Raw genomic sequence first — 115,343 nt, forward strand, 5'->3', positions numbered from 1 at the left:
AAGCAGGATTTTTGTCGCTTTTTAGGAATACAAATTATTTATGGTATTGAGAGACGAGTTCGTAGCATTTTTAGGCAAGGGTGCCGAGTCGGTTTATTGCCATTTCTATTTGTATGTGCCATAATAACCAGAACTAGGGGGAATTAAAATGTTTAATAGCGCAAAGGCCATTCCTAAACAGGTATGGCTGATTGCTTTGGGACATGGTGTTACGGATTTAGCACCGGGGGCGCTTTATGTGGCGCTGCCATTTTTTAAGGCGCAATTGGGCTTAACCTATGCCGAGGTGAGTATGATTGTGTTGGTGCAAAATATGACGGCTTCTTTGAGTCAACCGATTTTCGGTTATTTTAGCGATCGGACGCCGCGCCCATGGATTATGCCGATTGGCTGTCTGGTATGTGGAGTGGCTATGTTGGCATCACTACTTGTGCCAAGTTACTATGGGGTGCTCCTGTTTATGGGGCTGAGTGGTTTCGGTAATGCGGCCTTTCATCCCGAAGCGGCAAAGGTGGTTAATCAGTTGAGTGGAAAATCCTTGGGCAAGGGAGCTAGTTTGTTTAGTGTATGGGGGAATTTTGGCGTGGGGCTGGGAACTTTATTTATGGCTTTTTTGCTTGCTGCCAATGGCAATATTTCGCTGTATTTTTTTATTTTGCCATTTTTATTATGTACAGTGGCTCTTTGTTACGTTGCCGCTACATTGCCATCAGCACAGTTTAGCGGAGTCAGTGGACTGCGCCAGCTTAAAGCTTCTGTGAATGGGGCGCTGTTGTGTCTTTTGGGGATGATCGCCGCCAGAGCTACTATTTCGTCAGGTATTAGTGCCTTTGTACCGTTATATTATGTATCCTATTTGCATGGTAGTTCGCTTTACGCCAGCTCATTGTTGACGGTGTATATGATTGCTGGTGCCTTTGGGACGATGATTGGCGGGTTGATGAGCGATCGGTATGGCAGTAAAACAGTCATGCTTTATTCCATTTTGCCTTTAGCACTTTTGATGTATGGGTTCCGGTTTATGGGCGGGATTTGGCCCTTTGTGATTTTGGCGCTCATGAGTATCTTGCTTACGGCAACAGCAACTAGCAGTTTGGTGTTGATACAGAAAATGATGCCAGGTAATGTGGGCATGGCATCAGGCTTGAATCTTGGTTTCAGTGTCGGGCTGGGCACTCTTGGGGTACTGGCGTTAGGCAAGGTGGCTGACTTATGGAGCATGCCGGTTATTTTTGATATTTTGGCTTTTTTACCGATTATTGCTTTTGCGCTGACTTGCTTTATTCGTGAGCCGGGGTGGCAAGAGCGGTCAGGCATAATGAATTTAAGAAACTAGCTGGAATATCATTGCATATTAATAGTTTCAAAGAGAAGAGGAGAAGAATGCAAGATGGATCAGGTATTCAGTCGTTGGATAGATCATCAATTCAAGCTTAAGGAGAATGGAACGGACATAACGAACGAAATTATTGCGGGTCTTACAACCTTTACTACGATGGCTTATGTCTTGGCTTTGGTGCCCAAGATGATGGGGGAGGCGGGGCTACCTGCCGGTCAAATTCTGACTGCGATGGTCTTCATGGTATTTTTAACTACTGCTGCCATGGGGCTATATACGAATCGGCCATTTGTTTTAGCTCCTGGTATGGGTAGTGTCGCTATTTTTTCTATTACACTTGTCCAATTGCAGAAAGTTCCAGTCGAAATAGCCAGCGGGATTGTTTTTCTTAGTGGCTGTTTATTTGTTCTTGTTACTGTGTTTGGTGTGCGCGAGGCCATCATTACAATTATCCCTAAGGGAATTAAGATTTCTATCAGTGCTGGTGTCGGTTTGTTCCTTGCTGTGATTGGACTACGTAATGCAAAGATTATTATTGCCAGTACGGAAAAGACGGCCTTGTCTTTTGGCAATCTTGCTCAGCCTATCGCTATACTAGCGACGATTGGTTTTTTAATTTTGTTAGTTTTAGAAGTCCGCAAAGTTCGTGGGGGTGCTTTGATTGCTATTGTTTTAACAACAATCCTTGGTATTCCCATGGGAATTACCAAAATTCCTCAGACGATTTTTAGTATGCCTTCTGGAATTCATGATGTGTTTTTTCGGTTTGATCTTATGGGGGCGCTGGATGTTCAATATGTTCCTTTTTTATTTGCTTTTTTTCTGCCTGACTTCTTTTCCAGTTTTGGCACAGCCTTGGGTGTAGGCAGTAAGGCTGGTTTTTTGGATAAAAACGGTGATTTACCAGAAATAAATAAGGTTTTTTGGATTGATTCTTTGGCAGCTACGCTGGGATCTTTGTTCACTATTCCTGTCTTGATTACCTATTTGGAATCAGGTGCAGGAGTTGAGGCTGGCGGACGCACCGGGCTGACAGCTCTCACAACTGCCAGCGCATTTTTGCTTGTTTTGGCTATTACGCCGCTGGCTTTGATGATTCCTGCAGCAGCCACTGCACCCATTTTGGTTTATGTAGGAATTAGCATGCTGGCAGGGATGCGCAATCTTGATTATGATGATATTGCTGAATACTTGCCCGCTTTTCTTTGCATCGCTTTTACGGCTTTTACCTTTAATATTGGTAATGGTATTGCTGTGGCCTTCATTGCTTATGTTGTTATTAAAATAGCGGCACGTCATTATCAGGAGTTAACGTTAGGCCATTACTTGCTAGCACTGGTATTAATGTATTATTTTTATTCATTAACAAGTTTGAAATAAATTCACTACGATAAAAAAGGGAGGGATTTTTGTGAAGATTGACTTACTATTGAAAAACGCCCAGTTTTTTAATGCTTATCTAAAAAAATTTGTTCATAGTGATCTGGCTATTCTGAATGGCAAGTTTTTTTATATTGGCACGGAAGAAACAAGTGAGCTAGAAGCAACAGCTACAATTGAACTTCAGGGAAAATACGTGATTCCCGGTCTGATTGATAGTCATATGCATATTGAAAGTTCCATGGCGGCGCCGCGAACCTTTACTCAGGCTTTAGTTAAAAACGGAGTAACTACGATTGTGGCTGAACCACATGAAATTGCCAATGTTTTCGGTTTGGAGGGAATTAAAGCGCTCATGGCTGCTGCCCAAGATTGTCCTGTCGATGTGCGTATTGCGATTCCTAGTTCTGTTCCTTCTACGAATTCGATGCTTGAAACAAGTGGCAGTGAAATCAACTGTAGCGAATTGGCAGAAATGCTGCAAATGGATGGCGTGATTTGCTTGGGTGAGGTAATGAATTATGTGGATGTGTTGAATCAGCCGGATTCGAAAAGCAATCAGTTTATTCGTTATGTTAAAGAAACTAAAGGCCATTTTCCAATTGAGGGACATTGTCCCCGACTTTTAGGTTTACCCTTAGCTCGCTTTTTATTTGCTGGTGTTACGTCCGATCATACTGAGCAGTCCTTGCAGGGAATAAAAGAACGAATTGCCAATGGCATGTTTGTAGAGATACAAGAAAAATCGTTAAAAAGGGAAATTATTGACTATCTAGTAACAAATGAACTTTATGAACATTTTGCTCTTGTGACAGATGATACGATGCCTGATGTATTGATGAAAAGAGGGCATCTCAACTATTTGGTGAAAAAGGCTGTTGAGCTTGGGTTGAAATCGGAGTTAGCCATTTATGCTGCTACATTTACTCCGGCGCGCCGCATGGGATTAGTCGACCGTGGTAGTATTGCTCCTGGTAAAGTTGCCGATTTTGTGATTTTGGAAGATTTGCAGACCCTTGCTATTCATCAAACATTTAAAAATGGCAGAGAAGTGTTTAACAGTGAAAAGAAGCAGGCTGCAGAAGAAGTTGATGTATCTTTTCCGACCCATTTTTATCATAGTGTCCATTTGCCACTGTTAACAGCTGATTGCTTTAACATAAAAACGAATCAAAAAGATGGCAGAGTTACTTGTCGTGTACTTTATGTTAGCGAGGGTACGACATTTACGAAAGAGAAGATCGTTTCTTTGCCAGTGCGCAACTATTTGATTGATTGGGAAAATAGCTCCTATTGCCTAGCTGTTATATTAGAGCGACATGGGAAAGACGGGAATCGAGGGTATGCTTTGGTCGGCGGAGATGCGCTCAAAGCGGGGGCAGTTGCTACAACGTATGCCCATGATCATCATAATCTGTTAGTATTGGGACGGAATAAACAGGATATGCTGTTTGCCGCTAATCAAGTGATTACCAAGCAAGGGGGCTATTATGTGGCGCACAAGGGGAAGATCATTGCAAAAACCGATTTGCCTATTGCCGGTATTTTGTCTGATCAACCGCTGGCTGTACTAAGTGCCGAAGTGAATGAGGTGAAAAATGCTTTGGCTCAGCTCGGTTATCGGCATGACAATATTATTATGTCTATTAGTACATTGTCTTTGACAGTTAGTCCGGAATTAAAACTGACTGACAAGGGACTTGTAAATGTAAATCAACAAAGACTGGTTCCCCTTGTAATTGGAAAAACAATGGATGCTAGTCCAAGTCTTTCTTGAATGGCAAAGACTTGGGCTAGCTAATTTTGTAAAGATGGTGAGCGTTTTTTTTGATAGTGAAATTAAATTTTTTGTGCATATGGGATATTTGATATATTAACGATATTTGTTTCGTATGGTTTGATGCAAGGCCATGGTTATTAAAGGTCTGGGATATGTATTAGTCAGGCGAATGATCAAAAGCAAATTATTACAGAGTTGACTCGGCTTCTAAAAGAATCGGCAAATTTGATGCCTAAATTTTAAAATTGCTGACACGTCATGGATAAAAGCGTATTCCAAGGGAATTCGTTTAAGTCCCTCGGCAGTATTGCTTATTTTCCAATAAATGAAGCTCCTATCCTGGTCATTGCGGCCAGAATAGGAGCTTCATGTTTTATATACAAAAGGGTGGGCCAAGCGATAGTTAAGCCTCAGAATCCAATTGTTAGAAAAATACAATGCGTTATGCATGACGTTCTCTTAGGGGCAGGGCTTATTTTTACATAGTCTTTGTTTCTGCTTGTTTTTCATTTAAGGTGATTTCATCGGCATAATTTTGTCCCCATTGGCAGAGAGTAGCTAAAATGGGTAATAACGTTTTTCCTGTGTCCGTTAGTGAATATTCAACTTTAGGCGGCACTTGGCGATAAATCAAGCGATGAACAATACCGTCATTTTCGAGTTCTCGTAATTGCTGTGTTAGCATTTTTTGGGTGACTTGCGGCAAAGCTCTTCGTAGTTCGCTGAAACGTAAGGTTTTTTCTTCTAAATGCCAAATGATAAGTGATTTCCATTTGCCACCGATTAGAGCCAAGGTAAGTTCCATGGAACATTGATATTCTTCGTTGCGAAATTTAATCATTGTTATTCCTCCTGTTTCATAGTATCTAAAAGGGTACTATGAAACCAAAAAGTGCATACTTGTCATATTATCTATTATTGTCTATTATTATAACAAAGATTATTATTTTCTGAAACAAATTTCCAGTAAAATTTTCAATAGAAAGGATGTCAGGTGAAAATGATGAAGGTAGTTGCTTTTAATGGTAGTCCGAATAAAGACGGTAATACTCATCAAAGTTTACAGATTGTTGGCGGAGAACTGGAAAAGCAGGGGATTGATTTTGAAATTATTCAGGTAGGAAATCAAGCTGTTCGCGGTTGCCTGGCCTGCGGAAAGTGTGCAGAAAATCAAAATGAACGCTGTGTCATTAAAAATGATCCGGTCAATGAATGGGTTCAGTGTATGAAGACGGCAGATGGGATTTTGTTTGGAGCTCCTGTTCACTTTGCGGGAATAGCCGGTACGATGAAATCTTTTTTAGATCGGGCCTTTATGGTTGCTGGCGTAAATCATTCTATGCTGCGTCACAAAGTGGGTGCTTCAGTTGTAGCTGTACGTCGGTCTGGCGGAGTAACTACTTTTGACGGGTTGAATCATTATATCAATTTTGCTGAAATGTTGCTGCCGGGATCTAACTACTGGAATGTGGCTCACGGATTACAACCGGGCGAAGTGCAGCAAGATGGGGAAGGAAAGCAGATTTTACGCGTTTTAGGAAAAAATATGGCTTGGTTGCTTAAGGTGATTGCTGCAGGCCGGGACAAAGTAGCAGCGGTGGAACCGGAAACAAAGGAGTTTACAAATTTTATTCGGTAAACTTTATTGGTGTAAATGTAAAAAAAAGCTACAGGAATACTTCTGTTGAAGTATTCCTGTAGCTTTTTTGCGGTTCTTAGCAAAATGCTAAGAATGACCTTTTATACTGGTATTTCCCGCCTAAATATATTTTCTCTGGTGGAAAAAGGAATAAAGATCTAAGGCGGATAAGGACTTCAGAAATTCATGAAGGAAAATGGGTTTGGACGCGTTATTACCTGACATTTGTGCAGTGATAATGTGGTTTATTTATAGTAGGAGTCTAGTCCTGTTTTTTGATGGAGCAGCGATGGGGAAGTGGGCGATATGCTATATAGAGAGCCTTTCTCATTAGTCATAAAGTTCATTGCATGGAGTAATTACGACTAAATTCGACACTTTTTTTATTATAATTGGTGTATAATTATAATGCTAGACTTAACATGGGGACATTATGGTAAATGACATTCATGACATATTAATAAGTTAAAAGTAGAAAGGAATAACAATGGAAGCCCCAAAAAATGTGGAATTTAATCATTCAAGCCAGGATAGAGTTATTCTAACTTGTTTAACCGTCGTGGCTAATGGCATGGGCATTACAATTGATGAAGAAATTTTAACAAGAAAATATCAATTTGATGAGAAGTTATCCGATATAACGGTTATAAGAAAGACAGCAGAAAAAATTCGACTCAAGACCAAAATGATAAAACCGGATAAAAAAAAGCTTTCTCAAATAGCGGTACCCGCTATGGCTATTACTAAAAGTGGCGGTTATGTAGTAATTGAACAAATAAATGAACAAAAAGCTTTAATATTCAATCCAGAGTATGGCCGGTCATTTGTACTGGAGTTAGACAAATTTATAGCAGACTGGTCCGGTCAAGTTATCCTTTTTCAGCGTTCGTTTAGCTTAAAAGATCTTAGCAGACAGTTTAATCTAACTTGGTTTATACCGGTGATTATCCGATATAAACAGTATTTTTTTGAGATTCTTGGGGCTGCTTTCTTTTTTCAGTTATTTGGTTTGGTAGTTCCCTTATGTACCCAGGTCATTATTGATAAGGTAATTGTAAATCCGGGTACCACAACCTTAAGTGTGTTAGGAATAGGTATGATATTTGTTGTAGTTTTTAGAACAGGAATGAATCTTATTCGAACCTATTTATTTACACACACGACAAATAAAATTGATGTAATTTTAGGAACTAGGCTGTTTAGGCATTTGATGTATTTGCCAATCCGTTTTTTCGAAACAAGGCGGGTTGGGGATACTCTGATGCGAGTGGCTGCGCTAAATAATATCCGAGAATTTTTAACTGGCACAGCCATGACAGTATTGGTAGACTTGGTGTTTTCAGTAGTGTTTTATGCGGTCATGTTTTATTACAGTACCGCCTTGACATTCGTTGCTATTCTTGCTATACCCTTTCAGATTATGATCAATATAGTAGGAACGCCAGTTTATCAGCAAAAGCTAAAAGATTCTTGGGATGCCAATGCCGAGAATAATGCCTTTGTTGTAGAAGCAATTACCGGTATTCATACAATTAAATCCTTAGCAGTGGAACCACAGTTTAATTTTCGTTGGGAGAGGTTATTGGCGCGAAGTGTTACAACAAATTTGGACAAGGCTCAGCTTAGTGTCATATTAAGTAATGCCGGAAACTTTACGCAAAAACTGTTTACCTATTTAATTATTTGGTATGGCGGACTCATGGTAATAGACGGGAAAGTAACGCTTGGACAATTTATTGCCTTTCAAATGTTGTCCAATCAGGCCGGTGCACCGCTTTTGCGTCTGATTGGTATGTGGCAGTCTTTTCAGCAAACTAAGCTGGCGATGACTAGAATTGGAGACGTTTTAAATGCGGTACCTGAGCCGGTATATTTGCCTGATGCGATCACAATGCCGGAAATAAAAGGCGAAATTAGAATGGAAGATGTTAACTTCCGATACGATATAGACGGCAATCAGGTTTTACAGCAAGTTAATCTAACTATTTCTCCAGGAATGAAGGTAGGAATTGTTGGCAGATCAGGCTCAGGTAAAAGTACATTATCGAAAATAATCCAAAGACTATATTTACCAGAATCAGGCCGTATCTATATTGATGGCATTGATATAGCTAAAACCGACCCGGCCTGGTTAAGACGGCAGATGGGGGTAGTGCTGCAAGAAAACTATTTGTTTAACGGCAGCATAAGGGAAAATATCGCTTTTGCTTGTCAAGGTGTAAGGTTGGAAAAGGTAATGAAAGCTGCTAAACTTGCCGGGGCCCATGATTTTATTGTCGAACTTCCGGAAGGGTATGATACCATGGTGGGTGAACGCGGTACTAGCTTGTCGGGTGGACAGTGCCAGCGAATTGCCATTGCACGTGCGCTGCTTTCTGATCCTAAAATTATTATCTTTGATGAGGCGACGAGTGCACTGGATTACCAGTCCGAGAATATTATCATGGAAAACATCGGGCAGATCGCGGTTGGACACACGATGTTTATCATTGCCCACCGTTTAGCCAATGTCGTTAACTGCGATTTGATTATTGTTATGGACAGCGGCAAAATTGTAGAGCAAGGGACACATAGGGAGCTTATGAGCCGAAAAGGTGTTTATTATAATCTCTATAATCAGCAAGGAGCTTGCCATGTTTAAGAAAATAGTTATATACATAAGAAATAGTCGTTTTGTAGAAATAAGTAAAGAGTTTTACGAAAAGGCAAAAATTAAAAATATCGAGAGGTATCAAAAGAAAGAAGCCGAATTTTTACCGGCATCCTTGGAAATTATTGAATCTCCGCCAGCATATGGCAGTCGCACTGTATTGTGGTCATTTTTTAGTTTGGCAATCATCGCATTATTATGGGTAACTTTTGGCAGTGTAGATGAAGTAACAGTAGCCTCGGGGAAAATCATTCCAAATGGATATGTAAGAGTGCTTCAAGCCGAAGACAAGGGCGTTATTAAAGAAATATATGTTACTGATGGAAAAAAGGTAAAAAAAGGGGATTTGTTGCTGGCGTTTGATCCGACAGTTTCTGAAGCTGATTTGGCAATAATGAAAAAGAAGGTGGCGTACGCCAGTCTTGAAGTTGAACGGTTGACATCTGAAAAAGAAAACAGGCCATTTAATCCACAAAATATACCGGATGCCGATGAAGTTGACATAAAAAATCAATTCAATCTTTATAATAGCCGTTGGCTTGAGTACAATGCAAAAATGAACGAAGCTATCCAAGGGGTACAGCAAAGTAAGACAGATTTGAAAAAAACTCTTACTGAGGAAGAAAAACAGAAAGAGTTGTTCCAAATTGCCAAAGATAAAGAAGGCCAATTGCAATATTTACTAGATCAAAATGCCATATCAAAATTCAATTTGTTAGATCAGCAGGCCAAACGGCTTGAATTACAAAAAGATATGGAAGAACAAGGAGCGGCAATAGAAGCACAGCAAGCGTTGCTTGCTAAAAGTCAGGCCGCGATGAATAGAACTATAGCGGAACGAGCTACGGATATAGACACAAACCTGACCGCTGCAACAAAGAATTTGGCGGACTGCTCTGAACAGCTAAAAAAGTCGGAAGAAAAGTATGGTCTATCAAAAATTATTGCACCCGATGATGGGTATGTAAGTAATTTATCAGTACATACCATTGGTGGAGTTGTAACACCGGCTCAAACAATCATGGAAATCGTTCCTGAACATGCTACGTTAGAAGCAGAAGTATGGGTTTCTAATAAGGATATCGGCTTTATACGGATCGGGCAGCCCGTTGAACTCAAGATTGAAACCTTCAATTTTCAAAAATACGGGACTGTTCCTGCTATGGTTACCACTATTAGTCCAAATGCTGTAGATGACAGCGAAAAGGGCCGGGTATTTAAAGTGCTGCTGCAAGTAAATAAGGAAAATGTTGAAGTAAATGGCCGTGAACTGCGCTTAGGTAGCGGCATGACAGTAAGTGCCGAAATCAAAACAAGGGGAAAGAAAATTTATGAATATTTCCTGGAACCATTTAAAAAATATATTAGTCAATCATTGAGAGAGAGATAATATATGGCTGGAAAAATTATTCAAGAAAAAGAGGAACAGAAAACAGGGACATTTATTGATTCGGCACTGCATTGTTTGATATTTGTCTCAGAATTTATCGGCGTATCAGCTGACGAAAGGCAAATTAGGCGCGCTAATATTATCGGAAACTCTGGTATGGATATGGCAACGCTGATCCGAGCTGCACAACAATTGGGTCTGAAAGCTCGGTTTGTAGATTACAATCGAAAAAAAGAAAAAGCAATATTTCCGCTGCCGGCAATTATCGTTTTAAAAAACGATTGCTATGTAATTATGCTAAAGCGGGATAGTGAAAAGACCATCTTATATGACCCTTACCAAAAGAAACCCGTAGCTATTTCTAATGAAACTTTGTTGGAACAGTGGAGTGGAAAAACAGTTCTTATCGCTAAACGTTCCAAGTTAATCGATAAGGAAGAAAAAAGGTTCGGCCTATCATGGTTTACGCCTGTAATTATGCGTTATAAAAGTGCCTTTGGAAAAGTGCTGCTATTTTCGCTCATTATACAGGCACTGGGACTGCTTAGCCCATTGTTTACGCAGGTAATTATTAATAAGGTACTAGTACACCATAGTGTTAGTACTTTAAATATACTTGTCGCAGGCATGATTGGCATTTGCATCTATGAAGCATGGTTTAATGGGTTAAGAAGCTACATGTTTAATCATCATATTAGCAAAGTGGATGTAATGCTTAGTGCCCGACTATTTAAACATGTTATGGCTTTGCCGATAAGTTTTTTTGAGAAATATCGGATAGGTGATATTGTTTCTCGACTAAGGGAACTGGATAAAATACGCGGCTTCATTGTGGGATCAGCTTTTACGACCATTCTTGATAGCATTTTTGCTTTGGTATATCTGGTGATCATGTTGTTCTACAGTGGCTCTCTTACCTTGATTACGATCGTCACTCTGGGCTGTTATGTCTTGCTTAATCTAGTGCTGACACCCTTGTTTCGCAGAAGTCTGAGCAAAAAATTTAGGCTGGGTACAGAGAATCAATCATTTATGATCGAGACTATTACTGGTATACAAACAGTAAAAACGATGGCAGCAGAACATCATTTCATTAAAACCTGGGATGAAATGTTATCTCGGTACGTAAAGTCAGTGTTTATGACTGCAAATATTGATAATATCGGCAATAATGCCGCTGCAATGATTCAGCAACTATCCATGATTTGTATTCTCTGGGTAGGTGTCAATCAAGTGATGGATAATCAATTAACTGTAGGTGAATTAATTGCCTTCCAAATGTATGCGAACTTTGTGGTTTCTCCGGTATTACGTTTGATCACCCTTTGGCAGAACCTTCAAGAGACCAAGGAAGCCATTGATCGGTTAGGCGATATTGTGAATGAACAGCCAGAGCCCATATTTAATCCTGATCGCACCACTCTATCGGCGATTCGTGGAGAAGTTACCCTCGATAGAGTTACTTTCCGGTATCGGGAAAAAACCAGGGAGATACTACGAAAAATCAATCTAAAAATAGAGGCGGGTGCCCGTATTGGGATAGTAGGCGCATCCGGTTCAGGCAAAAGCACCCTTGCCAAAATAATTCAGCGACTTTATGTGCCTGAAGCAGGTAGAGTGCTCATTGATGGGGTTGATTTGGCGCAAGTAGAACCAGCTTGGCTTAGACGGCAAGTAGGCGTCGTACTTCAGGAAAATTATCTATTTAATGGAACGATACGAGATAATATTGCGATAGCCAAACCGGAAGCTAGTATGGAGGAAATTCTTAAAGTAGCTTGTATTGCCGGAGTGGATCAGTTTGTCGTGGAATTACCGAATGGATACCATACCCTTGTCGGCGAACGGGGAACCTCATTATCCGGGGGGCAGAAACAGCGGATAGCCATTGCTCGGTCCATCCTGACAGATCCTAGGATACTTATTTTTGATGAGGCAACCAGTGCTTTGGACTACGAGTCAGAAAACATTATAAAAAATAATCTTGGACAAATAGCAGCAGGACGAACCATGATTATGATTGCCCATCGACTGTCAACCATACAAGACTGTGATAACATTGTTGTAATGAATGATGGTAGAATAGTTGAGCAGGGAACTCATGAGGAACTATTGGCCCAGCAGGGGGAATATTATCAGCTATATATGCTTCAGGAAAGGGTTGGCAAAGCGATATGATGATACACTTTGATTGCTAATTGGTGTATAATAAATAAGTGTAATATTGCCAACATAAAGATGGAGCGGCTAAATCTAGTCATATATTTTGAATATGATGTTATATGTATCTAAAGTCAAAGGAGGCATAAAGATGGACGGAGATTCTAGTAGTGATGGGAGCTACGGTGGGGTAGATACCTTTAGTAGCGATAGTTCTAGCAGTAGTTATGGTGGAAGTAGTTCATACAGTGGTTATGGAGGGGCTACAGGCGGTTATGGAGGAGCTACGACATCTGACAGTGATTCAACTAATGGTAATTATGGCGGTATTGTTGGGATGGGAGCTGATTGTTCAGGTAAAGAACAGGATTGTTATGAAGATATAATGGGAGTCGTAACGGATGATTCTTCGTGGTCAGGTAATTCAGGTAGCGACAGTTACAGTGGATTAGGGGTGACTGGAGGAGAACCTTGTTCCAATGGCACTATAACAGACATTGTAAATGATTCTTTAGCAGATTACGACCAAGGGTTCTATGCTTTATATTCTAATGATACGAGTGTACAAGCATATGCAAAAACTCTGGATACTATTCAGAGTACTTTGGATAGTGCGGCACGGTGGGTCACTGAAAATATTACTCAGCCGCTGCAATCAGTACTTAATCAGCCTGCAGGTATGACGAAAGAGAAGGTACAAAATGAACTAAAGTCGGCCAGTTCCGATAAAACGGAGGTTATTTAGTTAAATGTACCCTCCTGTCAAGGGTATGAGAAAAAACTATGTAACATTAAGAAGATGATTTCTGTATTCTAAGAAATCATCTTTTTAGTGCTTGCTGCCAGCTATAATTATTGTAGTGAACCGCTCTGAAGTTGACCCACGGGGAAGGGGCCAAACTAGATGAAGATAAGAACGGCATGTGTCGGAGAGGAGCAAGGTGGATATACTTGACATGAATGTTTACTTGGTATACAATTATATTGCTAATAAAAATGGTTATTTCACAAAAGAAAGGGAAATAAACAGATGCCCAATCAAAGTCAATGTATCTTTGAAATCATGCTACGAATTATCAATAAAGTATCAGAATTGATGGTAAAGCCGCGTACATTTGGAACGGGAGATGTATTATACGCTTCGGAAATTCACATGATTGATGTAATTGGCCGAAACCCGGGAATCCATGTTACGGAAATCGCCAATAAACTGGGCATTACTAAAGGTGCTGTTCCTAAAATGATTCGTAAGCTTTTGCAGAAAGAATTGATCTATCGATATCAGGCAAAGGACAATAAAAAAATGGTTCTATTTGAACTGACTCCAAAAGGAAACACTGCTTTTCAAGAGCATGCTGAATTTCATGAAAAATTGGATCAAGGCATTATAAATAGATTTAATTCTTTACAGGCATCGGAACTACTTATTTTTAATGATATTATGGGCGAAATCGAACGATATATTGATAAGATTGGACAAGAAAAATAAATTTTTTTAAACAAAATGTTTACCTAGTAAACATTTTGTTAACCTACATATTACAATAAAAATTCGTTCTTTTCTACTAAGCAAGAATAACTATATTTTCATTCAATGTTTAGTGGCGGAATTCTAATATTTATGAGAGGGTGATTCCATGAAATTTACTGCAAAATCCATTACAATCATTGTTGTGCTTTTAGCGGTTATGGGCGGAGCCGCTGCCTATTATTATGATCAGCGTGGTAAAATATCGACAGATGACGCTGCCATTAATGGTAGCACCGTGGTTTTAAGCCCTAAAATATCGGGTTATGTGAAGAGAGTAAACGTTCAGGATAATCAGTTGGTCAAAGCCGGGGATGTTCTTTTGGAAATTGATTCGACGGATTATATTGTGAAGCGGGATCGAGCGAAGGCGGCACTTGCCGCTGCTAAAGCTGCAGCGAATGCTGCTAGTAATAATGTAGAAACGACCACCGTTTCCGCTCCAGCCAATATTGATGTGGCAGAAGCTCAGATTCAATCGGCACAGGCCAATTGGGAAAAAGATTTGGCAGACAGGCAACGCACAGAAAGTTTGTTCAGTGCCGGGGCCTGCTCACGACAACAGCTGGATCAGGCAGTAGCAGCAGAAAAATCAGCGCGTTCCACGCTGGCTCAATCGCAAGCCGCACTTCATTCCGTCAATACAGCGTCCAGTGCCATTGCCGCGGCGAAAGACACGCATGAGCAGCTGCAAGCGCTGGTCAGACAGGCTGAAGTTGATTTGGTGCAAGCTGAAAATGAGTTGGCTAACACCAAAATTACGGCCCCGATGGATGGACGTATTACTAACCGAAGTGTGGAAGTCGGCAACTATGTGGAAGTTGGAACACAGTTAGCCTCGTTGGTTGGTACGGATCTATGGATCGTTGCCAATTTCAAGGAAAATCAATTAGAACATATGCTTCCTGGGCAGCCTGTCGATATTAAAATTGACGCTTATCCCAATGTAAAACTGCATGGTAAGGTGGATAGTCTGCAAGCGGGAACAGGGTCTCATTTTTCTCTCTTTCCGGCAGAGAATGCTACAGGGAACTTTGTCAAAGTTGTACAGCGAGTACCAGTGAAAATTGTATTTGATAATCCGCCTGACAAGACCTTTCAGCTGGGGCCTGGTATGTCGGTGGTACCGATGGTATATACCAATAGTGAAGGCTTAAATCATGGCTGATGTTTTGAAAAAAACGGCCCATCCATTTCTGGTATCCACTGCTGTCAGCTTAGCTGCTTTTATGGAAGTATTGGATACAACCATTGCTAACGTTTCACTTTCACATATTGCTGGGTCACTCGGTACTAGTTCGGAAGAAAGTACCTGGGTGCTGACATCCTATCTCGTATCCAACGGTATTGTTTTACCGTTATCTGGCTGGTTGTCTGCTCTTATGGGGCGCAAGAACTTTTTTGTTTTCTGTATTTTGGGATTTACATTTGCATCGTTTTTGTGTGGCATTTCAACTTCCCTGTCTATGCTAATTATTTTCCGATTGTTTCAAGGCTTGGCAGGCGGCGGTTTACAGCCGAGCCAGCAGGCCATCATTAAAGATAGTTTTCCCCCGGAAAAAGTGGGAATGGCATTTGCAATTACGGGTATAACAACGGTAGTGGCACCTATTATCGGGCCAGTGTTGGGCGGTTATATTACTGATAACTTTAGCTGGCGTTGGATTTTTTTCATCAATGTACCCATTGGGCTCCTAGCTGCTTGTTTCGTCAAAATTCTGGTTCAGGACCCGCCCAGTGCCCAAAAACAGAAAGTCGATTCCATTGATTATATTGGTTTGAGCCTGATTGCTATCGGTCTCGGCGCGCTGCAAATTGTTCTAGATAAAGGGCAGCAGGAAGATTGGTTTGACAGTTCCTTTATTATCATTCTTACTTGTGTCGCCGTTGTGGGGCTTAGTTTGGCAATTTTTTGGCTGTTGCGGCAAGAACATCCCGTAGTTGAACTAAAACTTTTTTCTATTCCCAGTTTTGGTATGTCTTGCATGATGATTTTCTTTGTAGGATTTTCCTTGCTTGCGAGCACCATGTTATTACCTATGCAGGTTCAGGAAAACTTCGGCTACAATGTTACTTTGTCAGGGCTGGTTCTTGCGCCAGGAGGAATTGCCATTCTCGTTATGTTGCCTGTTACAGGGAAACTGGTCAATATCATTCAGGCAAAGTATCTCATTTCTTTCGGCATGTTGATCAGTGCTATCGGTATGTGGGCTGCTGGAATGATCACGCCTCAGACGGACTACAATACTTTCGTCTTTGTACGTATTTTGCAAACAGTCGGTATACCGTTTCTATTCGTACCTGCCAATACACTTGCTTTTTCAAAAATTTCGCCGGAAAGTAGTAGTAATGCCTCAGCGCTTATTGTTTTAATGAAAAATCTTGGCGGCAGTATTGGCATTTCATTGATTACAAACAAGTTAATCCACAGTCAGCAGATCGAACAATCCTACTTGGTGCAGCATTTAACAATGGGGGATATTGGCTATCACAGTGCGATTGCGACATATATCCAAATGATTACGAACCTAGGGATACCTTCTTTCCTTACGAATAATGCAATATCAACGGCAGTTCTAGCGAAAATCTATCAGGAACTTGTCAAACAGGCCAGTATTCTTGCTTACCGGGATATCTTTAATTTTATGGGCGGTATGTTATTGGTTTTAGCCATTGTTGCCTTGCTCATGCCTGACAATAATGTTGGCTTCATATCAAAGACAAATAAAAGGACACAGAAGGCTCAGAGTTGTGGTATAGAATAAGAAAAAGCTGCTAGTTTTTCATTGACCCGAATGTCTTTGCAAGCGGTATTACTGATAAAGACTGGAATGCAATCATAACTAACCCGGATAATCCGCTTAACAATCGTGCTATTCAAAATGCCTATCCTCCCGGATCAGTATTCAAAATTGTTACCGCATCAGCTGCTCTCGATACTGGCAGTACCACACCCCAAGAAATATTTGAAGACAAAGGCGTATATATGCTCAATGGCTGGTCGTTTTATGGTGCAGACCCGCAAGGACTGGGGAAAATCGATATAGTTGGTGCTATTGCCATGTCTAGTGACCCTGTATTTTATGAGCTTGGTCGACGTATCGGTATAGACAATCTGGCTTCTTATGCCTTAACATTTGGTTATGGCGAATTGAGTGGCATAAAACTATTTGGTGAGGAAAAGGGTGTAGTTCCGACTGAAGCATGGAAACTCGCTACATATGGTGAAGAATGGCATCCGGGGGAGACTTTAATCGCTGCTATAGGACAAGGTTATTATCTAGCGACTCCTCTACAGCAGGTATTATCATTGATGGCTGTGGCTAACAATGGCTTGTACCGGCTACCACCCCTGAAATAGTTGTAGTAGTACTGGTAGAAGAGGCTGGGGAAGGAGCGGTAGCAGCAGTGCCCGTAGCCAGACAGGTACTAGAGGCTTATTTTGATCTGTATCCAAAAAGAAATCAATATCAGTGAACTGCATCGAAATCACTAGGTAAAATTTGCGCTATATTATAAAATTAAGCAGGCATTATCATAGTGCAGTAGAAGCACAAGCTAATTAAAATAATTTAAAATTAAACAGCATTATTATGATCTGAAACCTTTGTCAATGATTTGGCACAGGTTTATTTTATTTTTACAACAAAATGTATTTAGCAGTCGATTTATCTATTGATTCTTTCGTATTCTTATTGGTGAAATCTCCCTAGAGGATTGAACAGCAACATGTTGAAGTTAACATAAATATTAAATGTTTGCGTACTCAATACCGAGTAAGGTAGATTCTTCTTTTTCAAGTTATGGAGTTTTAACCAATCATTAGATAGCTATAACGGCCGAAAACATACTAGAGAGGATCCAACTGACATGGGGGGGAATATTTCAAATTCTAGGCTTAATGTATTGTATTATATTGTCATCTTGATATTTGTCGTTCTTATAACTCGACTAGCCTATCTACAGATAGCCCAAGGAGATGATTACAGGCATAAATCGGATGTTAACCACATTCGATTTATGCCGCTCACGGCTCCCCGTGGTCTTTTTTATGATCGTAATGGGATGCCGCTTGTTACTAACCGGCCTGGATTTACCGTTTCATTGATTCCTATTTCCGGTCCAATACCGGATGACGTTATTGATCGTTTAGCTGCCTTTTTGAGTATGAATCCTGATGAAATACGGCAAAAAGTCAAACAACAAGGCAACCCGTTTGAATCGATACGAATAAAAAACAATGTCGGTCAGGATATTGTCACCAAGATTGAAGAGCACCGTAATGATTTACCCGGTGTTGTCCTGGAAATCCAGTCGGTTCGAAAATATATCTACAATGAGTTGGGTGCTCACATCTTTGGTTATATAGGTGAAATCAGTGATAGCGAACTCGCGAAAAAGAAGGCTGAAGGCTATAAATCTGGTGATATTATTGGAAAATTCGGTCTCGAAGAGGTATGGGACAAGGAAATCCGTGGCATTGATGGCGATACGCAAGAGGAAGTTGATGCAGCCGGCCGGCCAGTGAAAATGTTAGATAAAAAGCAACCGGTCTTAGGTAATAGTCTGGTATTAACTATCGACACAAAAATTCAAAAGGTCGCGGAAAAAGCGATGGACGACCAGCTTAACTATCTCCAGAAAAAACTAGGAAATGTTAATGCCAAAGCTGCCGTCGCCGTTGTGATGAATCCCCAAACAGGTGAAATATTGGCAATGGTAAGCCGTCCAACGTTTGACCCGAATCTTTTTAATGGGGGAATTTCAGTAAAAAACTGGCAAATGATTAACGATAACCCTTTTAATCCTATGGAAAATCGGGCCATAGATGGAGAATATCCGCCAGGTTCAACTTTTAAGATCGTTACCAGTACTGCGGCGCTTGAACTCGGAAAAATAACTCCTGAGGAAAGAATCTTCGACAGCGGTCATTATATGTCGAAAGGAAACGCCTCGGGGGAAGCATTGGGCTGGATAAACTTTCAAACAGCCTTGTCAAAATCCGATAATGTATTCTTTTATAAAATGGGCGAACGTGTAGGTATTGACAATTTGGCAAAATATGCTCGAATGTACGGACTTGGAGCCCGAACCGGTATAAATCTTCCAGATGAAGCGTCGGGTTTGGTTGCTAGCCAGGAATATAAAGAAAAAGTATATCACGAAGAATGGTATTTATCGGAAACCTTAGACGCCGCCATCGGTCAGGGATTCCAATTAGTTACACCGCTGCAAGCGGCAATGGTGATGAGTGAAGTAGCGAATGGCGGTCATCGGTATCGTCCTTATTTGGTAAGTAAAATTATTTCGCCGAACGGTGATATCGTAAAAACATTTGAGCCTGAAGAACTAGGCGGTGTGCAAGTATCAGAACGTAATTTGAATTTGATCCGTGATGCCTTGCATGATGTTGCTTTGCCGGGAGGTACTGCCGCCTATGTTTTTGATGGATTTCCGATTTCAATCGCTGGCAAGACGGGTACGGCAGAAAATCCGCACGGCGACGACCATGGCTGGTTCGTGGCTTATGCTCCCTTTGACAAGCCGACAATTGTTGTGGCAGTTATTGTAGAGCAGGGCGGTTTTGGTGCAGACTCAGCAGGACCCGTTGCCAGAAAAATACTGGAAGCAGCTCTCAATGTTCCAACGAAAAAGGATGCCGCCGATGAGTTGGCGGAGGAAGAGGCTATAAAAAATAACACCATACAAGAGTAAAATGGTATCGTTGGTATTTCGGCTGTTACATCAACAGTCGAAATGCCAATAAACTTAATTGCTTCTAGAACTGCGCCAAGTGAGAAAAATAAGGCAAACCAAAACCCCTGCAATCTCAAAAGAGAGTACAGGGGTAATTAATCATACTAATAGTTTTAACTTATTCAACGGAAGTTGTGGAAGGTAGATGGAATATGAGATTGCCACTTTGACCTATATAGCTTAGATGTTTGATGAAAAATCTGGCGATAGAACCAGTGATGAGAGCAGAAATCAATGTGCCTTCACGAATACCGTAGACTTCACCGAAGTAAATCCAGGATAAGAAGGCTGCAATGAGAACGATGCTTATATCAAAACAGGTCTTTGTATTGCCAAAATTAAAATGCCAATGGGTGGCAATGACATTAACAATGCCTTCACCAGGTAGCATGACTATATTTCCGATAATCTCTAGAGCAATACCTAGGGCAATGCTAATAATTCCTACTAGCATGATAATGAATTTGCTGATATACAAGTCCGGTGTCACTATACTAATTAGGAACATCGTAAAATCGATAAAGAAACCAAAGATACCGGTCATGGGAATCTGCAGTAACTGAATATATTCAAACTGTCGCCGCAAAATCAGAATTTGTCCGAGCAGGAACATCATATTGACGATAAAGGTAACACCGCCCAGGGAAACGTGATAACGCAAGCTCAGAATGTAAGGTGTGCTGGAAATTGTTGCGGTACCCAGTTTGCTTATAACGGCGCAGGAAATACCAAGAGCTACAAAGAAAAGACCGCAAATAAATAAAAAACATCGCTTTGATGTAGACATAAAAAAACACCTTCTATTAAAGTAGTATATGATTAATTATATCACACCTTGATTTGCTATACCCAAATTTACCAAACATGTGGTATAATACGGTAAATAATGAAGGAGTGTTCCATATGGAAATAACCAATATATATCTATTTATTTCTATATCGTTTATTCTACTTATATCACCTGGACCAAACACGATATACGTTGTTAGCAAAGGAATGACTGAGGGACGTAAAGCAGCATTTAAGGCAGTGGTGGGGGCAACGGCAGGAGATATGATTCAAGTATTGGCTGCTTCTTTAGGCTTGGCAGTATTATTACAAGCATCATCTTTGGCGTTCTTCATCGTCAAAATGTTTGGTGCTAGCTATTTATTCTACGTTGGAATCCGATGTTTTTTGAATAAGCAGCAGCTGTTCGTAAAGTCTTCGGAGGAGGAAACTAAAGGTAAAGACCTAATTTTCACTGGCTTTTTCACCTCTGTGTTAAATCCGAAGACTACGCTGTTTTTTTTGAGCTTTTTGCCTCAATTTATAGATAATCAAAGTGTTTATGCTCAACAGCAAATGCTTTTGCTTGGTGCAATATTTGTTGTCATGGGATTTTTTGTAATGAACGTCTATGCTGTGGTAGCTGAGAAGCTACGCTTTTGGATTGCAAAGAATGAAAGAATACAGGCGTATTTGAATTGGATAACAGGGGCAATTTTTATCGGTTTTGGGCTGCGGATAGCTTTTTCGGAACGGAGGTAATCAGAGCTACATTATGAAAAATTGTGTAAAATTAGCGAAATGTTGATACTTTTTTTTAGATTATTCTAGGAGGCAGAATAATGTCTAAGACAGTACTAATTATCGGAGCAGGCGTAGCCGGGCTTACTGCCGCAAAGGCGGCGGTAAAGCGGGGGTGCAGAGTAATCCTTTCTGGACGTGAGCCTTATTTGCCCTATTATAGGCCAAGGCTCATCGAGGTATTATCGGCGGGTCTTTCGGTTGATGCATTATTTATTCAGAAACCGGAGTGGTTTAAAACCAGCGGTATTGAGCTAAAGTTGTCTCTTATTGCGCAGGAAATTGATGTCGAAAATAAGACGGCTATATTTGCCGACGACAGCCGAGTTCACTATGATGAACTTGTTTTGGCTTGTGGTGCCGTACCGAATAAGGCCGTACTGCCCTTTGCCTGTGATGTATTCGGACTGCGCAGCTATGATGATGCTCTGGCAATTAATAAAGCCTGTAGCGAAAAAGGCAGTGCGTTTATTGTTGGCGGCGGACTTCTTGGCATTGAAACAGCCTTTGCATTGCACAAAAGGGGCATCAAAGTTTCTGTTGCCGAGCGAGCCGAGTATCTTCTGCCGCGCCAACTTGACAGAATCGGAGGGGATTTTCTTAAGGCGCGGCTTGAACAGACTGGGATCACGATTTATGTCAATGTCGCAGGGTCTGCTATTCAGAGTCATTTGCAGGAATCAACTGTTATAGCAGCAAGCGGTATTATTCCTGATATTGGATTTTTGAGAAACAGTTCTATTGCTGTTAGCCGTGGTATTCTTGTAGATGAAGCAATGAAGACTTCCTTATCGGACGTTTTTGCCTGTGGCGATATGGCTGAATTTAATAGCAGCATACCTGGACTTGCGATTGTTGCCGTAAAGCAGGGGGAAACAGCCGGCATTTCTGCTTGTGGTGATCAGGCAGTTTATTGTGAGCCCATAGGATCGCCGTTGCTAAAGGTTGCCGACATATCGGTTATGTCTGTGGGAAGTGTTGAGATAGATGAGGATGCAACGGTGCTGAGATATCAGAATGGACCGAATTACGGTGTTGCAGTTCTCCGTCAAGGACGTGTCAGGGGAGCCGCCCTTATTGGTAATACGAGCGCAGGTGTAAAATTAAAAGCGGCTGTGGAAAATAAAACGGTTTTTACAAGTTTAGCAACATTTGAAGATTTGTTATTAAGGCTTTAAAGGTAGTCTATCCTGTAGCCCGGGCAGCTAAATGGGGATTATTAAGCTTAGTAGCAATAAGGGAAATATTATAGATATGTTGTCAAACGATATAGAAGAAAGTAATGTTTTATTACTAGAAGAAATAAAATTTGACCAATACATGTGTTGATGGCACGTCTAGTAATAGGATGTATCATATGGTATAAGAGCCAATAGGAAAAGGAAATGAATCTATAAAAAATGCGGAGTGGAAATGATGAGAAGACAGGATCGGGAAATTACCGGATTTGACAATATTATAAAAGTGATGAGATCCTCCAATGAAGATTATTGATGCCCACATCCACTTCTGCCAGGAGCCTTACTTTGACCAGATTGCAGAAGTGGCAGGCCATAAAAATACTAGTGCGCATCTGAAAGACCAATATGCTGCGCATAACATTGTTCATGGTGTGGTCATGGGCAACCGGAGCCTGCAGTTGAACGAGCACGATTATCCTGACTATCTTAGCTATTGTATCGGGTTGGATAGCACTTGTTTTAAAGAGGAAGAGATAGTACAGCAAGCTTATTTGGTAGAAAAACATTTGCAAAGAAAGAATTGTGTCGGCATTAAGTTATATCCGGGCTACAATCACTTTTATATTTACGATTCGGTGGTTGACCCGTTTTATCAACTAGCAATGCAGTATAAAAAACCGGTGGCCGTTCATACCGGATTGACAGCCACCAGCAATGCCCTGTTGAAATATAGTCATCCTATGACCTTGGATGAGGTAGCGGTACGCTATCCTCATGTTCAGTTTATTATGTGTCATATTGGCAATCCATGGCTTGTAGACGCTATCGCGGTCATTGAGAAAAATGAAAATGTAGCTGCCGACCTTTCGGGAATATTGGAAGGCCGGATCGATAGTATGTCGGATTTTTTTGAAAAAAAGCATGGCTATATTAATTTCTTAAAAGTATGGCTGGAATACTTGGACAACTATGACCGCCTGTTGTATGGGACAGATTGGCCTCTGGCTAACATATCCAATTATATTGAATTTATTGCGCATATTATTCCAGCAAGGCATCATGACAAAGTGTTTTTTGACAACGCCAACAGGATTTATAATCTTGGCCTTTGACAGTGATCAAATCTAATGAATGTGAATGCATAAAATACCCCGCCTCAGAAAATGGGGCGGGGAAAAGCTAGTGCCTCTTATATTATCTTTTTACAGGACCTTTCCAGTTTTTAAAAAGGTTTTTCCCAATGTATCGGCTGCTAATAATGAATTATACAGTTCTTCTGGCGTTACATCACCAAGCATGTTATGAATTGATTCTCCTGTCATGCATGCCTTTTCTGCAGCAATGTGAACTCTGTTTACATCCTTGACGCCGAGTTGTGCTAAAGTCACAGGTAAGCCAACAGATATACAGAATTCGATTACTTCCGCAATTTCTTCCAGAGGAGCGTTTTCAATAATCAACTGCGCTATTGTACCGAAAGCGACTAAATTACCATGCATAGTTGATTCACATTCTTCTAAAGCGGTAAATCCATTATATACAGAATGAGAAACTGCAAGACCACCATTATCTGCTCCCACACCGCTTAAATATGTATTTGCCTCAATAATGCTTTCTACTGCTGGAGTTAAAATACTCTGTTCAACTGCTAATTTTGCTTTATAGCCATCTGCCAAAAGGGTTTCATAACAAAGCTTGCAAAGAGCCATTGCAGATTTAGTGATTCCACCATTTTCAAGGCTAGGCGAATTCGTTTTTAAACAGGCTCTTGCTTCAAAATAAGTGCCTAGAGCATCGCCCATTCCTGCAACTAAAAATTTTACCGGTGCTGCGGCAATAATGGAAGAGTCTACAATTACTGTCTCCGGATTTTTAGGATAAAAAATGTATTTGCAAAATGAGCCATCGTCATTATAAATTACAGAAAGGCCTGTACAAGGCGCATCAGTAGCCGCAACTGTAGGCATAATTACCACTGGCAAATTTTCATAATATGCAGTAGCTTTGGCAGTATCTATAGCACTTCCTCCGCCAATAGCACCTACAACTTCAATTTTATTTTCTTTCACAATCTTTCTCATTCTTTCAATTTCGCCGGTGGAACTGATCCCATTGAACACCTCAAACCTGATTTTTGCAGGTGTGTTTCCAAAGCTCTTTTCTATTTTAGGCTTGGCTATTTTGTATCCGCTGCGACTACAAACAAACAAAAAAGACGATCCCAAATTTTTAGTGTTTTCATATGTCTCAAACAAAGCATCCTTTCCTTGTACATACTTAGCAGGTGCTCTCATTAATTTCAACACGCTATCATCTCCCCAAATTTTATTCTGTTAAAAATTTCACATAAAGAACAAACTATAACCTAACAATTACTTTCTACTCATATTTTAGCACTATTCCCTCTGAGCTACTAGGTCTTGTTTTTGGTTCTAAGCGGTGTCCAAGCACGCCATTATTGGCATTGTTCAAATTTTGCTAATTAAATTGAAGTAATTATGCCAATAAATTATAATAGAAATAGCTATAAATTATTGAAAAGAATTGTCCTTATGAGCATTTCTTTCAACGAAATCATTAATTTTATTGGTATAGTAACTCTTTTAATGATGCTGCCAGGTCCGAATACTATATAGCCTTTGCTATGCATAAATAGAGTATCTTCCCATAATAGAATACTCCTTTCATTAAAAATATTTAGGTTGCTAAAACCAGCTTAATTTATTATACACCTTTATAGATTTATTTTCCAGTATGTGTAAATAAATGTCTTGAGGCAAGAGTTAATAGCAAATAAAACATCAAGTGGGTAGGTTTTTTGTAGAATTTGGTGTTACGATTTTGCAGCCGGGAAGAGTATAGTATAGGTTAATAGTGCGAATCGGATATTGACAGGGTTTACATGCTTAGCTTGGGTGAAGAAACTAAGCATTTTCATTTCCATCTGTTTCCTAGGTATAATTGGATGTTGAATTTTCCTGAAGAAAATATTTGTACAAACGGAAAAATAGATGGAGCTAAATTATTTAGCTTTAGCCGAAATAAATACAAAACCAATAAGCAAGAACAATATGAGTCTAGATTTCTTTCTGTAATAAATCATGTTAGAGAGAAAACGGGATAGGTGTTTATCTGATGGACGAGATGTTTCAACGGGTGAGAAAGTAGATTATGTTTCTATAAAAAGAGAAAAACAGCAAGAAGAATTTGTGTATTAGTTATACATACTGGATGATAGATTGCGGGGAATATAAACCTTTAGGCGATTGACAGGGGTCTCTATTCGTTGTATTGACAAGAAAACTTATAATTGGGAAGCTAATAATGTGCATTTTGGGATAATGTAATTTAGATGATAGCGGAAGTAACAAATGGAATAATATAGAAAAAATAACAAATAAAATCCTGATAATTCATGGATAAATTTAGCAGGATTTGTGAAAAAATTATCAATGTAGCCTATAAATATGGCTATGAAACGCCCGAAGCGTTCACAAAAGCCTTTGGGAAAATGCATGGAATAAGTCCTTCGGCTGCGCGTGAGCCTGGAGCAAATCTCAAGGCATATCCAAAATTATCCTTTCACATTTCAATAAAGGGAGATAAAGATATGGATTATAAGATTGTTGACAAAGGAAGCTTTACAGTAGTGGGTAAACAAAGAAAGATAACTATGGTGGACGGAGAAAATTTTAAACAGGTACCTAAATTCTGGGGCGATTGCATGAATGATGGTTCATATCAGTGGCTTTGCTCAAAGACAGGCAAGCTTGGTGTCCTCGGTATATGTAAGGATTTCGGCAAAGATGAATTTAATTATATGATAGGAGTTGAGGAAGTCAAAGACGCCCTTCCGGAAGGATATGTTTCAGCAAATATACCGGCAGTAACCTGGGCTATATTTGAATCAGTTGGAGCGCTGCCTGAAGCTATACAAGATCTTACCCGAAGGATATTTACAGAGTGGCTGCCGTCTACAGGATATCAGCATGATTGCGCACCAGAGCTTGAGGTTTATCCTGAAGGTGATATACATTCTCCAGATTACAAATGTGAGATATGGATTCCTGTCAAGAAGTAAAATAAAGACAGAGAAATCTGAGGGCGGTTTTATTTTAGAAACCTGCTATTTATCAATTTGGTGTTATTACTATACATTTTGCATGGGAATTTTACTTTCACACGGAACGCCTGTTTGACATTTTCCACAACCATATCTTGGGGCATATTTTTCAGCCGTTTTATCCAAAAATGCCGAACAGGCTATATGATTTTTTCCTTCTTCGAGATTAACACTGTGAATCAAATGTAAAACTAAGGGTATTAAATTCAGTGTTGATCAAATTTTCATTTAATTGTATAATATTATTGGACATGATAATTAGTCTCCTTTGTTGAGTTTTGGTTCAGCAACTTTATTCTAACAAATGACCGTTATCATGTCTTTTCTTATTTTTTCGAGAAAATGTTGTCTTATCAATTACTATTAACTATTAATTGCATCGTATTTATCGATTGTAAACGCAAAAATAAATCTATAAAATTTAATTAATTTAGAAAGTTATATATTTTTACAATACTGCACATAAATTGACAATCAATGCTTCACGCATACTTTTACAGTGCCTGGAATTGAGAACTTAATAAATCATTTTCGGCATGTCAACGGAATTTTTCTAACTCAAAAGCCTATGGAAAATTCGTTGCCATGCCGAAAATATTCGGTTTAGACAATCGCCAGTAGCTGCTTTAGGACTAGCGTGTCATGAGGTTGGATCGAGAAGGGGGGATACTACTGTATATTGTTAAAAAATTCACGGATGGTTGCATGTTATTATTCTATGAACAAACCTTGTTTATCTGAAAATAGAATTGGCGCTGACTGAGAAAGGCCAGCGTCAATTTATGTGCTAGGCCTATTACTAAATATAGGAGGAGAATAATGGATCAATCAAAACAACACTGCTGTTCTTGTTCGGGCAGTCCTAATCCCTTTCCAAAAATAGACGAAATTTTAGCTCAGTATCAAGGTGTAGAAGGAGCTTTAATTCCGGTATTGCAGCAAGCTCAAAATATCTATGGATATCTTTCAAAAGAGCTTATCAAGCACATTGCTAACAAGCTCGCAATTCCTGTTAGTCACATTTATGGAGTTGTCACATTTTATTCTCAGTTTCATTTAAATCCGCGTGGAAAACATATTATTCGCGTTTGTCAGGGAACTGCTTGCCACGTTCGGGGCGGAAAAATGATTCTGAAAGCGCTGGAAGACAATCTGCATATTGAGGCCGGGCAGACGACTCGTGATTTAAAATTCACGTTGGAAACAGTTGCCTGTATTGGAGCCTGTGGCTTAGCCCCAGTAATGATGATTGATGAAGATACTCATGGCCGCCTAACACCGGAAATTATCGCAGAAATTTTAACGCGTTACGCGTAATTGAAGGGATTTTCATATTATGACAGGTTATAAGGAGGTGCAGGTTATGAAGACACTTGAAGATTTAAAAAAACTGCGGGAACAACTGCAATCAGATAGAAAGGTGCGCAAAATGAGCAGCACTCAGGTGATCGTAGGAATGGGGACTTGTGGTATTGCGGCAGGAGCGCGTGAAGTTATGATTGCTATTCTGGATGAAATCGCCCAAAAAAAATTGGAAGATATTTCAGTTTGCCAGACCGATTGTATTGGCATGTGTCAGCAAGAAGTCCTTGTTGATGTGGTAAGACCAAATGAACCGCGCATTACCTATGGGCGGGTTAAACCAACGGATGTTCCAAAAATTATTGCCGAACATGTAGTGAACGGGCGCATTGTCGAAGAGTTGTTTGTCGGCAAAATTGAACAATAAATTGTCAGTTTGGGAGGAAAAATCATGGAACATATTAGAGCCCATGTTTTGCTGTGTGCCGGAACTGGTTGTATTTCATCTGGCTCAAAAAAGGTAGAAGCAGCGTTTCAAAGAGAAGTGGCCCGTAAAGGTTTGATTGATGAGATTAAAATTGTTGAGACAGGGTGTCATGGTTTTTGCGAAATGGGACCGATTGTGATTGTCTATCCGGAAGGTGTGTTTTACTGCCACGTTAAGGAAGAGGATGTCGCTGAGATTGTTGATTCACATCTTTATAAAGGTCGTATTGTGGAACGTCTTCTATATCGCGAACCTATTTCACATGAGAAAATTATCAACTATAATGAAATCAATTTTTATAAGAAACAGAAACGGATGGTCCTTGCTAACTGTGGTCATATTAGTCCGGAAGTGATTGAAGACTATATCGCAGCGGGCGGTTATGAGGCTTTAGGCCAAGCTCTGACAAAAATGACGCCGGAGCAAGTGATCGATGAGGTCAAGGTATCTGGACTCCGCGGCAGGGGCGGCGGCGGTTTTCCCACCGGGATGAAATGGGAGTTTGCCAAAAAGGCGGCAGGTGACCAGAAATATGTGATCTGCAATGCTGACGAAGGAGATCCAGGCGCCTTTATGGATCGCAGTGTCCTAGAGGGTGATCCTCATCGCGTGCTGGAAGGGATGGCTGTCTGCGGTTATGCCATTGGCGCTAGCGAAGGGATTATTTATGTACGAGCGGAATATCCTTTGGCAATTAAGCGTCTAAAAGTAGCCATTGCCCAAGCTGAAGAAATGGGCTTTATTGGAAAACATATATTTGGCTCGGATTTTGACTTTAAAGTAAAAATTAAAGAAGGGGCAGGCGCCTTTGTATGTGGTGAAGAAACAGCATTGCTTGCATCGATTGAAGGTCAGCGCGGCATGCCCCGTTCACGGCCTCCTTTCCCAGCTATTTCAGGACTGTGGGGCAAACCAACGAATATTAATAATGTCGAGACTTTTGCCAATGTACCGCAAATCATTGTTAACGGCGGCGAGTGGTATGCCAGTATTGGTACAGAGAAGAGTAAAGGGACGAAGGTTTTTGCGCTCACAGGAAAAATTAATAATACTGGTTTGGCTGAAGTTCCAATGGGAATTACGATGCGGGAAATTATTTATGAAATTGGTGGCGGGATATTAAACGGTAAAAAATTTAAAGCTGTCCAAATTGGCGGGCCGTCAGGTGGCTGTCTGCCAGAATCGATGCTTGATCTGCCTGTTGATTATGATTCTCTTATCCAGGCTGGTGCCATGATGGGCTCAGGCGGATTGGTCGTTATGGATGAAGACACCTGTATGGTGGATGTGGCCAAATTTTTTGTGAACTTTACGCAAAGTGAGTCATGCGGCAAATGTACTCCTTGTCGGGAAGGAACAAAAAGGATGCTGGAAATACTGACGAATATTACCGAGGGGAAAGGCAAAAAAGGCGATATTGAGCTTCTTCAACAACTTGCCAAGAATATCAAAGCTACAGCTCTATGCGGACTGGGTCAGACGGCGCCTAATCCAGTTTTAAGCACCATGCGTTATTTTATGGATGAATACGAGGCTCATATTAACGAGAAACGCTGCCCAGCTGGTGTTTGCAGCCATCTTTCCGGTTATTCCATTACAGAAAACTGTAAGGGATGCGGACTTTGCAAACAGGTATGCCCTGTTACTGCCATAAGTGGCGAAGTAAAATCCAGGCATTCTATTGATCAGGAAAAATGCATCAAATGCGGGGCATGTATGGGAAAATGTCCCTTTAAGGCCATTCGCAAGGGATAATACTGCACAAGGAGGATCAATTATAAAAATGGTCAATTTAACCATAGATGGACTTAAAGTTCAAGTTCCAAACGGTTCTACGATACTCGAAGCTTCTCAGCAGCTGGGAATAAAGATTCCTACCTTATGCTATCATCCTGAACTTCGACCGGCTGGTGCCTGTCGGATCTGTATGGTGGAAGTTCAAGGAGCGCGTTCGCTTGCGGCTTCCTGCGTTTATCCCGTTAACGAGGGCATGGTCGTTCACACGAACACTCCCAATGTGAGAGAAGCCAGGCGGACCGTGGTAGAATTACTATTAGCCAATCATCCAACCGATTGTTTATCCTGTCAGAAAAACTTACATTGTGAGTTACAGACAATTGCTGCGGAATTGGGAATTCGCGATCTACCTTATGAGGGTGAGCGCACCGAATACCCACTTGACAAAAGTAATCCTTCACTTGTACGAGATCAGACTAAATGTATTAAATGTGGCCGATGTGTCAGGGTGTGCGGTGATCGGCAAGGTGTTCATGTTTATAGCTTTGTTAATCGTGGTTTTAATACAACTGTTGCTCCTGCCTTTCAGCAGGGACTTGGCGATGTGGCTTGTACGCTTTGCGGACAGTGCGCTACAGTGTGCCCAACAGCGGCAATCGTAGAAAAGGACGATACAAGAGATGTTTGGAAAGCTTTGGGCGATCCAGTTAAATGTGTCGTTGTGCAAACTGCACCAAGCGTGCGTGTCGCTTTGGGTGAAGCACTCGGACTTCCGACAGCAAGTATTGTTACAGGCAAAATGGTAGCTGCGCTCAGGCGGCTAGGTTTTACTAAGGTTTTTGACACTGACTTTGGTGCTGATTTGACTATTATGGAAGAAGGACATGAATTAATTCAACGTATTACTCAGGGAGGAACCTTGCCGATGATTACCTCCTGCAGCCCCGGGTGGGTAAATTTTATCGAGCAAAACTACCCGGATTTGCTTGAGCATCTGTCAACAGCTAAGTCACCGATGCAAATGTTTGGCGCGCTGGTAAAAACCTATTATGCTGAAAAGTCCGGTATTAATCCAGCTGACATTGTTTCTGTTGCAATCATGCCTTGTACTGCCAAAAAGGCTGAGGCAGCTCGGCCTGAAATGAATGCCAGCGGCTATCAGGATGTTGATTTTGTTCTCACAACCCGCGAACTAGGCCGAATGATTAAAGAGGCAGGCATCGATTTTGAGCAACTGCCTAGCGAAAGTTTTGATGATCCACTTGGCGAGTCAACAGGCGCAGCGATTATTTTCGGTGCCACGGGTGGTGTAATGGAGGCGGCGCTTAGGACTGTGGCCGAAGTGCTTACAGGAAAAGAGTTATCTCAGTTGGAATATCATGAGGTCCGGGGTCTTGAGGGGATTAAAGAAGCGGTTATTCCCATTGGCGATTTAACGGTAAAAGTGGCTGTCGTCCATTCCTTGGCTAAAGCCAGAATGGTTATGGAAAAGATCCGTAGTGGTGAAGTAAATTACCATTTTATCGAAATCATGGCTTGTCCCGGCGGCTGCATTGGTGGTGGCGGACAGCCGTATCCAGTATCTGAGAAAATTAGAAAACAGCGAATGGCAGCCATTTATGAATGTGACCGTGACATGAGCTTGCGTAAATCTCATGAGAACCCATCAATTCAGAAAGTTTATCGTGAATTTCTGGAAAAACCCTTAAGTGCGAAATCCCATAAATTACTTCATACCCACTACCATGCACAAAATAAATTTTAAAGACGAACATTTTACTTTTGGTTAATATATTAAAAGAAAAACCGTCAAAGTCTGAAAGATAAATTTTTGCGGCTGTTGCAAAAAAATTTCTGGAAGGGCCTTGACGGTTTTCTATAAATGTTATAAAAGGAGCGTCCTGAAGGACGCTTACTCAGTCAGAACTTTTCTAAGGTAACTTGTTTGCCGATCGATTCCAGTTTGGTACATAACTTATCCAAAACATGATTCTTGATATTTATCTGCGAAGGAAGAATTGGGTTTTGATGCGCAGGATTCACCGCCATACCGGCTAAAATATCAATCTTATCCGCTTCCAACATAAGACGCGCCATCAGAGTTGCTCCATCCTGAAATGACATGTCGCTTAACCTGCGCCTGTCATCTAAACGCTCAATCACCGCTGTTAAGGTCAATACTCCCTCGGTTACTAAATCTATTCCTTCAATCTTAGCTGTCGGCGGCACTTCCGGGTCAAGGTTGGACAAATCTACCTTCACTGATTTGCCAGTAATTCGTCCCACAATATTTGCAGTAGTCCCACCGGAAACCACCTTTTTTCCAGGCACTTGCAAAAATCTATTTACCACTCGTTCATCCATGAATTTATCAACAGGCGGACCAGTAAATAAAGTGAGCTGCCTCTGACGGCGAAGCTTCACTGCAACGACTGTCGAATCGTCTCCCGGTCGACCAAGATAGTACCCGTTGCAGCAGTTTAAAATTCCTTCGGCTACTTCAGACGCATTACAACGACTTGAATAGTTCAAGGCAAGCTGGTTGGATATGCCCTGCCAACTCCATCCCAGTTTTAGCAAACCTCCAATGCCTGCATGAATCACGCCGTCACTTACAATGATGATAAAATCATTTTCCTGTAACGCGAGATAACCTTCTCTGACAGTTTTACCTGCAACAACCTTTTCATGAGTTGGAAATGGGATCACATGGCCGTTACGTAACAAAAAAGATGCCGGGCTGTCATATTCTACAACTGTGGTTTTACCGTCAATGTGCAGTTTTACAATATGGAGAGTGGAATAGGCGATTTTCCGTTCACGGCAAACGGGTAGTGTTTGGGCGATAGTATTGACTACCTCTTCCAAAGGTATACCGTGTTTGAGCAGCGAAGACGCTATTTTCGTCGTTAAGGTTGCAAGTATATTCGCTTTGACGCCGCTGCCCAGACCGTCGGAAACTACAATAGTGGTTGTATCGCCGACTTGGCTTACTTCTACCTTATCTCCGCATAATTCCTCGCCGGATTTGGATAACTGCGCTACAGCCACCTCCGCATGTAGTCGGTGCATCAGTTTTCCTCCTTCGCCTTCAGTAATCCGATAAGTTCAAACAAGGCCGCTTTCGTTTCTGCAGTCGTCTCTCCAAGTAACCCGGCAATTTCTTGGGCTACTTGCATTTGTTTGTTGATGATTTCGGACGCTTTTTCCACTGTTTGGTGTTTCATCTGTTCTAATTCGCGAGAATGCTTTTCCTGGATGGTAATATCCGTCATGAAAATGAGGATAAGATTATGCTCATTAACGGGAATGATTACTTGATTGGTTACCACTCCGCTGGTGGTCACTCTTACTCGCCGATCAATGACTTTCTGGCCTGCTTGAGCAGCGCTTACAATACTAGAACAATTCATAAATTCAGCCAAATTTCGGCCTTTGACGTTTTCCTTTCGGTGATCGAATATCTTTTCCGCCGCCGGGTTAAATTCCTGAATCAGCAGCTTATCATTGACCACAATAATTGCGTTCAATGAGTTATCCACTATGATATTAGCAAAGGATTCAGCTTTCAAGCGCATATAGGGCACACAAGTGTCGATAGTTGTCAAGCCCTGGCATACGGCAATCGCCTTTTCTCTGCAAGAGTTAAAACCACAGGCACCGCAATTTTTCTCATCTTGTCTGGTATTCTTTCCCGTTTGTTGAAGCACCTGACGTATTTGTTTCTCCGATGGCATGTTTTCTTTAAAAGGCTTAGCGGTATGCTCGCGCTGGAAACCAAACGTGTCCGGCGTGTTCTGCCACGCCGAAACATGTCCACTGACGGCAAATTCTAAAACCTTCAGCCTTTTTGCAGGCGAGCATTTGTCGGTGCCGCACGCCGGACCGTCGATACAGCCACCGCTACAAGCAAGTGCTTCAATAAACCGGGGAGCAATTTCTTTACGGCCTAACGCGTCAAAGACCGTCATGCATTTGTCCAGTCCATCGACAGCAATAATATTAGTAGCGGTTTGTTCGCTACGCGTAAAAGATTTCAAAACCCCACCAGCCACTGGATAGTAACGTGATCTTCTCGACGCCCTTTTTGTCTGCAGTGTGTTGACGCCAGGCAACCGGTTATCCTGTTCGGCAAGCCAATGTTTTAGCTGTTCAAAGGTAATTACTGCGTCGACTTGGCTGCAAGGTTCATCCTGTTCGGCGATCTTGGCAATGCAAGGTCCAGCAAAAACGACTACTACATCTTTATCAAAACGCTCTTTTAACATTCGGGCATGGACCTGCATGGGTGACATGACTGGGGCCAAATTGCCGATTAACTGAGGATAATATTTTTTTATGGTATTCACAATCACCGGACAACACGCAGAAATCACAGGCTTATCGGTCATTTGTAGCAATTGCGAGTAAACCTGTGATACGGCCTCGGCACCTACCGCAGTTTCTTCCACCGCACTAAATCCTAGCCCCAGCAATCTTTCCCATAGCTGCTCGGGACTATATTCAGAGAAAGACGCGATAAAAGAGGGGGCTAGACTTAAGATCGCTCGCCGGTTAGAACTGATAATTTCCTTCACCTTGGCAATCTGGTCTTCGACTTGCTTGGCTTTTTGTGGGCATTCCACCACGCAATTGCCACATAAAATACATTTATCTTCAATTACATGGGCCTGACCCTTTTCGATGCCAATCGCTTTCACAGGGCAATTGCGCATACAGCGATGGCAATCCTGGCAATTCGCTTGCTGGGTTACTATGATCCTCATGAAAAATCACCTTCCAGCACTTTTTCACGAAAAATATCATAAACTCTTTCTTTGGTCACGTTAGTAATGATCTCGTCATTAATTTTTATGACTACTCCTTTAGTACATTGTCCCCGACAGAAGTTTCCTTCTAAATCAATTTTTCCTGCTACTTGGTATTTTTCAATTAAGTTAATAAAAGCAAGCAATACGTCTTGTGCCCCCCGAAGGTGGCAAGCACTCCCAACGCAGATTGATATGTGAGTCATAATACCTCTCTTATTGATTGTTATTTTTTTCACATGATCAGCATTTTTACATCCTGTATATTATAGGAAAAACCATGCGAATGAATCTGTAATAAGATCTAATTCTATAGTAAATTAGCAATTCCCTGCTCTTAATAATTCACCCTTGTCAAATTTGATTTTGTGGAGGAGGTAAAGAGCATTATGAGGGCGACAAGCCAATGAAGCCTTTAGAAAGATTTATATACCCTTCCATGGCTTATCAGATTTGCCGAATCCCCTCGGAGTGGTATCGCTCGCCGATATCTGTAATGACAAAAGATGTCGAAATTGGTATAATATAATATCTAAAACTTAGCGGAACCTCTGTTTTTTACAGCTATTCCGCAACCGGCTATTTTGACCTATGGTCTTATGTTTTTGATTTTATTAAGGCAATTAAAGTATCAGTCACATCTGGGCAGCGCCTTTATCGCCGCCGGCGATGATGTACTGCGTCTTGTGGCCTCGGTACTCCAAAACGTAACTGGGGGGGAAGGGCTAGCTCTTTGTTACCATCAGTATCGGGGTTGCCGAACGCAGTCGCTAACGCGATCTTTATCTATAACTAAATCAAGGTGGAGTATTTGATGTATATATATATGGATGTAGCCTTGAAATTTTCTTGTAGGGCTTGCGGTAAATGCTGTCGTAATGATTGGCAGGTAACTGTTGATGAGGAGAGTTATCAGCGTAACGCCGAGTTGTTTTTGAAGGTAGGGGCGCAAGCTGAGTTTCAGCGAGCTTTTGTTCCACTTCAAGGGCGAAAAAGTCTAGAAGAATATGCGTATATTGCCAAGAGGCCAGGTGGAGGGTGCTGGTTTCTTACTGCTGACAATCTGTGCAGATTGCAGCAGCAAGCAGGCCATAGCCATCTAGATGCTGTTTGCCAGATCTTTCCCCGTTATCCTATGAATACTGCTCGTGGTATAGAACTAACACTTAGCTTCAGCTGCCCGTCGGTGTTAAAGATGGTTAGCCGTATTGAGCCATTGACGATTATTCGTTCTGATCATGCACTATTGGATTTTACTCCCAGCGCCTATGCTGTGGATGTTTATCCCAGCCAGCAGCCTTTATTTTCACCACTACGTCATTATTTTGAATTGGAGCAACATTTTATTGATATTTTGCAGTGTCGGGGAATGACAATTGTTGAACGCTTAAATCTAATGCAGGCGACAATCGACGCAGTCATGACACTAAAACATGATGAACATTTTAACCGCAATCTTACCAGTCTGCTTTACCATAACTATGATTTGCTAGATGATGCGCTAGAGCCGGTACGAACGGACTGCTATACACCCGATATTTTGCTCGAACACTTTCTCGTTAACTTTGTCTTCAAAAAACCTTTTTATACTTATGGCTTGCGGCGCAGCTTGTTGATACTGGAGCATATCTGGCGGTATATTGAGAGCATTCGCAAGCAGGCAATAGATGAGATCACTGATATGGAATTTACGGAAAAGGCAATAAGGGATGTGGAATTCCAATATGGTCATAATCGTCGTGCGCTATTGCAGCAGATCAAATGCTGATATAATGGCATGTAATCAATTTTGGGGTACTGTTTATTTTCTAGGAAAAAAATCATTGGCGGAACTTGACAATATATTATGATTATAAGATAATAACTATATACTTATAGTTAAGAGGTATATTAATGATAAATCATTTGAAGACCATGGCCGAAGTCCTTAAATCTCTCGGGGACGAGAAAAGACTAAAAATAATAAAAATGCTTGCTTCAAATGTTAATGAAGTCTTTTGCGTTACTGATGTGGCTCAACAACTTGGCGTTTCTCAACCTGCTGCGTCTCAACACATAAAGATTTTAAAGAATATTGGAATTCTTGAGGAAAACCGAAGAGGTTTTAGAGTCTTCTATACAATTAATTTGGATGTATTGAATGAATACAAAAAGGATATAGATGAACTGTTTAAAAAGGCCTTTGAGAAATGCCAATATGATTTCTCTTGTGATAAATGTCCTTATAATAACAAGTGTCAATAAACGAAATATTGCGTCTTAACTATAAGTGTATGCTTATATTCTTATGATATAGCTCCTCACCGAGAGGCTATAGCGAATAAAAACACTGATATGATATTATTTAATAAATTTTGGATAAATATGCTATTGGAGGAAGAAAAATTATTATGATAAATGTTAATAATATCGAAGAATTAATTAAAAAGAAAGCTTTGGAATTAGGCTATGAAGCCTGCGGCATAATCAAAGTAGACGAAATGAAAGGCTATGCCGAAAGGCTTAATGAAAATGTTAAACTTTTTCCGGAATTGAAATCTTTGTATAAAACGCTGCTCTCTCTATATGCCGTACCTCAAGAATCCCATGAATGGGCCAAATCAATCATTATTTGCGTTAGCCGGTATGGCCAATACAGACTTGATCATATTAGCAGCCAGATTGGCAAACATTATTGGTTTGATACAAGGAAGGATAAGAATACGGAAGAGTATAATAATAGGATTTTGTTTGATAATTATTTAAATAGTTTAGGGCTAAAGGCTTTTAGAGATTCAGTAGGCTTTGGAACAACTGCCTACAAGTCGGCGGCGCAAAAAGCGGGACTTGGAATTATTAGGAAAAACAGCCTGTTCTATACCCAAAAAAGTGGTTCTTGGGTGATTATGGACAGCTGGCTGGTTGATAAAGAAATGGAATTAATAAATACTCCTTCTCTAAAATTCTGCCCTGATGGTTGCACTAAATGCCAAGATGCCTGTAAAACCAAAGCTTTAAAGCCTTATGCTGTGAATGCATATAAGTGTATAACTTTCTTAACCAGCATTGCCGATGATTTACCGCCGGAGAAGTTAAGAGAAAAAATAGGCGGCTGTATTTATGGTTGCGACGCCTGTCAAGATGTTTGCCCCATGAATAAAAATTGCTTAAGTGAGGAAGAAGATTTTCCGGATGTAAAAAAAATAGCTGAGTATATGTCTTTAGAAAATGTATTTAATATGGACGATAAAATTTTTAGAGAAATCATCCAACCAAAATTTTGGTATATCAGGGAAAAAAATCTTTGGAAATGGAAAGTTAATTCTATTATTGCAATGGCAAATAATTTCGAAGCTAAATACGTAAAATATCTAAAAAGCGCTTGTGATGATGAACACGAAAAAGTAAGAGAGATCGCTAAGTGGGCTTGCGCAAAATCGGATATTTAGAAAGAAAATGATAATTAAAATTGATGAGCAGGTGTGAATAATGTTATGGGAAAAAACATTCCATTATTAGAAATCGATGAGGTTAAAATTACGATAATCATGGATAATACAACAGACGCATTTATGACAAGTAATGAAATCGTACATAGATTTGATATTTCTAAAGGCCCACTTATTTCAAATGATGGTTTTTCGACAATTGTAGCAGAACATGGATTTTCAGCAATGATTCAAGTCAAATGCGGAAATAAACAAGGCGCTGTATTATATGATACAGGGGTGAGTCCCGGTGGTACCTTGCATAACATGAGTGTCATGGGAATTAACGTTAATGATATGCAAGCGATTATACTCAGTCATGGCCACCTGGATCATACTACGGGGTTACCTGAGTTGATTGATAAATTAGGGCCACATCAGATACCGCTTATATTGCATCCCGATGCTTTATTAGAGAGAAAGGTAATCATGCCAGGTGGGTATGAAACTAATGTTTCAGCTCCTAAGTTAACTGATTTACAACAGGATAAAATTGTTTTCGTTAAAAAAATTGATCCAACTCTTTTAGTTGATGATATGATTCTTGTTTCTGGCCAAGTTGACCGGACTACTGATTTTGAAACAGGATTTCCGATCCACTACACGAAACGTAACGGCCAATGGGAAAATGATCCGTTAGTATTGGATGATCAGTGCGTTATTGTAAATGTCCGGGGAAGGGGCTTGGTTGTAATTACAGGTTGCTGTCATGCTGGAGTTATCAATTCAATCCGCTATGCTCAAGCACTGACTCATTGCCAACAAGTTTATACCGTATTAGGAGGCTTTCACTTAACGGGTGGGATATTTGAAAAAATTATTCCCGAGACAATTGCTGAATTACAAAAAATTAATCCAACCTATTTGATGCCCGGACACTGTACTGGCTGGTCTGCTATTCACCAAATTGCCCAAGCAATGCCGGAAGCGTTTATACCAAACAATGTTGGTACTACATTAGTTTTCCAGGCTGACCGTTGACTTACGATATGGATAACAAGGTAAACAGAATTTTAGGAGTGCTACATATGAGTAAAACGGGCAATCCAGTAGTTTGGTTCGAGATCCCTGTAATTGATATGGAGAGAGGTAAAGTGTTCTATGAGGGCGTATTTAGCCAAAAATTAAATATTATTGATATGGGGCAAAGACAAATGTTTCCAGATGGAAATAGCGCATTAATTGAGACATGTAGTTACCAGCAATGGAGTTAGGCGCGTGGCTTTCATTTGACAATAAAGAAACGAAACAAAGGCGAAATAATAGCGCCCTTGTTTCGTTTCTTTTATCTATCAGTTTTTTAAGAAAGGTACTTTTGCTTATATCAGTGCCAGCGCGCGGAGGCGACATTATTTACACAAAAATACATTTTTGCACGAATTTATAGAGGTATTTCGTGTAGAAGTATGGAAGAATATAATGAATCGGGTCCTTGAAATTAATTTAAGAAATATAGATACGTTAAAGCAGATTGTTTGTGAAAGTATAGCATGGATTCAATCTAGCTTAATATTTATTGCTATTCACATTGTTACTAGGAAAGTAACATTATATCGATAATAGTTTGAAATATCAAACTATTATTGGGGGGAATGTATGAGACAGGAGCGTTATGTAAATAAGTTATTCATAGTCTTGTACAGATAGAATTCAAAAGAAGTGTTTGCATGAACGGTTACTTAGTGTACTATCGTAACAAATTGCTAAACAAGTTTAAAGTATAGTATTACCGTACACAATAAAGTAATATCTCGTATAAGATTAATCGGGGAGAACCGTATCACCTCTAACGGGAAATGCTGATAAAGTTGACACAAATTTAATTAGTAGTTTTTAAGGTGCTTATCTGTAAGGCATCACTTATATGATAACGTATATTAATGGCAAGTTAGGGGTGGACTGGATGGATGTTGAGCAAATGGAATACATTCTAGAGGTTCTTAAGAATGGTAATATTTCTAATACCGCTAAAAAGCTTTATATGTCCCAACCGCTGCTTAGCCAAAAAATTCAGGCTGTTGAGCGGGAGCTGAATACTAGGATTTTTAACAGGCACACCAGCCCGATTTCTTTAACCTTTGCAGGGAAGATAATTGTTGATTCTATTAAAAAGATTTTGGATGTCAGGGACAATCTGCTTTTGGAAATTGATGAAATTAACGGTGAAACACGAGGCTGCATGAAAATTGCCATCGCTCCTCATCGGGCGGCATCCTTGTTGCCGAAGGTACTGCCTGTTTATTTGGCTGCGTGGCCATTGGTAGAAGTTGAAATTATTGAGGACACTAAAGGTACATTGAGCGAAGCTGTAATCAATGAACAGGCGGATTTAGCTTTTGTAAGGACCGAGAATAAGAATGATGCCCTGGAATACGTCTATTTAAATAAAGATAATATTATTTTATTTGGCGGGTTGGAAACCGACCTTGCCAAAAGAATTCCCCAAGGCTCTACGATCAGTCTGCAAGAGGCAAAAAATGAAAAATTTGTTTCGGTATATGAAGGTTATGGTTTTAGAAAGACACAAGAAGAACTTTTTAAAAACTTCAATATCAATCCTAAGATCATACTTGAGACTCATAGCATAGAATTGGCATGCCGATTGGCAATTTCCTGTAATTTTGTTTCTCTATATCCAGGAACTTTACATGATGAGACAACCGTGATAAAAGAAAAATCTTTTTTTTGTTATATAGAACGTAGGGAACGTGCGCATAATTTTTATTTGTGTCATAGAAAAGATGCTTATATCCCTAAATTTATGAGAGATTTTATAAAAATGGCTCAGATTATTTATGACGGCTAGCGGGCAATTTCTTGTATGAAAAAACAAACAATGGTAGACTTATAGTTATATATTAGAAGAATCCGGCTAATCCTTATGGTTTAATGTACTGCATTAAACTATAAGGATTTTTTATAATCAATATAAAAATCTGCTTACTACATTATTATTCTTTAGGGTGATATTATATATTTAACAACCATGCTGGTTTATAAATATTATTGCACGGTCTGCAGGCTAGTGCCTGAGTTTAGTAAAAGAATAATCATCGCAATGTTTGCGTAGAGGGCTGCTACTTTGTTTTAAAGCCATTGTAGCCACAGCCTTCTTTAGTTGTACCTAAAATTAGATCTTTCAATAAAATTTTTGGAGGTATGGCTTATGAAGAATATTGAACGCTATATTAATTTTAATGTTTCACTTGATCGCTTAATAGAAAATGTCAAAGAAATATGCAAGTGGGAAAGACTGTCAGGGACCAAAGCAGAATTAGAAGCCTTTTACTACATTGAAAAGAAATTAAAGGATATCGGTCTTACAACAGAACTGATTTTACATGATGCCTATATCAGTCTTCCCATATCGGCTAAGCTTTTAATAAATGGCGAAGAAATCCATTGTCATACGGCGTCCATGGCTATAAGTACTCCTGAGGAAGGGATAACAGGAAAACTCGTATATTGTGAAAGCATAGAAGTGATAAGCGAAGAGAAATGCCGACACAATATTGTCATGATTGGAGGAACTGCGGATTTCGCAAAGATTTATAGGGCGTGGAAGCTGGGAGCAAAAGGTATAATCGGTTGTACGGGTGATCGCATTCACGAGAAAATTATATCCAATGCCTGGGGTTCTCCTTCTCTTTATACTAAAGATTTAATTCCAAACATACCCTATGTATCGGTAAATGACAAAGATGCCGAAATCATCCGTAAAGCGGCGGCAATTTCATCGCAGGCATATATGAGCACTGCTGTCGATACGGGATGGAGAAAGATTCCACTCTTAATTGCTGAAGTCAAGGCTGCAAAGAGAACTGATAAGTATGTGATGTTCTCGGGGCATGTTGATTCCTGGTATTATGGTGCAACAGACAACGGTACGGCCAACGCGGTACAGATCGAGGTTGCCAAGGTAGCTATGGAGCACAAAGAACATTTAAAGCGAAACATAAAGTTTGTTTTCTATTCCGGACATTCCCATGGCAGATATGCCGGTTCAGCATGGCATGCGGATCATTATTGGCAGGATTTGCATGAAAATTGCGTAATTAACGTAAATGCTGATATCATCGGTGGAGTTGGTGCCACCGATCTGACAAGATCGATTATTATGCCTGAAGCCAGGGATGTGGCGGTTGACTTTATCAAAACGCATGCCGGTGCTGATTTTAACGGTGGCAGATGTGGCAGAAACGGTGACCAGTCTTACTATATTCACGGTGTAACGAGTGCTTTCTCCTCTTTTTCCAAGCAGCCCAGACCGGAAAATCCCGAGGACAGGCTTTCTCAGACTAGATCAGGAGCCTTTGATTTTGGCTGGTGGTGGCATACGGCGGATGATCTGTTGGACAAGATTGAACCTGAGTTTTTCTTAAGGGATGCCAAGATATTCACATCATTTGTAATGTGTTTTGCAATAAGCGAAGTCATACCACTTAACTTTCATAAGACAGCGATCGAGATTGAAAGCCTTGTGGATTACTGGCAAAAAAAAGCAGACAGCAAGTTTGACCTCAGTCTGCCGCTTGCCAAGGCTTGTGAACTTGTTGCCTGCTGTAAAAAGCTGTACGAGGCAGAACCAAAGGATGTAAATCGATTTAATACAACGATTATGAAGCTTGGTCGGATTTTAATTCCACTCAACTATACCACAGGAAATATCTATGAAAATGATACGGGAATTCCTCTGTCACCAATGCCATCATTAAAATTAATTGATGATTTAATAAAGACACCGGAAAACGGCGATGAAGCAAAAGAGATTATCGTAGAACTTGTGCACAAGAGGAATTTCGTAACGAATAGCCTGAGCGAAGCTCTCGAAGTAGTTAAGAACTATTTTGATTAACACTCATTGCAAACAGATTAAAGATTTTTTCTTGAAAATCGATTTGGGGAGGATTGTATGCAAATATGTAAAGATGATTTTAATCAAAAAATAGCCTGCTATATAAAGCGTGAAAAAGAAAGAATGCTGAAGGATTGGGTTGACCTTGTTGCGCAGCCGAGCATTAGTGCGACGGGCGAGGGCGTTGAGGAATGCTGCCGCATGGTTGTCGTAAAAATGAAGTCCATAGGGCTTAGCGTCAATACGTATCCAGCTAAGCCATACCCTGTTATCTACGGTAAATATGGAGATGATCCCGATAAAAAAACCATTTTGATTTACGCTCATTATGATGTTCAGCCTGTTGGAAATATGGAACTTTGGAAAACCATGCCATTTGAGCCTGTCATATTGGACGGAGCGGTCTACGGCAGAGGAACTGCCGATAATAAATCGCCTTTAATGGCACACCTTGAGGCTGTTGAATTTTGGATAAAAGAATACGGTGAACTGCCTGTGAATTTAAAATTTATATTTGAAGGCTGTGAGGAGTCGGGAAGTAAGGGATTGCCGGAATTTTTGGATGAGTACAGAGATATGTTGGCAGCTGATTTGGTGTTTTTCAGTGACGGGCCCAAAAATGAAAAAAATCTGCCGATTATTGCTTTGGGAGCCAAGGGACTGCTCAGTATTCAATTGGTTCTTAAGACGATTAGCAAGGACGCGCACTCGAGATATGCACCAGTGCTCCCAAGTGCCGCATGGGAAATGGTTGAACTGTTGCATAAATTGAAAAGTGACGGTCAGGTTCACGTACCTGGGTTTTACGACCATATTCTTCAACCGACCGAACAGGAAATCCAAATAATGAACGCCTTGCCCAACGTTGAAAAAGAAATGGAACAACTCTTTGGGGTGGTACCTCGGTATCCGGATGATTCAAGTTATTATGTACAGCTCAATACAACGCCGACGTTTAACGTATCTTTTCTTCATTCGGGAGATGGGGCCGGTGTCGTAACAAATAAGGCTGTGGCCAATCTTGATATTAGACTGGTTATGGGCCAAATGCCTGATGATATTTTCAACAAAATACAAAAGTACATCCGAGTACTAGGATATGACAATGTTGAAGTCATTAAAGAAAGTGCTGTTGAGCCGTCAAAAACCCCACTTGACAACAAATATGTTCCCATTATTGAGGAGGTTACCAAAGAGGTTTATGGCGATTATGTTGTCTATTCCTGTCGACCGTCGACTGCTCCTGATTATTTGTGGACGAATATTTTGCGGCTTCCGGCGATTCAAGTGAGATGGTCTGATGCTGATTCTAACAATCACGCCCCCAATGAGCATCTGACAATCAAGGAGTATCTGAAAGGTATTGAACTTACCTGCAGAGTCATTAAAGCAATCGGTGAGGAGAAAAAATAGCTATACAGCTACCAATATCAGTAAGAGACTAACCAAGGATAATTTTGAATGAATCTTTAAAGAAAAAGGGAGGCGCAGAAAATGTCGAATCAAATTTCTAATTCACATGAAAGTATGCACGCTGCTACAGGGTTAAAGGATGAAAAACCATCCCGACAAAGATTTTTGTTATTGGTCATTCTGTTTATTACATTATTTGTTGCTTATGTCGATCGAGTAAATATCTCAGTAATCGTGGCAAGTGATGCATTTCTTAACGATATGGGTATTAAAGGTCAGCCTGTTCAGATCGGACTTCTGATGAGCTCTTTCTTGATTGCCTATGGATTCAGTAATGTATTTTTAAGTGCCATCGGGGATTATTGGGGCCAGCGAAAATCAATCTGTGCAGCGGTTATTATATGGATACTTTCTATGTTCATCGGGGGAATCGCTCCGACCTTCGCCATTATGATTGTTTCTCGCGTTTTGCTGGGAATCGGCGAAGGAATCCATTTTCCACTGCAGAGTACTTATGTTAAAAGGTGGTTTCCACCGCAGGAAAGAGGCAAAGCCAATGCCTGTTGGTCGATTGGTTCTTCTTTTGCGCCTGCTATTGCCATGCCTTTTTTCGCCTGGCTTGTTGCTCATTATGCTTGGCATACCAGTTTTTTGTTCTGCATGTTTCTAGGATTGCTTCCTTTATATTTACTTTGGTTTTATACTGCGGATACGCCGCAAGAGCACAAAAAAGTCAATGCCCTGGAACTACAGCATATTGAACAGGGGTTAGCAAAAGAATCTCGGCTGCAGATTGACGGCAATGATCCCGTTGAATCTTTGTGGACAAGGATAAAGTTGGTTGCCAGTGATTATCGTATTTGGCTTGTTACCATTATATCTTCCATGAATAACTGCATTTATTGGGGGTTGATTACGTGGCTACCAACTTATCTAAAATCGGCCAGGGGTTTTTCCTGGACGGAAATGGGCGTATTATCCTCTATGCCTTTTGTTCTAGGCATTTTATGTAAGGCCTTTGCTGGTTGGGCATCTGACCGAGTTGGAAAACGCGCTCCGTTCTGTGTTATAGGCGGTTTGGGAGCGGCTATCGGCATCTACTTTGGTGCTGTTGTCAGCAATAATTATGTGGCGGCATTGTTTATTTGTATGGGGTTGGGTTTACAGATTATGAGTGTGCCTTTAAGTTTTTCCATGCTGCAGCAATTTTTACCGGACCGGGTTATCTCTTTGGGAACTGGTATTTCAAGTGGTATAGGTATCGGTGTTTCCGCGCTCGTGCCGACGCTTATTGGTTTAGTTATCAGTATAACGGGGGGATTTTCTGGAGCTTTATATTTATTGGTGGGCATGGCCCTCATCGGTATGTCGTCCGCTTTAGTTTTGGCTTGGAAAAAATATTAAATTTTTGTTAATGAATGCATTTTAGTAGGAATGCAGGTTTACTGGAAGGAGAGAGATTATGAGCACAATGGATGATTTGTATCAGCTGCATGTATCCGAAAAAAATCTGATGGATTATGCTGCGAATATTTCTAAATGGGAGCGGTTGGCCGGCTCGGAAGAAGAGGTAAAAGCTTTTCTTTATATAAAAGAAAAGCTTGCCAATTTGGGTGCAAAAGTAACGCTTATACGGCATAATGCCTTTATAAGTCTGCCAATTTCAGCTTCCTTCGCTATGAACGATGTCGAGTTTTCCTGTCGGGGACATTCTATGTCTCCATCAACAGACGAAGCTGGTCTACAGGCCGAAGTCGTGTATTGTGATAATTTAAAGAAGGCTAGGGAAGAAGAGATACGCGGCAAACTGGTAATGGTTGACGGTCTTGCTACAGGGGAACGGGTAGCTGCGGCGCAGGAGCTTGGAGCCTGTGGGGTGGTTTTTATTTCGGGTCCTCATATTCATGAAATGTGTATTTCAAATGTGTGGGGTTCTCCATCCATTCATAATGTGGATCAGCTTCCACAAATACCGGCAATTTCCGTTGATTTGGCTGCCGGTGAACAGATTAAAAAGCTGATTGCCGCAGGTAAAAATATGGCGGTTCTTAAAACCTGTGTACAAACGGAGTGGCGCAAGATTCCTTTGTTAGTGGTTGACATTGAAAGTAAGTGCCATCCTGACCAATTTGTCATGTTTTCAGGTCATGTTGATTCTTGGTATTATGGTGCAACAGACAATGCTGCTGCTAATTCGATTATGATGGAGGTCGGTAGAATCGCTCTGGAAAACGTCGGTACGCTAAAACGTAGCTTAAGACTGGTTTTCTTTTCCGGCCATTCCCATGGTCGGTATGCAGGTTCTGCTTGGTATGCCGATAATTTTTGGGAAGATTTGCACAAAAACTGTTGCGTAAGCATAAATATTGATGTTTTAGGCTTTAAAGGAGCTGATCATTTCGAAAGTGCGATCATGCCGGAAGCCAAAGCGGTGGTTGTGGAAGCGGTTCGGAAAATAACCGGCGGGGAGTTTAAAGATCGGCGTTATAATCGTTTTGCCGACCAGTCTTTTTGGGGGACGGGAGCTACAGCAGCTTTAGCGTCCTTTTCCCGGATTAAGGTAACGCCGGGAAGCAATGACTTGGAGCTGGGATGGTGGTGGCATACGCCGTTTGACACCATGGATAAGATTGATTCGAACAATCTTTTGCGAGATGGACGAATTTTTGCGGCAATTATCATGAACTTTTGTACAAGCATTGTGATTCCACTTGACTTTAGAGCGGCTGTTGAGGAAGTTAAATCGATTTTAATTGATTGGCAAAATCAAGCTGGTAAAGATTTCGACCTTAGTCTGCCTATAGAGCGCGTCAACCTGTTAAAAGCAGAGGTGGATTATTTGTACGAAGCTATGCCCAAATTGGATGCTGATAGCAGTGAAATAGAAAAATTCAATGATGTTTTGCTGAAAATTGGAAGGATCTTAGTTCCGCTTAACTATACTCAGGGCAAGCTTTTTGAGAATGATCCGGCCATTCCCCAATTACCGGTTCCTTCCTTAGCGGGGATAAAGGAATTGGCATCAGCTGATATCCATAAAAGAAATTTGCTTTTAACAGAATTGGTGCGGCGTCGCAACTATGTGGCATATGCATTAGAGCAGGCAATCGAGATTGTTAAGGGCTAGATAAAAAAGATTTATGGTGGATTCTATGCTACAGTGCCAGAGCACAAAGCTAATTAAGACGTATATTGGCACTAAATGCATAACATACGATTTCATGCAGATCTAGTGAAATAGCAGGGACCATCTTGGCCCCTGCTATTTCTTGAATCTAGATTAATCTTGCTATAAGTCTGTTCGAGTGTCCCATTAAAGAATTTTATAGTGCATAGATAAAATATTTGTATTTTTTATTTCAAAGTAATTGTTTTATAATGATTTAAAATTCCAACAATTTATTTACATATATTTGACCTAATGATTCTACTAAGGATGTGTTAGCGTGAAAGAGCTTTTTAAAAAAGTCGATCAAAACCTGAATCATATGCTGCAGGACGTCATTGAGATTTGCCGACAGCCTAGTATTGCTGCTCAGAATATAGGGATGAACGAGACAGCCGACATGATTATGGCGAAAATGAATTCTATTGGGATTAAAACGCGAAAGATGCCTGTAAAAAACGGAAATGATGTGATTTATGGTGAAATAAAGGGTACTTCTGATAAAACAGTTCTTTTCTATGACCACTACGATGTACAGCCGCCCGAGCCATTGGAACAATGGATTAGCCCGCCATTTGAGCCGGAAATCAGGGATGGTAAAATTTTTGCCCGTGGTGTTTCAGACAATAAAGGTCCTTTATATACACGACTGCATGCCATTGAAACCATCTTGGGTATTGCTGAGAAGTTACCGATAAATGTGAAATTTCTTATTGAAGGCGAAGAAGAAATCGGTAGTCCAAATCTCGAGACTTTTGTTTTAGCAAATAAAGAACTTTTACAAGCCGATGTTTGCGTATGGGAGAACGCTCATAAAGCTGAAAATGATCATCCGGTCATTCGATTGGGAAATAAAGGAATGCTCTATGTGGAATTACGAGTGAAAGCGGCTGCTACCGATTATCACTCACGATTTGCCCCCATCATTCCCAATGCTGCCTGGCGGCTAATTTGGGCTTTGTCAACCTTAAAAGATGTTAATGAAAAAATTCTTATAAAAGGGTTTTATGATAATGTAAGGTCTGTTCCAGAAGAAGAATACACCGTTTTAGGAGCTATGGCAGGACAAGAAGAAAAAATCCGGGAACGCGCCCAAATAAAAGAACTATTAAATGGGGTGCGAGGTATCGATTTTGCCAATAAGTTTTTAAATGCACCTACCTGTACTGTGTGTGGTATTTCATCTGGTTATACTGGGCAGGGATCAAAAACGGTACTTCCTTGCTATGCCATGGCGAAACTGGATTTTCGTCTAGTTGTGGATCAAGACCCTTACGAAATTCTTGGTCTTTTAAGAAAGCATCTTGATGAGCACGGGTTTAATGATATCGAAATTGTTCCACATAGTACGACAAAACCATCCAAGACTCCGATAACCGATTCGGTTGTCAAGATTGCCAGGGAAGCGGGAAACCTTGTATATGATAAACCGTTTATTATTGAGCCGTGTGCAGCAGGAACCGGACCGCGCTATGTATTCAGCGATTGGACAGATATGCCCATCATAGGCATTGGGCCGGGATATCCCGGCGCTCTAAACCACGCACCGAATGAGAATTTAGTCATTAGAGATTATTGTCAAGCCGTAAAGCATATTATTGCCTTTCTCTATCAGATGAAGCAATATCAGGTGCCTAATTCCTAAATTCACGTTAGGATTACCACGTACGTGACATTTGTTTCATGACTAAATCAACAAATGTCCTTATTTGTGATTGTTTTAGCACTTCTTTTTTATAAATCATAATGGTCTTGCGTAATAGTGGGGTGCCGTTTTTAAAGTATAAGGGAGAAGCGAATAAGGAATTTGATTTTGACAAATAAATTTTAGGAATTATCCCCCAGCCTAGCTCGTTTGAAATAAGTTGAATACTGGCTTCTATGGAATTGACCCAAATTGGTGTTGGCGGAGGTGAACCAAATTGTTCTTTCCACCAGAGATGAAATTGTTCATCTGCTTTTGTAATTTTGGATGTTTCGTCTAATATCCAGGGAATGTCCGGAAGTTCTTTAAACTCAAGTGGACGGGGATAGACGAGACACCAAGGTTCTTCCAGAATGATATGTTTTTCCTCCGGCCAATCTAGGTCTCCGCGCAGAATAGCAAGATCAATCTCATCCTTTTCTAATAGATAGGGAAGTAAAAGTGTGCTGGAACCTGTTTTTAGTGAAATATTTACATGCGAAAATCTTTTTTTGTATTGTTTTAATAACGGTGCAAATTTGAATTTGGCAAAAACCGTAGAGATACCCAGTTTTAGATTTCCTTCCACAGGTAATTCGCCATTTTGCAAGATCTTTTTTATCTTTTGTTGCTCGATTAGCATGTTTTCCGCATAACGAACTAGATATTCTCCATTCTTGGTCAGGGATATACCTCGAGGATAGCGTTCAAAAATTTTAATACCAAATTCCTTTTCTATACAGTGCAGACGATAAGTAAGAGCAGGCTGGGATACATAGAGATACTCTGCTGCTTTGGTTAGGTTTCCTGCTTCATTGAGTGTCTTTAAAATAAGCCAATCTTTATCGTTCATATTTCTTCTCCCATACGCATCCGATTATTCAAATCATTATACCGCTAATTTGAGCGTTGGGCCAGTCTGAGTAGTTTAAATATGATTTGATATGACACAAGGAGGACGGTAAGTATATGCCAAGTAATCAATCTAATCACATGAAAGAACAAATTATAGCGTCAATCGAAAACTTGCAGAATAAACTATTTGCACTCAGCAATTTTATTTTTCAACATCCGGAAATTGGTTTTCAAGAACAGCAAGCAGCCGATTTATTGAGCAGATTTTTAAGCGAAAATGGGTTTAATGTAGAAAGAGGCTATGCTGGCCTGCCAACCGCTTTTAAAGCAGTATATCAGCAGGGAAACGGTGGCCCACACATTGGCTTATTATGTGAGTACGATGCCTTGAAAAATATAGGACATGCGTGTGGTCATCATTTGCAAGGGCCCTGTATTGCTGGGGCTGCCATTGCAGTGAAAAATGTATTAACCGATTTTGATTATGTTCTAGAAGTTGTTGGGACACCCGGCGAAGAATGTTCTAATGGTGGCAAAAACATTATGCTTGAGAACGGGGCATTTAAACATCTTGATGTTGCTCTGATGATGCATGCCTCGGATAGCACGACAACGGATATTCATTCTATGGCGCGCACCGAATTTGCCGTCACATTTAAGGGGATTTCTGCTCATTCAGCCATTGCTCCTGAAAGAGGCCGTAGTGCCTTAGAAGCTATTATGCTGGCATTTAACGGATTAAGTTTTCTACGTGGCCATGTACGTGACGATACGCGCATTCACGGGATTATTACAGAAGGGGGTCAGTTAACCAATGTGATACCCGATAAGGCTGTAGCCCAGCTGGAGGTACGTTCCTATGACAGTGTTTATTTGGAAGGTGTATTTAAACGGGTTATACATATCTTAGATGGTGCGGCCTTGATGACGGATACCAGTTATGAAATTGAAAAACTTGGAGGCAGTCTAAGTAAAATTCCGGTTTTATCATTGAATGAGCTATTAATGAAAAATGCTGAATTGATACACGCAAGTTCTATTGCGCCGCCAAGAGAAAAAACAGGTTCCACTGACTTTGCCTCCGTAATGTTTTACGTGCCTGGTTCTTGCATACGGGTTGGCTTTATTGACAAAGGTATTGCGGCTCATAGTAAAGAGTGGGCGGACAAAGGGCTATCGGCAGACGCAAACGAGGCATTAGTAACCGGAGCTAAAATACTGGGCCTGACAGTTCTAGACTTAATTGAAAACAGTGAAATCTTAGCAAAGATTAAAGCTGAGTTTCATCATGGAAAAGCCAAGCTAGGCTGAGCAGCGATAGCAGCAAAATATTAGCGAAGATTTGTGGAGGGGGAATAATTATGGAAGAGAAAAATATTCAAAAGGTCACAGGAGAAAATTCTAAGGAGCGAATTTCAATTGCAGGTGTTATCACACTTCTTTTGGCCATCGTTATTTTTTCCGGCTTTTTGAACAACGCGCATGGCTGGAGTACGGCCTTTGATTTTGTTACACTAAGTGGAAAATTTGGTACGATGAAAAATGCCGCTACAGCAACTTTTATGGGGGCAGGAGGCAGCGGGGCACGGGAAGGCTTTCTACTGGCATTCAGTCTTGTTCCCGGTATCATGCTCGCTATGGGTATTGTTTCTGTTGTTGAGCACACCGGCGGCCTCAAAGTGGCGCAAAGACTATTAACACCGTTGCTCAGGCCGCTGATGGGTTTGCCGGGATGTGTAAGTTTGGCTCTTATCACCAGTCTGCAAAGCACAGATGCCGGTGCAGGCATGACTAAGAACTTATTTGATGAAGGTCTGATTACTGAAAAAGAACGGGCAATTTTTGTTCAGTTTCAGTTTTCCGGATGTGCTGTTATCAATAATTACCTAACTCTGGGCAGTATGGTATTTGCCAGTGTTTTAGTACCCATTGTCATACCATTAGCTTTAGTTTTGTTTCTGAAAGTTTTTGCCGCCAATGTTACACGGCTTATTATCAATAAATTTTATACGGAGGAAGCATAACGTATGGGAAGAATGAATGTCGTTGAAATGTTTGTTGAAGGGGCTCGCAAAGGTTGGGACATCGCTATAAAAGGTTTAATGCCCAATGTTATATTTGCGTTTACCCTCATTAAAATATTACAAGTAACAGGTGCTATGAGTTTTATTGGAAATATTTGCGAGCCGGTCATGGGCCTTTGGGGGCTGCCAGGCCAGGCAATTATGGTGACTGTAACGGCCCTGATGTCGCAGGGAGGCGCAGTAGGTGTATTGGCCAGTTTATTAAGTGATGGGGTTGTTAATACCAAAGATGCTACTATTTTGCTGCCAGTTATTTTTGCCGCTGGCGGCCAATTGCAGAATCTAGGGCGGGTATTAGGAACATCCGGCGTGAAAACTAAATATTACGGACTTTTGTTCGGGATGACTATCGTCAATGGTATTCTTGCTATGACGATCATGAGCTTTTTTGCAAAAACATTCTAACATAGAGAAGGGGTAAAAGAATGAAAGATCAATTATTATATGCAGCATGTGAAAAAACGCAGCAAGACTTTGTTGCCTTATGGGAAAGGCTCGTTAATATAGATACAGGCACAGGCTACGGTGAAGGCATTAACCAAGTAGTGGCGATTGTGGCTGAACAGCTGAAGGCGCTTGGCGCATCTATTGAGATTATTCCGGTGGAGGACGCTACGGGAGGCTCGCATGTTGTGGGAACCTTTGAGGGTCAGGGCAAAGGTAAGATTTTGGCTATGGCACATATGGATACTGTATTTCCTGTAGGAACGGTCGCCAAACGTCCATTTCGTATTCAGGACGATTGGGTATATGGGCCGGGAGTATCTGACTGTAAGGGAAGTATTGTGTTGTTTCTCTCTGCAATGAAGCAGCTAAAAAATCTAAAATATCATGATTATGGCAAAATTACCTGTTTATTTAATTGCGATGAGGAAACAACCTCTCCACATTCCCGACATATTATAAAAAAACTGGCCCACGAGCACGATTATGTTCTATGTATGGAATCTGGCCAGGTGGGTGACGGCGTCGTGATGTGGCGTAAGGGTTCTGCGCAAATGCAGCTTGAAGTCTTTGGAAAGACTTCTCATGCTGGCAGCAATCCAGAAAATGGGCGGAATGCCATTATGGAAATTCTGCATCAAATTCAGCAACTCAGTACCTTAGAAAATCCGGAAAAATTGACAACTCTTAACTTTACGACAATTAAAAGCGGCGACAGAGTGAATGTTATTCCTGATTATGCCATGGCGCAAGCCGATATACGAACGTTATACCCAGAGGAGCTTGACCGAATTGAAGTAGCCGCTGAAAAAATAGCTGAGCAAAAAGCAATCCCCGACACAACTGTAAAGGTAAGCATTACGCGGGGCAATCCTCCCTTTTCAAAAAATCCGGGAACCGATGACCTTGTACGGCTCGCGCAGGAAATCTACAGCGAGTTAGGCAAAAAGCTCATAGCGGTTGGTGCTGGCGGCGCTTCCGATGCAAACTGGGCGGCCTCAGCCGGAGCGATTGCAATTGATGGCTTAGGACCGGTCAAAGGTGGAAAAAATCATACTGAACATGAATGTACAAAATTAGACAGCGTAGTACCGAGAATGTATTTATTGACTAAAATGCTTATGCGTTTGGGTGCAGGTAAATAGTGGTTATAAGAATAACGAAAGTGAATTACTGGAAGAAGAAATAGAAAACTATTGTAAGCATTAAAGGGATGAGTTCATTTGAAAAAGGTAATTGTTATCACGACAGGCGGAACTATTGCAATGAAATATGATGCAGCGACAGACGGGTTAATTCCAGCGGTAAATGGAGCGGACTTAGTTGAGGCGGTACCTGCATTGAAAGAGGTTGCTCAGGTTGAAGTTGTTGAATTTTCTAATGTACCAAGTGGGTATATTACGCCAAAATCAATGTTTGAACTTTCAAAAACAGTAGATCAATACGCACAGAAAAAAGCGATAGCTGGGATTGTTATTACTCATGGGACGGATACTTTAGAAGAAACGGCCTATTTGCTGGACTTAACGGTACATACGCAAAAACCCGTTTGTATAACGGGTGCGATGCGAGGGGCATCACAGACCAGCCCTGATGGACCTGGTAATATTTTAGCCGCGGTAAAAACTGCAGCATGTGATGAAGCGTATAATCAAGGAGTTCTCGTTGTGTTAAATGACGAAATACATGCAGCACTGGAAGTAACCAAAACGCATTCAACAAATACAAACACGTTCGAATCGCCGGCTTGGGGGCCAGTTGGACGCGTATATCCTGATAAAGTAGTGATCAAGCGACATTCGCTATACTTGCAGAAGATTCAACCGGCTACTCTTGTCGATGATGTACATTTACTAAAAGTTGTTGCAGGCATGGATGATTTTTTCTTTCGTTGTCTGGTCAAAAAAAAGGCAAAAGGTATCGTAGTTGAAGCCTTTGGCTGTGGCAATGTGCCGTTAGCAGTGAAAAATGGAATTGAAATGGCAAGAAAAAATGATATTCCAGTTGTGTTAGCGACAAGAGTCCATGCAGGGCGAGTTGTAAATGCATATAGTTACTCGGGGAGTGCAAGCTCCATGAAGGAGGCGAATATTATTTTGGCCGGTGAAATAACCGGGCAAAAAGCAAGAATAAAATTGATGTTGTCCCTTGGTATGACAGGTGATGTTGCAAAAATCAAAGAATATTTTGATGCATAAGCAAGCAAAAAAATTCAATGGGTACTTGATACGCTAAAGTTGAATCATGTGGAGGAAATTATACTAGTCAGTGCTTCTGTATACAAAATTGATGAGAGTAAAATTAGTTATAACAAGGATCGTGACGGTTTTGTAATGTAAAGATTGTCCCCATCATAATGACGAGACGAAACATTTCCAGGATTAGACCATGCCCCGAGGGTATGGTCTAAAAGTATGAGTATGCAAGCCAAGCTATTCCTTGGCGGTCAATTTAAGAAGGATAGCTGCACTGCTTACATTTAAGAAATTTCTCGTCCCTTTAGTTGTGATCCTAAATAAATTTGTTTTAAATGTCATAGCTGTATTGACAAATAAAGATTACATGCGTAATATATGCATTAAGATTACATATGTAATCTTAATAACGAGTAAGAAAGTCTATTTGAGGAGATGTTTTAAATGGGTAGATGGATTTTAGTATTGCTAATAGGTGTCCTTGTTGGTTTTAGTTTTACGGCTACCGCCAATGCAGCCGAACTTGTAAAAAAGGATGAATTAGAGAAATATTTTGGGGGAGTTACCACTGGTACATTTGTTATGTACGATGAGGATAACGACCAGTACATAGTATTCAACGAACCTCAAAGTGTAAAACGATTATCACCATGCTCGACCTTTAAAATTTATAATTCACTTATTGGGTTAGAAACCGGCGTATTGGATCAGGAAGATGTATACACCCTGGTCCAATGGGATGGAACGCAATACCCCTTTCCAGCTTGGAAACACGACCAAACATTGGCTTCCGCTACGCAAGATTCTGTTGTCTGGTATTTTAAAAAACTTGCATCCCGGATAGGATCCGAGAGAATGCAGGCATATCTCAATAAACTAGATTACGGAAACCGGGATATTTCAGGGGGATTGGCCACGTTCTGGCTGCGATCTTCATTGCAAATTTCAGCTAGGGAGCAAGTTGACCTGTTGCACCGGCTATACTCTGGGAAATTACCGTTTTCTGCAAAAAATGTGGAAATAGTAAAAAGGAATATTACTTTGTCAGAAGATAATGGTGTGCGATTAATGGGGAAAACCGGATCGGGGCTGCAAGATGGCAAATACCTATTGGGTTGGTTTGTAGGCTGTGTCGAAAAACAGGGACATCGCTATTTCTTTGCTACCAACATTCAAGCATCGGATGACGCAACTGGCGGAAAGGCCAGAGAGATTACGAAATTAGTTTTAAAAGACCTAAGTGAACAACGCGATCTGATAGATCATTAACCAGGTCGACCAGTTCGTTAATGCACCGTGCATTCGGGTTTTGGCATTAATATTACTTAAATAATGTGATAAAGTGGTTTGCAGCAGCAGAAAGTGGGTGCTTTTTTGACCATATTATTGCACTTGTTGTTTTTATTGTAGGAGGAGCCATTTCATAAAATTCTAAAGAAGATCCTGGAAATAGATTGATTGCTGATTCGGGAACTATGGCTATGCCAAGCCCTAGATTAGCCCAAATTAGTAGTACCGTAATGTCATCGCTCGTACAAAAAAAGTTGGGAGCGAATCCACCCTGGCGACAGAGTTCTGTAATCATGGGCACGTGTCTCTGGTGCACTAATAAAGGTTGTCCCATTAATTGGCAGAGTTCCAAAGGCGCCATACGAGGTTGAAACATATTGGCATTTGCAGCAACAACCATAGATTCTTCCGGCAATATAAGATAATCATATAGTTTGTAATCAACTGGAAAGCGTACAAACCCAATCTCAATAATACCAACTTTAAGCAATTCTAAAATTTTCTGCGTTTCGCCTTGATGTAAGTGGAAGTTGACTTTAGGATAACATTTACGAAATTCTTGAATATGGTTTGGCAAAAGCGATCCTCCTGATGAGGTAATTGTTCCAATCGCTAACCTGCCGCTGATACCGTCAGTAGCTTCTTGCAACTCGTTTATAGTTGTTCCCATTAATTCCATCATTTGTTTAGCTCTGCGTTGCAGGATGTTTCCCGCTTTCGTCAAGCGAATGTGCTTTTTGCCTCTATCGAATAGTCGGCTACCTATTTCTTTTTCCAGTAGTATAAGCTGTTGACTAAGCGGTGGTTGAGTTATATTAAGTCGTTTGGCTGCCTTGGTAATTTGACCTTCCTCGGCTACAGCAAGAAAATATTTAAGTTGGCGCAAGTCCATAGAGTCACTTCCTTATCATTCGATAATGATATATGTAACGGTCGATATAGATATTATTAATATAAATAATTCTATGCTAAAATTTAATTGTTTGTCAAACTAGTTTAAGAGGGATGATAATAAAATGCACAAAGCCAAATTGTGGACCAAGGATTTCTTGATTGATTCTATGATAAACTTGTTTGTTTACTTAGCATATTATTTATTGATGGTGACAATAGCAGTATATGCCATGGATAATTTGCAGGCTTCACCAAGTGAGGCCGGGCTTGCATCTGGCATTTTTATAGTGGGGGGATTTATTGCACGTATCTTTGCCGGAAGAGCTATAGAACAAATTGGACGGAAAAAGACGCTTTATATTGGATTGATCTTATTTTTATTTACGACGTTATTATATTTTGGAGTAAGCAGTCTGATGTTTCTTATAGTTATTCGTTTTTTGCATGGGGTTGGATTCGGAATTTCTGCAACAGCTACAGGAACGATCGTCGCGAGTATTGTTCCCAGTGAACGATGTGGTGAGGGTATCGGCTATTATGCAATGAGCGCAACTCTAGCTTCGGCTCTAGGGCCTTTTTTAGGCATGTTTCTCAACCAGCGAGGGAGTTTTAACATGGTCCTAATCTTAACTGTTATCCTATTAGTCGTGAGCTTAATTGTCGTGTTCTTTTTGAAGGTGCCTGACGTAGAGTTAACTAAAAAGCAATTAGAAGAAATGAAAGAGTTTGCACTAAATACATTCTTTGAAGCAAAGGCAATTCCTATTTCGATTATCAGCGTATTTATAGGTTTGGGTTTTTCAAGTATTCTTAGCTTCCTTTCATCCTATACTAGGGAAATCCATTTAGTCGATGCAGGAAACTTTTTCTTTATAGTCTATGCTGTGTTTATTTTAATTTCTAGACCGTTAACTGGCCTCTGGTTTGATAAAAAAGGTGAAAATTTCGTGATGTATCCGTCATTCTTGTTGTTTGCGCTGGGATTGATTATTCTTAGTCAGGCTCATCAAGGCTTTTTACTATTGTTAGCCGCAGCCCTTGTAGGTCTTGGATATGGAACGTTTTTGTCGAGTGCTCAAGCTATTTCTGTTAAGGTATCACCACCCCATCGTATGGGGTTAGCCACATCTACATTCTTTAGCTTTATAGATGGAGGTATAGGAGTCGGACCCTTTTTATTAGGTTTTATGATTCCGGTAATTGGCTTACGTGAATTGTACGAAAGCTTAGCGATCATTGTGTTTGCCTGCATCTTTTTATATTATTTCTTGCACGGAAGAAAAGCAAAGGATGGGGAGCGGCTAGTTGGCATGTAATGGAACAATAAGGTGGCGACGAAGCCAGTAATTATAAGGACTTCCACTTCTTGCATGATATTGGCGCCATGTACACTAAGTAACATTCTGGGGAGTGAAAAACAATTACAGTACAGATGCCTTGACAAGGGAAAGTAGAATGAGTTATTATTAATTTGATAATTATCGAAGTATAGTTTTTCAATAGTGGAAGGACTGCAATACTATGAATACAGTGAAGCTGGCAAAAATATTAGAGGCACTAAATTGCTGAAAAGAATGAAGCTGATTTTAAAACGGGTTGCGAGTGATTATATTAAGGAACTTGAAATTGCCGGATTAATTATGACTGAACGAAAAGGAAAATATTTATCAGCCAAAGTTAAGAAAGAAACGTTGGCTGAAGTAAGTAATCTTTTTATTGATAAATTAAAGAATAAATAATTTTTTTTACAATTAAATTCGAAAGTTGTAAAAGTATAAAATATTTAAAATGAGCACTAAAATAACCATCAATTGTCAACAAAAAATGTTTTGATCTTCGAAAAAATATTAAAAGGGTGTGATTGACTTGTTGTACAGAAAATATGGAAAGACAAATGAGATGGTTTCTGTTTTGGGATTTGGCTGTATGAGACTGCCGATAATCGGCAACGATCCAACAAATATTGATGATGAGAAAGCAATGAATATGATACGATATGCTATTGATGCAGGCGTAAATTATGTCGATACCGCGTATCCGTATCACGGTACCGGATTTACCCATGGTGGGGCAAGCGAACCATTTGTCGCTAAAGCCTTAAAAAATGGGTATAGAGAGCGAGTAAAATTAGCGACGAAGCTCCCAAGTTGGTTGATCAAAACGAGATCAGATATGGATAGATACTTAGATGAGCAATTGGAACGTCTCGAGACAAAGACAATTGATTTCTACCTAGTACATTCACTCAATGCCGATGTTTGGCCTGTACTAAAAGAAGTAGGCATTACTGAATTTTTGGATCAAGCAATAAAAGATGGAAAAATTAAATATGCTGGATTTTCCTTCCACGATCAGGTAGGATTGTTCAAGGAAATCGTAGATTATTATGATTGGTCATTTTGTCAAATTCAGTATAATTATTTAGATGAAGCTTATCAGGCAGGTAAAGAAGGTTTGGAATATGCAGCGACCAAAGGTTTGGGCATCGCCGTTATGGAACCTCTGAGAGGCGGTAATCTTGCTAATCTTCCCAAGGAAGCACAAGATATTGTTGATCAAGCGGAGATGAAGAGAACATCTGCGGAATGGGCTCTGCGATGGGTATGGAATCATCCGGAAGTGTCCGTTGTATTAAGTGGTATGACTGCCATGGATCATGTTATAGAAAATATAAAAGTGGCTCAAGAAGCACAGGCCAATTCGTTAACAACAAAAGAAGTGAAAATTATTGATGAGGTAAAGATTCTTTTTAAAGAAAAAATAAAAGTGAATTGTACAGCTTGCCAGTATTGCATGCCTTGCCCTGCAGGTATAAATATTCCTGGATGTTTTTCAGCATATAATGACTACTCGGTTTTTGATGCTGCTCCTGAGGTAAAACAACGATATGGGATATTGTCGAAGCTTGCATCTCCCGCATCCAAGTGTGTAGAATGCGGGAAATGCGAGGGCCATTGTCCACAAGGTATTGCAATTCGTAAAGAGTTAAAGAACGTAAAGGAACTATTTGAATAGGTTTAAAATAGTGGCTGAGATCAGAATATCAATAAGTATCCAGCTTGATTTTAGACAACTTTGTAAGAGCGGATGTAGAAACGATGAGGACGAAAAAGTAGAGATCCTGCCAAATTTTTGTGATTTGGCAGGAGTTTTGTATTTTATAGTCAATAGAGTATACAACGTAGAAATCTGATAATGAAAATAATCCAGTTGAACCGTCAGTGTGGGTTGAGTGATGGCGGTTCTTTGACTTATCCTTTTGGAATATAAACGATGCTTAAAGGAGCTCTTAATTTTGAAGACAATTGCAGTATTAACAGGCGGCGGGGATTGCCCCGGATTAAATGCGGTAATAAGGGCGGTTTACAAGACTGCACATTCAGCTGGGATAGCGGTCTATGGGGTGAAAAATGGGTTTAAGGGTTTAGTTGAGGATGATTTGTCTTTACTTGATTCTGAAAATGTTTCTGGTATATTACCTCGGGGAGGAACAATTTTAGGTACTACAAATAGAGATAATCCTTTTAGATATCAGTGTATTGAACACGGCAAAATTGTTTACAAAGATATGTCGCAACAAATTTTATTTAATCTTAAGCAACGAGATATAGAAGCATTAATTGTAATTGGCGGAGATGGTACACTTAAAATTGCAAGTGAAATTGCAGACCTTGGATTTCCCATAGTAGGTGTTCCCAAAACAATTGATAATGATTTACCTAAAACAGAGAGAACCTTCGGTTTTGACACTGCTGTTAGCATTGCGACAGAAGCATTAGATAGATTGCATACAACTGCCGAGTCCCATCATAGGGTAATGATACTAGAAGTCATGGGCCGTTATGCAGGGTGGATCGCTCTTCATAGTGGGATAGCTGGTGGAGCGGATTGCATTCTAATTCCTGAGATTTCTTTTAAGTGGGACTCGATTATAGATAAAATTAAGTTGCGGCAACAAAAAGGGACTTTGTTCAGCGTCATTGTAGTGGCTGAAGGAGCTAAAACCATTAATGGAGAGTTATCAGTAGCAAAGATAGTAAATAATAGTCCTGAAAAAATACGGTTAGGTGGCATAGGCAATAAAATTGCTCACGAATTAGAAAATTTATTAGCGGTAGAATGTAGATCTACAGTATTAGGTCATTTGCAACGTGGTGGTAGTCCGACTGCCTTCGACAGAGTATTGGCTACTCGATACGGTGAGGCTGCAGTAAATGCAATCATTAATAAAAAATTTAAGACCATGGTAGCATTACAGAATAACGAGATTGTACTTGTTAATTTAATCGACGTTGTTGGAGCCCCATATTTAGTTTCAGTAACACATGATTTAATTAAAACTGGACGCTCTCTTGGAATTTCTTTTGGTGATTAATGAGGAACTATAATAAAGAGAAAATCTAAAAAAGTGTAAAAAATTTTACACTATGGATTAATTAGGAGGATACATTATGAAAATTTCAAAGAAAGATGCGTTGATATGGTTTGAATTTTTTTCGCTATTGCCTGAGGAAGAGGAAATTATGACAAAACAACAAGAAATCATTTACGCTACCTTTGCGCAAATTGAGGCAGCGATCGATCATAGAAATGATATGTTAATGTCAAAAATTAGAGGCTTGAAAACTTTGGAGAACAGAACTTTTTTTGTGGGAAATGAAAACAAATTCCCAAAAGGATGTCGTTCTTGTCTGTTGGGCACGGGTTTGAGTGCAATTAGGAAAACGAACAAATGTAACCTAGCGTGTAAGTTCTGTTATAATTATGGAGAACTAGAAGATATTCCTCCAGTTGGCGAAGGTATGTGGGGAATTGGAGACACAAAATTTTATGAGAAGGATATTGATTTACTTCTTTCCATCCACCAGAAACCCACTGGCATTTCCTACGTTTATTTAGAGCCATTTATGGAAATTGAAAAATACTATTCGGTAATAAAGAAATTTAGTGATGCTCAGATTTATCAACATCTATATACAAATGGTACTTTAGCTACGGAAGAGACATTGAAAGCATTAGGTGAAGTCGGTCTTAACGAGATACGTTTCAATCTGGGTGCTTCTAATTGTTCAGACAAAGTGATTGAAAATATTGGAATAGCGAAAAAATATATTAAAAATGTAGGTATTGAAACTCCAATGACTACTGAGTTTTTCGAAGCTTTTTTTAAGAAAAAGCAAGCGATTTTAGAAACAAAACTCGATTTTATCAATTGTGCAGAATTACATTTAAATGAGAATAATATAGACAATTATTCTGGGGAAAATATGTATATTTCCAGACATGGCTATATATCTCCAATTTGGAGTAGGGAATTAACTCTGAAATTCATGAAAATAGCCGATGAAGATAAGTGGGATTTAGTAGTACATGATTGCTCAAACTATACAAAATTTGCTAGAAATTTAAATTTGAGCAGCAAAGAGGGTAAGTGGTTCGGAGCCAGTAATTATGCCGGTGAGTTTTCCAGGATTCCATACGCAGTATTTTTGCCAATACTGCGTGATGACAATTTCAAATTTTTAATTGAAGAAGAATTGCCTGACGGCTATAAACCAGGACAGATGGTTTTTTAGAAAGTCTTGTCAATTATGAGTGTTGTATTGTTGCTTGGGATACTGGGGTGGTTGTCGGAGAGTCCTTATTTGTTGCAGTATGCGTATAATCCAGTGAATTGGTATCCGTGGGGTGAGCTGCTTAGCTGGAGTATCTGTTGAAATATTAAAGAATATATTTAAAACCCATATTTGTAGAATAATGCTAAGTGGACCAGATACTATCGTTGCAGAAAAAGGAGTTGCAGCTGTATATCCCTATAATAACTTAGTGGGGTGTATTTTAAACAAAATGAACCTTCGTATTTTTCAAATTTCGGATGAGCGGGATATGGACATTTTTACAACTGGCGTATGTTTACCCGCAGCATTGACAGCACTCACCCTTAAGAGAGTGCTGTTTACTTTTGAACTAAAAAACATATTGACATATTGAGGAAAGCATTATATTCTAGATTTAAATCGTTTCGTACCAATTTTGTCATTCTGGTATAAAATAATCGAGGTGCTCCAACTTTGCGTAATCGAATTCTTTTGGCAGCGGCTGAAGAATTGAAAACCCGCGGTGTAAAATTTACTATGAGTGATTTAGCCAGACGTCTTAGGCTGAGTAAAACTTCTTTATATGAGTATTTTGCCTCCAAAAATGAACTTGTTCATAGTATCTTAGCGACCGCTATTCAGGATGTTCAGGAACAAGAAAAAGAAATTTATAGTAATTGTGAGTTGTCTGTTGTAGATAAAATTCAGGCTGTGCTCAAAATTGTACCTATAGTATTCGGCCCCATTTATAATCGTAATCTGTATGATGATCTTCGCAATTATTATCCTAATGAATGGCAGTTGGTGGCAAATTTCCGACAGGAACAACTTGATAACCTAATATCATTCATCGCCCACAATATAGAAATCCATTCCCTTCGCCCCATTAATACATTTGTACTAAGGCAAATTATTATCAGTACAACAAATGATTTATTCAACTACCAGTTTCTAGAGGAAGGCAATATAACCCATGCAAATGCATTAGCCGCAATGGCAGATATTATCGTATATGGCTTATTTCCTTCAAAGTAATACTTGTATTAAAATCGCACTAAAAGTGCGATTTTAAAAATGCCTATTGATACTTAAAATACTATAATGGTAATACGGGTACAAATGAATAAAATCAAATATCCTGCTTATCAGGATGACATGGAGGAGTTGTAAGATAAGAATTGAGGTGATCTTTATTGCAAAATCGAATTCTCTTTGCGGCGGCTGACGAGATGAAAGCTCGCGGTGTGAAATTTACTATGAATAATTTGGCCAGACGTCTTAGGCTTAGTAAAACTTCTTTGTATAGGCATTTTGCCTCCAAAAATGAGCTTGTGCATAATATCATAACAACTACTATTCAGGACTGTCAGGAACAGGAAAAGAAGATTTATAGTAACTGCGAATTATCTGTGGCGGATAAAATTCAGGCTGTGATTCAAATTGAACCGAGAGTGTTTAAACCTATTTACAATCGTAATCTTTTTGATGATCTTTGTAATTATTATCCTGACGAATGGAATTTGGTATCAGACCTTCGAAAGGAACAACTTAATCGTTTAACCTCGTTCATCGTCCAGAATATAGAAATCCATGCCCTTCGACCTGTCAATATATCTGTGCTTAGGCAAATTATTATAAGTGCAACAAACGACTCATTTAGCTTCCGATTTCTTGAGGAAAACAAAATGACGCATGCAGATGCATTAGCTGCAATGGCGGATATTATTGTATGCAGTTTACTTCCTTCAAACAGATAAGATATTTGCTAGCGTATTTTAAACCGCACTTTAGTGCGATTTTAAAAGGTCTTTTTGTACCGGATGTACTTATTTAGTAATGATAGTACAAGAATAATTGTGAATAACTTTACCAATTTTTCTGCAGCGTTTGGAATAAAATTAAACGTCTTGCTAATCGGGAGACATGGAGGATTGATGGAAAAGTGTAAAATAAAAAATTTATGCTGTTTAGACTGGAATCTTAATAAGTTGGTAGCTGAAAAAAGGCGATGATTTTAAAAAAGACTATGATTCATGCCTGTAGTTGTTATGTGTCTAAGTGAATTCCCTATAAAATAACAAAGTGAGGATGAAATATGCAACAGTTGAACTGGCCGCCTAAAACATCAAAACAAAAACTCTATTATGCTTTAACCGCAGCAGTAATCGTATTGTGTATTGCCGGTGGTATGATATGGAATGGACACCGGCAAACCAAAGTGGTTACAGAGGAAGTTACTGCCGTACAAACCGCCGTAATTAATACAGCGGGTATGGCTCAAGAATATACATATTCCGGCGAAGTCCGTGGAAGATATGAAAGCCGGTTGGCATTTCAAGTCAACGGTAAAATTATTAAACGCTTTGTTGAAATTGGCAGTACTGTCCGAGCCGGCGATGCATTACTGCAAATTGATTCTAAGGATTTGCAGCAACTGGTTAATAGCAATTCAGCTCAGGTTTACGGCGCTGAATCGCAACTTAAACTAGCTGAAAGCAATTTAAACCGTTACAAGCAGCTGTATGAGCATGGGGTAGTCAGCCGCGCGGTACTGGACCAATTTGAAAATCAATATGATGCAGCTGTTGCTGCTACCCGTCAGACCTCTGCACAACTATCGGCGGGAGAAAATCAGCTCGATTATAGCACACTATATGCAGACCATTCAGGTGTAATTTCCAATATTAACGTTGAAGCCGGTCAGGTAGTTAGCGCCGGACAACCGGTTATGACTCTTGTACAGGATGGTGAATGGGAAGTAGAAATCAGCGTTCCCGAAAATCGCATCGATGAACTGCGTAAATTACCCCAAATTAAGGTAGCATTTTGGGCGCTGCCTAATGTTTCTGCTGATGGAACAGTGCGGGAAATTGCGCCTATGGCCGATCCTCTTACCCGTACCTATAAGGTGCGCATAAGCTTGATCAATCCGTCGCCGGAAATTAAATTAGGCATGACAGCTTCCGTTACTCTCATGGGCATCGAAGCGCAGTTATCGGCTACAATTCCGCTGTCGGCTGTTTATCAAAACGGTGATACACCGTGCGTTTGGGTCATAACAGATGATACCGTCACCTTACGTCCGATTCAAACCGGTAAATTTGGCAATGGAACCGTCCAGGTTGTCGCAGGACTGCAGCCAGGCGACCGAATTGTGACGGCCGGAGTACATAAACTGAGTGAAGGACAAAAAGTAAAACTGGGCGGTGACTCTTTATGAATCCATTCAATTTGACGGAGTGGGCGCTAAAACATAAGCAGTTTATTTACTTTTTTGTCGTCCTTTTTTTCATCGCCGGCATATTCTCCTATAAAAATATGGGACGTGCGGAAGATCCCGATTTTGTAATTAAGCAAATGGTCATCGCTGTTCCTTGGCCAGGAGCTACTGCCCGCCAAATGGAAGAGCAAGTTACCGATAAAGTTGAAAAAAAATTGCAGGATTTGCCAGGGCTTGACTACTTAAAAAGCTATTCTACGCCGGGTCTTACTGTTATTTATGTTAATCTTAAAGACAATGTGCCGAAAACGGAAATAAGGAGCCGCTGGGTGGAAGCCAGAAATATGGTCAATGACGTAAAGAGCACCTTCCCGACTGGCGTCATGGATCCGATATTTAATGACCGCTTTGATGAAGTTTACGGTATTGTATACGCTCTTACCGGCGACGGCTATTCTTACGAGCAAATGAGAGAAAAAGCTGAAAATATCCGTCGTATCTTTCTGGGTGTTTCTAACGTGAGAAAAGTCAAGCTGCTAGGTGTGCAGACCGAAAAAATTTACGTTGAGATTGAAAACAGTAAATTGGCTCAACTCGGAATTCCTCCAGAGGCAATTCTATCCACACTCCAAGCGCAAAACGCCATGGCGCCTTCAGGCATGCTGCAGACTTCCAGTGACGATGTATATTTGCGGGTTACCGGCATGTTTGAGAACCTTGAAGATATTCAAAACCTCCCTATAGGAGTAAACGGCAGCAATTTCCGGTTAGGGGATATTGCAAAAGTGACTCGCGGCTATTCCGACCCCTCCGATCCCCAGTTTTATTACAATGGCCAGCCGGCTATCGGCATCGCGGTGGCTATGGATACAGGCGGTAATATTCTGGACGTGGGAAAAGATATGGAGAAAACCACGGAACACATCCAAAAAGAACTTCCCGCCGGTCTGGAGCTCCACCAAACGGTTAATCAGCCCAAAGTGGTAGAAGAATCTATTGATGATTTTGTCGAGTCGCTTGTTGAAGCTGTCGTCATCGTATTGATTGTAAGCTTTATCAGTTTAGGTGCCCGTTCAGGCATGATCGTGGCTCTTTGCATACCGCTGGTTATTGCGGCGGTGTTTACGGTCATGAAAATCACCGGCATAGATTTGCATCGAACCTCGCTGGGTGCTCTGATTATTGCGTTGGGGCTATTGGTGGATGATGCTATTATCACCATAGAAACCATGGTCGTAAAGCTCGAAGAGGGATGGGAGCGCGTAAATGCAGCTAAATTCGCTTATGCTTCTACCGCTTATCCACGACTGACAGGTGAATTAGTTACCTGCGCAGGCTTTATTCCTGTAGGTTTTTCAAACGGAAATGCCTCGGAATACTGTGTAACCATGTTTTACGTTATTGCTATGTCACTCCTTATATCTTGGCTGGTAGCCGGTACAGCCACTCCACTTTTTGGTTACTTATTCATTAAAGTCAAGCCTCATACAGGAGAAAGCAACCATGATGTTTATGGCACTCCTTTTTATCAGAAGTTTAGAGGAATGCTTTCCTGGTGCTTGAGCCACCGTACCATTATGTTGGGAGGCACCGTCACCGCCTTTGTTTTAGGCGTACTGTTACTAGGGCAGATTACGCAGCAGTTTTTTCCGTCATCAACCCGTCCGGAATTGATTGTGCAGCTAAGACTTCAGGAAGGCGCGTCACTCGAGAATACGGAAAAAGCAGCGAAGGAGTTTGCGCAAAGAATTAGTGATGATCCCGGAATTGCTTACTATACCTATCATGTTGGTGAGGGCGCCCCGCGCTTTGTTCTGACAATTGAGCCGGAACTGCCGAAAAGCAATTTTGCCGAATTTATCATTGTTGCCAAAGATGATAAGGTTCGCGACCAATTGCGTGCCAAATACGCCAAAATCTTAAATGACGACTTCCCCACTGTACGTTATCACACGAAAGTTATTAGCATCGGCCCGGCTGCCGATTATCCGGTCATGCTCCGTGTAAAAGGATATGATGTGGATAAGGTTCGTGAAATTAGTGAGCAGGTAAAAACAACTATGGCTGCCAATCCCAATGTGCGAAATGTTAACATGAAGTGGAATGAGAAAAGCAAGATTGCACATCTGACCATCGATCAGGATAAAGCCAGAAAACTTGGAGTTTCATCCGCAACGTTAGCGATGGCGCTGCAGACCCAACTTTCCGGCTTGCCCATATCTCAATTTAGGGAAGAAGACAGAACGGTGGATATGGTCTTTCGCCTTGATCCCAAAAACCGCAACAATCCTCAATTATTGAAAGATATCAACATTCACACGCCTAGCGGCCGTTATGTACCTTTGGATCAAATTGCTAAAATTAGCTATGACGCCGAAAACGGCCTTATTTACCGCCGTGATCTAAAACCCATGATTTTAGTTCAAGCGGAGCTCAAATCAGAAAGTGTAACTGGCCAAGATGTGACCACACAAGTATACGAACAACTTAAACCGCTGCGTGAGAACTTACCCTTCGGCTATAGCATAGAGTACGATGGCTCGAATGAAGACAGTGCTAAGGCCCTTAACTTCCTCCTGCAGCCAGTACCGGCTATGTGCGTTATTATTATGGTCATCTTGATGACCCAACTGCAAAGTATACCGAAAATGATTTTGACTTTATTGACGGCCCCGCTCGGTATTATCGGCGTATCTGTAGGCCTGTTCATTTCCGGCAAGCCTCTGGGTTTTGTTGTACAGCTTGGCATTTTAGCTCTGTCAGGCATTATTATGCGTAACTCAGTCATTCTTATCGACCAAATCGATCAACAGATTGCCGCCGGGCTTTCCCCGTGGAATGCCGTAATTGAGGCAACGGTCATCCGTTTGCGCCCCATTTTGCTGACCGCGGCAGCGGCAATTTTGGGAATGGTTCCACTTTTGTCAAGTGTTTTCTGGGGACCATTGGCAGTAACGATTGCTGCCGGCTTATTGGGTGCTACCGCACTCACTCTGCTGGTTTTACCTGTGATGTACGCCGCCTGGTATAAGATTAATCGCTTAGAAGCAAATGACAGCGATTTACAAGCTGCAAGCGCTCCGGTAACTAAGGAGACTTGATTTTTACTTCTGTCTAAAGATTAGTCAGCTTATTCTATGGACATAGGCACTCTAAAACCTACCTATAGAGGTCAAGAGTTCAGCGTCCTAAACGTTTTTACTTAATAATCCACATTTTAGGAGGTATTTCCTTGAAACAGTACGGTAGAACCTATATAAGTTTCTTGTTATCAGCCTGCCTCTTCGCGTTCGGACAAAGCGTCCAGGCCGAGTCCCGCATGACGTTGCCGGAATGTGTTTCTTTAGCCATGAAAAATAATCCGGCCATGCAAATTACGGAGGCAAATATAGAAAAATCACAGTGGTCGCTAAAAGAGGCCAAGGCCTATAATGGCGTTACTCTTAACTATAATTTATTATATGGAAGAAGTGATCAGGCACCTTCTTGGTATAATAATACGACCGCAAAATATCCTGTTTCAGTCAATCCACAAACAGGTGGATTGATCGACTATCCGGCCTGGTCTAATAACTATACCTTTTATGATCAACAATTAAAGCTGCAATTACCGCTTTATACTGGTAAAAAATTGGAGAGTATGGCCGAGATGGCCAAGAACGGCAAAGCTGCCATGGATTTGGAGCGTACTTCAACGAAACAACAACTGGCGTTAGAGGTCACAAACTCCTATTATAATGCTCTGCAGGCAATAAACTTACGTAATGTCGCCCAACAGGCCGTTGATGACTTCAAGGTCCATCTGACTAATGTACAATATGAATATGACGTTGGTAATGTTGCTTTATCCGATGTACTGCAAACCGAAGTGCGCCTGGCGAATGCCCACAATAATCTGATTAAAGCACAGAATGCCGTCAAGATGTCTCGTTATAAGTTAAACAAGGTCATAGAAATAAACCTGACGGATGATACCGAATTGGAGGATAGCATCACCCGCGAGCCTTATACAGCCACCCTAGATGACAGCCTGAAAGAAGCTTTTAAAAATCGTGTTGAAATTCAACAAGCTAAATTGAACATTGCTATGGGCAAAGAAAAAATCAAAATCGCCCACAGCGATTCTTTGCCTACCGTAAGTGCGGTGGCTATGGAAAATATCAGCGATACTTCTCCTTCTTCCAGCAAGCATAATACCGACTGGACAGTTGGCGTAAACGTATCTTTTAATGTCTTTGATAATCAAATTACCAAGAATAAAACCGAAGGAGCTAAGGCGGAGCTTACCGTTGCTATTCAACAGGAACGTCAGCTTGAAGATGCGATTACCTTAGAAGTCAGCAATACCTATTTGAACGTAACAGAAGCTGCGGAGCGTATCAAGAACAATCAGGTAGCCGTCAATCAATCCCAGCGTGATTACGCCATGGCCCAAGAACGTTATCACGCCGGTATCGGTACAAACTTAGATGTCATGGATGCCGAAGTGGCTATGACCCAGGCAAAAACCAATTATGTCGTGGCCCTCTATGATTACAGTAACAGCCGTGCTCAATTAAGTAAAGCCATGGGTAAGCTTTAATAAAAACTAAAGAGGCAGTCTGTAAGGGGATAGGCTGTCTCTTTTTATAAAAACCCAGTTTAACTTCTGGGCGACCCTTGGAAGCCTCCACAAACCAAGCACACAATGGAAGCACTACAGTTTGAAGCAGGGTAGGAAAAAAATGAATGATGTAAAAAACTTTATTCTTGATAAAGCAAAAGAGCGATTTGATCGTTTTGGATATAAAAAAATGACTATGGACGAACTTAGCCGGGATTGCGGAATCTCTAAGAAAACTATCTACTGGCACTTTTATAACAAAGAAGATTTATTTACTGAACTAATGTTAAGGGAAAGTTTTAAAGTACGCCAAATATTGCTTGATGGTATTGCTGAAGCTTCTGATCCGCTTGAAAAGCTCATACAATTAATCAAAGATGCAATTGCCATTTTTAGTGAAGATAGTTTTTTAACGAGACTATTTAAAGCAGATGAAATACTGTTTTCCCCTTTTATTAGTCGAAAATATGATTACGTAATTAGAGCAGAAATTAATTCAATTGTATCTGCCATTATTTGCGAAGAAAAAAGCAGGGGAAGTTTCGTAAAGTAGACGAAAAAGTTGTTGCCTATGCGGGGGAAAGGTTATTACAAGCATTTAGTTATATGCGTACAATGGATTTTCCACAGGAAAAAGTAGAGCAGGGTTATTATACTGATGTACTAGTTGATTTTATCATAAATGGAATTGCTAAGAATAAGTAATAGAGAGGTAGCGAGTAGTTACAGAGGATGGGCCTGTATATTATTGACTATTAGGTAAACGGTCATTTGATTATGGGAATACGATCGACTTTAAATTATTCCGTCGACGGCCAAGGTTATCCAGATAGGTTAAAGGGAGCGGATTCCTTACGAAGCACGAATTTTGTCTGTCTCAGATGCCCTTGACGCGATGCCTTTATGAGGAGTGATTTGAGTAGGGACTATGGGAATCAGTTGAATTAATTCAACTGATTCTATCCAAATTTTTTTAGAAATTATGCGAAGGTGTATATTATATGCGTAATTTAGTTTATTTAGTACTGGTCATTAACCTAGTTCTGTCTAGCATGTTGGGAAAATCGTATTGCTATGCGGCCGACTCCACTCTTGAACTGGAGAAATCCAAACCTAAACTGGTTAAACCAAAATTCGAACTGGAGACTGAATACTTGACTCACGTACATTTCAATAACCGCTATATTGAAACGCCATCACTTCATATACTTGAGGAAACTTCGAAAATAAATAATACGTTAACATATTTTGGCCTTACAATCACTCGACCGCATGGGCACATAATAGATGATGGCGGGACTAAAGGCAGTTCCGCATTCGGTATCGGGCCTATGACCATGGTTCGCTATGAAAGAAACATTTCTGGAAAGCTAGATGGAGCGATAGATATGAGCGGCGGATTTATTGTATATGACAGAGCATTTCCAGCCGGAGGAAGAGCTTATGATTTTATGTGGCGAATAGGGCCGCGTTTTATTTATAAAATTAGCAAAAACTCTTCCGTAAATATAGGGTATATGCTAATGCATGTTTCTAATGGATGGAAAACTCATAATCCTGGCTATAACGCCCACGGAGTTTCATTAGGTGTTGCTACTAATTTCTAAATCAGTAAAACAATAAAACCTGCCATGATCTGATTGAAAATAGTTCGTAATTAACTTGAGGGGTAATTCCCTTGATAAGCAAGCTGATTTTATTTAAAGGAAAGAGATTGAATGACCCGATTAAAAATAGCTATGTTCTTTTTTCTATGCACAGTGATCTTTGGAGTTTTAGGATTTAAGGTAATTGAGCATTTGACTTGGTTCGATGCTGCCTATTTGACAATCGAGACTGTATCTACGGTTGGCTTTGGAGATATCGTTCCACTAACAAAAGTCGGCAAGGTTTTTACAATGGTCCTCATTGTTTTTGGAGTCGGTACTGTAGCATATACGCTTAGTTTAATTTTTAGCCTGATTGTTGAAGGAAAGATAAATGATCTTTTTGGGAGGCGTACGATGTTACGAGAAATAGCTGATTTCAATCATCACGTCATTGTTTGCGGTGCTGGAAGGGTAGGTAAAGAGGTTATATACGGCCTGCAAAAATACGGGAATCAATTTGTTGTTATAGAAGCGAACCAAGAAAAAGTTGAGTCATTAATAGATGAGAAAATCATGGCCATTTGCGGTGACGCTAAGATGGATAGAATATTGCAGGAAGCTGGAGTCAAGAAGGCAAGCTATCTTGTTGCCGCATTGTCAAACGATGCTGACAATGTATATGTTACTTTATCGGCCAAAAATCAAAATAGTAACATTGTTGTTATTTCGAGAGCGGAAGATGAAGAAGCTGAGGTGAAAATGATACAAGCTGGCTCGACTGCCGTTGTATCGCCTTCTGTCTCTGGCGGCAGACAGATACTGGCGGCAATTAGGCATCCGGTAGCTTACGATTTTCTCGAACATTTATTTTATAATCAAAAAATTCACTATGATCTAGCAGAAATTCGCATTGATCAAGGGTCAACACTAATAAGTAAAACACCTAATGAAGTTTGGACAAAATATTTTTTGAATTTACTCATTGTTTCTATTAAGCGAGATAACGCTTTTTTGTCTACGGACATTGATAAGGAAATAATAAGATGCGGTGATCTGCTTATTGTGGTTGGACAGCTAACATGCATACAGAGCCTGGAAAAATTAGCGCACACCACCTTACCAGAGGTTGAATGAAAGTTGGGATGCGAAAAAAACGTAACAGGCTGATATGGGAGCTTGTTGGTAAAAATGCTATCTCAAATAGCAAAGCATGAAAAATCGCGGCCAAAACTTTCGACAATAGCGATGAGTATCTTCACAAGGGCGAGCGTGATTGATATTTAAGGATTATTACATGACCTTATTAAATCTGTCTATAAAAGCACTTACAACTGAAATAGTTTGTAAGTGCTTTAATTTAGGTTTGACCTGTCTATAACTTTATACTTTAAACTCTATATTATAGTAAGTAAAAACTTGGTAGGGAGTGGAGTACATGAAAAGGAAAGTTCTAAGAATTCGAACATTTTATTGGTTGGGAGCTATTCTGGATGCGCGACTCGGGATTGTACTATTCGTAAAAAGGTATCTAGAAATGCCGGATTTTATACGAAACACTGATTCTGGGGCTACACTATTAGGCGGATTATATAGTGTGGGGCAAGATTGCGGGCTGATGTGGGGATGGACATTCTTGCTTATTTGGGCAGACCGGAAACCGCTGGCAAGAAGAGGCGTAATATTACTAACCGTATTTCCGGTCGCTTTTCTCTTGTTGACAAATGTTATAGATATAATTCTAAGAGGCGTTGACTTTATCTCTAACCAGGGTATTAATATTGGAATAGGGATTATTTTAATAGTCTGGGGCTTATATTGCTATTTTGAGGCAGGAAAAATTGAAAAAGAAATACATTGAAATAAAGCAATTACCTGCTTTAAGGCGATTTTATTGAGAGGTGGTTTGTAAATGTTCTTGATTAATCGAAACTTTGGGCTGCTTTGGTTTGGGCAGTTAGTTTCTCAGTTAGGTGATAAAGCGTATAACATCGCGCTGATGTGGTGGTTGTTTGAGAAAACTAAATCGCCATTTTTCGTTAGTTCTTTTCTTGTTGCCTCAATGCTACCGGAGTTGATCTTTGGCCCAGTGGCTGGAGTGTACATTGATCGCTGGAACAAAAAGAAAATATTAGTTGTATCGGATATCGTCCGAGGAATTGTTGTTTTAACGCTTGCTGTTCTTTATCAGTTGGAGCTTTTAGAAATATGGCATATCTATATAGCAGCACTCAGTATATCTTTATGTGCTGCGTTATTTAATCCAACAACAATGTCGGTTATACCGATCATTGTTGAAAAGGACGAACTCCAGCAAGCGAATGCTATGAGTCAAATGGTAGCAGGAGCTGTGTCGATAATCGGCCCATTATTAGGGGCTTCTAGTGTTGCTTTAATAGGATATGTGGGAGTGCTTCTATTTAATGGGCTTTCTTATATCCTATCAGGAGTGGGTGAGGTCTTTTTACGGATAAATACAATAGGAACTCAAAGCAAGGAAGCGGTTTTTGCTAGTTTGATGCAAGGATTTCGTTACATTCGGACAGATGTGCGAGTGCTGGTAGTTGTAGCCGTGATTGCTATCGTTCATGTATTTGTCGGGAGTGTTGTTGTTATGATGCCATTTGTTGCAACCTTATTGGGTGGAAACGGGATCAATAACTTGGGAGTAATGCAAGCTGCCATGGGTGTGGGTATGATTGTTGGATCGGTATATATATCAAAATATGTGTGTAAAAGTTTTTTCGAATTCTATCTCTTTTACGCTATTATGTGCATGGGATTAGGAATTTTAACACTTGGCATACTGCAGTTAATGCATGTCTACTTACTAGCTTTCTATGCAATAGTTTGTACAATGATAGGTCTTTGTATAGCTATTGCAAGCGTGTTCTGGCGTACAATAGCTCAGCTTTGCGTACCTACAGAAATGACTGGACGAGTTTTTAGTGTGTTTTCTACGACGGGGAATATTTCCTTGCCTATTTCGATTGGGGCATTCGGAATATTTTTGAATTATATGAGTTCCGGATTGTTGTTCTCTTTAGCAGGAATTTGCCTAATTCTCATTGGAATAATACTCTTATATAAGAACCAAAGAATTTTTGAAGACCCTTTTAACGTCTGATTAAGAGAATGGATTTGGTGTAAGATGCTCGATGTATAGAGAGGGGAACTTACTTTCAGTTTTGTCAAGGGTGTTAGGGAATGGGAGTGGAGAGATGGCAGTTTCAATTGGTAAGCTCGCATGTATGTTTAATCTATCAAGAAGTACCTTACTTTATTATGATTCCGTTGGCGTATTATCACCTTTCAAAAGGAGCAGCAGCAATTATCGTATGTATTCTGAGGAAGATTGTCATCGCTTGGAACAAATTGTTATTTATCGCAAAGCAGGCTTGTCTCTCCAAGAGATAAAAAGGATATTGGATGGTACAAAATGTGTTGCAGCAGTTAATTTGAAAGCAAAATTAGAAGAAATAAATGAAGAAATTGCTATACTGAGGCAGCAACAGTATTTTATTATTAATCTTCTACAAGATAATCGGCTGTTGGAGCGGGTGAGTATAATTCAAAAAGATTCATTTGTCGGATTGTTGCAGTCTTCCGGAATTAATGATAAGGCTCAGTGGAGGCTTCATAATCACTTCGAAAAACAATTTCCGGAAAAACATGAAAATTTTTTGCAACTTCTTGGATTAACGCCAGAGCAAGTTAGGAAAGTTAGGGAATGGTCCCGAGAAGAGCAGGAAAATACCTAATATAGGTTCCTAGTTACATTATTATGGAACTTTGAACTTTGGGGTCAGGCTAAAAGGACCGCTGGCGTTAACGTGGGAACAGCTAGTAGAGAGAATTGCTACCAAGGAACAAGATGAATTTTTGTATTAATTTGGCAGGATTTCTATTGTCTTATGGAAAATATTACAAGATAAGTATAAAGCCAGAGTCATCTGATAAAGTAGGGGGTAAATATATGGAATGTAAGATAAGAAATATATCTGTCAACTATGAAATAATTGGTCAAGGAAAACCAATTATTATGATACATGGGTATTACCCAGACCACAGACTTATGGCTGGATGCATGGAACCTATATTTTATAAGCTAAGCGGATATAAGAGAATATATATTGATCTACCAGGTATGGGAAAAACAAAAGCGGTAGAATGGATTACCAATTCTGATATAATGCTTGATATTGTAATTGAGCTTATTGAAACAATAATTCCAAATACAAACTTTCTTCTTGCAGGTCAATCTTATGGCGGTTATCTTGCACGAGGGATAATTTATAGAATGGGAAGTAAAGTGGATGGATTATTATTACTATGCCCTTGTATTGTAGCAGATAATGAAAAGCGTAACACGCCTTCACATATTGTGTTAAAACGAGATGGTGTTTTATTATCACAGATTGATTTAGCGGATGTCCACGAATTTAATGAGATGCATGTTGTTCAAACTGAAAGAATCTGGGAACGATATCGTGATGAAATATTATCAGGTGTAAAGATAGCAGATGATAAATTTTTAAGTAATCTTCAAGAGCATGGATATGAATTTTCTTTCGATGTCGATAACATGGGTAAAAAGTTTACTAAGCCTACTCTAATGATATTAGGACGACAAGATTCAAGTGTGGGCTATAAGGATGCATGGGACATTCTAGATAACTATCCAAGAGCAACTTTTGCCGTATTGGATAGAGCAGGACATAATTTACAAATAGAGCAAGAAGACATACTTAATTGTTTAGTTAATGAATGGTTAACAAGGATCAAAGAATCTTAATTTGACAGTACAACCTTTCTAGAGATATCAAGAGCATAAAAAAAACGCAAGATTATAGAGGGGGGCATTACGCTGATACGATTGCTTACAGAACAGGATAGAGATCAAGTCTTGAGGTATTTACAGGGGGATAGTTTTGGCGGGGCTTTTGTAGTAGGAAATGTGTTGGGATTTGGCTTAGAAAATCATAAGGATCAGAGAAGATGTGGTGATTACTATGGCTATTTTTCTAAAGGAGAATTATTAGGAATATTACCCTTTTATAATATGGGCAGCTGTATTCCTGTATTTGAAGAAGAAGAAAATGAAGTGATTGCATCTTTTGCAGATATCATGAAAAAAAGGCAGTTCCAAGTTTTAATAGGAATGAAAAAGTTTATCAAACCTCTATATGAGGCTATCCTTTCCGAAAAAGGGACAGTAAGGTGTCAAGATAGCAGTTATTTTGTAAACAAACATTTTACCCCTTTGACTTTAGAGGATACAACTTTTGCCGATGCGAACGAAATTGATAAGGATGAAGCAGTTGAATTTATAAGAAAAGCTTATTGGGAGGGATTCAATCATGAGTATACCCCTGAGGAAGCTAGAAAAATAGTAGAACAACGCGGCCCAGAGGAAGAGTATCTTTTTCTCTTAGTTGACGGTAAAATCGTCGCTCAGGCATATATTCAGGCCGTTACTGATACAGTTAATCAAATTGGCGGAGTATTTACTTTGGAAGAAGAACGCAGCAAAAGATACGGTAAGGCTATTGTATCGGAATTATGTCGTCGAATTATTGTTAGGGGTAAAATGCCAACTCTTTCGGTTCGCAAAGATAATACTCCAGCAGTTAAAGCCTATGCTGCTCTTGGATTTTCGCATCATGATGACTATTTAATTGTTAAGTATAAAATATAATTAGAAACGAATCAAAGGGACGTTCAATTCGTTTTGGGAATTGATAATTGCTAAAGTTGATAATTGAGGTATCGGATTGATGATTGAATTTTACCTCAGTAAAATGGATTAAGGGGTTATGTCAGCGGATTCAACGTCAACGAGAAATATAAGGTGTATAGTTATTTAAACTAGTTTTATGAAGAGAAGAGGCCTTTTTTATGGTAAGTAATTTTCCAGAAGAACAATTTTTTATGGAAAAAACAGCTGAGGAAATCGCTAATAGTATAGCTCCGTGTGGGTTTGTGTGTGGCATGTGTTACGATACCGTGCGTTGCTCTTGTCCAGGCTGCCAAGATGAGAATGAGATCTGTCCCATCCGTCAATGTTGTATAGAACGCAAAATTCGTGGTTGCTGGAACTGCCGTGAGTTTCCATGTTGTGAGTGTAATTTTCGTGGTGTCCGTATACGGGCATTTTTACGATGTGCAAAAGAAGAAGGTATAGAGGCCCTTGCTGGATATTTGTTGCAAAATGTAAAAAATGGGATTCATTATCATAATGGGAAAACATACAACGGAGATTACGACATATGTGAAACCGAAGATCAGGTAATTGAATTGCTACACAATGGAAAAGGTAAAGTATGATGAAAGGGATTATCCTTTTGGACCAGATGTGATTGTTTGAAGGTTGCGGAAAAAATGTTTGCCCTGATGGCGCATAGAGATGGACAAGACTATCTTTCTTTGAAATGTGATCCAAACTATAGGTATCTATGAGGATAGTAAACTTGTAGCTTGGATTGCGACTCATGATGATGGTGCAATAGGGTTATTACATGTACTTCCGGAATATAGAAAAAAAGGGTATGGATATGAACTGACCGTTGCCTTAATAATGCATATGTATGAGCAAGGTAAGCTTCCATTTATTCATATTGAAGAGGATAATGTGAAATCAATGAATCTAGCATTAAAAGTCGGTTTCGTGAAAGATAGGCGTATTCACTGGCTAAAAATGGCGTGACGCTGGAAGTTCTGTATAAATAAATTGATATGAGTAATGGAAACGTAAAACTCCCGCTAAAATTGTATGAATTTGGCAGATCTTTTTTATTTCAATGGAATTCTAGAAATTGGAAGACTGGATACCGCGATACTGAATTATCTGGAGTTACTTTCATTCCCCAAAATACATCTGCAATAAAGATTCTCAATGGTCCGCAGGAGCTTGAAGTAGCAGCAATAATTACATTCGGATACAAGGATTCTAATTCTACTACTTCAGCATGCGTATAATCCAGTGAATTGGTATCCGTGGGGTGATGAAGCCTTTGCCAAAGTGAGGGAAGAAGACAAGCCTATGTTTTTGAGTATAGGCTATAGTATGTGCCATTGGTGCCATGTCGGCTGTATAAGCTAGAAATTCTTAAAATCGTCGACCTAATTGAGGAGATAAATAGTGCACAAGGAACTTGGAAGAGGAATCTATCAAATTTCTATACGATATTTTAATAGATGCGTTTAAACGGAGCGAAAAAGACTGTTTACTGATGAAAGGGATAGTACGATTGAACTGACGAGGTGTTTCGATGTCGGTTTCTGCATCTATTGATATAAGATTCGGAGGGCGGAAAGATATACTTATATCAAAGGTACAATTAATTAAACAGCTCTTGGAGTATGGCTGGACATTTAATGATTGTGGAAAAGTTTCAGATTTACCGATTAGGAGGGCATTGTGGATATAGTTATTGCTACAAAACAAGATACAGTTGGTATTATTAATATGATTTCTGAATGTATAAAATCTATGGAAGCACAAGGGATATACCAATGGAATAAGGTTTATCCTAACTTTGAAGTAATTGAAAATGATATTAAGAATGGTTCTGGTTATGTCATTAAAGATAATAACAAATGTATTGCCTATGTTGCAATAAATGAAGAACAATCTCTAGAATACAGCCAAATTTCTTGGTCTACTGATGTAAGTAAAGTTTTAGTTATACACAGACTTTCTGTACATCCAGAGTCTCAGGGTAAATGTATTGCAAAAAAACTTATGAATTTCATTGAAGATTTTGCTGTAAAGCATAAATACACTTGTATTAGATTAGATGTCTATAGTGGAAATAGAGTAGCTTTAAGGCTTTATGAAAAAATGGGTTATAAAAGTTTAGGACAAGTGTTTTTTTCTTGGAGAGAATTACCTTTTTTTTGTTATGAAAAAGTATTTGCTACTGAAGTCTAATTTTGCAAATAGGGTTAATTAAATTACTCCCCCCTTCAATGACCTTAATTTAGAAAATCTGAATACGTTTGTAATAATAAATTAGAATAAAAATAGTAAAGTTATTGAAAGGTGGTGATGCTAACATGTCAGCTACAAATAAAGCCAATAGACTGATTTCTGAAAAATCTCCATACCTACTTCAACATGCATACAACCTAGCTATGCACTGTATCGTTGCGTATATGATTAAATATGATAAAAATGAGAATTTGAGTTTACAACCATTAGCAAACCACTTGAATATATCTGCTACCTATCTCTCAAAGATTTTAACGCAGTTAGTAAAGGCTGATATAATTTAGTCAACTCCAGGTGTAAATGGTGGTTATATTTTGCATAAAAAGAAAGAGGACATTTCATTTATGGATGTGATCAATGCAACCGAAAGAACTGGAGCTTTATTTAATTGTGACTTACACGAGGAAAGCAAATGTCATATTCTCAAAGTAATGAAACGTGCAGAAAATGTGATGGAGACGTATTTGCAGAATCAAAAGCTCTATGGAGGGAACTTTGGGGTCAGGCTTGAGTTACGGAGAAAATTGACTTATTAGACTTATTATAAATGACCTGCTAAGCTGAAATAAAGTAGGACTGGCAGGTGAAAATTATGGCAAGAAAACCAAGAGTACATTATGAAGGTGCGGTGTATCATGTAATTGCCAGGGGAAATAATCGAGCAAGCATATTTGAAACCGATGAAGAAAAACAAAAATATTTAGAGCTTATAAAAGACTATAAAGAACGATATGGATTTCATTTGTACGCTTATGCGATTATGGATAATCATATCCATTTGCTGCTACAGGTAGGAAAATCACCATTGGCAAAAATTATACAAGGCATTCAGCAAAGATATACGCAATATTATAATTGGCACCAAAAACATAGGAAAACGACTGATTTATGAAGCGATAGAGAGAAATCTAATGACAAGGGCACAGTTAGCAAAAGTACTCCAAATTGATCCAGCTAATATAACAAGAATTTGGCAGCAGTCGATTAATGTTGAAGGGGAGTAAATAAGTCAATTTTATATAACTCAAGCCTGACCCGTCGTCTCCGATATAAAGGATGTGATATTATGCCTGTAAACTCATTTGAAAACTATCCCATGACTTGGAGACCTATAATAGATAGAGTTTTTAAACCGCTATATCTTTCTTTGGCAAACCAACTTGAACAGGATATTATCAGCGGTTCATTGCTTCCGGGAACCAAGTTGCCACCACAAAGAGAATTGGCTGATTTTTTAGATATAAATGTAAGCACCGTTTCAAAAGCTTTTAAAATATGTGAACTTAAGGGATTGTTAAGTGCGACAGTAGGTAGCGGTACATTCGTTTCTTTTGACGCATTATCCAATGCTTATTTGCTTACCGATGGCAAGCCTAAGAATTCGATTGAAATGGGGGCGACAATTCCAGAATCATCTTCCTATGAGTCACTCATGTTACAATTGAAAAACATGCTTAATGAACCTGATTTTGGGAAATGGTTCAGTTATAGCAGACCCAATGATGTACTTTGGCAGAAAGACGCGGCTGTAAAACTTATGCGTAAAGGCGGTTATATTACAGATATTGAAACCATTTTATTTGCTAACGGTGGGCAAAATGCAATTACAGCCATCCTAGCTGGCATTTGCAGGCATGGTGATAAGATTGGTGCTGATCCTCATACTTACTCAGGATTAAAAACTTCGGCAGGAATGCTGGGGGTTCGATTAGTGCCGATTAAACATCAAGACGGAGAAATGGCTGAAGACGTTCTCATTTATGCTTGCAAAAATGAAAATCTAAAAGGTATTTATCTTATACCGGATTACCAAAATCCAACTACTCACCGAATGTCGCTTGCCCGCAGGAAAGCATTAGCCCGAATAGCAAAAGAATATAATATTTTCATCATAGAGGACGCTACTTACCATCTTATGTGTGAAAAACCGCTACCGGCTGTGGCTGCATTTGCACCAGCACAGACAATCTATATAACAAGCCTGTCGAAAACAATGGGGCCTGGTCTTAGATTGGCTTATGTATCGGTTCCAGAACAGTATAAAAACTCTCTAACTAATGCGCTTTATAACATGAATATTTCTGTTTCTCCTTTGTTGGCAGAATTAGCTGCCCGAATGATAGTGTCAAATCATCTTGACACTATCATTGAAAGCCACCGAAAAAACACGATTTATAGAAATCAACTTGTAAATGAATATTTATCAGAATATGATTGCTATGGTGATGACACTTGCATTTTTCGTTGGCTACAGTTACCGTCTAATATATCAGGAGTAGATTTTGAAATTCTGGCTTTAGAGCAAGGTGTTCAAGTATATGCTGCTGAACGATTTACGGTTGGAAATAGTATTCCTGAAAAAGCAGTTCGTTTAGCAATCTGTGCGCCAGAAACCATAGAAGAATTAGAACGTGGGTTAATTCTTCTACAACAACTATTACACACGATCAACTAATTTGTACGCCACACATTTATTTTATTGTGTGACGTTTTTTGATGTGATAATATGGCTTATGACATGAATTTTTCCGTATTAAGGAGGGCTACACGTTGTGAAAACATTTCGTTTTGCTATAAAGCAAATTATACCCTTGCTATTCTCCTATTTCTTTGTCGGTATCGCCTTTGGAATTCTGATCCACAAAGCAGGCTATTCGGCTCAATGGGCTTTTCTGGCTGGAGTTTTCATCTATGCAGGTTCAATGCAGATTGTCATGGTCTCGCTTTTGACCTCCGAAGTGTCGCTGTATATGGTTGCAATTATGACATTCTTTATCAACGCAAGACACATTTTCTACGGCATTGGATTTGTGGATAGGTTTCGCAAGATGGGATGGCGGTATCCCTATATGGTTTTGACTATGACCGATGAAACCTATTCCGTTCGTTGCTCTATCAAATATCCTGAAGATGTGGATGAGCAAAATATAGATTTTTATATTGCATTGATATGTCATTTGCTATGGATTTTTAGTTGCACAATCGGAGCGTTGCTTGGTCAAATAATGCCTTTTGATATGACAGGAATTGAATTTTCCGCTACTGCATTTTTTGTGACGGTTTGTATTAACCAATGGCGTTTATTTGGTTCCCATATCCCTGCAATCGCGGGGTTTGTTAGTGCCATTGTATTCTATATCCTGTTTGGTGCGGACACCTTTTTGCTTCCTGCATTATCGGTCAGCCTGGTCGTAATGATGATGATGAAGGATAGGATTGATATTCAGATGGGAGGAATGAAGTGTGACAATTGATTTTGGATCTTCTGTTATGACTCTGATCGTTGTCGCATTGGTAACGGGGGTTACTCGTGCGATACCGTACCTTTTGTTTGGCGGCAAAAAGGAGCTTCCCGCAGCGATTAACTATCTCGGTAATGTATTACCTGCGTCTATTATGATTATTCTGGTGGTTTACTGTTTGAGAAACATTGATTTGACCACTTTCCCGTTTGGACTTGCGGAGCTGCTTTCTGTTGCTATTGTCATTGCTGCTCAAGTAGTAAAAAAGAATACGTTTCTCAGCATTTTTCTTGGTACAGCGTGTTACATGATTTTGATTCACACTGTGTTTCTTAAATAATGTAAGCCTGATTCTTGAGGAGGTTCTTTATGGAAAAGACAGCGAATCGTCTCATAAACGAAAAATCTTCGTATTTACTTCAGTATGCTTATAATTCGATAGTCTAGTATCTTGAGGCATTGAAACCAGCGTTGAAAAAATATAATACTTGAAACATTGGCGTCAGCATTATGCGGGTGCCTGTTTTTGTTTATAATAGAATTAATGAATCTTTACAATGGGGAACAATATGAGTGATATAAAAGAAATACCGAATAAATTGATTGATGAGAAGAGTCCGTACCTGTTGCAGCATGCGTATAATCCAGTGAATTGGTATCCGTGGGGAGAAGAGGCGTTTGCGAAGGCGAAGGAAGAAGATAAGCCTGTGTTTTTAAGTATCGGCTATAGTACGTGCCATTGGTGTCATGTACATTAAAGTAACATTTTCGTATAAGAATAATCATTTCTGTCGCTGGGGTTAGCCAGGGAGAAGAAATGTGAGTCTTTAAAGATGCAAGATGGTCCTTATCTAAAAAATTGATGATATCTTTCAGTATGAAGACCAGTTATTAAAAAAATTGTACTAAAATTATTTTTATATATAATATACTACGAACATATTTTTATGATTGGTTATGAATGGACAAGTGGTAAAAAAATATCATCAACGATTTCAGAAATGACTTTATCAGATATCGGCTCATGGGTCATAAGTAATTCATATCGTAGTAAATCAGCGGGCAGTGAAATGATCCGAGGACTGATTTTTTCAAGCGTGACCTCTCCTCGCATTTCAGCGTTTCTCAGAATCGTCATTATGGCTACTGTGAACTTGTTTTCGGTTCCTGGGCGCTTTATTTGCGCAAGAAAAGAGATTAAGTCTTTACCAACATATTCGATCATGAGACCATGTATGGTTTCAGCACCAATAGTTTGCAGAGAATGAGCTATTTCGCGAAGCAGGATAAGTACATCATTACGCAGATCGCCCGTATCGGGAACATCATTGATAGATTTAGGCACATGCCTTTTTAATGCTGCAACGACAAGCTTGACCTTATTTGGCCAACGGCGATATACTACAGCTTTATTTGTCTCCGCCCGTGTGGCAACTCCTTCCATTGTCAGATGGGCATAGCCAACTTCGCAAAGTTCATTCCAAGTGGCCTGAAGGATGGCATCTTCAAGGATTCCACCACGGCGTCGTGTTCTTGTGCGATGCGCCTTATCATCAATGGACTGGCTAGGTTGGGAAAGCTGATCACTATTTTGCTCGTCCATATTTATTTCCTTCTCTCTAATTTTTATATTGCTTTTCTTGTGGATTTATTATATCATACGCATATAAGAAACGAATAGTTTCTTATATGCGTATGATAGGAGTATCCACATGACAAAAAATAAAACAACTGTCTCAAAACTTCAAAAAGAAAAACTAGACCCGCTGGTACTTAAGGTAGCCATAATCCTGGTGATCGGTTCTCTCGCACCGTTATTGGATTCGACAATGGTTAATGTGGCTATAAAAACAATAGCCAGTGACTTGAAAAGCACAGTTTCGGTCATTCAATGGGTTATCACGGGATATGTGTTGGCAATGGGTATAGCAGTACCAGTTTCAGGATGGGCTGATAAGCGTTTTGGCGGTAAGCGGGTGTATATGTTTTCACTACTAGTATTTTTAGCAGGTTCAGTACTTTCAGCTTTGTCATGGAATATAGACAGCCTTATAAGTTTCAGACTTCTACAAGGGGTTGGTGCAGGTTTAATGATCCCAACTTTGCAAACACTGCTTGTTCAGATAGCTGGTGGCCGCAATTTGGGACGCCTGATGTCAATTGTAAGCATACCCGCATTAATGGGGCCGATTCTGGGCCCCGTACTGGGCGGAGTTATTGTAAATAGCTTAAGCTGGCGTTGGATTTTTTATATCAATATTCCAATTTGCATCGTGGCATTATTGCTGGCTTGGTGGGGACTACCGACTAATGAACCTTCCAACAACAGTAAGCAGCCTCTCGACATTCTCGGCATTCTGCTATTGTCTCCAGCGTTTGCCATACTCATTTACGGCATTACTCAGATGAGTTCTCATGGTAGCATCAACAGTAGCGAGGTGATTGTTCCGCTGGTAATTGGTTTGTGCCTGATGGGCGCATTCGTTGTTTATGCTTTATCCAAGAAAATTTTTCCGCTGATTGACTTGCATTTGTTTAAATCACGTAATTTTTCCGTTTCGAATGTTTTGTTTTTCCTGTCCGGCATCGTCACTAATGGAGCCATGCTTCTTCTTCCATTATACTATCAGCAGGTGCGTGGTGAAAGTATTTTGTTTACCGGTCTTTTGTTGATTCCACAAGGAATTGGCATGCTATTGACCAGAAGCTGGGTCGGGAGACTAGCGGATCGCATAGGCTCCCGTATAATCGTTATAATAAGCCTTGTAGTTATAATGATTGGTACATTACCATTTGCTTTTGCTGGTTCCGATACAAATCATGTTTTATTGGCAGTGGCATTGCTTATACGAGGAGCGGGTCTGGGTGGATTACTAATTCCAATAATGGCTTCTGCATATAGGGGATTAAGCAGAGATCAAGTTCCTGATGCCAGTATTGCAACTAGGATTTTACAGACAATCGGAGGAGCATTCGGGTCGGCCATACTTGCAACCATTGCTCAGCATCAGCTTTCCAGTAGTTATATATCCGATATCCAAGCTGTTGCAAGTTCATACAATGTCGCCTTTTGGTGGTCGATCGGCTTTACAGTAATTGCAATCATTCCCGCACTATTACTGCCAGTGCGCAAAAATGGGGCAGCGATAAGATAAGTATGAGTTATTGGGGAGTGATAATTTTTGTTTGGCTCAATTAGGAGCATGGCGTATGCGTTTACAAAATGTTCTACGTGGTGATATTACAAGAGTAAAAGATGATTTCGTAAGAAATCTTAGTCAAAACGAAAATTTTGGCGATCATACTAATGCTGCAGTTGTTAGCCATTTTGCTTTTCTTGATAAATTAACACGTGGGGAATACAAAGAAAATAAAATCCCACTGAAATATAGGCATCTCAATGGAGTTAATAAAAATACAGAAAAAAATTAAATGAAAACTGTGGTGTTATCTAGCAATTAAGATCTACCAATATGATGGTTTATATTTTTGATAGCAAATTAGGTGTTTCTAGATTGGCTGGGTGATTATAACTCACGCCTAGATACCAATAATTTAATAGTAAAGCGGTATTCTATATAAGGACAACCTCTGCCAATGAATTGGCAGAGGTTGTCCTTATAGTGCGCCCAGCATGGGCGTTTACTAATAGCAATAGGTAAGGTTTTGATGTTGTTATCTCTACCTTTTCCCTTGCTCTACACCGTACGTGCGACTTTTACCGCATACGGCGTTCCATCAATCTTAATTTACTTGCTTAAAACACAATATTTCCTACTGAAAAGCGTAAGAAAATGCAACAGTTATTGGTTCAAGTAATTAATGGCAAGTATGATGGCGTATTAGTTATGGATATTGACAGGTTAGGACGTGGGGAACATGCTGATTGGGCTGAAATATGTAAAGCCTTTCTTTCTGCTGAAACCTATGTTATCACGCCACAAAAAATCTATGATTTGTCCCAAGAGCAAGATGAAATGCTTTTCGACTTTCAAGCTGTTTTTGCCAAGATGGAATACAAAATGATTAAGAAACGCATGAGACAAGGCAAGGTTGCTGGTGCTAAGAAAGGCATGTGGACAAATGTTAGACCTCCTTATCCCTATGTATATAATTCAGCTACTAAGCAGGTAGAGGTAGATGCTGAAAAAGCAAAAATATATCGAGCCATTGTCGATAAATATCTGCTGGGTATGAGTTCTCAGGAAGTATCAGTATGGCTTAATCGTAAGAGCATTGCACCACCTTATAGCGGAAAGCGCAATAAATATGGTTGGTCACACGTTACTTTATATCGACTATTGATTAGCGAGATACATTTAGGCTATGTAATCTATGGCAATTCTCAAGAAATTTACGGAAAATAACATTGATTCGTTGGTTGTATGTGGTGGCGATGGGGCAGGTAAAGCGGCTTATCTTTTGTCCGAAATGGGCTTGGATACATTACTTATTCCGATGACCATTGACAATAACATTTATGGAAGCGAATATACGATAGGATATTATACGGCATTGGAATCTATACGGACTTGTATACAAAGAATACATCAAACAGGCCACAATATGCCAGGACGCGTGTTCATGATTGAGACGTTTGGTGGTGATTCTGGGCAATTAACCTTGGCGTCAGCATTATACTGTGGTGCCGATATTGCGATTATTCCAGAACGAAAATTTGATATTCAGAAGATTACCAATCGGATCAAAGAAGTTCTTAAACGAAAACAACAATGCATTATCTTATGCTGTGAAGCAAGTTTCTTGAGTAAAGAATATCATCTAGGTGATCAAAGTGCATCCTCCGAGGTAGGGAAAAAGATTACTGAGGTAACAAAAGAACGTGTTCGGTATACAATTCTTGGTTATTGCCAAAGAGCGGGTGATCCTGAGATTGCTGATATCGAAAAGGCATTGTTTATGGGGTATTATGCAGGAGTAGCTTTACTTAATAGGATTACACGGCAGATGATAGGAATCAAGGATAATGAAGTGATATTTATCCCTCTAGAAGATATATCGAGTAAGAAAAAAGAGTTGGATCAAAATAATTGTATTTTGGCGGAACAATTAAAAATTATATAGAAAAGGGTAAAATCAATATTTTAATGGTTTGTGGGGCTGGTCTCGGCAGTAGCTTTGCTTGTCAAATGAGTGTCGAAGATGTATTAAAGAAAATGGGCGTAGCGGCAAAATTAGATCATTGTGATATTTCTTCGGCAGCTTCTATGCATCCGGACATCATTCTTACAGCGATGAATTTTGACACAATTTGAAAAAATTAGTATTGATGAAGAAAGAACAAGAATCATCTATTTAAAAATATTGTAGGTAAAACGGAAATAGCAGAAAAATTATCTCCCGTATTAAAAGAAAAAGGCATTTTATAAAAAGAAAGGCGAGATAAATATGTCAATTATTAATTTTATTATTGGGAATATTTTGACACAGGCATCCATTACCATTGCGTTAATTGCGCTACTTGGACTTACAGAAAAAATCTTTTGGACAAATTATTTCAGGCACATTTAAGACTCTCTTGGGCTTTCAAGTATTATCGGCAGGTTCTTCGATATCGTAGGTAGTTTAAGGGCAGACAAAAGAAGATACATCGTTGAGAAATAATATTCTGCCATGTAATGATGTAGTAAATAAAATCATTAAACATAAGATAGGTATTTTCTTAAATGTGAATGCAAATTAAAACAAAATGGAGTAGCAGGCATGTCGATTGGTGCTGGCCGATTACGGAAGCTGTTATTCGTTTTCGATCAGGATAGTTAAAACAGCAAGAAACCACTATGAGTCCACGCATAGCAGTTTCTTGCTGTTTTAGGCTGTAATTCATTTGATGTTCATTTAATTGGCACGCAGCAAATGTGTCGATAAAACTTTGTGCCGCAGGCTTGTTTTTTGTGTTTCTGAGGCTAGTGGTAGGTACCTGCCCTGCATATTTTTTTGACTTTGAAAAATTCTCACACCAGAATTGGTACACATATAATTTAATTACATAAATTATAGCAAGATATATAAAGAGAGGGCTCAAACTGTTTATTATGAAATGCTGATATATCAGGAATTATTAAGAAAACGCAAGATTATTGAGGGAGGAATTAATATGCGACGTAAATCACCTAAAGATAAGGAGCGACGTCCGGTTCACGACGATTACAGATATGGCGGTTATGGTCATCGCTATATTATACCTTTCAACGGAGGCTATTTCGGCGGCTATGGTGGTAATTGTCAATGTTATAGCCCTGAGGTTGGTGGAAGTTGTTACTGTTACAGCATCTATGGTCCCGGTTATAGTTATTATGGTGGCTATGGTCCCGATTATGGAGGTTATGGTGGCTATGGCCTCAGTTATGGTGGCTATGGCCTTAGTTATGGTGGCTATGGTCTTGGTTATGGTGGCTATGGTCTTGGTTATGGTGGCTATGGTCTTGGTTATGGTGGCTATGGTCACGGTTATGGCGGTTATGGCCACGGCGGTGGTCACGGTCATTGATTGATGGTGAACTTCTTGGCGTTTCTTTTTACGTTGCAGTATGTCACACTTATGGCAAACATGAAATTACATCTTTTCTATAATTAGGTAGCGTAGCTGATATGAAATTGCTACGTCTACCTAATTAATGTTAAGGGGGAGGACTATGTATGATAAACATGAAAGATATAGGGCATGAGTTGTAAAGCACAACAAACTCTTTATGAATCCGCTTAAACTATAGCAATAACAGTTGAGGAATTGACAGCTGCTATTGATGTGTATATTGTGATGTTGCTATTTGTGTTGATTCTTAGAACTTGCAGTTAGTTGTTATAGAATTATATTTGGCTTTTTATCATAGAATCACTTTAGGGAAGGTGATAATAGTTATGACTAATCAGGAAATTGCCGCATTAACGGCTAGTATTGTTGTAGCTAATACCACTGGAAGTGGTGGAAACGTGCCTGATAATGTCTGCAGAATAACCTTGGCTTATAGAGAAATTTACGCGACTATTAAAGATGTTGATCAATGTCAGCAAATTAAAGGACAAGGACAGTCAGGGGAGTATAAAAATCACAGAAAAATAATTGAAGAACAATTGGAATTATTGATTCGAACTAATGAACTTCTTTTTTTACAAATTGCGAATAATCCTATAAATAGCCCTTCACATGGTATGATACTTGAAGCCTTAAACAGGAACGTCCAAACAATATTAAGCATTGTTAGTTAGTTACAACTTAGGCATATCAAATAATCGGTGTTTGTACATACTAAACCTATCTACGCAATGGAAGGTATGGACATGGAAGAAATCCGTAAACTGCTACTTCTAATGTCAATGTCGAGAATTAATAATTTTTACAAGAAAAACATTCCATTGTAATGAAAATAGAGCCAAAATTCCTCTATCAGGGGAATTATGGCTCTATTAACATATTCGATCATAATACTATGGGATCACTTTACTAATCATTGCAATGTCGGGAAGATGCACTGTTCTAATTTGGCGGCTGACGCTTTGCACGAGGCTGTTGAGGATTATCTTCAGAAAAAGACATGAGGAGGAAATCTTGGCTTTTTTTGATTTAATCATTCTTTAATATAGTCTTAACAAAACTTCAATGCAATTGTGTCATAATAGCGTTGAAGATAGTAATACCCTCTTAATTAAATAGTTGATATTATTGAATGCCGCTCTTTGAAAAGAGTGGCATTCATCATATGCAGATCATGTCTAGACGTCTATAAGTCTGATAATCTTGCAGAGTGCAAAAGGACGCAGTAAGAATTTGTGAAAGGAAGTTTGCTATGATCAATAAGGAAAATGGCATACCTTATTACAGGCAGTTGATGGATGTGCTGCAACGGCAAATTGATACAGGTTTATTGCAGGAGGGTCAGCAAATTCCTGCGGAAACAGAAATGAGTGAGACTTTCCAGGTTAATCGGCATACGGTAAGACAGGCTGTCAATGAACTTTGCTATTTGGGAGTGCTTTATAAGATGCGGGGGCGAGGTACCTTTGTGGCTAAAGCACCGCTTGATTCCATTGAATATCAACTAAGCGCTAAAAATCGTTTTTCAGAAAACATTACTAAAATGGGCGGCATACCAGATACTAAAATTTTGCATCCAGTAGAAATGGTTGTGCCTGATGATGTTAGAGAGCTACTAAACCTTAATTTAGGTGATAAAGTTTATTGTTGTTATGTACAGCGATTTGTGAACAACCGGCCTTTTTTGGTTGGGCAAACTTTCCTTCCGGCTAAAATTTTTCCCAATGCGCTTGAATATTTGAGCACCGTTCAGTCCATGTCCCATTTCTATGAAAAATATAACATAACCTATCGGCGTGTAAAATCAGTTGTCCGAGCAACTTTTCCCAGCCAGGAAGAGGCCGTACTTCTTGGTATTCCGTGCAATATGCCGGTGATAAAGGTTGAGAATTTATTAAAATCCCAGGATGAAATCCTGATTGAATATGGTATTGCTTGCTACCGCGGTGACTTGGCAAAGCTTAGTCTCGTTTGGTAACCCGTTTTAAATGGATAGGATTAGTGCCGCTCTCTTCAGAGAGCGGCATTAATCCTATCAGGGGGGTGTTTAGACATCTGGACATCTAAGATTTTCTAAGTGTTAACTGGCTATTTTAAATTTGAGAGGAGAATAAACATGAAAAAAAATCTTTTACTTACGCTGGTCGTTATCTTAGTGTCATCGCTTTTAGCAGGTTGTGGAACTTCAACATCGCCATCTTCAGCATCAGACGTTAAAGAACCCGATACCATCACGATTGCCTGGTTGCCTAATAATTCTGGAAATGATGAAAAGGCATTGCGTGATGAAATTGCAAGTGTCATTTCCAAGGCCACAGGCAAAAAAGTTGAAAACAAATTAACCACTGATTATGCTATTGCCATTTCAGCCTTGGAAAGCGGTGACGCCCAGTTAGGTTTCTTCGGACCTTATGAGTACATAGAATCTCACGCTAAAAATTCTAAAATTATTCCTCTGGCAGTGGAAAGCGGAGATTCGGGAACGTTGAAAGACGCTCTTTACCACAGTCGGTTCGTGGTAAAGAAAGGCAACGAAGGCCAATATAAGTCCGGTGACGGTTATGACATTGACAACATGGTAGGAAAAAGAACTTCCTTTGTTTCAACCAGCTCGACATCTGGTTTTAATATGCCGGCAGCAGTGATTATGGGGAAATTTACTAAACAAGATAAATGGAAAAATCTGACCAAGGATGCCATAGCACAAGGCGGTCCTGGAAAATTTTTCAGCCAGGTTCTCTTTGCTGGTTCCCACCAGTTATCTTTGTTTAATGTGCTTTCCGGTAAGGCTGACGTTGCGGCCGTGGATGATATCGATGTTATGCAGTATGTGGAACTTAGTCAGGGACAGGACAACGAACCAGGGACTGTCTATACGGTAAAGCAAGGCGCTGACGCCCCATTTGATACCCTCGTGGGCGCACAATTTGTGGTTATCAAATCCATACCGGTCGATAATACACCATTCGAGGCCAATAGCGAGTTTTTGAGCCAGAAGACCCTTGACGAAATAACGCAGGCACTTACTTCCGATCAGGTAACAAATGATCCGAAAATATTTGTACCAAAGGGTGCCAAAGGAAGTTTATTTGCCCAACCGCACCGCTTTTTAAAGGTGGACGATTCTTGGTATGATGAGATGAGAAAAGTTCTTGGTTTCTAACTAGGAAATACTAACGACCATGAGGTTTATTAGAGACAACAAGACAAGGTGAGGGGTATTGCGATTAAGGGGGGATTAAGGGTGCAAGAAATGAGTGTCCCTTTGTTAGAAGTGAAGAATGTCACTAAGTGTTATCACGGTACTGCAACAGCCTTGGCGGACGTCAACTTTCTTGTTGCGAAGGGAGAGTTTGTGTCTATAATAGGTCCTTCCGGAGCAGGAAAGACAACGCTTCTTCGCTGTATTAACCGGATGATTGAAGTAACTAGCGGGGAAGTCATTTTTGACGGTGTTATGACTTCAAAGTTAAGGAAAAACAATTTAAGAAAACTAAGAACAAAGATAGGTATGGTTTTTCAGCATTATAATCTGGTTGAAAGATTGACTGTAATGGAGAACGTGCTTCACGGCAGGTTGGGATACAAGTCGACCCTGGCAGGAATTCTGGGCCAGTACAGTCAGGAGGAAAAAAGGCAGGCGCATCTGATCATCAATATGTTAGGCTTGAATGATCAGATTTACCAGCGTTGCGATCAGTTAAGCGGCGGACAAAAACAGCGGGTGGGAATTGCCCGGGCTTTAATTCAAAATCCTAAATTGATTTTATGCGATGAGCCCATTGCCTCTTTGGATCCCAATGCTGCTGTGATTATTATGGATAAGCTAAGAGATGTTGTCACAAAAATGGGGATAACGGTGATAGTTAATTTACATCAAGTCAATGTGGCTCTGAAGTATTCGGACCGGATTATCGGAGTAAATAAAGGCAAGGTAGTCTTTGACGGTTCTCCAACTGTTCTAACTGCGGCACATATTTCGGAGATTTATGGTTCAGAGTCCAAAGATTTGCTTGCTGATTTAGGAGAAAGGTATGGAAGCTGACATTTTTGTTAAGCGTAGGAAGGAACGTCTGATATTTTTGGCCTTGTTAATTACTCTGACTGTCGGTTCGATGATCATTACTGAGTATGACATGATGAAAGGTTTTACAAGCATTATTAAGGCGCTTATCTGGGGATTCTCCCATTTTTATCCTGATACAAAGTCAATGAGATTACTGCCGGATATATTAATTAGTTTAAAGGAAACCGTGTTGATGTCTATTGCCGCAACTACTGTTGCTGCTGTTTTCGCCTTATTATTGGCAGTGGCTGGTTCTCGTACCACAAGGCTGAACAAATTATCCAGCGTTGTCGCCAGAGGGATTGCCTCGCTTTTCCGTAATATTCCTCTTGTAGTCTGGGCCATGGTTTTAATGCTGGTCTTTAGTCAAAGTTTGCTGACAGGCTACTTAGCGCTTTTTTTTGGATCTTTTGGATTTCTTACCCGGGCGTTTATGGAAACCATCGATGAAGTGAGCAATAACTCGGTTGAAGCCTTGCTAGCTACGGGTGCCGGTTATTTCCCGATTATATTTCAAGGGGTTCTACCTTCCTGTCTGTCACAGATGATTAGTTGGATATTATTCATGATTGACACGAATATTCGTGATGCCACTTTGGTAGGATTGCTTACAGGTACTGGTATTGGGTTTTCCTTCGATTTCTATTACAAAAGCTTTAATTTTCATGCTGCAAGCCTCGTGGTGATTCTGATAGTTATCACTGTTATTGTTGTAGAAATGATATCAAATGGTATCAGAAGGGTGATTATGTGATGAAAATGGAGAAATCAATGAAAATATGTGGTCAATTAAGCAGTGATGAAATAGCTGGGGATTGGGGGGATATACGCCCTCTAAACAGAGCGACTCTTACTGTACGCATATTTCTGCTTGTTCTCTCAGTGCTGACTATTTATGCCTTAGCCACCATTGATTATCAAAGCGTAGGTATGGCAAAAGCAGTGGCTGATACGTTACATAACTTTAAGATTATATTCCTAGAACCGGAAGCTAACCGGCTTAATCTGTGGGAGGCTTTTTACGAAATTGTGATAACCATGGGGTTGGCATTTCTGACCACATTGTTTAGTGGCATCATCGCCTTGTTTTTAGGGCTGATGGCTGCCAAGAATTTATCGCCCAAAACAGTTACCCGTGTTATCAAAGGTTTTGTTGCTTTTATCCGGTCCGTTCCCACCATCTTATGGGTCTTGATTTTTGCTGTGTCTGCCGGGTTGGGCAGCGTGGCGGCAGTCATTGGCTTGACGTTTCATTCCATCAGCTATTTGACTAAGGCCTTTTCTGAGTCTTTTGAGGAATTGGACCGAAGTGTTATTGAAGCATTAATGGCCAGCGGGGCTAATTGGTGGCAAATCGTTTTTCAGGCGGTTATACCATCCTCTGTTACTTATTTGCTGTCCTGGACTTTTTTGAGGTTTGAAATTAACTTTGCCAATGCCGTTGCCATGGGAGCTGCGGCAGGAGCAGGCGGAATTGGCTTTGATTTATTTATGGATAGCGGGTTTTATTTTGATTTGCGCGAAATAGGGCTGATCACCTATATCCTTATCGCCTTTGCTATGGTTCTCGAAGCTATTTCCACTAATATCAAGGGTAAGATTAAAACAAGAGCATAACTGCGATGAAAAATTACGGGCAGTAAGTGCGAGCGTGTGTTGGTGTTGCTGAGCCTTACGCTCGCCGGGAACAGGAGGATCAATATGTCAGGAGTATACATTGCAAATAGTCACCCTCGTCAGGGGGAAAAAAAATTAGGCGAAAAGCCGCTGATTCATCCTTCGTGTATTGTTCGTGACAGCACTTTGGGGGCTTGGACAGAGATTTATGCCAATTGTGAACTGCAGGAAACGATATTTGGCGATTACAGTTATGCAGCTGGTGATGTTACGATCATTTACGCTGAAATTGGTAAATTTTGTTCCATCGCTTCTCATGTTCGAATAAATCCTGGCAATCATCCAATGCAGCGAGTGACTCAACATCATTGCACCTATCGAAGACGACAATTCGGTTTTGCGAACACAGATGATGATGAATTCTTTGACTGGCGGCGGAGTCATAAGTGCATGATAGGCCATGACGTTTGGATTGGGCATGGAGCAGTTATTATGTCTGGCGTGAGTGTTGGAACTGGGGCGGTTATTGGGGCGGGGGCGGTAGTCACCAAAGATGTGGCTCCCTACGACATTGTCGCAGGCGTTCCAGCTCGACGGATAAAGAAGCGATTCCCCGATGATATGGTGGAAAAATTACTGGCAATCGCTTGGTGGGAATGGGATCGACCGACCTTGGAACAACGTTTTTCGGATTTGTCTGATGTCCATCGGTTCATTGAAAAATACATTGGGCTTTTGTAACTACCTAAAAGGAGATTTGCTCTATGGGAATAAGGAATGCGAAGATAAGTGATTGGAAAGAAATCATGGAACTCCTTCAACAACTCGATTACTCCGATACGGATTCATTTTTACAGGAGAAAATAAAAACATTATTAGACCATCCTGATGAGCGATTATTGGTATATGAATACGATGAAAAGATTGTTGCCTTCATATCTATTCATTTTATTCCACAAGTAGCGTTAAAAGGCGATTTTGCCAGGATAAGTTACTTTGCTGTTGACAAAAAATTTAGAAGCAAGGGTATTGGGCGAGAAATAGAAGAACATTGTGCTTACTTAGCGGAAGAAAGGAAATGTGACAGGATTGAAGTACATTCCCATTCGAGAAGAGTGAATGCGCATCGGTTTTATTGTCGACAAGGCTTTGTGGAGTCACCTAAGTATTTTATTAAAAAGGTTTGACTAGTTTGGTGAAATGATTAGAGGAGGATGAATGATGATGAAAAACAAAAAGTATGGTTTTCTGCTTGTGTTAAGTTTATTGTTAGCGGTGCTTTTGGTTGGCGGATGTTCAACAAATACGCAAAATGTCGCGCAACCGACTCAAGAATTGAAGGTGCTACGGGTTGGGGCTATTCCTTCTGAAGATTCAGAAAAAGTTCGCGAGGCCTATAAGCCGCTTGTAAGCTATCTGGAAAAGAAGCTGGGTTTGAAAGTGGAGCTATTTGTGGCTACTGATTATGCGGGAGTAGTTGAAGCAATGCGTTCCGGTAAACTCGACATTGCTTATTTCGGTCCGTTTTCTTATGTATTGGCGGCTGATAAGGCCAATGCGGAAGCTTTTGCCGTGGAGAACAAGAAAGGCAGCGGTACTTCATATCGGAGCATTATTGTAGCCGATCCCAAAACCGGGATTAACAGCATTGAAGACCTCAAAGGACATACCTTTGCGTTTGTTGATCCGGCCTCAACTTCCGGCAATTTAATTCCCCGTTCCTTTCTTAAGAGTAAAGGAATCAATCCTGAGCAAGACTTCAAAAGTGTTATTTATGCCGGGGGGCATGATGCGGATGAACTAGCCGTCAAAAATCATAAGGTCGATGCTGCTGCTGATGCTGATGTAAATTACAGTAAGATGAAAGGGGCCGGTATTATTTCCGACACAGATGTGAAGGTTATTTTTACATCAGATCCAATTCCAAATTCCCCCTGGGCTTGGCGCAAAGATTTACCGGATGATTTGAAAGAGAAAATCAAAGCAGCCTTTTTGAATATGGCTCAAGACGATCCTACGGATTTTGCAGCACAGGGCAAAGGGTTGGAAAGTTATGTTGAAGCGAAGGATGCTACTTATAATGTGATCCGAGATACGGCCAAAATACTGAACTTGGATTTGGCCAAGCAATAAATTAACGGTCATGAGCCGCAACTTGATGTAATGGCTGGTTAGTTTCTCAAGCAAATCTTAAGGAGGTACGGTGATGATCCGAATGAACGGGCTACATAAGGAATATAGCCAATCGGCAAAGGCGCTTAACAATATCAATCTTGAGATTCCTAAAGGGCAATTTGTTGCAATGCTTGGGCCGAGCGGGGCCGGTAAATCGACATTGTTGCGCTGTATCAACGGATTGGTAAAACCTACGGCAGGTGAGGTTTTTGTTGAAGAGGAGTCGGTGCAGGGGCGGCAGTTAGAAAAAATTCGTCGCAAAGTAGGCATGGTTTTTCAGCAGTTTAATTTGGTTAAACGTCTTACTGTGATCGAAAATGTAATTTGTGGCCGCTTGGCTCACATGAATGTTTTTGCAAGTTGTCTTAAGCTTTTTTCTCAGCAGGATATTGATTTAGCTATGCAATGTCTCACAAGGGTTGGAATGGAGAAGAAGGCCTATCAGCGTGCTGATCAGTTGAGTGGTGGCCAGCAGCAACGGGTGGGCATCGCCCGCGCATTGGCTCAGTGCCCAAGTATTATTTTGGCGGATGAACCGGTGGCTAGTCTTGATCCCAAATCGACGGAGCGGGTGATGGAAGTATTACAATCCATTAACAAGCAAGATCCTATTACCCTTGTTGTCAGTTTGCATAATGTTGAATTGGCAGTTCGCTATGCCGAGAGGATTATCGGTATTAATGACGGTCATGTCGTCATCGATAAGCCAGCCAAGATGCTGACAACAAGTGACGTCGAGTGTATCTATGGTGCTGTGATCGAAACGGAGCTAGAAGAATTTGCTTGTAAGCAGGTGAATTATGTCCATGCGTAGGCCTGTTTGTTTTCCGGTTAGGCCGCTGGTACCTTGGTTTCAGGATGTACGGGTGACAGTGAAACAGTTGGCAGTGGTTGTATTTCTGGCTGGCGTTTATGTGTGGAGTGCTGCCGGTACTCATCTTAGTGTTGCAGAACTTGTTAAGGGTCTGCCGCAATTGATTGACATCATAGGACGGATGCTGCCACCAAACTTTGAAATTTTACCACGGTTGATAGAGCCGACGGTTGAAACTTTGCAGATTTCAATTTGGGGTACAACACTGGCCATATTTTTTACGATTCCATTTGGATTGATTGCGGCCCGTAATATTTCTCCGCATCCTCTGCTGTATCATTTCGGTCGCTTTATCCTTAATGCCATGCGGTCTATCTCGGAGCTGATTTTCGCCCTCGTTTTTGTGGCCGCAGTTGGCTTAGGACCTTTTCCCGGGGTATTGGCTTTGGCCTTTCATTCGGTAGGTATGTTGGGCAAATTTTTAGCGGATGCCATCGAAAACATTGATTTTGGTCCTGTAGAGGCATTACTTGCTACGGGTGCAAGTAAATGGCAGGTTATTGTCTATGCCATTATACCCCAGGTGTTGCCTGAGTTTGTTACCATTTGTCTCTATCAGTGGGAGCTGAATTTTCGTTCGGCTACCATCCTGGGAATTGTGGGAGCAGGCGGCATTGGTTTTGAATTGGTAACAAGTATGCGGCTGTTTATGTACCAGGATATGACAGTCATTCTTATTGTTATTTTGGGAATGGTCATGATTGTTGATTATATGTCTTCTCATGTTCGTTCTAAAATATTGTGATTTGGGGTGAAAAGAATGGAATTTAGAGAAATCATGGCTGAAGGAAATCTTTCAGTGTGGGAAGATGCGGCTGAAATGATTGCAGCCAGACATGATATAAAAGTATTGCAGCAGCCGGAAACCTGTATGACAATGATGCAGGCGCTGGATAGTGTGGGACATACGCCGTTTTATGTCGGCGAAATACTAATGACCGAAGCGGTTGTTAGCATTAACGAGGCTACAGGTTTTGGGTTTGCGCTGGAGGATGAACCGGTGCGGGCGCTTTGCATAGCGATTATCGATGCGGCATTCACGGCACATATCGAGGAAGAAGTAGAAATTAGGCACATTGTTGCGGCAGAGGAACAACGTATTTTAAAGCGCCAGCAACAAGAGGCGGCATTGGTTGCGGCAACTCAGGTGCGGTTTGATATTATGGAGGGATAAATCTTGATTGAGACTCGTTTTGATAAAGTTTTTGATACCCAACGTATTTATCGGTTGGTCTTGGATGCGATGGCCCGGCCAGGCACGGTAAATTCTTTATCTGAATTTAAACTTCAGCCGCCGGCCGGGTTAAATCAGGCTGCTGCTGCTGTGGCTTTAACATTGTTTGACAGCGAAACCTGTTTTAGTGTATTGCCGTCTGACCAAGCCATAAGCGATTATCTTAGGTTTAACACGGGGGCGGCCGTTGGTTCGGTCAGTGACGCCGAATTTGTCCTTGTTAATGGCCGGGAAGAAGCTCCAGAAATCCATGAGATGTGCTGCGGTACGCTGATTTCTCCGGAAAAAGGGGCAACGCTGCTGATGATGGTGGATAGCCTTGTGGCTACTGCTCATGGCAGCAAACTCGTGCTTAGGGGGCCAGGTATCAAGGATAGTTCCTGTTTGAATATCAGCGGATTGGATAAGGAGAATATCCGGGCCATTTCTGAACTGAATCAAGAATATCCATTGGGTATTGATGTTATTTATCTGGATCATGCAGGAAATGTGGCTTGTGTTCCCAGATCCAGTTCATTACGGTGGGAGGGATTGTCTTAATGGGTTACGTGGCAGTCTCCGGAGGTACGGAGGCAATATTAAATGCGGAAAAATTGTTGACTTATTTTAGGCTTAAAGGGAAGTCCAAACCGCTGTTAGTGGAACAGATACGGGATCAAATGCGACTTGCCGTGGATAAGGTCATGGGTGAGGGGGCACTGTACGCTCCAAATATGGCAGCTTTGGCAATGAAGCAGGCGGAAGGGGATCTATTTGAGGCCGCATTTATCTTGAGAGCTTTTCGGGCCACGCAGCCGAGGCGTTATGTCTCTTTGGCTGTGGATACTACGAAGATGCACCTTATTAGACGAATATCCGGGGCTTTTCAGGAAATACCCGGTGGGCAAATTTTGGGGCCTACGCGCGATTATACGCAGCGGTTAGTGGATTTTTCCCTGCTTTCCGAACAACCAAAAGAAATGGAAAAAATTCTTAGTAACATCGGTATCCAGATAGTTCCGGCCCAGCTACCTGATACATTTCCCAAGGTCGTTGATCTATTGCGTCGTGAAGGATTACTGGCTCCGTTGGAGCCAAGTCAGGAAGTTTTAGATATTACGCGTCAGACCCTAAGCTTTCCCAGCTGTCGTTCTGCCAAATTACAGTCGCTGTGCCGCGGAGAAACAGGGGCAATGATGGCATTGGCCTATAGCTCGGTCCGAGGTTTTGGCGATATTCATCCTTGCCTTGGGGAACTTAGAGTGGGTTATGTACCGCTCTACATCACGCATCCTGGATGTACTGCGAAGTCTGTGTATGTTGGACGGGTGCTAGTGACGGAAACGGAAATCATTGCCCAATATAGCGAAGGTGATAAAAAGAATAAACCTCAGTTGACCTTAGGCTATGGCTTATGTTTTGGCCATAATGAATTGAAAGCCATGGCTATGGCAATATTGGACCGATCCACCCGGAGCAAGGCCAATGAAAAGGCACCGGCGGAGGATGAAGAGTTTGTATTATATCATATTGACGGAATTGAGGCAGCGGGATTTATCAATCACTTTAAGTTGCCCCATTATGTGACTTTTCAATCCACGCTGGACCGGTTGCGTCAGTCTCAAGTGGTAAGGGGGGAAGCGGCAGATGCTAAACATCAGGAAGATTAAAAAGCCGCATACTGGCTATAATTTTGCTTTTCTTGACGAGAATACAAAACGGGAGATTCGCCGTAAGACGCTAAAGGCAGTAGCTATCCCCGGTCATCAAGTGCCGTTTGCTTCGCCGGAACTTCCCATTGCCAGGGGATGGGGCACAGGCGGTTTGCAGGTTACGATGTCGCTTATTGGTAAGCAAGATATATTGAAGGTAATTGATCAAGGGTGTGATGGCGGTGTTAACGCTGTGAATATTCGAAATTTGCTTACCCAAACAACTGGTGTTCAGACGACCTTCGATACACAGGCTGCAACCGTTATACAGACGCGCCATCGTATTCCGGAAGAGCCGCTGAAAGAAAATCAAATTTTGGTGTTGCAGGTCCCTATCCCCGAACCATTGCGTTTTGTGGAAGCAAGCATGGCTAAAACGCAGGAAATGCATGCTGAAATGGATTACAGCCGGATGTGGGTGTTTCTTTATGAAAATATTGTTAAGTGGGGAGAAATAACGATTGGTGCCCGCTATCCATCGTTAGTTAACGGGCGTTATCTGATCGATCCATCGCCGATTCCACGGTGGGATGTACCCAAATTGAATATGGCCGATTCCTTGTTTCTGTTTGGAGCCGGACGAGAAAAACGGATTTATGCCGTACCACCCTATACTCGTGTTGAACCGATGGAATTTGAAGATTATCGTTTTCGTGTCGAAGATTTTACCGGGCAGGCGTGTGTGCGCTGTGGTTCTATCGATACCTACATGAATGAAATCTACGATGGCAGCAGTGGGGAAAAATTCTATGTGTGCTCTGACAGCAGTTATTGTGATAAAGTTCGTAACCGGAAGGAGGGAAGGGATGATGTTGGCAAATAAACAGATGGCTTTAACTGTTCACGGCTTAGATAAGATTTATGGTGCGGGCTGTCCGCGGTGTTTTGATTTGACAGGTCCGCTGTACGAAAGCAATATTTGCCCAGAGTGCGGCAGTCTTGTTGCCTGCCATGACATTTCGCTGGAACTTGAACAGGGCGAGATCCTCGGCATTGTGGGTGAGAGTGGCTCGGGTAAGAGTACTTTGGTACGTTGTCTTTATTTTGATGAGGAGGCAACGGGCGGGGAAAGTTATTTGGCCGCTTATCAGGATGGGAAGGTGAACTTGTTTGCTGAGACTGTTCAGCGTAAACGTCATATTCGCAATCATTTGATGGGAATGGTTTATCAAAATCCGTTGTTAGGTATTAAGCCGCATTTTACAGCCGGCGGTAATGTGGCTGAAAAATTACTTACGGCTGATATTTATAACTTTCGGGATATTCGAAGCAGAGCTGAAACACTGCTCGCGCGGACTGAAGTGCCTTTAGCGCGTATGGATGATTTTCCAGCCAATTTTAGCGGCGGTATGCAGCAGCGGGTTCAGATTGCTAAGGCGCTGGCCAATAATCCGCCGCTGTTATTTCTGGACGAAATTACTACCGGCCTTGATTTGTCAGTACAGGCCAGAGTGCTTGATTTAGTGAAAGAAATCCAACGGGAGCTTAGTATTGCGATGCTGGTTGTTTCCCATGATCTGGGCGTTATCCGTATGTTAGCCGATCGAACGGCAGTAATGAAAAATGGCCGGATGGTTGAACTGGGTTTAACGGATCAGATTTTGGAGGACCCGCAACATCAATATACGCAGCTTTTGGTTCATTCTATGTTATAAAGGAGGTCATTATGGAGGATACGATCTTGACGGTCGAAGACCTGTCAAAAAATTTTCAACTGCACATGTTGGGGGGGAAGCTGCTTTATGGCTGTGGCAACATTAGTTTCACTCTTAAATCCGGTGAGTTTATGGGGATTGCCGGACCCAGCGGAGCGGGGAAATCAACCATTATAAAATGTATCTACCGTACTTACCTTCCTTCGGCGGGACACGTAGTTTACCGCACGAGAGAAGGCAATGAGATTGATTTGGTATCGGCTTGTGAACGCGAAGTTCTGCGTTTGCGTCACAGCGAAATCAGTTATGTTAGCCAGTTTCTTAAGGTCATTCCCCGTGTTTCTGCTGTGGATATTCTTACTGAGGAATTGCACCAACGGGGCTGGAAGGTAGGGAAAGCAAAGGAACGAGCTTGTGAATTTTTAGAAATGATGAACATTTCTCCTGAATTATGGGATGCATTTCCGTCCACATTTAGCGGCGGTGAGCAGCAGCGAATCAACCTGGCACGGGCTTTGATTACTGAGCCCAGGCTGTTATTGCTTGATGAACCAACCGCTTCGCTTGACGGTGAGACGAAGAAAATCGTCGCTCGGGCGCTCCTGGCCCTCAAGCAGCATGGAACCAGTATTATTGGTATATTTCACGATCTGGATAGTATGAAGCAATTGGTAGATCGCGTGTTTACCATGCGGGCTGGACAATGTAAATCAATTAAACGGATGCGGGAGGTAGTATGAGTACGATATTGATAACCAATGGCCAATTAGTGCTGCCGGATCGGGTTATTTCGAACGGAGAACTGTTCGTAGAACAAGGTAAAATCAAGTATACCGGACGGGGGAGAAATCATTGCGGGCAACCGGCAGCTTGCGTTATTGATGCTCATAACGGCTATATATTGCCTGGGTTTATTGATACACACAGTGATGCCATCGAAAAAGAACTGGAGCCACGGCCAGGAGCTTATTTTTCCACCGAACTGGCATTTTGTGAATTGGAGAAAAAATTGGCCGGTCAGGGGATTACTACGATGTATCATTCTTTTTCTTTTGCCGGAGCAAAGCTGGGTGTGCGTCAGGATAAGGGAGCTGCCGAGTGTATACGCCGCATTACGGCGATGGCTTCCAGTTGTTCGCTTATTCGCAATAAAATTCATTTGCGTTGCGAAATTACTAACTTTAAGGTGGTAGATCTCATTCAAGAACTTATTAACGAGGGAGTTATCGATTTATTATCATTCATGGACCATACTCCCGGACAGGGGCAATATCCTACCGTCGAAGATTATCGACGGTATGCCGAGAAAACGTATCATCTTGAAGGAAATGATTTGGACAAAATTATTGCCGACAGGAAAGAAGGGCGGCTAAAAGCAGATGAGTGTGTAAAAAGGCTGAGCCCGGTCGCTTTGACGGCAGGGGTACCTTTGGCTTCACATGATGATGATTCGGACGAAAAGATTGCGTACTATTATGATCAGGGAGTTACTTTGAGCGAATTTCCGATTAATCTGGAGACCGCACAGGCTGCTTGTCAGAAGGGGATGGCTGTTAGTGTTGGTGCTCCAAATATTGTACGGGGTGGTTCAACAGGCAAGGGGATGAGAGCCGTGGATGCGGTAGCTGCTGGTCATGCAAATATTCTTTGTTCAGATTATTATCCACCGGCTATTTTACATGCCGTATTTCTTTTAGCGCAGCATACTGTAAGTTTGGCGGAGGCGGTAGCTATGGCTACGGTTGCACCGGCCAGAGCTTTAAAACTAGATCATCTCGGCAGTCTGGAAGAAGGAAAAGCCGGTGACGTCATTGTCGTTAAAAAACGCAATGACACGCCGATAGTTACGAATACCGTGGTTAGCGGTGTACCTGTTTACGGCGTGAATTATCGTGGGGTTTTACCTGCCACTGGGACGGAAGAATCGGCTTGTTGAGGAGGGCAGTACTTTATGAATATTCATGGTATAGCGATTAATGCTGATGCGGGGGTTCTTGATGGGAGTCTGGCAATTTTGCGCCGGGAACTTGACTACTATCGTGAATTGGGTTTTACTCAGGTGGAGTTGGCTCCGCATGGTGCGGGTGCCATTTATGGTGGCCGTCTTGATCAAAGCAGGGTTAAAGAAGTTCAAGCATTGCTGGCGAAGTATTCTTTCCGTTATACCGTACATGGGTCTAATCCGCTGAATCTGATGTCAGGTGACGAGGTAGACCGCCAAGGTTTTATTGCCAGTATGGAGTTTACTGCTGCTATTGGCGCTGAAATTATGGTCTATCATGCAGGTCGTTATTTGGCGGAAGAAAATTTTTTATTTGCATCTCAGAACCATCCGACTCCGTTTGAAAAGGAGGTGTTGTGGGAACAAGAATGTACGGAATTACAGAAGATGGGAGATATTGCGGCCAAATACGGAATCAGGATAGCGGTGGAAAACGCCCGGCCCTATCTGAACGTTCCCAATTATTGTTATGCTGAATCACTGGAGGAATTAGCACGGATGATAGAGGCAGTAAATCACAGTCAGGTGGGGATTACTCTTGATACGGGTCATGCGTACCTCGCTGCTTGCCATTATGGTTATGATCTTTTGGCAGGCATCTCACGGATGGGTCCTTATGTTTGTCATATCCATCTGCATGATAATTTTGGACGTTGTTGTGCTTCTTGGGAAAAAAAGCAATATGAGATGGCAGCGATGGGACGTGGCGATATGCACATGCCCATCGGCTGGGGGAAGGTGCCTGCCAGCGAAATATTGGATCGGCTGCCGCAGTATCATGGCAGTATTACACTGGAAATGCGGCCGCGTTATCGGGAACATTATCGTGAGGCACTAAATAATGTGCAGGCGCTGTTGGGGTAAAAGCCGCATATCAGCTGCTTTTTCTGAAGAGGATGACGTCGCTATTCCATTTTGAACGCAAAGAGGCGCCAGCAACATGCTGGCGCTTCAATCTATTTTATGTATTTTTTAGTAATGTTTCTATTTCAGCCTTTCCCCGAACAAAGATCCTATCAGAGCTACCGCTACTCGTGCGGTTTGGTTTTTATTATCCAAAACGGTATTGACTTCTACAAATTCTGCGCTTGTGGCGATATTAGCCTCAGAAACTAATTCCATGGCGAGATGGCTTTCACGGTAAGTGAGTCCACCAATAACAGGTGTTCCCACGCCCGGTGCATGCAACGGGTCCATAACGTCCATATCAAAGCTTACATGAACACCATCCGTATCATCGGACACAATCCGGATTGCTTCTTCCATGACTTTTGCCATCCCCAGCGTATCAATTTCATGCATTGTGAATACAACAATCCCCAGTGCTTTCAGGAGAACTTTCTCCCCAGGGTCTAAATCCCGGACTCCGATCATGACAATTTTTGCTGGGTCCAGTTTGGTTTGGATGCCGCCGATGGCTAGTAATCGTTCATGCCCCCGGCCTAAACTCACTGCGACTGACATTCCATGAATATTGCCGGAAGGTGAAGTTTCAACGGTATTGATATCACCATGGGCATCAAACCAGAGAACCCCCAGCTTTTTTTTATGTTGTAATACGCCAGCCATGGTTCCGATAGCAATGCTATGATCGCCGCCGAGAACCAGTGGAAAATGTTCTTTGTCCATTTCTTCATTAATGCTTTGACAAAGTTCACTATTCACTCGTTCAATTTCATTCAGGTATTTTAGGCTTTCACCTTCTGTTTGGCAGACATCGGGTCTATTCACGATAAGGTCACCGCGATCATCGATCTCATAGCCGATGCTCTCAAGCTTGTCCCTCAGTCCTGCATGGCGTATGGCATTTGGCCCCATATCCACGCCTCTGCGGTCTGCGCCCAAATCCAATGGAACTCCAATGATTGAAATACGATTATTCATATTAGGATTCATATCAATCCCCTTTCGACTGTATTGGTTGTAGTTGCTTTGGCGATAGGTTTGTTATCTCAAATGTATTATGTTTATTAGAATTTTTGATATTCCTATCAACTTGGATTATTATAACATATCTTCCTGAAAAATGTGGGACTTAGACAAAGGCAGCCGAAAGAGAAGCGTATTAAACAGTAAAGGCGATGCCCAATAGGCATCGCCTTTACTGTTTAATGCTAACGCCGATTTAGCGCAGACGTCTGATATCATCCTTTTTCCTTCTGCTTTCCTGGAAGCGATTCCAAGCATAACGACCGGCCATAAAGATTAGGCCAATAATAATGACGTTAAAGAACATGCCGATAAGCTCAGAAAACATACCGGATGAACCAAAGCCAAACATGTGGCCAAGCATACTGCCTAACAACATGCCGCCGCCAAATAATCCGGCATTACGTAAGAAGCTGCTGCCTGTTGATTGTTGTGCCTGCTGCTGTGTTTTGGCAGCTGTTGCCGGGGCTTTGTCACTATAGCTATTTGCGGGTGCGGACGGTTTATATTCTGATGTTTTATTCGGGGATGTTTGGGAAGTACTCGGGGCCGACTGCGTTGTGTGAGGCGAGGATTTAGGTGCTGATACACCTTTTGAACCGCCGATAGCAGCGAAACTCATGGATTGGAAAGCAAACATAAATACAAAGGTTAATAGTAATAATTTTTTCATGTTATTCCTCCTTATGGGATTTTACATCTTCAGGGAAAGTATAAATTTCCGCCAAGTTAGGCAGTTCACCTGATAAATAGCGGTCAATATCGTGTACATCCACATAGAAAGAGCAGGAGACTTCCAAATACCCCTGTTCTTTTCCTTCACTTAAATTGCGAATTGACAGCAATCTTTCTCTGAGCTTCAGACATTCTTCTTCTGAGGCCTTAACCCCAAGTGTGACTAAGGGAGTTCCATAGTCGCGAAGCACTTCATGCAAACTTAATCTTTCGGACATCGTACATTCTCCTTTTTGTTCTTACTCAATATATAATAAAAAGACTTTGCCTACATGAATAAATCACATAAGCAAAGTCTTACCGGCACAAATCTATTATGCCAACATAACCGGGTGCTTTCAGCACCGTATTGACGACTATGTTGTAAAGGTTACTCCCTTTGCAAAGCTATATCGTTGACATAATTATAAAAGAGCTTGGCAAAAATGTCAACTCATTTTGTTGATTTATCCAATGAGCTTCCCGTATCCTGCTTGGTTGCCAAGATCAGGTACCGACTCATAATCGGCTAGGAGCAGTAGTAAAGAATATGATGTGAATGATGATTTTTTTTTTCGAAGTATCCTAAACTAGGTCTTTTGGCGGATTAAGTTATTGTTTGTTAATCGGTATAATAGAGTTGATAAAGACTATCTATTAGACGAGAATATTATGGATGATTTTTTGGTGAGAGGGGGATTCAGTATTATGGCAGCCAAAATGGTAGTAGTACAAAATTTAAAACCGGGAGATATTCTTGCGGATGTGGTTCTTTCGATGAGTGGCAAGATACTTCTTGGTAAAGATATTACATTGAGTCCGAGACATATTTCTTTATTGAAAACCTGGGATGTTCAAAATGTATTTATTAATTCTGATGAAGAACAAACGGTAGTTGAGGAGCAATCAGTAGCTGAAGCACAGCCAGTTGCTGATCCGCTACAGCAAAAGACCCAAAAAGTGAATTCAAAGGAGTATTTTGAATTCGTAAAACAGCAGAACTTAATTATTACGGATGTGGCCAAGAATTTCGACGTTATTAGAAATTTACGTATCATCCCTGTTTCTCATTTAAAAGATGCTGTTGAGAACATCCATTCATCTATCGCAACCAATAGCTTTGAAGTTATGAACTATTTGCTTGTAGGTGATCAGAAGTTAACCGATTTTATTCCCCAGCATTCGGTGATGGTAGCTTATTTTTCCGGACTGATTGCTCGTAAGATGAGGTGGGATGAGGGTGATATAGCAGGGGTAGCGCTTGCTAGCCTTTTACACGATATAGGAAATCTAACAACAAATAAAATCGATGATTCACGTGTTCAGACTCATATTGCCGAAATGGCTAGCTTATTTAAGAAAACAAAAGGGCTTTCTAATGAAGTGATTTTAGGGAGTATCCAACATCGTGAACGGGCGAATGGGAGTGGGTTCCCAACCAGGGTCAAGGGTGCTCAAATCCATCCTTATGCTAGAATTATTGCAGTTGCTGATTTTTTTCATAATTTGGCCTATACGGATAAATATGCCAATCCCTTTCCTGTATTAGACAGAATTGTACTTGAAATGTTTGAAAAATTTGATCCGCAGGTGTGTATGGCTTTTGTTAATCAGGTGAAAGACAGTTTACTATTCAATAGGATTCTTCTTTCCAATGGACAAGAAGCTCAAATTATTTTTTTCCATCCTAATACATACAGTTCACCTGTAGTCAAGACTATGGATGGTCAGATTATTGATTTAGCGAAATGTCCTCAGTTGAATATTCATCAGATTGTGACTTCCAAATAACGAGGTTAGTTTCTTGCCTTGTTATTGAATTTTGGCTATAATAACTTTAGTAATCAATATTTTCGTAAGCTTATTTTGGTTATTATAGAACATTTGGCATTGGAGCCCTGTTCCTTTTAGGAAGAGGGCTTTCATGTTATGTTGGGGTGACATGATGGCGATAACAGTCGGTGAAGTATTGAAATTAGCTCCATTGCAAGAAATCATTTTGATTGCAGGGCGAGCTGGGCTTGGACGTGTCATTGAATGTGTAGATGTTTTGGAGGTTCCTGATGTAGCGGGCTGGCTGCGCCAGGGAGAATTCGTAGTAACAACCTGTTATGCAGTGAAAGACGATCTCGAAGCGCAACTGAATATCTTGAAGGTTATGGAAAAGGTAAAAGGGGCGGCTGTAGCAGTTAAATTTGGCCGTTTTTTGGGGACTGTTCCATTGCCTATGAAAGAACTGGCTGATGAATTACACATTCCGCTGTTGGCGATTCCGGATCACCTTTCTTTTATGGATATTACCCTGCCTGTGATGACGGCTATTATTAACGAGCAGTCTTTACAACTTAAATATTCGGAAGAAGTACGGCAAAGGATGATCCAAGTAATGTTAGGTGCCAGCAGCTTGGAACCGGTGAGTAAGACGTTAGCGGAACTGATTGTTCACGATGTTGCCATTTGCAATGAAGAAATGCAATATATTTCCATGTCAGGAATAACATTCTTCAAGGAAAAAGTATGGGCAGAAAGTGATATACGATGTTTGCAGAGTACAGGAAGTTTAAACAATGAGATCGCTGCTTTTCCAATTAAAGTTCGTAAGCGTTGTTATGGCTATATTTTAGTGGATTGCCGGGTTTCATTGACAGAGCTGCATTATGTGGCTATTGAACATGCGATTACTTTGGCAGCAGTGCAACTGGTAAAAGAAGAAGCAGTGCAGCAGGCGCAGCAAAGCTATTATCGCGATCTATTGGAAGATTTAATTTCTGGTGCCTTTAAATCACGCGAATTGGCTGTTAGCCGGGCGGAATCATTAGATCTTTTGTTGAATAAGCCCCAAGTGATTTTAGTGATTGACATTGACCATTTTTCCGGGTATATCATGCAAGAAGGTATCGATTATGAGAGTCGGGCTACTGAGTTAAAACAGCATATGGCGTATATAGTGAATACTTTGGTGCAGCGGTTTGCCTGGCGTACCTTGGTTGTGCAGCGCAGTGATAGCGTAGTGGTCATTATGCCTGTTTTACGGCAGGGAGGCTCGACGCTTCGCGGCACTCCTTTTCATTCGGATTTGGAAGACTTAGCACAGACTATTCAGAAAAAAATTACGGAAAAATATCCTGAAATTACAGTTTCCATTGGGATTAGCAGTATTGTAGAAGATCCTCTCGATATTGCTGTTAAATATCAGGATGTGAGGAGTGTCATTAAGCTAAATCAAAAGGTACAAGGTGAGGGAAAGATTGCTTTTTGGGAGGATTTTGAGATTTATTTGCTGTTAGAGAGGCTTGGGCAACCGATTGAACGATTTTATCAGGTCAAGTTGGGCGCTTTACAAAATCCGGCTGTGAAAAATCGTAAAGAACTATTAATGACCTTAAAGACTTATTTGGAATGTCAGGGGAATTCAATTGAAACGGCAGAAAAATTATTTATTCATCGCAATACACTTCGTTATCGCCTGCAGCGCATTGAAAAAATTTTGGGGCGCGATTTATCTCAATCGGAAGAAAGATTTTCCCTCTGGCTGGCATTAAAAATAGGCACTCTTATCGAAAAAGAACGATAGTTTATTCAGACCGTACAAAAAGACGGTCTTTTTTTTATGCGCATTGCACGAAGAAGTTTGTCTTTTTTAAGAGTAGTATAAATGTAGTGCTTCATGAAGGAGGTATATCAGTGTTAGCTGTTATTCGCGTTTTGACTATTGAACAGGACGCTGTGTTGGAACAGCATGGACAAGTTATTTGGAAAAAGTTCAAAGTTCCAACGACAAGTTATTGTATTCCTGCACAATCCAAGGGAATTTATGATGAGGCCACAAAATTGCAGGCTGTGCCTAAAATAATCGAGACCATTCATCAAGCGGAAAGGAAAGGTGCAAAGGCGATTTTTATTAGTTGTGCCGCTGATCCAGCACTAAAAGAAGCCCGCGCAGCATTTTCCCTGCCGATTATTGGGGCTGGTAGCGCATTGGCGGCGATGGGATTGGCTTTGGGAGAACGATTGGGTATTTTGAATTTAGTGGGGCCTACGCCGCCTGGAATTGTTTCTTTGCTTGGCCATCGTCTGGTGGCGGAAGCGAGTCCGCAGGGGGTCGCTAATACGACGGATTTACTGGCTCATAAGGAAGCAGCTTTGGTGGCAGCAAAGAAACTTCTGAAACAAGGAGCCGATGTAATCTTATTGGCATGTACCGGCTATTCTTCGATTGGTATGGCGCAATTTATTACAGATAAACTTGAATGTAGGGTAGTCGATGCCGTGGAAGCCGGAGGAGCGGTGGCTCGATATGTTTTAAAAGATGAATGCGAGGTGAAATAGTATGTCAGATCATATACCTGAAACAGACCATCCAAGGGCGTTAGAACCATCTGTTCTTATTGTCAATATTGTTCTGGCTGCTTTGGGGGCCATAATTGGCATGCAGATTATTACGACGTTAGGTGTTACACCCAATACAGCTTTGATTGGTGTGTTAGTGGCTGTTGCTTTATCGCGTCTTCCAGGCACTATGTTTGCCAAATATCGTTCGATACATCGTCAGAATTTAGTGCAATCCAATATTTCCTGTTCCACTTTTGCGGCAGCGAATTCGCTTATGCTACCGATTGGTATTCCTTATCTTTTTGGTATGCCGGAAATGATTATGCCAATGTTGATTGGTGCCGCGATGGGCATGCTGATCGATACGGCCATGCTTTACTGGCTTTTTGATTCGCGGGTATTTCCTGGAGAAGATGCTTGGCCTCCCGGGGTTGCGGCGGCAGAAGCTATTCATGCCGGCGACGAAGGCGGAAAAAGAGCCAGGCTGCTTGTATGGGGCTCTGTGATTGGCTTAATTGGTTCTTTTTTCAAAATTCCTATGTCAGCGTTTGGGACTGCTTTCATTGGCAATGTGTGGGCCTTGATGATGCTTGGAGTTGGTTTTTTGCTACGTGGATATTCGACTAGCCTCTTTGGAATGGATATAAATAAATTGTATATTCCACATGGCATGATGATTGGTGCGGGCATTGTGGCGGGCATTCAGATTTTGGCTTTGTTGTTTCGTCAGAAAGATACGCAGGAAGAAAAAGCAGTTTCGGCTGAAAGCCGCTATACACGGGAAGATGGAGATGTACGTAAAGGGCTCACGAAGGGATTCATTTTATATTTATTGGCTGCTCTTTGTTTAGCACTTATGGGTGGAATTTATTCGGTCATGTCGGCTGTGCAGCTCACAGAATGGGTCTTGTTTGCAGCGATTGCCTGTATTTTAGCTGAATTTATTGTCGGACTCTCAGCCATGCATGCGGGATGGTTTCCGGCTTTTGCCACTTCGTTAATTTTTTTGGTAATTGGCATTGTACTCGGCTTTCCGCCCGTAGCTTTGGCGCTTTTAGTCGGATTTATTGCTTCAGGGGGACCTGCTTTTGCTGATGCTGGTTATGATTTGAAGGCAGGCTGGATGCTTCGGCGCGGTCACGGATTGCAATACGAGCTGGCAGGGCGTTGGCAGCAGGTTTTAGCGGCTGTGACGGGATCTATTGTGGCGTTGATTATGGTTGCTAGTCTTTCTCATCTTTATTTCAGTCAAAATTTAGTTCCACCAGTTGATCGTGTTTTTGTAGCTACCATTAAAGCGGGCGTGGATGCGTCGATTATACAGAATTTAATGATTTGGGCAGTTCCGGGTGCAGTGATTCAATTTCTGGGTGGATCGAAGCGGCAAATGGGAATTATGTTGGCTACAGGACTATTAATTTTGAATATTAATGCTGGTTTGCTGATTCGGGTTGTGCTCCGCAAGATTAAGGGACCGGAATTTGATACAAATATGACGATTATGGCAGCTGGCTTTATTGCCGGCGATGCGATTTATAGTTTTGTTGATTCGGCTTTTCGAGCCAAATGGAAATAGGTAAAGGGGGAATAAAAATTGGCTTTGAAACAAGTATTAGAGACTTATGAAGTCATGGATAGTTCGTTTGTTAATGGAAAGGGCATTGCAGAATTTCTAGAAACGGTTGGAGTCAAAGATGTTACGGTCAAGCAAGTGGTTGGTGCAAAAGGCGTGACCGATTTTATACGTATTAAAATTTCGGGAAAACAGGGGAAGACTCAGGGCGGTTTGGCACCGACACTCGGTGTTGTGGGACGGCTTGGCGGATTGGGCGCAAGGCCTGAGCGGATTGGGTTTGTTTCGGATGGCGATGGAGCGCTTGCTGCCATTGCCGCAGCCATGAAATTAGGAGCGATGCAGCAAAATGGCGATTTTTTGGCAGGCGATGTGATTCTGTGCACGCATATTTGTCCTAATGCGCCGACGCGGCCGCATGAACCTGTTGCTTTTATGGATTCGCCTGTTGCTATTGCTGATATGAATGCCAATGAGATTGATTCTGAAATGGATGTTGTATTGTCGGTGGATACGACAAAAGGCAATCGAATTATTAATCATAATGGATTTGCTATTTCACCCACTGTTAAGGAAGGATATATTTTACGGGTCAGTGAGGATTTGCTTGAACTTATGCAGATTGTGACAGGCAAATTACCAGCCGTTTTTGCTATTACGACACAGGATATCACTCCTTATGGCAACGGACTATTTCATTTGAACAGTATTTTGCAGCCATCTGTTGCGACAGATGTACCGGTGGTCGGGGTTGCCATTACGACAGAAGCCCCTGTTTCCGGCTGTGCTACAGGGGCAACTCATTTGATGGATGTAGAATCAGTTGTTCGGTTTGTCATTGAAGTCGGTAAAGCTTTTACTCAGGGAAAATGCAGTTTCTTCGATTCTGAGGAATTTTCTTTGGTGAAAAAACTGTATGGTTCGATGACACATTTGCAGACGGCAGGAAAAAGCTGATTATGAGAGCGCTGGTTACTTTGACTGTTGCAGAGGGGAAGCAGCTAATTGCCGAATCCATTGCAATTATGCCGCAGGTACAGCGGGCTGTGATGCAGGGAAAGATTTTGTTTAAGGGAGGAACAACTGTATCCGCTGTGCTGGAACGCTTAACTGGACAGTGTTTGCGTATTTCTGGACGGATTAGTCCCCGAGGAACCAAAGGAAGTGGTACTGTGAGTCGGACAGCGCATAGCGTGCTGTTAGAACAGGGCAGGGTACAAAATATTGATACCTGTTTTGCAGAAACCGTGCAAAGTCTGGCATGTGAGGATGTTGCCGTGCTTGGTGCAAATGCACTTGATGTTTCGGGTCGGGCGGCAATGCTTTTTGGCAGTCCCCTTGGCGGAAATCCAGGCGAAGGCATGGCTGGACTTTGGGCTCAGGGATGCCAGGTGATGATTGCCTGTGGTTTGGAAAAGTTAATTCCTACCTCTATCGATGTTGCTATTCAGGCCGCTGGAATTCAATCGTTTGATTGGGCGATGGGAATGGCTGTGGGATTAACTCC

The 115,343-nt window shown here is 40.7% G+C and carries 111 protein-coding genes and 1 pseudogene (1 of these 112 cut by a window edge); 99 read left to right on the forward strand and 13 right to left on the reverse strand.

The annotated features are described in order from the left end of the window. The first annotated feature begins 148 nt into the window (after positions 1-148). The 3 genes from Ga0466249_RS02425 to Ga0466249_RS02435 are packed head-to-tail and all read left to right on the forward strand — an operon-like array spanning position 149 to position 4,496. Complete coding sequence (locus Ga0466249_RS02425) at positions 149-1,336, forward strand: MFS transporter (RefSeq protein ID WP_215827828.1); 1,188 nt, start codon at positions 149-151, stop codon at positions 1,334-1,336. 54 nt (positions 1,337-1,390) lie between these two features. Beyond that, positions 1,391-2,719, forward strand: coding sequence for an NCS2 family permease (locus Ga0466249_RS02430; RefSeq protein ID WP_215827829.1), 1,329 nt, complete (start codon positions 1,391-1,393; stop codon positions 2,717-2,719). Between the two features lie 31 nt (positions 2,720-2,750). Beyond that, positions 2,751-4,496, forward strand: coding sequence for an adenine deaminase (locus Ga0466249_RS02435; RefSeq protein WP_215827830.1), 1,746 nt, complete (start codon positions 2,751-2,753; stop codon positions 4,494-4,496). 481 nt (positions 4,497-4,977) lie between these two features. On the opposite strand, the gene Ga0466249_RS02440 is transcribed toward Ga0466249_RS02435, so the two are convergent. Continuing rightward, complete coding sequence (locus tag Ga0466249_RS02440; RefSeq protein WP_215827831.1) at positions 4,978-5,340, reverse strand: winged helix-turn-helix transcriptional regulator; 363 nt, start codon at positions 5,338-5,340, stop codon at positions 4,978-4,980. A 162-nt stretch (positions 5,341-5,502) separates the two neighbouring features. On the opposite strand from Ga0466249_RS02440, the gene Ga0466249_RS02445 reads away from it, so the two are divergent. The 8 genes from Ga0466249_RS02445 (at position 5,503) to Ga0466249_RS02480 (ending at position 16,631) form a co-directional block, all read left to right on the forward strand. Then, the gene (locus Ga0466249_RS02445) at positions 5,503-6,138 is read left to right on the forward strand and encodes a flavodoxin family protein (protein WP_215828003.1); all 636 of its coding nucleotides are present in this window, start codon (positions 5,503-5,505) and stop codon (positions 6,136-6,138) included. 487 nt (positions 6,139-6,625) lie between these two features. Next, positions 6,626-8,779, forward strand: coding sequence for a peptidase domain-containing ABC transporter (locus Ga0466249_RS02450; RefSeq protein WP_215827832.1), 2,154 nt, complete (start codon positions 6,626-6,628; stop codon positions 8,777-8,779). Next, complete coding sequence (locus Ga0466249_RS02455) at positions 8,772-10,178, forward strand: HlyD family type I secretion periplasmic adaptor subunit (protein WP_215827833.1); 1,407 nt, start codon at positions 8,772-8,774, stop codon at positions 10,176-10,178. The genes Ga0466249_RS02450 and Ga0466249_RS02455 overlap by 8 nt, the downstream gene beginning before the upstream one ends. 3 nt (positions 10,179-10,181) lie before the next feature. After that, positions 10,182-12,356, forward strand: coding sequence for a peptidase domain-containing ABC transporter (locus Ga0466249_RS02460; protein ID WP_215827834.1), 2,175 nt, complete (start codon positions 10,182-10,184; stop codon positions 12,354-12,356). A 133-nt stretch (positions 12,357-12,489) separates the two neighbouring features. Then, entirely contained in the window at positions 12,490-13,083 is a 594-nt protein-coding gene (locus tag Ga0466249_RS02465) for a hypothetical protein (RefSeq protein ID WP_215827835.1), read from the forward strand. A gap of 285 nt (positions 13,084-13,368) precedes the next feature. Continuing rightward, positions 13,369-13,827, forward strand: coding sequence for a MarR family transcriptional regulator (locus Ga0466249_RS02470; RefSeq protein WP_215827836.1), 459 nt, complete (start codon positions 13,369-13,371; stop codon positions 13,825-13,827). Between the two features lie 148 nt (positions 13,828-13,975). Next, a complete protein-coding gene (locus Ga0466249_RS02475; protein ID WP_215827837.1) occupies positions 13,976-15,034 on the forward strand; it encodes an HlyD family secretion protein in 1,059 nt (352 codons plus the stop codon). Beyond that, entirely contained in the window at positions 15,027-16,631 is a 1,605-nt protein-coding gene (locus Ga0466249_RS02480; RefSeq protein WP_215827838.1) for a DHA2 family efflux MFS transporter permease subunit, read from the forward strand. Before Ga0466249_RS02475 ends, Ga0466249_RS02480 begins: the two co-directional genes overlap by 8 nt. Here the strand turns inward: Ga0466249_RS02480 and Ga0466249_RS26440 are convergent. Then, complete coding sequence (locus tag Ga0466249_RS26440; RefSeq protein ID WP_246588337.1) at positions 16,610-16,747, reverse strand: hypothetical protein; 138 nt, start codon at positions 16,745-16,747, stop codon at positions 16,610-16,612. The genes Ga0466249_RS02480 and Ga0466249_RS26440 overlap by 22 nt on opposite strands. Between Ga0466249_RS26440 and Ga0466249_RS02485 the strand changes: the two genes are divergently transcribed. After that, the gene (locus Ga0466249_RS02485; protein ID WP_312889694.1) at positions 16,742-17,227 is read left to right on the forward strand and encodes a penicillin-binding transpeptidase domain-containing protein; all 486 of its coding nucleotides are present in this window, start codon (positions 16,742-16,744) and stop codon (positions 17,225-17,227) included. The two genes, Ga0466249_RS26440 and Ga0466249_RS02485, sit on opposite strands and share 6 nt — an antisense overlap. A gap of 509 nt (positions 17,228-17,736) precedes the next feature. Continuing rightward, complete coding sequence (gene mrdA, locus Ga0466249_RS02490) at positions 17,737-19,581, forward strand: penicillin-binding protein 2 (RefSeq protein ID WP_215827839.1); 1,845 nt, start codon at positions 17,737-17,739, stop codon at positions 19,579-19,581. A gap of 160 nt (positions 19,582-19,741) precedes the next feature. Here mrdA and Ga0466249_RS02495 read toward each other — a convergent pair whose 3' ends face one another. Beyond that, positions 19,742-20,410, reverse strand: a complete 669-nt coding sequence (locus tag Ga0466249_RS02495) for a YczE/YyaS/YitT family protein (protein ID WP_215827840.1) — start codon at positions 20,408-20,410, stop codon at positions 19,742-19,744. Between the two features lie 116 nt (positions 20,411-20,526). On the opposite strand from Ga0466249_RS02495, the gene Ga0466249_RS02500 reads away from it, so the two are divergent. The 3 genes from Ga0466249_RS02500 to Ga0466249_RS02510 all read left to right on the forward strand — a co-directional run bounded on the left by Ga0466249_RS02500 (position 20,527) and on the right by Ga0466249_RS02510 (position 23,485). After that, the gene (locus Ga0466249_RS02500; protein WP_215827841.1) at positions 20,527-21,153 is read left to right on the forward strand and encodes a LysE family translocator; all 627 of its coding nucleotides are present in this window, start codon (positions 20,527-20,529) and stop codon (positions 21,151-21,153) included. A gap of 80 nt (positions 21,154-21,233) precedes the next feature. Continuing rightward, positions 21,234-22,370, forward strand: a complete 1,137-nt coding sequence (locus Ga0466249_RS02505) for an NAD(P)/FAD-dependent oxidoreductase (protein WP_215827842.1) — start codon at positions 21,234-21,236, stop codon at positions 22,368-22,370. A 302-nt stretch (positions 22,371-22,672) separates the two neighbouring features. Next, positions 22,673-23,485, forward strand: a complete 813-nt coding sequence (locus tag Ga0466249_RS02510) for an amidohydrolase family protein (protein ID WP_215827843.1) — start codon at positions 22,673-22,675, stop codon at positions 23,483-23,485. A gap of 90 nt (positions 23,486-23,575) precedes the next feature. Here the strand turns inward: Ga0466249_RS02510 and Ga0466249_RS02515 are convergent, their stop codons facing one another. Beyond that, positions 23,576-24,679, reverse strand: coding sequence for a glycerol dehydrogenase (locus tag Ga0466249_RS02515; RefSeq protein ID WP_215827844.1), 1,104 nt, complete (start codon positions 24,677-24,679; stop codon positions 23,576-23,578). Between the two features lie 1,109 nt (positions 24,680-25,788). On the opposite strand from Ga0466249_RS02515, the gene Ga0466249_RS02520 reads away from it, so the two are divergent. The 5 genes from Ga0466249_RS02520 (at position 25,789) to Ga0466249_RS02540 (ending at position 31,787) form a co-directional block, all read left to right on the forward strand. After that, a complete protein-coding gene (locus Ga0466249_RS02520) occupies positions 25,789-26,454 on the forward strand; it encodes an effector binding domain-containing protein (protein WP_215827845.1) in 666 nt (221 codons plus the stop codon). Positions 26,455-27,315: 861 nt separating this feature from the next. After that, complete coding sequence (gene nuoE / locus Ga0466249_RS02525) at positions 27,316-27,813, forward strand: NADH-quinone oxidoreductase subunit NuoE (protein ID WP_215827846.1); 498 nt, start codon at positions 27,316-27,318, stop codon at positions 27,811-27,813. A 46-nt stretch (positions 27,814-27,859) separates the two neighbouring features. Then, the gene (locus Ga0466249_RS02530) at positions 27,860-28,225 is read left to right on the forward strand and encodes a (2Fe-2S) ferredoxin domain-containing protein (RefSeq protein ID WP_215827847.1); all 366 of its coding nucleotides are present in this window, start codon (positions 27,860-27,862) and stop codon (positions 28,223-28,225) included. 24 nt (positions 28,226-28,249) lie between these two features. Beyond that, positions 28,250-30,040: an NADH-quinone oxidoreductase subunit NuoF gene (gene nuoF, locus Ga0466249_RS02535; RefSeq protein WP_215827848.1), complete on the forward strand. Its 1,791-nt coding sequence runs from the start codon at positions 28,250-28,252 to the stop codon at positions 30,038-30,040. A 28-nt stretch (positions 30,041-30,068) separates the two neighbouring features. Then, a complete protein-coding gene (locus Ga0466249_RS02540) occupies positions 30,069-31,787 on the forward strand; it encodes an NADH-dependent [FeFe] hydrogenase, group A6 (protein ID WP_215827849.1) in 1,719 nt (572 codons plus the stop codon). A gap of 155 nt (positions 31,788-31,942) precedes the next feature. Here Ga0466249_RS02540 and Ga0466249_RS02545 read toward each other — a convergent pair whose 3' ends face one another. The 3 genes from Ga0466249_RS02545 to Ga0466249_RS02555 are packed head-to-tail and all read right to left on the reverse strand — an operon-like array spanning position 31,943 to position 35,036. After that, complete coding sequence (locus tag Ga0466249_RS02545) at positions 31,943-33,094, reverse strand: SpoIIE family protein phosphatase (RefSeq protein WP_215827850.1); 1,152 nt, start codon at positions 33,092-33,094, stop codon at positions 31,943-31,945. Next, on the reverse strand, positions 33,094-34,788 hold the full coding sequence (locus Ga0466249_RS02550; protein WP_215827851.1) for a [Fe-Fe] hydrogenase large subunit C-terminal domain-containing protein: 1,695 nt from the start codon (positions 34,786-34,788) through the stop codon (positions 33,094-33,096). The genes Ga0466249_RS02545 and Ga0466249_RS02550 overlap by 1 nt, the downstream gene beginning before the upstream one ends. Further along, positions 34,785-35,036, reverse strand: coding sequence for a (2Fe-2S) ferredoxin domain-containing protein (locus tag Ga0466249_RS02555; RefSeq protein ID WP_215827852.1), 252 nt, complete (start codon positions 35,034-35,036; stop codon positions 34,785-34,787). Before Ga0466249_RS02555 ends, Ga0466249_RS02550 begins: the two co-directional genes overlap by 4 nt. A 608-nt stretch (positions 35,037-35,644) precedes the next feature. On the opposite strand from Ga0466249_RS02555, the gene fliB reads away from it, so the two are divergent. The 11 genes from fliB (at position 35,645) to Ga0466249_RS02610 (ending at position 49,376) form a co-directional block, all read left to right on the forward strand. Further along, on the forward strand, positions 35,645-36,598 hold the full coding sequence (fliB, locus tag Ga0466249_RS02560) for a flagellin lysine-N-methylase (RefSeq protein WP_215827853.1): 954 nt from the start codon (positions 35,645-35,647) through the stop codon (positions 36,596-36,598). A gap of 125 nt (positions 36,599-36,723) precedes the next feature. After that, entirely contained in the window at positions 36,724-37,074 is a 351-nt protein-coding gene (locus tag Ga0466249_RS02565; RefSeq protein WP_215827854.1) for an ArsR/SmtB family transcription factor, read from the forward strand. 146 nt (positions 37,075-37,220) lie between these two features. Then, the gene (locus Ga0466249_RS02570) at positions 37,221-38,258 is read left to right on the forward strand and encodes an epoxyqueuosine reductase (RefSeq protein WP_215827855.1); all 1,038 of its coding nucleotides are present in this window, start codon (positions 37,221-37,223) and stop codon (positions 38,256-38,258) included. Between the two features lie 45 nt (positions 38,259-38,303). Continuing rightward, complete coding sequence (locus Ga0466249_RS02575) at positions 38,304-39,278, forward strand: MBL fold metallo-hydrolase (RefSeq protein ID WP_215827856.1); 975 nt, start codon at positions 38,304-38,306, stop codon at positions 39,276-39,278. Between the two features lie 47 nt (positions 39,279-39,325). Further along, positions 39,326-39,511: a VOC family protein gene (locus Ga0466249_RS02580; protein WP_215827857.1), complete on the forward strand. Its 186-nt coding sequence runs from the start codon at positions 39,326-39,328 to the stop codon at positions 39,509-39,511. A 689-nt stretch (positions 39,512-40,200) separates the two neighbouring features. Then, positions 40,201-41,103 carry a LysR family transcriptional regulator gene (locus tag Ga0466249_RS02585; protein ID WP_215827858.1) on the forward strand — a complete coding sequence of 301 codons (903 nt, stop codon included), beginning with the start codon at positions 40,201-40,203 and terminating at the stop codon, positions 41,101-41,103. 360 nt (positions 41,104-41,463) lie between these two features. Next, positions 41,464-43,152: a M28 family metallopeptidase gene (locus tag Ga0466249_RS02590; protein WP_215827859.1), complete on the forward strand. Its 1,689-nt coding sequence runs from the start codon at positions 41,464-41,466 to the stop codon at positions 43,150-43,152. Between the two features lie 57 nt (positions 43,153-43,209). After that, complete coding sequence (locus tag Ga0466249_RS02595) at positions 43,210-44,565, forward strand: M20/M25/M40 family metallo-hydrolase (RefSeq protein WP_215827860.1); 1,356 nt, start codon at positions 43,210-43,212, stop codon at positions 44,563-44,565. An 81-nt stretch (positions 44,566-44,646) separates the two neighbouring features. After that, positions 44,647-45,969, forward strand: a complete 1,323-nt coding sequence (locus Ga0466249_RS02600; protein ID WP_215827861.1) for an MFS transporter — start codon at positions 44,647-44,649, stop codon at positions 45,967-45,969. Positions 45,970-46,027: 58 nt separating this feature from the next. Continuing rightward, positions 46,028-47,692, forward strand: coding sequence for a M28 family peptidase (locus Ga0466249_RS02605; RefSeq protein WP_215827862.1), 1,665 nt, complete (start codon positions 46,028-46,030; stop codon positions 47,690-47,692). 319 nt (positions 47,693-48,011) lie between these two features. Continuing rightward, complete coding sequence (locus tag Ga0466249_RS02610; RefSeq protein WP_215827863.1) at positions 48,012-49,376, forward strand: M20/M25/M40 family metallo-hydrolase; 1,365 nt, start codon at positions 48,012-48,014, stop codon at positions 49,374-49,376. Between the two features lie 13 nt (positions 49,377-49,389). Here Ga0466249_RS02610 and Ga0466249_RS02615 read toward each other — a convergent pair whose 3' ends face one another. Continuing rightward, positions 49,390-50,268 carry a LysR family transcriptional regulator gene (locus Ga0466249_RS02615; protein WP_215827864.1) on the reverse strand — a complete coding sequence of 293 codons (879 nt, stop codon included), beginning with the start codon at positions 50,266-50,268 and terminating at the stop codon, positions 49,390-49,392. A gap of 116 nt (positions 50,269-50,384) precedes the next feature. On the opposite strand from Ga0466249_RS02615, the gene Ga0466249_RS02620 reads away from it, so the two are divergent. From Ga0466249_RS02620 to Ga0466249_RS02645, 6 genes are all read left to right on the forward strand, one after another. After that, positions 50,385-51,581 carry an amidohydrolase gene (locus Ga0466249_RS02620; RefSeq protein ID WP_215827865.1) on the forward strand — a complete coding sequence of 399 codons (1,197 nt, stop codon included), beginning with the start codon at positions 50,385-50,387 and terminating at the stop codon, positions 51,579-51,581. Between the two features lie 50 nt (positions 51,582-51,631). Beyond that, positions 51,632-52,294 (forward strand): nucleoside recognition domain-containing protein, encoded by a 663-nt coding sequence (locus tag Ga0466249_RS02625; protein ID WP_215827866.1) that lies wholly within the window; start codon positions 51,632-51,634, stop codon positions 52,292-52,294. A gap of 3 nt (positions 52,295-52,297) precedes the next feature. Beyond that, positions 52,298-52,759 (forward strand): YjiG family protein, encoded by a 462-nt coding sequence (locus tag Ga0466249_RS02630; RefSeq protein WP_215827867.1) that lies wholly within the window; start codon positions 52,298-52,300, stop codon positions 52,757-52,759. A 20-nt stretch (positions 52,760-52,779) separates the two neighbouring features. Beyond that, entirely contained in the window at positions 52,780-53,943 is a 1,164-nt protein-coding gene (locus Ga0466249_RS02635) for a glutamate carboxypeptidase (RefSeq protein ID WP_215827868.1), read from the forward strand. A 78-nt stretch (positions 53,944-54,021) separates the two neighbouring features. Next, the gene (locus tag Ga0466249_RS02640; protein WP_246588338.1) at positions 54,022-54,996 is read left to right on the forward strand and encodes an asparaginase; all 975 of its coding nucleotides are present in this window, start codon (positions 54,022-54,024) and stop codon (positions 54,994-54,996) included. Between the two features lie 441 nt (positions 54,997-55,437). Next, positions 55,438-56,262: a penicillin-binding transpeptidase domain-containing protein gene (locus tag Ga0466249_RS02645; RefSeq protein WP_215827869.1), complete on the forward strand. Its 825-nt coding sequence runs from the start codon at positions 55,438-55,440 to the stop codon at positions 56,260-56,262. A gap of 52 nt (positions 56,263-56,314) precedes the next feature. Here Ga0466249_RS02645 and Ga0466249_RS02650 read toward each other — a convergent pair whose 3' ends face one another. Then, entirely contained in the window at positions 56,315-57,175 is an 861-nt protein-coding gene (locus Ga0466249_RS02650; RefSeq protein WP_215827870.1) for a LysR family transcriptional regulator, read from the reverse strand. Between the two features lie 169 nt (positions 57,176-57,344). Between Ga0466249_RS02650 and Ga0466249_RS02655 the strand changes: the two genes are divergently transcribed. The 29 genes and pseudogenes from Ga0466249_RS02655 (at position 57,345) to Ga0466249_RS02800 (ending at position 84,176) form a co-directional block, all read left to right on the forward strand. Beyond that, positions 57,345-58,493: an MFS transporter gene (locus Ga0466249_RS02655; RefSeq protein WP_281422566.1), complete on the forward strand. Its 1,149-nt coding sequence runs from the start codon at positions 57,345-57,347 to the stop codon at positions 58,491-58,493. Positions 58,494-58,739: 246 nt separating this feature from the next. Then, a complete protein-coding gene (locus tag Ga0466249_RS02660; protein WP_215827872.1) occupies positions 58,740-58,916 on the forward strand; it encodes a hypothetical protein in 177 nt (58 codons plus the stop codon). A gap of 130 nt (positions 58,917-59,046) precedes the next feature. Beyond that, entirely contained in the window at positions 59,047-60,192 is a 1,146-nt protein-coding gene (locus Ga0466249_RS02665) for an aldo/keto reductase (RefSeq protein ID WP_312889695.1), read from the forward strand. Between the two features lie 280 nt (positions 60,193-60,472). Continuing rightward, positions 60,473-61,552: a 6-phosphofructokinase gene (locus Ga0466249_RS02670; protein WP_215827873.1), complete on the forward strand. Its 1,080-nt coding sequence runs from the start codon at positions 60,473-60,475 to the stop codon at positions 61,550-61,552. A 76-nt stretch (positions 61,553-61,628) separates the two neighbouring features. Continuing rightward, positions 61,629-62,753: a radical SAM protein gene (locus Ga0466249_RS02675; RefSeq protein WP_215827874.1), complete on the forward strand. Its 1,125-nt coding sequence runs from the start codon at positions 61,629-61,631 to the stop codon at positions 62,751-62,753. A gap of 495 nt (positions 62,754-63,248) precedes the next feature. Further along, on the forward strand, positions 63,249-63,809 hold the full coding sequence (locus tag Ga0466249_RS02685) for a TetR/AcrR family transcriptional regulator (protein ID WP_215827876.1): 561 nt from the start codon (positions 63,249-63,251) through the stop codon (positions 63,807-63,809). A gap of 158 nt (positions 63,810-63,967) precedes the next feature. Continuing rightward, complete coding sequence (locus Ga0466249_RS02690; protein WP_215827877.1) at positions 63,968-64,531, forward strand: TetR/AcrR family transcriptional regulator; 564 nt, start codon at positions 63,968-63,970, stop codon at positions 64,529-64,531. A 338-nt stretch (positions 64,532-64,869) separates the two neighbouring features. Beyond that, positions 64,870-65,994 carry an efflux RND transporter periplasmic adaptor subunit gene (locus tag Ga0466249_RS02695; protein WP_215827878.1) on the forward strand — a complete coding sequence of 375 codons (1,125 nt, stop codon included), beginning with the start codon at positions 64,870-64,872 and terminating at the stop codon, positions 65,992-65,994. Beyond that, positions 65,991-69,095, forward strand: coding sequence for an efflux RND transporter permease subunit (locus Ga0466249_RS02700; RefSeq protein ID WP_215827879.1), 3,105 nt, complete (start codon positions 65,991-65,993; stop codon positions 69,093-69,095). Before Ga0466249_RS02695 ends, Ga0466249_RS02700 begins: the two co-directional genes overlap by 4 nt. 131 nt (positions 69,096-69,226) lie before the next feature. Continuing rightward, a complete protein-coding gene (locus Ga0466249_RS02705; RefSeq protein WP_215827880.1) occupies positions 69,227-70,576 on the forward strand; it encodes a TolC family protein in 1,350 nt (449 codons plus the stop codon). 142 nt (positions 70,577-70,718) lie between these two features. Beyond that, positions 70,719-71,150 (forward strand): TetR/AcrR family transcriptional regulator, encoded by a 432-nt coding sequence (locus Ga0466249_RS02710; protein WP_246588341.1) that lies wholly within the window; start codon positions 70,719-70,721, stop codon positions 71,148-71,150. A 448-nt stretch (positions 71,151-71,598) separates the two neighbouring features. After that, positions 71,599-72,204: an acyloxyacyl hydrolase gene (locus Ga0466249_RS02715; RefSeq protein ID WP_215827881.1), complete on the forward strand. Its 606-nt coding sequence runs from the start codon at positions 71,599-71,601 to the stop codon at positions 72,202-72,204. A gap of 111 nt (positions 72,205-72,315) precedes the next feature. Continuing rightward, entirely contained in the window at positions 72,316-73,320 is a 1,005-nt protein-coding gene (locus Ga0466249_RS02720; RefSeq protein ID WP_215827882.1) for a potassium channel family protein, read from the forward strand. A gap of 301 nt (positions 73,321-73,621) precedes the next feature. Continuing rightward, on the forward strand, positions 73,622-74,044 hold the full coding sequence (locus Ga0466249_RS02725; protein ID WP_215827883.1) for a hypothetical protein: 423 nt from the start codon (positions 73,622-73,624) through the stop codon (positions 74,042-74,044). Positions 74,045-74,095: 51 nt separating this feature from the next. Next, positions 74,096-75,310, forward strand: a complete 1,215-nt coding sequence (locus Ga0466249_RS02730) for an MFS transporter (RefSeq protein WP_215827884.1) — start codon at positions 74,096-74,098, stop codon at positions 75,308-75,310. Between the two features lie 94 nt (positions 75,311-75,404). Then, positions 75,405-75,944 carry a MerR family transcriptional regulator gene (locus tag Ga0466249_RS02735; RefSeq protein WP_215827885.1) on the forward strand — a complete coding sequence of 180 codons (540 nt, stop codon included), beginning with the start codon at positions 75,405-75,407 and terminating at the stop codon, positions 75,942-75,944. Between the two features lie 215 nt (positions 75,945-76,159). Beyond that, the gene (locus Ga0466249_RS02740) at positions 76,160-76,978 is read left to right on the forward strand and encodes an alpha/beta fold hydrolase (RefSeq protein WP_215827886.1); all 819 of its coding nucleotides are present in this window, start codon (positions 76,160-76,162) and stop codon (positions 76,976-76,978) included. 111 nt (positions 76,979-77,089) lie between these two features. After that, on the forward strand, positions 77,090-77,881 hold the full coding sequence (locus tag Ga0466249_RS02745; RefSeq protein WP_246588343.1) for a GNAT family N-acetyltransferase: 792 nt from the start codon (positions 77,090-77,092) through the stop codon (positions 77,879-77,881). A gap of 200 nt (positions 77,882-78,081) precedes the next feature. After that, entirely contained in the window at positions 78,082-78,510 is a 429-nt protein-coding gene (locus Ga0466249_RS02750) for a DUF3795 domain-containing protein (RefSeq protein ID WP_215827887.1), read from the forward strand. Positions 78,511-78,616: 106 nt separating this feature from the next. Next, the gene (locus tag Ga0466249_RS27700; RefSeq protein ID WP_215827888.1) at positions 78,617-78,889 is read left to right on the forward strand and encodes a GNAT family N-acetyltransferase; all 273 of its coding nucleotides are present in this window, start codon (positions 78,617-78,619) and stop codon (positions 78,887-78,889) included. 246 nt (positions 78,890-79,135) lie between these two features. Further along, positions 79,136-79,285 carry a DUF255 domain-containing protein gene (locus tag Ga0466249_RS26975; protein ID WP_312889696.1) on the forward strand — a complete coding sequence of 50 codons (150 nt, stop codon included), beginning with the start codon at positions 79,136-79,138 and terminating at the stop codon, positions 79,283-79,285. A gap of 318 nt (positions 79,286-79,603) precedes the next feature. Further along, positions 79,604-80,116, forward strand: a complete 513-nt coding sequence (locus tag Ga0466249_RS02765; RefSeq protein ID WP_215827889.1) for a GNAT family N-acetyltransferase — start codon at positions 79,604-79,606, stop codon at positions 80,114-80,116. A 125-nt stretch (positions 80,117-80,241) separates the two neighbouring features. Beyond that, positions 80,242-80,460: an Rrf2 family transcriptional regulator gene (locus Ga0466249_RS02770; RefSeq protein ID WP_215827890.1), complete on the forward strand. Its 219-nt coding sequence runs from the start codon at positions 80,242-80,244 to the stop codon at positions 80,458-80,460. A gap of 12 nt (positions 80,461-80,472) precedes the next feature. Continuing rightward, a pseudogene (locus tag Ga0466249_RS02775) lies at positions 80,473-80,712 on the forward strand (Rrf2 family transcriptional regulator); the annotation flags it as partial. A gap of 56 nt (positions 80,713-80,768) precedes the next feature. Continuing rightward, positions 80,769-81,068, forward strand: a complete 300-nt coding sequence (locus Ga0466249_RS02780) for a transposase (protein ID WP_215827892.1) — start codon at positions 80,769-80,771, stop codon at positions 81,066-81,068. Positions 81,069-81,242: 174 nt separating this feature from the next. After that, complete coding sequence (locus Ga0466249_RS02785; RefSeq protein ID WP_215827893.1) at positions 81,243-82,631, forward strand: aminotransferase-like domain-containing protein; 1,389 nt, start codon at positions 81,243-81,245, stop codon at positions 82,629-82,631. Between the two features lie 97 nt (positions 82,632-82,728). Next, positions 82,729-83,430, forward strand: a complete 702-nt coding sequence (locus Ga0466249_RS02790; RefSeq protein WP_215827894.1) for an AzlC family ABC transporter permease — start codon at positions 82,729-82,731, stop codon at positions 83,428-83,430. After that, positions 83,420-83,758: a branched-chain amino acid transport AzlD family protein gene (locus tag Ga0466249_RS02795; protein WP_215827895.1), complete on the forward strand. Its 339-nt coding sequence runs from the start codon at positions 83,420-83,422 to the stop codon at positions 83,756-83,758. Before Ga0466249_RS02790 ends, Ga0466249_RS02795 begins: the two co-directional genes overlap by 11 nt. A 229-nt stretch (positions 83,759-83,987) precedes the next feature. Further along, positions 83,988-84,176, forward strand: coding sequence for a DUF255 domain-containing protein (locus Ga0466249_RS02800; RefSeq protein WP_246588344.1), 189 nt, complete (start codon positions 83,988-83,990; stop codon positions 84,174-84,176). Between the two features lie 197 nt (positions 84,177-84,373). Here the strand turns inward: Ga0466249_RS02800 and Ga0466249_RS02805 are convergent, their stop codons facing one another. Further along, the gene (locus Ga0466249_RS02805) at positions 84,374-85,021 is read right to left on the reverse strand and encodes a TetR/AcrR family transcriptional regulator (RefSeq protein WP_215827896.1); all 648 of its coding nucleotides are present in this window, start codon (positions 85,019-85,021) and stop codon (positions 84,374-84,376) included. Between the two features lie 109 nt (positions 85,022-85,130). Between Ga0466249_RS02805 and Ga0466249_RS02810 the strand changes: the two genes are divergently transcribed. From Ga0466249_RS02810 to Ga0466249_RS02935, 26 genes are all read left to right on the forward strand, one after another. Continuing rightward, a complete protein-coding gene (locus Ga0466249_RS02810; RefSeq protein WP_215827897.1) occupies positions 85,131-86,573 on the forward strand; it encodes an MDR family MFS transporter in 1,443 nt (480 codons plus the stop codon). 55 nt (positions 86,574-86,628) lie between these two features. Then, on the forward strand, positions 86,629-86,850 hold the full coding sequence (locus Ga0466249_RS02815) for a hypothetical protein (RefSeq protein WP_215827898.1): 222 nt from the start codon (positions 86,629-86,631) through the stop codon (positions 86,848-86,850). A 335-nt stretch (positions 86,851-87,185) separates the two neighbouring features. Continuing rightward, positions 87,186-87,785 carry a recombinase family protein gene (locus tag Ga0466249_RS27455; protein ID WP_312889697.1) on the forward strand — a complete coding sequence of 200 codons (600 nt, stop codon included), beginning with the start codon at positions 87,186-87,188 and terminating at the stop codon, positions 87,783-87,785. Further along, entirely contained in the window at positions 87,754-88,503 is a 750-nt protein-coding gene (locus tag Ga0466249_RS02825; RefSeq protein WP_215827900.1) for a 6-phosphofructokinase, read from the forward strand. Before Ga0466249_RS27455 ends, Ga0466249_RS02825 begins: the two co-directional genes overlap by 32 nt. Then, positions 88,470-88,694 (forward strand): PTS sugar transporter subunit IIB, encoded by a 225-nt coding sequence (locus Ga0466249_RS26450; protein WP_246588345.1) that lies wholly within the window; start codon positions 88,470-88,472, stop codon positions 88,692-88,694. The genes Ga0466249_RS02825 and Ga0466249_RS26450 overlap by 34 nt, the downstream gene beginning before the upstream one ends. Positions 88,695-88,900: 206 nt before the next feature. Beyond that, entirely contained in the window at positions 88,901-88,999 is a 99-nt protein-coding gene (locus Ga0466249_RS26455) for a PTS transporter subunit IIC (protein ID WP_246588346.1), read from the forward strand. Positions 89,000-89,536: 537 nt separating this feature from the next. Then, positions 89,537-89,929 carry a hypothetical protein gene (locus Ga0466249_RS02840; protein ID WP_215827901.1) on the forward strand — a complete coding sequence of 131 codons (393 nt, stop codon included), beginning with the start codon at positions 89,537-89,539 and terminating at the stop codon, positions 89,927-89,929. A gap of 371 nt (positions 89,930-90,300) precedes the next feature. Beyond that, positions 90,301-90,648, forward strand: coding sequence for a hypothetical protein (locus Ga0466249_RS02845; protein WP_215827902.1), 348 nt, complete (start codon positions 90,301-90,303; stop codon positions 90,646-90,648). Between the two features lie 578 nt (positions 90,649-91,226). Continuing rightward, positions 91,227-91,952, forward strand: coding sequence for a phosphonate metabolism transcriptional regulator PhnF (gene phnF, locus Ga0466249_RS02850; RefSeq protein ID WP_215827903.1), 726 nt, complete (start codon positions 91,227-91,229; stop codon positions 91,950-91,952). Positions 91,953-92,090: 138 nt separating this feature from the next. Next, positions 92,091-93,137, forward strand: coding sequence for a PhnD/SsuA/transferrin family substrate-binding protein (locus Ga0466249_RS02855; RefSeq protein WP_215827904.1), 1,047 nt, complete (start codon positions 92,091-92,093; stop codon positions 93,135-93,137). A gap of 90 nt (positions 93,138-93,227) precedes the next feature. Further along, a complete protein-coding gene (gene phnC / locus Ga0466249_RS02860; protein ID WP_215828009.1) occupies positions 93,228-94,019 on the forward strand; it encodes a phosphonate ABC transporter ATP-binding protein in 792 nt (263 codons plus the stop codon). Further along, positions 94,009-94,794 (forward strand): PhnE/PtxC family ABC transporter permease, encoded by a 786-nt coding sequence (locus tag Ga0466249_RS02865; protein ID WP_215827905.1) that lies wholly within the window; start codon positions 94,009-94,011, stop codon positions 94,792-94,794. The genes phnC (Ga0466249_RS02860) and Ga0466249_RS02865 overlap by 11 nt, the downstream gene beginning before the upstream one ends. Beyond that, positions 94,794-95,657 carry a PhnE/PtxC family ABC transporter permease gene (locus tag Ga0466249_RS02870; protein WP_246588404.1) on the forward strand — a complete coding sequence of 288 codons (864 nt, stop codon included), beginning with the start codon at positions 94,794-94,796 and terminating at the stop codon, positions 95,655-95,657. Before Ga0466249_RS02865 ends, Ga0466249_RS02870 begins: the two co-directional genes overlap by 1 nt. Before the next feature lie 84 nt (positions 95,658-95,741). Continuing rightward, entirely contained in the window at positions 95,742-96,398 is a 657-nt protein-coding gene (locus Ga0466249_RS02875; RefSeq protein ID WP_215827907.1) for a DapH/DapD/GlmU-related protein, read from the forward strand. A gap of 23 nt (positions 96,399-96,421) precedes the next feature. Further along, complete coding sequence (locus Ga0466249_RS02880; protein ID WP_215827908.1) at positions 96,422-96,844, forward strand: GNAT family N-acetyltransferase; 423 nt, start codon at positions 96,422-96,424, stop codon at positions 96,842-96,844. 31 nt (positions 96,845-96,875) lie between these two features. Continuing rightward, positions 96,876-97,790 (forward strand): phosphonate ABC transporter substrate-binding protein, encoded by a 915-nt coding sequence (gene phnD, locus Ga0466249_RS02885; protein WP_215827909.1) that lies wholly within the window; start codon positions 96,876-96,878, stop codon positions 97,788-97,790. 73 nt (positions 97,791-97,863) lie between these two features. Further along, entirely contained in the window at positions 97,864-98,646 is a 783-nt protein-coding gene (gene phnC / locus Ga0466249_RS02890) for a phosphonate ABC transporter ATP-binding protein (protein WP_215827910.1), read from the forward strand. Next, entirely contained in the window at positions 98,633-99,451 is an 819-nt protein-coding gene (phnE, locus tag Ga0466249_RS02895; protein WP_215827911.1) for a phosphonate ABC transporter, permease protein PhnE, read from the forward strand. Before phnC (Ga0466249_RS02890) ends, phnE begins: the two co-directional genes overlap by 14 nt. A gap of 15 nt (positions 99,452-99,466) precedes the next feature. Then, complete coding sequence (gene phnG / locus Ga0466249_RS02900; RefSeq protein ID WP_215827912.1) at positions 99,467-99,880, forward strand: phosphonate C-P lyase system protein PhnG; 414 nt, start codon at positions 99,467-99,469, stop codon at positions 99,878-99,880. A gap of 3 nt (positions 99,881-99,883) precedes the next feature. Next, complete coding sequence (gene phnH, locus Ga0466249_RS02905; RefSeq protein ID WP_215827913.1) at positions 99,884-100,480, forward strand: phosphonate C-P lyase system protein PhnH; 597 nt, start codon at positions 99,884-99,886, stop codon at positions 100,478-100,480. Beyond that, positions 100,480-101,589: a carbon-phosphorus lyase complex subunit PhnI gene (locus tag Ga0466249_RS02910; RefSeq protein ID WP_215827914.1), complete on the forward strand. Its 1,110-nt coding sequence runs from the start codon at positions 100,480-100,482 to the stop codon at positions 101,587-101,589. Before phnH ends, Ga0466249_RS02910 begins: the two co-directional genes overlap by 1 nt. Then, positions 101,567-102,454, forward strand: a complete 888-nt coding sequence (locus tag Ga0466249_RS02915) for an alpha-D-ribose 1-methylphosphonate 5-phosphate C-P-lyase PhnJ (RefSeq protein WP_215827915.1) — start codon at positions 101,567-101,569, stop codon at positions 102,452-102,454. The genes Ga0466249_RS02910 and Ga0466249_RS02915 overlap by 23 nt, the downstream gene beginning before the upstream one ends. Beyond that, positions 102,438-103,286 (forward strand): ATP-binding cassette domain-containing protein, encoded by an 849-nt coding sequence (locus Ga0466249_RS02920; protein ID WP_215827916.1) that lies wholly within the window; start codon positions 102,438-102,440, stop codon positions 103,284-103,286. The genes Ga0466249_RS02915 and Ga0466249_RS02920 overlap by 17 nt, the downstream gene beginning before the upstream one ends. 11 nt (positions 103,287-103,297) lie before the next feature. Next, the gene (gene phnL, locus Ga0466249_RS02925) at positions 103,298-104,026 is read left to right on the forward strand and encodes a phosphonate C-P lyase system protein PhnL (protein WP_215827917.1); all 729 of its coding nucleotides are present in this window, start codon (positions 103,298-103,300) and stop codon (positions 104,024-104,026) included. After that, positions 104,023-105,222, forward strand: coding sequence for an alpha-D-ribose 1-methylphosphonate 5-triphosphate diphosphatase (locus Ga0466249_RS02930; RefSeq protein WP_215827918.1), 1,200 nt, complete (start codon positions 104,023-104,025; stop codon positions 105,220-105,222). The genes phnL and Ga0466249_RS02930 overlap by 4 nt, the downstream gene beginning before the upstream one ends. A 15-nt stretch (positions 105,223-105,237) precedes the next feature. Then, entirely contained in the window at positions 105,238-106,152 is a 915-nt protein-coding gene (locus Ga0466249_RS02935) for a sugar phosphate isomerase/epimerase family protein (protein ID WP_215827919.1), read from the forward strand. Positions 106,153-106,272: 120 nt separating this feature from the next. On the opposite strand, the gene rocF is transcribed toward Ga0466249_RS02935, so the two are convergent. From rocF to Ga0466249_RS02950, 3 genes are all read right to left on the reverse strand, one after another. Further along, a complete protein-coding gene (gene rocF, locus Ga0466249_RS02940) occupies positions 106,273-107,184 on the reverse strand; it encodes an arginase (RefSeq protein ID WP_215827920.1) in 912 nt (303 codons plus the stop codon). A gap of 229 nt (positions 107,185-107,413) precedes the next feature. Continuing rightward, the gene (locus tag Ga0466249_RS02945) at positions 107,414-107,890 is read right to left on the reverse strand and encodes a hypothetical protein (RefSeq protein WP_215827921.1); all 477 of its coding nucleotides are present in this window, start codon (positions 107,888-107,890) and stop codon (positions 107,414-107,416) included. A gap of 1 nt (position 107,891) precedes the next feature. Further along, entirely contained in the window at positions 107,892-108,170 is a 279-nt protein-coding gene (locus Ga0466249_RS02950; RefSeq protein ID WP_215827922.1) for a hypothetical protein, read from the reverse strand. A gap of 469 nt (positions 108,171-108,639) precedes the next feature. Between Ga0466249_RS02950 and Ga0466249_RS02955 the strand changes: the two genes are divergently transcribed. The 6 genes from Ga0466249_RS02955 to Ga0466249_RS02980 all read left to right on the forward strand — a co-directional run. Continuing rightward, positions 108,640-109,722, forward strand: a complete 1,083-nt coding sequence (locus tag Ga0466249_RS02955; protein WP_215827923.1) for an HD-GYP domain-containing protein — start codon at positions 108,640-108,642, stop codon at positions 109,720-109,722. A gap of 133 nt (positions 109,723-109,855) precedes the next feature. Then, positions 109,856-111,505, forward strand: a complete 1,650-nt coding sequence (locus tag Ga0466249_RS02960) for a PucR family transcriptional regulator (protein WP_215827924.1) — start codon at positions 109,856-109,858, stop codon at positions 111,503-111,505. Positions 111,506-111,615: 110 nt separating this feature from the next. After that, entirely contained in the window at positions 111,616-112,260 is a 645-nt protein-coding gene (locus tag Ga0466249_RS02965) for an AroM family protein (protein WP_215827925.1), read from the forward strand. A gap of 1 nt (position 112,261) precedes the next feature. Then, the gene (locus Ga0466249_RS02970) at positions 112,262-113,839 is read left to right on the forward strand and encodes an OPT/YSL family transporter (RefSeq protein WP_215827926.1); all 1,578 of its coding nucleotides are present in this window, start codon (positions 112,262-112,264) and stop codon (positions 113,837-113,839) included. A gap of 18 nt (positions 113,840-113,857) precedes the next feature. Next, a complete protein-coding gene (locus tag Ga0466249_RS02975) occupies positions 113,858-114,793 on the forward strand; it encodes a DUF1177 domain-containing protein (RefSeq protein ID WP_215827927.1) in 936 nt (311 codons plus the stop codon). 2 nt (positions 114,794-114,795) lie between these two features. Further along, a protein-coding gene (locus tag Ga0466249_RS02980) for a ubiquitin family protein (protein WP_215827928.1) crosses the window boundary here: on the forward strand, positions 114,796-115,343 show its 5' portion. Its footprint extends 292 nt past the window's final position; only the first 548 of its 840 coding nucleotides appear in the window; the start codon lies at positions 114,796-114,798; the stop codon falls past the right edge of the window.

This window comes from Pelorhabdus rhamnosifermentans (genome assembly GCF_018835585.1).
Taxonomy (GTDB): domain Bacteria; phylum Bacillota; class Negativicutes; order UMGS1260; family UMGS1260; genus Pelorhabdus; species Pelorhabdus rhamnosifermentans.

Bases quoted from the DNA above. Each gene is read 5' to 3' on its own strand.
- Ga0466249_RS02425 (WP_215827828.1), top strand. From the start codon at position 149: ATGTTTAATAGCGCAAAGGCCATTCCTAAACAGGTATGGCTGATTGCT.
- Ga0466249_RS02430 (WP_215827829.1), top strand. From the start codon at position 1,391: ATGGATCAGGTATTCAGTCGTTGGATAGATCATCAATTCAAGCTTAAG.
- Ga0466249_RS02440 (WP_215827831.1), bottom strand. From the start codon at position 5,340: ATGATTAAATTTCGCAACGAAGAATATCAATGTTCCATGGAACTTACC.
- Ga0466249_RS02445 (WP_215828003.1), top strand. From the start codon at position 5,503: ATGAAGGTAGTTGCTTTTAATGGTAGTCCGAATAAAGACGGTAATACT.
- Ga0466249_RS02450 (WP_215827832.1), top strand. From the start codon at position 6,626: ATGGAAGCCCCAAAAAATGTGGAATTTAATCATTCAAGCCAGGATAGA.
- Ga0466249_RS02455 (WP_215827833.1), top strand. From the start codon at position 8,772: ATGTTTAAGAAAATAGTTATATACATAAGAAATAGTCGTTTTGTAGAA.
- Ga0466249_RS02460 (WP_215827834.1), top strand. From the start codon at position 10,182: ATGGCTGGAAAAATTATTCAAGAAAAAGAGGAACAGAAAACAGGGACA.
- Ga0466249_RS02465 (WP_215827835.1), top strand. From the start codon at position 12,490: ATGGACGGAGATTCTAGTAGTGATGGGAGCTACGGTGGGGTAGATACC.
- Ga0466249_RS02470 (WP_215827836.1), top strand. From the start codon at position 13,369: ATGCCCAATCAAAGTCAATGTATCTTTGAAATCATGCTACGAATTATC.
- Ga0466249_RS02475 (WP_215827837.1), top strand. From the start codon at position 13,976: ATGAAATTTACTGCAAAATCCATTACAATCATTGTTGTGCTTTTAGCG.
- Ga0466249_RS02480 (WP_215827838.1), top strand. From the start codon at position 15,027: ATGGCTGATGTTTTGAAAAAAACGGCCCATCCATTTCTGGTATCCACT.
- mrdA (WP_215827839.1), top strand. From the start codon at position 17,737: ATGGGGGGGAATATTTCAAATTCTAGGCTTAATGTATTGTATTATATT.
- Ga0466249_RS02495 (WP_215827840.1), bottom strand. From the start codon at position 20,410: ATGTCTACATCAAAGCGATGTTTTTTATTTATTTGCGGTCTTTTCTTT.
- Ga0466249_RS02500 (WP_215827841.1), top strand. From the start codon at position 20,527: ATGGAAATAACCAATATATATCTATTTATTTCTATATCGTTTATTCTA.
- Ga0466249_RS02505 (WP_215827842.1), top strand. From the start codon at position 21,234: ATGTCTAAGACAGTACTAATTATCGGAGCAGGCGTAGCCGGGCTTACT.
- Ga0466249_RS02510 (WP_215827843.1), top strand. From the start codon at position 22,673: ATGAAGATTATTGATGCCCACATCCACTTCTGCCAGGAGCCTTACTTT.
- Ga0466249_RS02520 (WP_215827845.1), top strand. From the start codon at position 25,789: ATGGATAAATTTAGCAGGATTTGTGAAAAAATTATCAATGTAGCCTAT.
- nuoE (WP_215827846.1), top strand. From the start codon at position 27,316: ATGGATCAATCAAAACAACACTGCTGTTCTTGTTCGGGCAGTCCTAAT.
- Ga0466249_RS02530 (WP_215827847.1), top strand. From the start codon at position 27,860: ATGAAGACACTTGAAGATTTAAAAAAACTGCGGGAACAACTGCAATCA.
- nuoF (WP_215827848.1), top strand. From the start codon at position 28,250: ATGGAACATATTAGAGCCCATGTTTTGCTGTGTGCCGGAACTGGTTGT.
- Ga0466249_RS02540 (WP_215827849.1), top strand. From the start codon at position 30,069: ATGGTCAATTTAACCATAGATGGACTTAAAGTTCAAGTTCCAAACGGT.
- Ga0466249_RS02545 (WP_215827850.1), bottom strand. From the start codon at position 33,094: ATGCACCGACTACATGCGGAGGTGGCTGTAGCGCAGTTATCCAAATCC.
- Ga0466249_RS02550 (WP_215827851.1), bottom strand. From the start codon at position 34,788: ATGAGGATCATAGTAACCCAGCAAGCGAATTGCCAGGATTGCCATCGC.
- Ga0466249_RS02555 (WP_215827852.1), bottom strand. From the start codon at position 35,036: ATGACTCACATATCAATCTGCGTTGGGAGTGCTTGCCACCTTCGGGGG.
- fliB (WP_215827853.1), top strand. From the start codon at position 35,645: ATGTATATATATATGGATGTAGCCTTGAAATTTTCTTGTAGGGCTTGC.
- Ga0466249_RS02565 (WP_215827854.1), top strand. From the start codon at position 36,724: ATGATAAATCATTTGAAGACCATGGCCGAAGTCCTTAAATCTCTCGGG.
- Ga0466249_RS02570 (WP_215827855.1), top strand. From the start codon at position 37,221: ATGATAAATGTTAATAATATCGAAGAATTAATTAAAAAGAAAGCTTTG.
- Ga0466249_RS02575 (WP_215827856.1), top strand. From the start codon at position 38,304: ATGGGAAAAAACATTCCATTATTAGAAATCGATGAGGTTAAAATTACG.
- Ga0466249_RS02580 (WP_215827857.1), top strand. From the start codon at position 39,326: ATGAGTAAAACGGGCAATCCAGTAGTTTGGTTCGAGATCCCTGTAATT.
- Ga0466249_RS02585 (WP_215827858.1), top strand. From the start codon at position 40,201: ATGGATGTTGAGCAAATGGAATACATTCTAGAGGTTCTTAAGAATGGT.
- Ga0466249_RS02590 (WP_215827859.1), top strand. From the start codon at position 41,464: ATGAAGAATATTGAACGCTATATTAATTTTAATGTTTCACTTGATCGC.
- Ga0466249_RS02595 (WP_215827860.1), top strand. From the start codon at position 43,210: ATGCAAATATGTAAAGATGATTTTAATCAAAAAATAGCCTGCTATATA.
- Ga0466249_RS02600 (WP_215827861.1), top strand. From the start codon at position 44,647: ATGTCGAATCAAATTTCTAATTCACATGAAAGTATGCACGCTGCTACA.
- Ga0466249_RS02605 (WP_215827862.1), top strand. From the start codon at position 46,028: ATGAGCACAATGGATGATTTGTATCAGCTGCATGTATCCGAAAAAAAT.
- Ga0466249_RS02615 (WP_215827864.1), bottom strand. From the start codon at position 50,268: ATGAACGATAAAGATTGGCTTATTTTAAAGACACTCAATGAAGCAGGA.
- Ga0466249_RS02620 (WP_215827865.1), top strand. From the start codon at position 50,385: ATGCCAAGTAATCAATCTAATCACATGAAAGAACAAATTATAGCGTCA.
- Ga0466249_RS02625 (WP_215827866.1), top strand. From the start codon at position 51,632: ATGGAAGAGAAAAATATTCAAAAGGTCACAGGAGAAAATTCTAAGGAG.
- Ga0466249_RS02630 (WP_215827867.1), top strand. From the start codon at position 52,298: ATGGGAAGAATGAATGTCGTTGAAATGTTTGTTGAAGGGGCTCGCAAA.
- Ga0466249_RS02635 (WP_215827868.1), top strand. From the start codon at position 52,780: ATGAAAGATCAATTATTATATGCAGCATGTGAAAAAACGCAGCAAGAC.
- Ga0466249_RS02645 (WP_215827869.1), top strand. From the start codon at position 55,438: ATGGGTAGATGGATTTTAGTATTGCTAATAGGTGTCCTTGTTGGTTTT.
- Ga0466249_RS02650 (WP_215827870.1), bottom strand. From the start codon at position 57,175: ATGGACTTGCGCCAACTTAAATATTTTCTTGCTGTAGCCGAGGAAGGT.
- Ga0466249_RS02655 (WP_281422566.1), top strand. From the start codon at position 57,345: ATGATAAACTTGTTTGTTTACTTAGCATATTATTTATTGATGGTGACA.
- Ga0466249_RS02675 (WP_215827874.1), top strand. From the start codon at position 61,629: ATGAAAATTTCAAAGAAAGATGCGTTGATATGGTTTGAATTTTTTTCG.
- Ga0466249_RS02695 (WP_215827878.1), top strand. From the start codon at position 64,870: ATGCAACAGTTGAACTGGCCGCCTAAAACATCAAAACAAAAACTCTAT.
- Ga0466249_RS02700 (WP_215827879.1), top strand. From the start codon at position 65,991: ATGAATCCATTCAATTTGACGGAGTGGGCGCTAAAACATAAGCAGTTT.
- Ga0466249_RS02710 (WP_246588341.1), top strand. From the start codon at position 70,719: ATGAATGATGTAAAAAACTTTATTCTTGATAAAGCAAAAGAGCGATTT.
- Ga0466249_RS02715 (WP_215827881.1), top strand. From the start codon at position 71,599: ATGCGTAATTTAGTTTATTTAGTACTGGTCATTAACCTAGTTCTGTCT.
- Ga0466249_RS02720 (WP_215827882.1), top strand. From the start codon at position 72,316: ATGACCCGATTAAAAATAGCTATGTTCTTTTTTCTATGCACAGTGATC.
- Ga0466249_RS02725 (WP_215827883.1), top strand. From the start codon at position 73,622: ATGAAAAGGAAAGTTCTAAGAATTCGAACATTTTATTGGTTGGGAGCT.
- Ga0466249_RS02730 (WP_215827884.1), top strand. From the start codon at position 74,096: ATGTTCTTGATTAATCGAAACTTTGGGCTGCTTTGGTTTGGGCAGTTA.
- Ga0466249_RS02735 (WP_215827885.1), top strand. From the start codon at position 75,405: ATGGCAGTTTCAATTGGTAAGCTCGCATGTATGTTTAATCTATCAAGA.
- Ga0466249_RS02740 (WP_215827886.1), top strand. From the start codon at position 76,160: ATGGAATGTAAGATAAGAAATATATCTGTCAACTATGAAATAATTGGT.
- Ga0466249_RS02750 (WP_215827887.1), top strand. From the start codon at position 78,082: ATGGTAAGTAATTTTCCAGAAGAACAATTTTTTATGGAAAAAACAGCT.
- Ga0466249_RS02770 (WP_215827890.1), top strand. From the start codon at position 80,242: ATGTCAGCTACAAATAAAGCCAATAGACTGATTTCTGAAAAATCTCCA.
- Ga0466249_RS02780 (WP_215827892.1), top strand. From the start codon at position 80,769: ATGGCAAGAAAACCAAGAGTACATTATGAAGGTGCGGTGTATCATGTA.
- Ga0466249_RS02785 (WP_215827893.1), top strand. From the start codon at position 81,243: ATGCCTGTAAACTCATTTGAAAACTATCCCATGACTTGGAGACCTATA.
- Ga0466249_RS02800 (WP_246588344.1), top strand. From the start codon at position 83,988: ATGAGTGATATAAAAGAAATACCGAATAAATTGATTGATGAGAAGAGT.
- Ga0466249_RS02805 (WP_215827896.1), bottom strand. From the start codon at position 85,021: ATGGACGAGCAAAATAGTGATCAGCTTTCCCAACCTAGCCAGTCCATT.
- Ga0466249_RS02810 (WP_215827897.1), top strand. From the start codon at position 85,131: ATGACAAAAAATAAAACAACTGTCTCAAAACTTCAAAAAGAAAAACTA.
- Ga0466249_RS02815 (WP_215827898.1), top strand. From the start codon at position 86,629: ATGCGTTTACAAAATGTTCTACGTGGTGATATTACAAGAGTAAAAGAT.
- Ga0466249_RS02825 (WP_215827900.1), top strand. From the start codon at position 87,754: ATGGCAATTCTCAAGAAATTTACGGAAAATAACATTGATTCGTTGGTT.
- Ga0466249_RS02840 (WP_215827901.1), top strand. From the start codon at position 89,537: ATGCGACGTAAATCACCTAAAGATAAGGAGCGACGTCCGGTTCACGAC.
- Ga0466249_RS02845 (WP_215827902.1), top strand. From the start codon at position 90,301: ATGACTAATCAGGAAATTGCCGCATTAACGGCTAGTATTGTTGTAGCT.
- phnF (WP_215827903.1), top strand. From the start codon at position 91,227: ATGATCAATAAGGAAAATGGCATACCTTATTACAGGCAGTTGATGGAT.
- Ga0466249_RS02855 (WP_215827904.1), top strand. From the start codon at position 92,091: ATGAAAAAAAATCTTTTACTTACGCTGGTCGTTATCTTAGTGTCATCG.
- phnC (WP_215828009.1), top strand. From the start codon at position 93,228: ATGAGTGTCCCTTTGTTAGAAGTGAAGAATGTCACTAAGTGTTATCAC.
- Ga0466249_RS02865 (WP_215827905.1), top strand. From the start codon at position 94,009: ATGGAAGCTGACATTTTTGTTAAGCGTAGGAAGGAACGTCTGATATTT.
- Ga0466249_RS02870 (WP_246588404.1), top strand. From the start codon at position 94,794: ATGAAAATGGAGAAATCAATGAAAATATGTGGTCAATTAAGCAGTGAT.
- Ga0466249_RS02875 (WP_215827907.1), top strand. From the start codon at position 95,742: ATGTCAGGAGTATACATTGCAAATAGTCACCCTCGTCAGGGGGAAAAA.
- Ga0466249_RS02880 (WP_215827908.1), top strand. From the start codon at position 96,422: ATGGGAATAAGGAATGCGAAGATAAGTGATTGGAAAGAAATCATGGAA.
- phnD (WP_215827909.1), top strand. From the start codon at position 96,876: ATGATGATGAAAAACAAAAAGTATGGTTTTCTGCTTGTGTTAAGTTTA.
- phnC (WP_215827910.1), top strand. From the start codon at position 97,864: ATGATCCGAATGAACGGGCTACATAAGGAATATAGCCAATCGGCAAAG.
- phnE (WP_215827911.1), top strand. From the start codon at position 98,633: ATGTCCATGCGTAGGCCTGTTTGTTTTCCGGTTAGGCCGCTGGTACCT.
- phnG (WP_215827912.1), top strand. From the start codon at position 99,467: ATGGAATTTAGAGAAATCATGGCTGAAGGAAATCTTTCAGTGTGGGAA.
- Ga0466249_RS02910 (WP_215827914.1), top strand. From the start codon at position 100,480: ATGGGTTACGTGGCAGTCTCCGGAGGTACGGAGGCAATATTAAATGCG.
- Ga0466249_RS02915 (WP_215827915.1), top strand. From the start codon at position 101,567: ATGCTAAACATCAGGAAGATTAAAAAGCCGCATACTGGCTATAATTTT.
- Ga0466249_RS02920 (WP_215827916.1), top strand. From the start codon at position 102,438: ATGATGTTGGCAAATAAACAGATGGCTTTAACTGTTCACGGCTTAGAT.
- phnL (WP_215827917.1), top strand. From the start codon at position 103,298: ATGGAGGATACGATCTTGACGGTCGAAGACCTGTCAAAAAATTTTCAA.
- Ga0466249_RS02930 (WP_215827918.1), top strand. From the start codon at position 104,023: ATGAGTACGATATTGATAACCAATGGCCAATTAGTGCTGCCGGATCGG.
- Ga0466249_RS02935 (WP_215827919.1), top strand. From the start codon at position 105,238: ATGAATATTCATGGTATAGCGATTAATGCTGATGCGGGGGTTCTTGAT.
- rocF (WP_215827920.1), bottom strand. From the start codon at position 107,184: ATGAATCCTAATATGAATAATCGTATTTCAATCATTGGAGTTCCATTG.
- Ga0466249_RS02945 (WP_215827921.1), bottom strand. From the start codon at position 107,890: ATGAAAAAATTATTACTATTAACCTTTGTATTTATGTTTGCTTTCCAA.
- Ga0466249_RS02950 (WP_215827922.1), bottom strand. From the start codon at position 108,170: ATGTCCGAAAGATTAAGTTTGCATGAAGTGCTTCGCGACTATGGAACT.
- Ga0466249_RS02955 (WP_215827923.1), top strand. From the start codon at position 108,640: ATGGCAGCCAAAATGGTAGTAGTACAAAATTTAAAACCGGGAGATATT.
- Ga0466249_RS02960 (WP_215827924.1), top strand. From the start codon at position 109,856: ATGTTATGTTGGGGTGACATGATGGCGATAACAGTCGGTGAAGTATTG.
- Ga0466249_RS02970 (WP_215827926.1), top strand. From the start codon at position 112,262: ATGTCAGATCATATACCTGAAACAGACCATCCAAGGGCGTTAGAACCA.